General features: G+C 44.9%; 94 protein-coding genes (2 of these 94 running past the window's edge). 53 read left to right on the plus strand and 41 right to left on the minus strand.

The features are described 5' to 3' along the window. Window positions 1-179, plus strand: partial view of a peptidylprolyl isomerase PpiC gene (gene ppiC, locus ACYX4N_RS02530; RefSeq protein WP_476055513.1) — the 3' portion only. 103 nt of this gene lie to the left of the window's left edge; only the last 179 of its 282 coding nucleotides appear in the window; the start codon falls outside the window, past its left edge; it ends in the stop codon at window positions 177-179. 113 nt (window positions 180-292) lie between these two features. On the opposite strand, the gene ACYX4N_RS02535 is transcribed toward ppiC, so the two are convergent. From ACYX4N_RS02535 to ACYX4N_RS02545, 3 genes are all read right to left on the minus strand, one after another. Next, window positions 293-1,039: a hypothetical protein gene (locus tag ACYX4N_RS02535; RefSeq protein ID WP_476055514.1), complete on the minus strand. Its 747-nt coding sequence runs from the start codon at window positions 1,037-1,039 to the stop codon at window positions 293-295. 176 nt (window positions 1,040-1,215) lie between these two features. Then, on the minus strand, window positions 1,216-2,322 hold the full coding sequence (locus tag ACYX4N_RS02540) for a FecR family protein (RefSeq protein WP_476055515.1): 1,107 nt from the start codon (window positions 2,320-2,322) through the stop codon (window positions 1,216-1,218). Next, window positions 2,315-2,905 carry a sigma-70 family RNA polymerase sigma factor gene (locus ACYX4N_RS02545; RefSeq protein WP_474803769.1) on the minus strand — a complete coding sequence of 197 codons (591 nt, stop codon included), beginning with the start codon at window positions 2,903-2,905 and terminating at the stop codon, window positions 2,315-2,317. Before ACYX4N_RS02545 ends, ACYX4N_RS02540 begins: the two co-directional genes overlap by 8 nt. Before the next feature lie 209 nt (window positions 2,906-3,114). Between ACYX4N_RS02545 and ACYX4N_RS02550 the strand changes: the two genes are divergently transcribed. Beyond that, window positions 3,115-6,279: a TonB-dependent receptor gene (locus ACYX4N_RS02550; protein ID WP_476055516.1), complete on the plus strand. Its 3,165-nt coding sequence runs from the start codon at window positions 3,115-3,117 to the stop codon at window positions 6,277-6,279. 29 nt (window positions 6,280-6,308) lie between these two features. Here ACYX4N_RS02550 and ACYX4N_RS02555 read toward each other — a convergent pair whose 3' ends face one another. The 5 genes from ACYX4N_RS02555 to ACYX4N_RS02575 all read right to left on the minus strand — a co-directional run bounded on the left by ACYX4N_RS02555 (window position 6,309) and on the right by ACYX4N_RS02575 (window position 12,670). After that, window positions 6,309-6,491, minus strand: a complete 183-nt coding sequence (locus ACYX4N_RS02555; protein ID WP_474803775.1) for a DUF6435 family protein — start codon at window positions 6,489-6,491, stop codon at window positions 6,309-6,311. A gap of 157 nt (window positions 6,492-6,648) precedes the next feature. Beyond that, a complete protein-coding gene (locus ACYX4N_RS02560; protein ID WP_476055517.1) occupies window positions 6,649-7,362 on the minus strand; it encodes a DUF6445 family protein in 714 nt (237 codons plus the stop codon). Next, window positions 7,341-8,084, minus strand: a complete 744-nt coding sequence (locus tag ACYX4N_RS02565; RefSeq protein ID WP_476055518.1) for a SapC family protein — start codon at window positions 8,082-8,084, stop codon at window positions 7,341-7,343. The genes ACYX4N_RS02560 and ACYX4N_RS02565 overlap by 22 nt, the downstream gene beginning before the upstream one ends. 26 nt (window positions 8,085-8,110) lie before the next feature. Then, on the minus strand, window positions 8,111-9,679 hold the full coding sequence (locus ACYX4N_RS02570; protein WP_476055519.1) for a tryptophan halogenase family protein: 1,569 nt from the start codon (window positions 9,677-9,679) through the stop codon (window positions 8,111-8,113). A gap of 84 nt (window positions 9,680-9,763) precedes the next feature. Beyond that, window positions 9,764-12,670, minus strand: a complete 2,907-nt coding sequence (locus tag ACYX4N_RS02575) for a TonB-dependent receptor (RefSeq protein ID WP_476055520.1) — start codon at window positions 12,668-12,670, stop codon at window positions 9,764-9,766. A 541-nt stretch (window positions 12,671-13,211) separates the two neighbouring features. On the opposite strand from ACYX4N_RS02575, the gene ACYX4N_RS02580 reads away from it, so the two are divergent. The 5 genes from ACYX4N_RS02580 (at window position 13,212) to speA (ending at window position 18,733) form a co-directional block, all read left to right on the plus strand. Next, window positions 13,212-14,369 (plus strand): NAD(P) transhydrogenase subunit alpha, encoded by a 1,158-nt coding sequence (locus ACYX4N_RS02580; RefSeq protein WP_476055521.1) that lies wholly within the window; start codon window positions 13,212-13,214, stop codon window positions 14,367-14,369. A gap of 2 nt (window positions 14,370-14,371) precedes the next feature. Next, window positions 14,372-14,653 (plus strand): NAD(P) transhydrogenase subunit alpha part 2, encoded by a 282-nt coding sequence (locus ACYX4N_RS02585; RefSeq protein WP_014951245.1) that lies wholly within the window; start codon window positions 14,372-14,374, stop codon window positions 14,651-14,653. Window positions 14,654-14,664: 11 nt separating this feature from the next. Then, window positions 14,665-16,053 (plus strand): NAD(P)(+) transhydrogenase (Re/Si-specific) subunit beta, encoded by a 1,389-nt coding sequence (locus tag ACYX4N_RS02590; RefSeq protein ID WP_474829170.1) that lies wholly within the window; start codon window positions 14,665-14,667, stop codon window positions 16,051-16,053. A 187-nt stretch (window positions 16,054-16,240) separates the two neighbouring features. Then, window positions 16,241-16,666 carry an arginine decarboxylase gene (locus ACYX4N_RS02595; RefSeq protein ID WP_476055522.1) on the plus strand — a complete coding sequence of 142 codons (426 nt, stop codon included), beginning with the start codon at window positions 16,241-16,243 and terminating at the stop codon, window positions 16,664-16,666. A 156-nt stretch (window positions 16,667-16,822) separates the two neighbouring features. Beyond that, on the plus strand, window positions 16,823-18,733 hold the full coding sequence (gene speA / locus ACYX4N_RS02600; RefSeq protein ID WP_474856640.1) for a biosynthetic arginine decarboxylase: 1,911 nt from the start codon (window positions 16,823-16,825) through the stop codon (window positions 18,731-18,733). Window positions 18,734-18,807: 74 nt separating this feature from the next. On the opposite strand, the gene ACYX4N_RS02605 is transcribed toward speA, so the two are convergent. Beyond that, window positions 18,808-19,956, minus strand: coding sequence for a serine hydrolase domain-containing protein (locus ACYX4N_RS02605; protein ID WP_476055523.1), 1,149 nt, complete (start codon window positions 19,954-19,956; stop codon window positions 18,808-18,810). Between the two features lie 222 nt (window positions 19,957-20,178). Between ACYX4N_RS02605 and ACYX4N_RS02610 the strand changes: the two genes are divergently transcribed. From ACYX4N_RS02610 to ACYX4N_RS02620, 3 genes are read left to right on the plus strand one after another with little or no spacing between them, the layout of a single operon-like run. Further along, window positions 20,179-21,633, plus strand: a complete 1,455-nt coding sequence (locus tag ACYX4N_RS02610; RefSeq protein WP_476055524.1) for a DNA-3-methyladenine glycosylase 2 family protein — start codon at window positions 20,179-20,181, stop codon at window positions 21,631-21,633. A 2-nt stretch (window positions 21,634-21,635) separates the two neighbouring features. Then, window positions 21,636-22,148: a methylated-DNA--[protein]-cysteine S-methyltransferase gene (locus ACYX4N_RS02615; protein ID WP_476055525.1), complete on the plus strand. Its 513-nt coding sequence runs from the start codon at window positions 21,636-21,638 to the stop codon at window positions 22,146-22,148. Between the two features lie 32 nt (window positions 22,149-22,180). Next, the gene (locus ACYX4N_RS02620; protein ID WP_476055526.1) at window positions 22,181-23,065 is read left to right on the plus strand and encodes a DMT family transporter; all 885 of its coding nucleotides are present in this window, start codon (window positions 22,181-22,183) and stop codon (window positions 23,063-23,065) included. Between the two features lie 17 nt (window positions 23,066-23,082). Here the strand turns inward: ACYX4N_RS02620 and ACYX4N_RS02625 are convergent, their stop codons facing one another. Beyond that, a complete protein-coding gene (locus ACYX4N_RS02625) occupies window positions 23,083-24,504 on the minus strand; it encodes a sensor domain-containing diguanylate cyclase (protein ID WP_476055527.1) in 1,422 nt (473 codons plus the stop codon). 232 nt (window positions 24,505-24,736) lie between these two features. Here ACYX4N_RS02625 and glmU point away from each other — a divergent pair, with 232 nt between their 5' ends. The 8 genes from glmU to ACYX4N_RS02665 all read left to right on the plus strand — a co-directional run bounded on the left by glmU (window position 24,737) and on the right by ACYX4N_RS02665 (window position 35,793). Next, complete coding sequence (gene glmU, locus ACYX4N_RS02630) at window positions 24,737-26,095, plus strand: bifunctional UDP-N-acetylglucosamine diphosphorylase/glucosamine-1-phosphate N-acetyltransferase GlmU (protein ID WP_476055528.1); 1,359 nt, start codon at window positions 24,737-24,739, stop codon at window positions 26,093-26,095. Between the two features lie 307 nt (window positions 26,096-26,402). Beyond that, entirely contained in the window at window positions 26,403-27,443 is a 1,041-nt protein-coding gene (locus ACYX4N_RS02635; protein ID WP_476055529.1) for a Gfo/Idh/MocA family oxidoreductase, read from the plus strand. A gap of 202 nt (window positions 27,444-27,645) precedes the next feature. After that, the gene (locus ACYX4N_RS02640; protein ID WP_474856785.1) at window positions 27,646-28,455 is read left to right on the plus strand and encodes a DeoR/GlpR family DNA-binding transcription regulator; all 810 of its coding nucleotides are present in this window, start codon (window positions 27,646-27,648) and stop codon (window positions 28,453-28,455) included. Window positions 28,456-28,457: 2 nt separating this feature from the next. Continuing rightward, window positions 28,458-30,290 carry a glutamine--fructose-6-phosphate transaminase (isomerizing) gene (glmS, locus tag ACYX4N_RS02645; RefSeq protein WP_476055530.1) on the plus strand — a complete coding sequence of 611 codons (1,833 nt, stop codon included), beginning with the start codon at window positions 28,458-28,460 and terminating at the stop codon, window positions 30,288-30,290. 253 nt (window positions 30,291-30,543) lie between these two features. Continuing rightward, window positions 30,544-31,530, plus strand: coding sequence for an LLM class flavin-dependent oxidoreductase (locus ACYX4N_RS02650; protein WP_476055531.1), 987 nt, complete (start codon window positions 30,544-30,546; stop codon window positions 31,528-31,530). A 123-nt stretch (window positions 31,531-31,653) separates the two neighbouring features. Continuing rightward, a complete protein-coding gene (locus tag ACYX4N_RS02655; protein WP_476055532.1) occupies window positions 31,654-32,676 on the plus strand; it encodes an ABC transporter substrate-binding protein in 1,023 nt (340 codons plus the stop codon). Between the two features lie 19 nt (window positions 32,677-32,695). After that, window positions 32,696-34,621, plus strand: coding sequence for an ATP-binding protein (locus ACYX4N_RS02660; RefSeq protein WP_474856629.1), 1,926 nt, complete (start codon window positions 32,696-32,698; stop codon window positions 34,619-34,621). 101 nt (window positions 34,622-34,722) lie between these two features. Then, window positions 34,723-35,793 (plus strand): GGDEF domain-containing protein, encoded by a 1,071-nt coding sequence (locus ACYX4N_RS02665; protein ID WP_476055533.1) that lies wholly within the window; start codon window positions 34,723-34,725, stop codon window positions 35,791-35,793. A 47-nt stretch (window positions 35,794-35,840) separates the two neighbouring features. Here ACYX4N_RS02665 and ACYX4N_RS02670 read toward each other — a convergent pair whose 3' ends face one another. Then, window positions 35,841-36,839: an NADP-dependent oxidoreductase gene (locus tag ACYX4N_RS02670; protein WP_476055534.1), complete on the minus strand. Its 999-nt coding sequence runs from the start codon at window positions 36,837-36,839 to the stop codon at window positions 35,841-35,843. A 414-nt stretch (window positions 36,840-37,253) separates the two neighbouring features. Between ACYX4N_RS02670 and ACYX4N_RS02675 the strand changes: the two genes are divergently transcribed. Further along, window positions 37,254-38,609 carry an OmpP1/FadL family transporter gene (locus ACYX4N_RS02675; protein ID WP_474856626.1) on the plus strand — a complete coding sequence of 452 codons (1,356 nt, stop codon included), beginning with the start codon at window positions 37,254-37,256 and terminating at the stop codon, window positions 38,607-38,609. Between the two features lie 97 nt (window positions 38,610-38,706). Here the strand turns inward: ACYX4N_RS02675 and ACYX4N_RS02680 are convergent, their stop codons facing one another. Both ACYX4N_RS02680 and ACYX4N_RS02685 read right to left on the minus strand, forming a co-directional pair. Then, on the minus strand, window positions 38,707-39,591 hold the full coding sequence (locus ACYX4N_RS02680; protein ID WP_474856625.1) for a LysR family transcriptional regulator: 885 nt from the start codon (window positions 39,589-39,591) through the stop codon (window positions 38,707-38,709). Window positions 39,592-39,871: 280 nt separating this feature from the next. Then, entirely contained in the window at window positions 39,872-40,315 is a 444-nt protein-coding gene (locus tag ACYX4N_RS02685) for a DUF2721 domain-containing protein (protein WP_118491429.1), read from the minus strand. Between the two features lie 329 nt (window positions 40,316-40,644). Here ACYX4N_RS02685 and ACYX4N_RS02690 point away from each other — a divergent pair, with 329 nt between their 5' ends. Continuing rightward, entirely contained in the window at window positions 40,645-42,714 is a 2,070-nt protein-coding gene (locus ACYX4N_RS02690) for a TonB-dependent receptor (RefSeq protein WP_476055535.1), read from the plus strand. 185 nt (window positions 42,715-42,899) lie between these two features. After that, window positions 42,900-44,192 (plus strand): NAD(P)/FAD-dependent oxidoreductase, encoded by a 1,293-nt coding sequence (locus tag ACYX4N_RS02695; protein ID WP_476055536.1) that lies wholly within the window; start codon window positions 42,900-42,902, stop codon window positions 44,190-44,192. A gap of 79 nt (window positions 44,193-44,271) precedes the next feature. Here ACYX4N_RS02695 and ACYX4N_RS02700 read toward each other — a convergent pair whose 3' ends face one another. Then, window positions 44,272-44,838 carry a YceI family protein gene (locus ACYX4N_RS02700; RefSeq protein ID WP_014951192.1) on the minus strand — a complete coding sequence of 189 codons (567 nt, stop codon included), beginning with the start codon at window positions 44,836-44,838 and terminating at the stop codon, window positions 44,272-44,274. Window positions 44,839-44,860: 22 nt separating this feature from the next. Further along, window positions 44,861-45,388: a cytochrome b gene (locus ACYX4N_RS02705; RefSeq protein ID WP_476055537.1), complete on the minus strand. Its 528-nt coding sequence runs from the start codon at window positions 45,386-45,388 to the stop codon at window positions 44,861-44,863. A 460-nt stretch (window positions 45,389-45,848) separates the two neighbouring features. Here ACYX4N_RS02705 and ACYX4N_RS02710 point away from each other — a divergent pair, with 460 nt between their 5' ends. The 4 genes from ACYX4N_RS02710 to ACYX4N_RS02725 all read left to right on the plus strand — a co-directional run bounded on the left by ACYX4N_RS02710 (window position 45,849) and on the right by ACYX4N_RS02725 (window position 47,839). Then, complete coding sequence (locus ACYX4N_RS02710; RefSeq protein ID WP_039233726.1) at window positions 45,849-46,082, plus strand: hypothetical protein; 234 nt, start codon at window positions 45,849-45,851, stop codon at window positions 46,080-46,082. A 45-nt stretch (window positions 46,083-46,127) separates the two neighbouring features. Next, the gene (locus tag ACYX4N_RS02715; protein ID WP_476055538.1) at window positions 46,128-46,691 is read left to right on the plus strand and encodes a CBS domain-containing protein; all 564 of its coding nucleotides are present in this window, start codon (window positions 46,128-46,130) and stop codon (window positions 46,689-46,691) included. A 163-nt stretch (window positions 46,692-46,854) separates the two neighbouring features. Continuing rightward, window positions 46,855-47,298, plus strand: a complete 444-nt coding sequence (locus ACYX4N_RS02720; RefSeq protein WP_474803859.1) for a hypothetical protein — start codon at window positions 46,855-46,857, stop codon at window positions 47,296-47,298. Window positions 47,299-47,404: 106 nt separating this feature from the next. Further along, a complete protein-coding gene (locus ACYX4N_RS02725; protein ID WP_474803861.1) occupies window positions 47,405-47,839 on the plus strand; it encodes a hypothetical protein in 435 nt (144 codons plus the stop codon). Here ACYX4N_RS02725 and ACYX4N_RS02730 read toward each other — a convergent pair. Further along, complete coding sequence (locus ACYX4N_RS02730) at window positions 47,836-48,777, minus strand: alpha/beta fold hydrolase (protein ID WP_476055539.1); 942 nt, start codon at window positions 48,775-48,777, stop codon at window positions 47,836-47,838. The two genes, ACYX4N_RS02725 and ACYX4N_RS02730, sit on opposite strands and share 4 nt — an antisense overlap. A gap of 146 nt (window positions 48,778-48,923) precedes the next feature. On the opposite strand from ACYX4N_RS02730, the gene arfB reads away from it, so the two are divergent. From arfB to ACYX4N_RS02750, 4 genes are all read left to right on the plus strand, one after another. Next, window positions 48,924-49,340 carry an alternative ribosome rescue aminoacyl-tRNA hydrolase ArfB gene (arfB, locus tag ACYX4N_RS02735; RefSeq protein ID WP_476055540.1) on the plus strand — a complete coding sequence of 139 codons (417 nt, stop codon included), beginning with the start codon at window positions 48,924-48,926 and terminating at the stop codon, window positions 49,338-49,340. 126 nt (window positions 49,341-49,466) lie between these two features. Beyond that, window positions 49,467-50,144: a SurA N-terminal domain-containing protein gene (locus tag ACYX4N_RS02740; protein WP_476055541.1), complete on the plus strand. Its 678-nt coding sequence runs from the start codon at window positions 49,467-49,469 to the stop codon at window positions 50,142-50,144. 124 nt (window positions 50,145-50,268) lie between these two features. Beyond that, entirely contained in the window at window positions 50,269-51,180 is a 912-nt protein-coding gene (locus ACYX4N_RS02745) for a hypothetical protein (RefSeq protein ID WP_476055542.1), read from the plus strand. A 112-nt stretch (window positions 51,181-51,292) separates the two neighbouring features. Further along, window positions 51,293-52,312, plus strand: a complete 1,020-nt coding sequence (locus tag ACYX4N_RS02750; RefSeq protein ID WP_476055543.1) for an outer membrane beta-barrel protein — start codon at window positions 51,293-51,295, stop codon at window positions 52,310-52,312. 35 nt (window positions 52,313-52,347) lie between these two features. Here the strand turns inward: ACYX4N_RS02750 and ACYX4N_RS02755 are convergent, their stop codons facing one another. Continuing rightward, the gene (locus ACYX4N_RS02755) at window positions 52,348-53,781 is read right to left on the minus strand and encodes a S8 family serine peptidase (RefSeq protein WP_476055544.1); all 1,434 of its coding nucleotides are present in this window, start codon (window positions 53,779-53,781) and stop codon (window positions 52,348-52,350) included. A gap of 269 nt (window positions 53,782-54,050) precedes the next feature. Between ACYX4N_RS02755 and ACYX4N_RS02760 the strand changes: the two genes are divergently transcribed. Genes ACYX4N_RS02760 through ACYX4N_RS02770 form a run of 3 tightly spaced genes read left to right on the plus strand, consistent with a single transcriptional unit; the run spans window position 54,051 to window position 55,904 of the window. Further along, the gene (locus tag ACYX4N_RS02760; protein WP_474803878.1) at window positions 54,051-54,548 is read left to right on the plus strand and encodes an RNA polymerase sigma factor; all 498 of its coding nucleotides are present in this window, start codon (window positions 54,051-54,053) and stop codon (window positions 54,546-54,548) included. Then, window positions 54,545-55,393: an anti-sigma factor family protein gene (locus tag ACYX4N_RS02765; RefSeq protein ID WP_476055545.1), complete on the plus strand. Its 849-nt coding sequence runs from the start codon at window positions 54,545-54,547 to the stop codon at window positions 55,391-55,393. Before ACYX4N_RS02760 ends, ACYX4N_RS02765 begins: the two co-directional genes overlap by 4 nt. After that, complete coding sequence (locus ACYX4N_RS02770) at window positions 55,383-55,904, plus strand: CC0125/CC1285 family lipoprotein (protein WP_474856611.1); 522 nt, start codon at window positions 55,383-55,385, stop codon at window positions 55,902-55,904. Before ACYX4N_RS02765 ends, ACYX4N_RS02770 begins: the two co-directional genes overlap by 11 nt. Window positions 55,905-56,119: 215 nt before the next feature. Here the strand turns inward: ACYX4N_RS02770 and ACYX4N_RS02775 are convergent, their stop codons facing one another. The 5 genes from ACYX4N_RS02775 to ACYX4N_RS02795 form a co-directional block, all read right to left on the minus strand. Further along, a complete protein-coding gene (locus tag ACYX4N_RS02775) occupies window positions 56,120-56,311 on the minus strand; it encodes a CsbD family protein (RefSeq protein WP_012519989.1) in 192 nt (63 codons plus the stop codon). 200 nt (window positions 56,312-56,511) lie between these two features. Next, window positions 56,512-57,285 carry a siderophore-interacting protein gene (locus ACYX4N_RS02780; protein WP_476055546.1) on the minus strand — a complete coding sequence of 258 codons (774 nt, stop codon included), beginning with the start codon at window positions 57,283-57,285 and terminating at the stop codon, window positions 56,512-56,514. A gap of 419 nt (window positions 57,286-57,704) precedes the next feature. Then, complete coding sequence (locus ACYX4N_RS02785; RefSeq protein ID WP_476056410.1) at window positions 57,705-58,868, minus strand: MFS transporter; 1,164 nt, start codon at window positions 58,866-58,868, stop codon at window positions 57,705-57,707. A 778-nt stretch (window positions 58,869-59,646) separates the two neighbouring features. Further along, window positions 59,647-60,237 (minus strand): GGDEF domain-containing protein, encoded by a 591-nt coding sequence (locus ACYX4N_RS02790; protein WP_476056411.1) that lies wholly within the window; start codon window positions 60,235-60,237, stop codon window positions 59,647-59,649. Continuing rightward, on the minus strand, window positions 60,228-61,529 hold the full coding sequence (locus ACYX4N_RS02795; protein WP_476055547.1) for a tetratricopeptide repeat protein: 1,302 nt from the start codon (window positions 61,527-61,529) through the stop codon (window positions 60,228-60,230). Before ACYX4N_RS02795 ends, ACYX4N_RS02790 begins: the two co-directional genes overlap by 10 nt. A 191-nt stretch (window positions 61,530-61,720) precedes the next feature. On the opposite strand from ACYX4N_RS02795, the gene ACYX4N_RS02800 reads away from it, so the two are divergent. The 3 genes from ACYX4N_RS02800 to ACYX4N_RS02810 are packed head-to-tail and all read left to right on the plus strand — an operon-like array spanning window position 61,721 to window position 63,495. Further along, window positions 61,721-62,302: a DUF3299 domain-containing protein gene (locus ACYX4N_RS02800; protein WP_476055548.1), complete on the plus strand. Its 582-nt coding sequence runs from the start codon at window positions 61,721-61,723 to the stop codon at window positions 62,300-62,302. A gap of 5 nt (window positions 62,303-62,307) precedes the next feature. Then, a complete protein-coding gene (locus ACYX4N_RS02805) occupies window positions 62,308-62,754 on the plus strand; it encodes a hypothetical protein (protein WP_179984904.1) in 447 nt (148 codons plus the stop codon). A 15-nt stretch (window positions 62,755-62,769) separates the two neighbouring features. Further along, window positions 62,770-63,495, plus strand: coding sequence for a DUF3299 domain-containing protein (locus ACYX4N_RS02810; protein WP_476055549.1), 726 nt, complete (start codon window positions 62,770-62,772; stop codon window positions 63,493-63,495). A gap of 18 nt (window positions 63,496-63,513) precedes the next feature. Here the strand turns inward: ACYX4N_RS02810 and ACYX4N_RS02815 are convergent, their stop codons facing one another. From ACYX4N_RS02815 to ACYX4N_RS02830, 4 genes are all read right to left on the minus strand, one after another. After that, window positions 63,514-64,311: a 5'-nucleotidase, lipoprotein e(P4) family gene (locus ACYX4N_RS02815; RefSeq protein WP_476055550.1), complete on the minus strand. Its 798-nt coding sequence runs from the start codon at window positions 64,309-64,311 to the stop codon at window positions 63,514-63,516. Between the two features lie 63 nt (window positions 64,312-64,374). Next, a complete protein-coding gene (gene folE2 / locus ACYX4N_RS02820) occupies window positions 64,375-65,331 on the minus strand; it encodes a GTP cyclohydrolase FolE2 (RefSeq protein ID WP_476055551.1) in 957 nt (318 codons plus the stop codon). Window positions 65,332-65,423: 92 nt separating this feature from the next. Further along, window positions 65,424-65,900, minus strand: coding sequence for a MerC domain-containing protein (locus ACYX4N_RS02825; protein ID WP_476055552.1), 477 nt, complete (start codon window positions 65,898-65,900; stop codon window positions 65,424-65,426). 68 nt (window positions 65,901-65,968) lie between these two features. Further along, complete coding sequence (locus ACYX4N_RS02830) at window positions 65,969-66,667, minus strand: ZrgA family zinc uptake protein (protein ID WP_476055553.1); 699 nt, start codon at window positions 66,665-66,667, stop codon at window positions 65,969-65,971. 89 nt (window positions 66,668-66,756) lie between these two features. Between ACYX4N_RS02830 and ACYX4N_RS02835 the strand changes: the two genes are divergently transcribed. Together ACYX4N_RS02835 and ACYX4N_RS02840 are read left to right on the plus strand one after the other, a co-directional pair. Then, the gene (locus ACYX4N_RS02835; RefSeq protein ID WP_476055554.1) at window positions 66,757-69,165 is read left to right on the plus strand and encodes a TonB-dependent receptor; all 2,409 of its coding nucleotides are present in this window, start codon (window positions 66,757-66,759) and stop codon (window positions 69,163-69,165) included. Window positions 69,166-69,204: 39 nt separating this feature from the next. Then, entirely contained in the window at window positions 69,205-70,587 is a 1,383-nt protein-coding gene (locus ACYX4N_RS02840) for a 5-methyltetrahydrofolate--homocysteine methyltransferase (protein WP_476055555.1), read from the plus strand. A gap of 276 nt (window positions 70,588-70,863) precedes the next feature. Here ACYX4N_RS02840 and ACYX4N_RS02845 read toward each other — a convergent pair whose 3' ends face one another. Together ACYX4N_RS02845 and ACYX4N_RS02850 are read right to left on the minus strand one after the other, a co-directional pair. Then, entirely contained in the window at window positions 70,864-71,286 is a 423-nt protein-coding gene (locus ACYX4N_RS02845; RefSeq protein ID WP_014951158.1) for a YybH family protein, read from the minus strand. A gap of 335 nt (window positions 71,287-71,621) precedes the next feature. Beyond that, window positions 71,622-71,798 (minus strand): hypothetical protein, encoded by a 177-nt coding sequence (locus ACYX4N_RS02850; RefSeq protein WP_476055556.1) that lies wholly within the window; start codon window positions 71,796-71,798, stop codon window positions 71,622-71,624. A gap of 116 nt (window positions 71,799-71,914) precedes the next feature. On the opposite strand from ACYX4N_RS02850, the gene ACYX4N_RS02855 reads away from it, so the two are divergent. Next, window positions 71,915-72,685, plus strand: a complete 771-nt coding sequence (locus ACYX4N_RS02855) for a sulfite exporter TauE/SafE family protein (protein ID WP_476055557.1) — start codon at window positions 71,915-71,917, stop codon at window positions 72,683-72,685. A 71-nt stretch (window positions 72,686-72,756) separates the two neighbouring features. Here the strand turns inward: ACYX4N_RS02855 and ACYX4N_RS02860 are convergent, their stop codons facing one another. From ACYX4N_RS02860 to ACYX4N_RS02870, 3 genes are all read right to left on the minus strand, one after another. Continuing rightward, window positions 72,757-74,874 (minus strand): TonB-dependent receptor plug domain-containing protein, encoded by a 2,118-nt coding sequence (locus ACYX4N_RS02860; RefSeq protein WP_476055558.1) that lies wholly within the window; start codon window positions 74,872-74,874, stop codon window positions 72,757-72,759. Window positions 74,875-74,945: 71 nt separating this feature from the next. After that, window positions 74,946-75,356 carry a hypothetical protein gene (locus ACYX4N_RS02865; RefSeq protein WP_474856598.1) on the minus strand — a complete coding sequence of 137 codons (411 nt, stop codon included), beginning with the start codon at window positions 75,354-75,356 and terminating at the stop codon, window positions 74,946-74,948. 62 nt (window positions 75,357-75,418) lie between these two features. Continuing rightward, window positions 75,419-76,765: a sigma-54 interaction domain-containing protein gene (locus tag ACYX4N_RS02870; RefSeq protein WP_474856782.1), complete on the minus strand. Its 1,347-nt coding sequence runs from the start codon at window positions 76,763-76,765 to the stop codon at window positions 75,419-75,421. A gap of 151 nt (window positions 76,766-76,916) precedes the next feature. Here ACYX4N_RS02870 and ACYX4N_RS02875 point away from each other — a divergent pair, with 151 nt between their 5' ends. The 6 genes from ACYX4N_RS02875 to ACYX4N_RS02900 all read left to right on the plus strand — a co-directional run bounded on the left by ACYX4N_RS02875 (window position 76,917) and on the right by ACYX4N_RS02900 (window position 84,264). Continuing rightward, a complete protein-coding gene (locus ACYX4N_RS02875) occupies window positions 76,917-77,519 on the plus strand; it encodes a Tll0287-like domain-containing protein (RefSeq protein WP_474856597.1) in 603 nt (200 codons plus the stop codon). A 367-nt stretch (window positions 77,520-77,886) separates the two neighbouring features. Then, entirely contained in the window at window positions 77,887-79,467 is a 1,581-nt protein-coding gene (locus tag ACYX4N_RS02880) for a cytochrome ubiquinol oxidase subunit I (RefSeq protein WP_474856596.1), read from the plus strand. Further along, on the plus strand, window positions 79,464-80,600 hold the full coding sequence (cydB, locus tag ACYX4N_RS02885; RefSeq protein ID WP_474856595.1) for a cytochrome d ubiquinol oxidase subunit II: 1,137 nt from the start codon (window positions 79,464-79,466) through the stop codon (window positions 80,598-80,600). Before ACYX4N_RS02880 ends, cydB begins: the two co-directional genes overlap by 4 nt. A gap of 10 nt (window positions 80,601-80,610) precedes the next feature. After that, complete coding sequence (gene cydX / locus ACYX4N_RS02890; protein WP_012519975.1) at window positions 80,611-80,724, plus strand: cytochrome bd-I oxidase subunit CydX; 114 nt, start codon at window positions 80,611-80,613, stop codon at window positions 80,722-80,724. Window positions 80,725-80,903: 179 nt separating this feature from the next. Continuing rightward, a complete protein-coding gene (locus ACYX4N_RS02895; RefSeq protein ID WP_476055559.1) occupies window positions 80,904-82,685 on the plus strand; it encodes an ATP-binding cassette domain-containing protein in 1,782 nt (593 codons plus the stop codon). Next, window positions 82,678-84,264, plus strand: coding sequence for an ATP-binding cassette domain-containing protein (locus ACYX4N_RS02900; RefSeq protein WP_474856593.1), 1,587 nt, complete (start codon window positions 82,678-82,680; stop codon window positions 84,262-84,264). Before ACYX4N_RS02895 ends, ACYX4N_RS02900 begins: the two co-directional genes overlap by 8 nt. Here ACYX4N_RS02900 and ACYX4N_RS02905 read toward each other — a convergent pair. Genes ACYX4N_RS02905 through ACYX4N_RS02915 form a run of 3 tightly spaced genes read right to left on the minus strand, consistent with a single transcriptional unit; the run spans window position 84,254 to window position 88,210 of the window. Then, on the minus strand, window positions 84,254-85,828 hold the full coding sequence (locus tag ACYX4N_RS02905; protein ID WP_474856592.1) for a sugar porter family MFS transporter: 1,575 nt from the start codon (window positions 85,826-85,828) through the stop codon (window positions 84,254-84,256). The two genes, ACYX4N_RS02900 and ACYX4N_RS02905, sit on opposite strands and share 11 nt — an antisense overlap. Window position 85,829: 1 nt before the next feature. Beyond that, complete coding sequence (locus ACYX4N_RS02910) at window positions 85,830-86,831, minus strand: LacI family DNA-binding transcriptional regulator (protein ID WP_474856591.1); 1,002 nt, start codon at window positions 86,829-86,831, stop codon at window positions 85,830-85,832. 20 nt (window positions 86,832-86,851) lie between these two features. Further along, on the minus strand, window positions 86,852-88,210 hold the full coding sequence (locus ACYX4N_RS02915; RefSeq protein ID WP_476055560.1) for a GH1 family beta-glucosidase: 1,359 nt from the start codon (window positions 88,208-88,210) through the stop codon (window positions 86,852-86,854). Window positions 88,211-88,415: 205 nt separating this feature from the next. Between ACYX4N_RS02915 and ACYX4N_RS02920 the strand changes: the two genes are divergently transcribed. The 3 genes from ACYX4N_RS02920 (at window position 88,416) to nhaC (ending at window position 93,962) form a co-directional block, all read left to right on the plus strand. Beyond that, window positions 88,416-89,678 carry a sugar MFS transporter gene (locus ACYX4N_RS02920; RefSeq protein WP_476055561.1) on the plus strand — a complete coding sequence of 421 codons (1,263 nt, stop codon included), beginning with the start codon at window positions 88,416-88,418 and terminating at the stop codon, window positions 89,676-89,678. A 12-nt stretch (window positions 89,679-89,690) separates the two neighbouring features. Continuing rightward, on the plus strand, window positions 89,691-92,243 hold the full coding sequence (locus ACYX4N_RS02925) for a glycoside hydrolase family 3 protein (RefSeq protein WP_476055562.1): 2,553 nt from the start codon (window positions 89,691-89,693) through the stop codon (window positions 92,241-92,243). Between the two features lie 231 nt (window positions 92,244-92,474). Continuing rightward, entirely contained in the window at window positions 92,475-93,962 is a 1,488-nt protein-coding gene (gene nhaC, locus ACYX4N_RS02930; RefSeq protein WP_476055563.1) for a Na+/H+ antiporter NhaC, read from the plus strand. Between the two features lie 139 nt (window positions 93,963-94,101). On the opposite strand, the gene ACYX4N_RS02935 is transcribed toward nhaC, so the two are convergent. From ACYX4N_RS02935 to ACYX4N_RS02945, 3 genes are all read right to left on the minus strand, one after another. After that, complete coding sequence (locus ACYX4N_RS02935; RefSeq protein ID WP_476055564.1) at window positions 94,102-95,985, minus strand: GGDEF domain-containing protein; 1,884 nt, start codon at window positions 95,983-95,985, stop codon at window positions 94,102-94,104. A 137-nt stretch (window positions 95,986-96,122) separates the two neighbouring features. Continuing rightward, complete coding sequence (locus ACYX4N_RS02940; RefSeq protein ID WP_476055565.1) at window positions 96,123-99,074, minus strand: TonB-dependent receptor; 2,952 nt, start codon at window positions 99,072-99,074, stop codon at window positions 96,123-96,125. Between the two features lie 67 nt (window positions 99,075-99,141). Then, complete coding sequence (locus ACYX4N_RS02945) at window positions 99,142-101,826, minus strand: family 16 glycosylhydrolase (protein ID WP_476055566.1); 2,685 nt, start codon at window positions 101,824-101,826, stop codon at window positions 99,142-99,144. A gap of 394 nt (window positions 101,827-102,220) precedes the next feature. On the opposite strand from ACYX4N_RS02945, the gene ACYX4N_RS02950 reads away from it, so the two are divergent. Continuing rightward, window positions 102,221-103,162, plus strand: coding sequence for a cation diffusion facilitator family transporter (locus tag ACYX4N_RS02950; protein WP_476055567.1), 942 nt, complete (start codon window positions 102,221-102,223; stop codon window positions 103,160-103,162). Window positions 103,163-103,289: 127 nt separating this feature from the next. Here ACYX4N_RS02950 and ACYX4N_RS02955 read toward each other — a convergent pair whose 3' ends face one another. From ACYX4N_RS02955 to ACYX4N_RS02970, 4 genes are all read right to left on the minus strand, one after another. Further along, window positions 103,290-105,698: a TonB-dependent receptor gene (locus ACYX4N_RS02955; RefSeq protein WP_476055568.1), complete on the minus strand. Its 2,409-nt coding sequence runs from the start codon at window positions 105,696-105,698 to the stop codon at window positions 103,290-103,292. 291 nt (window positions 105,699-105,989) lie between these two features. After that, window positions 105,990-107,717 carry a solute:sodium symporter family transporter gene (locus tag ACYX4N_RS02960; RefSeq protein ID WP_474856581.1) on the minus strand — a complete coding sequence of 576 codons (1,728 nt, stop codon included), beginning with the start codon at window positions 107,715-107,717 and terminating at the stop codon, window positions 105,990-105,992. A 16-nt stretch (window positions 107,718-107,733) separates the two neighbouring features. Further along, entirely contained in the window at window positions 107,734-109,800 is a 2,067-nt protein-coding gene (locus ACYX4N_RS02965; RefSeq protein ID WP_474856580.1) for a glycoside hydrolase family 31 protein, read from the minus strand. Between the two features lie 172 nt (window positions 109,801-109,972). Beyond that, window positions 109,973-110,725: a TSUP family transporter gene (locus tag ACYX4N_RS02970; RefSeq protein WP_474856579.1), complete on the minus strand. Its 753-nt coding sequence runs from the start codon at window positions 110,723-110,725 to the stop codon at window positions 109,973-109,975. A gap of 98 nt (window positions 110,726-110,823) precedes the next feature. On the opposite strand from ACYX4N_RS02970, the gene ACYX4N_RS02975 reads away from it, so the two are divergent. The 5 genes from ACYX4N_RS02975 to ACYX4N_RS02995 all read left to right on the plus strand — a co-directional run. Further along, the gene (locus ACYX4N_RS02975) at window positions 110,824-111,573 is read left to right on the plus strand and encodes a GntR family transcriptional regulator (RefSeq protein WP_474856578.1); all 750 of its coding nucleotides are present in this window, start codon (window positions 110,824-110,826) and stop codon (window positions 111,571-111,573) included. Between the two features lie 318 nt (window positions 111,574-111,891). Next, on the plus strand, window positions 111,892-112,845 hold the full coding sequence (locus ACYX4N_RS02980) for an aldo/keto reductase (RefSeq protein ID WP_474856577.1): 954 nt from the start codon (window positions 111,892-111,894) through the stop codon (window positions 112,843-112,845). A gap of 9 nt (window positions 112,846-112,854) precedes the next feature. Further along, window positions 112,855-113,862, plus strand: a complete 1,008-nt coding sequence (locus ACYX4N_RS02985; protein WP_205676496.1) for a TauD/TfdA family dioxygenase — start codon at window positions 112,855-112,857, stop codon at window positions 113,860-113,862. Window positions 113,863-113,866: 4 nt separating this feature from the next. Further along, window positions 113,867-114,871, plus strand: a complete 1,005-nt coding sequence (locus ACYX4N_RS02990) for a YeiH family protein (RefSeq protein ID WP_474856576.1) — start codon at window positions 113,867-113,869, stop codon at window positions 114,869-114,871. A 58-nt stretch (window positions 114,872-114,929) separates the two neighbouring features. Then, window positions 114,930-115,343 carry the beginning of a sulfite oxidase gene (locus tag ACYX4N_RS02995; RefSeq protein ID WP_474856575.1) on the plus strand. It continues 894 nt past the right edge of the window, so only the first 414 of its 1,308 coding nucleotides appear in the window; its start codon is at window positions 114,930-114,932; its stop codon lies beyond the right edge, outside the window.

Raw genomic sequence — 115,343 nt, forward strand, 5'->3', positions numbered from 1 at the left:
AGCGTCATTCTAAATGTCCGTCGGGCAAGCGTGGCGGCGATCTTGGTGAATTCCGTAGAGGCCGAATGGTAAAAGCCTTCGACGATGTGGTATTTAAAAAAGACGTGCTAAAAGTACACGGGCCGGTGAAGACCCGTTTCGGCTACCACCTTATTAAAACGCTCTATCGTAGTAATTAAAGAGGCAATTAACCAAATCACGCATAGCATAGCCGAAGTGTGGGTAACACATCTTACCCACTACACGCTCTCCACTAATATAGAAAGATTGTGCAGCCGAGTATTTTGTTTGGCTAGTTACCCGGCTCCCACTTTTCACCGCATACTAAATTTTTGGTAAATATGGCGTACGGGCTGTTGGTGTTGTGCAGTGAACTGCGTAGCGCTGCGCCGTGATCTACCGTAATAAAAGGCGTGTCAGAGGCCTTGCCTTGTTCATCAAGCATAAAGTAGTCGCTGGAGTAGCTTGTTAGCATCATGCGATTGTCGTAACCCATATCGCTTAAGCGAACCCGGGTTATGGCTTTAAATTTAGCGTCGGGGTTAGAAAGGCCTACAATTTTCTTAAAAAAGTAGCCTTTATCAGACTGAAGCTGGGAAAAACCATTTAACGTGTTTATTAAGGTTTTTAAATCTATTGCTTCGCGCTGCAGCATGAAGTCGTGCTGGATGGCATTGCCATCTTTTCTAAGGCTGTCTTTCGACGGTGCTTTACCAGCAGTATAGGCCTGCTCTGCTTCCATTGAAGAAAGGTGCGCTTGCCCTTCCTCTGTATAGTGAATCAGTGCGCTCGTATTCATGTTTACGTAGTAGTCGCTGATCCCCGCAGGTACCACTTCAAATAGCATAACATCTGGGGTTACGGCGCCTCGCTCTTCGGGCGTTTGAGGGCCTTTAGCCACGCACTTGTCAGAGATGAAATAGTAATATTGGCCAGCTTCAATGGCGAAAGCTGTATTAGATAGCACCGCGCAGGTTGCCAGAAATAGTAGCCTGGAAGTGAGCTGCTTAATTGCCGTTAAAGTACTGCCTATTTGCATATCAAAGACGCCTTATTGTTTGATGCATTTATCTATCATACCAATGCATGCAGACAGATATAAGGCGTCATTGTAAGGGGGAGTGGGTAAAAGCGCGAGTTAAGCTTTAGAACGCGCTTTACGCTTAGTTTGTAGCTCAATAAAGCTAAGCAAGAACTGATGAGCCAAACCCACCGTTAACGGGGGCGAAGAACAATAGTTTCGCTAGAGTAGTCTGTAGATATCTGTAAATTGTCGGCAAGGGCGGCAATAAGCGCGTCTACATCATTGGTGTTGAATAGCCCTGCTACTTGCATGTTAGCAAGCGCAGCATCACCTAAAACGACCGTTTTATCCGTATATCGGCTTACTTCTTCAATCACGTCAATTAGTGGCTCGCCGCGAAATACAATCTTGCCTTCACGCCAGCTTAAATCATTCGCGATATCTTCATCTGACACCGTCTCAACGGTGCTGTTAGGCAAAGATAAAAGCGATTTTTCACCTTGAACTAACGTCAGTGGCTGAGCCTGCGGTTTAATAATTGGATCAATAATGCTTTCGCCATTCGCTTTGTTAAGTATATAGCTGGCGACTTCTACCACGCCTTCGGTAACTACCAGTTCAAGGTCGCCGCGGTGATATTGCACATTAAAAGCAGTACCAACAGCCTGTATGGCTTTACCTGCTGCAAGTACATTGAGCGGGCGGGATTTGTCTTTCGCCACTTCGATATGAAGCTCACCTTTGACAAGCTGAATAATCCGTGAGGTTTCAGTAAAAGCTATGTTCACTTGAGAGTTGGTATTAAGCCATAGTGTACTGCCGTCCTCTAAGCTAATGCTTTTGTGCTCGCCCGGTTTGGTCGAGGCTTGTAACGAGTAGCTTGCCATTTGTGCAACAGGTTCGGTTTGATTAGACGGCGAGAATAAATTTAGCCCCTGATAACTTAACAGCCCGACCATTAAAAACGAGGCAGCAATGGCCAGTGGGCGCTTCCAAGTCACGGTGCTGTTTGTTTTGTATTTGGCGTTAGGCTCAGGTGTATGAGGTACGATATCAGCCAGTTCTTTTAGCACCGACATCTTGTCCCATAAAACGACCATCTCAAGGAAAGTGTCTCGATGCAATGGCGTCTTAAGCCAGTTTTTTAGCGCTTGCGTTTCGTCGTCATCAAGCCCTTCGTCTAACTTAACAAGCCATTCGCTAGCGGCATCTAGTATACGTTCGTCACTGTTAAATTGAACGACGTTGCTTTGAGTGACTGGCTTGTCAATTTTTGTTTCGTCTGTTGAACTATTCATGGGCGTCTCTCTTTACATCCGCCGTACTGTGTTGCCCACCACTTTGATAAGCGTTCGGCCTTGTGTACGACGTCGTTTGTCGTCGCATAAACAAGGTGCATCTTTTTATTCCTTCAGCAATATGCTTTTCCACGGTTTTTTCGCTTATCTCTAATTCTTGGGCAATCTCTTTAAGAGAGTAGCCATACACTTTCTTCAATACAAATGCGCGCCTGCATTGCTTGGGAAGGGCGCGCACTGCGTCACAAAACAACTTAAACTCTTGCTGGGTGGCGTTGTTGTGAAACGTTTCATCTTCAACACCGCTAATTGCGCTTTCCAGTGCTGCCGCAACCTCTACGCTGTCGTCTACCATCCGCGTATCAGCACGCTTTAAATGATCGTAAGCCAAGTTTTTTGCGGTTTTAAACAAAAACGACTTGGGCTCTTTAATATGCTCGGTAGATTTAGCCTGACACAAGCGAACGTACGTATCTTGCAGTATGTCATCTACTTCTTTAGGCGGCACAAGGCGCGATAGCATTTTGGCCATCGAGCCGCGCGCCGACATATAGGCATTATGTATGGCTGTTTCTATGGGCATATTGTTATTTTTTATCGTTGTTACTTACTAAGACGACAGCCAGGCTATTTTCCCCCAGTATTTTCAACATTATCGCTCAAAAATTAAATTTGTTAATGGGTTGTATATAATGCGGCGCTAGTTTAAAACAACACCAACAATAAAGAGCAGGGTGACGCATATGCATTGCCCTCTCATAAATTAATAATAACAATAGCGTAAAAACAAATATGCTTGTGGCAAATAACCCTTTCGACACACTACCCACGCTGCCTTTTAAGCCTAAGGCTTTAACGGTTGCGCTGTGCATGATGTCGTTCGGCGCAAGCCACACTGTTATTGCACAGTCAGTGCTGCCTCACCAACAAAAAGAAGTGATTACACAGAATACATCGCCGCTCTCCTCAATAGATTTCACTATTCCTGCACAAAGTGCAGACGAGGCGATCATCGCGTTTGCCAATCAAGCCGAGCTGACCGTTGTCTTTCCCTTCAACAAAGTCAGACATATTTTTGCAAATGAAGTAAGTGGTAACTATACGCCGCAAGTAGCAATAGAAAAGCTTTTAGCTGGTACAGGCCTGAGTGCTGAAATTGTCGACAACACCCGAATAAAAATAGTGCCTGCTAGCAAAAGTGATGAAAACAATCACTTGCTTGGTCGTCTTTTTAACGCCATTACCGCACAAGACGATAGCTTGGTGACCGTACCTGACGAGCAGGGCAGTTACGACATTGAATACATTGAAGTAAGGGGCTTGCGAGCGCGTGTAGCTCAATCAGTGGGGATTAAACGCAACGCGAACATTATCATTGATACTATCCAGTCGGTGGATATGGGTAAGTTTCCCGACCAAAACCTTGCAGAAGCGCTACAGCGTGTGTCTGGCGTATCTATCGACCGCGCAGAAGGTGAAGGCCAACTTGTTACAGTAAGGGGCTTTGGGCCGGAATTTAATCGGGTGTTATTAAACGGCAGGCCTATGGCAACCGATAAGCTAGGGCGCGAATTCAGCTTTGATACTCTGGCTTCAGAGATTGTCAGCAGTGTAACCGTGCACAAACAAAGCCAGGCGACTATGCAGTCAGGTGGTATCGGCGCTACAATTGATGTTCACACCGCTAAACCTTTGTCCTTCAAAGGAATGAGGGCGGCTGGCAGCGTCAAAATGCAGTACGATACCAACTCGCAACAATACGCGCCTTCGACGTCTGCCATGTTCAGCAACACCTATTTAAATAATTCGTTTGGCATTCTAGCCTCTTTTACTCAACACAAGCGTCAAGCGCGGTTAGAAGAAGCGCAAATTGATGGCTGGTTAGTAAATACTAACGTACCTGCAAGTGAGCTTAATGAGGACGTTCCTACATTGTACGTTCCCAGAAATTACGATCAAAGAGTGCGGTTTGATGATAGAACCCGTACGGGATCTGCGCTCGTTTTACAGTATAGACCCAACAACAAGCTAGAGCTTATTGCCGACTATTTGGGGTCGACATTCGATGTTGAAACCTCGGCAACCTCAATGGGTCATTGGTTCACTTCAAGTAATCTTGAAGATGTTACGGTTGATAAAAATGGCACAGCGGTGTCTTTTTCACAAAACAGTGGGCACGCCACCGACTTTCACGCCCGCACTTTTAACCGTTCATCGACCTTAAAAAGCTTCGGTTTTGCAGCAAAATATATCGCAAGCGATAGTGTCATTGTAGATGCTGATCTGTCTTATTCAATGGCTAATGTCGATGACAATAACGGAGAGGGGAACTCTCTCTCGCTTATTGGTTATCTAAATCGCTCTTCATTCGATCATCGTCAGTCGAATATATTGCCCGCAATATCGGGCTTTGAACAAGCCAACTCTCGTCAAGTTAATGCTTTAGGTGAGCCGGTGGGTGTTTCCCATTACTTAGACCCCGCTAACGGCCGTTCCCACGTAATGCTGCGCAGAGGTTGGAGTGTTGACGACGATATAGGGCAAGCAAAAGTCAATGTTAGCGTACTTGGCGATGATAACTGGTTTAGCAAAATTGACGTTGGTGGAGCATTAACTCAGCGCGAAAAAGCTAATGAAAGAAGAGACAATGAAGCCGACGCAAGACACTGTAGTTTTTGTGGCTATTTTGATGTACCAGATATCCCCGATAGCTTCCAAACTGTATTTGACGCAGGCGACGATTTTCTTGGGTCAATTAGCGGGCACGAGAACATACCTCATCAGTGGCTACGTCACGACGGTGATACGTTATTCCGTTACTTGGAGAGCACCGGTGATGTCAGTCTAGCCGCTGAAACACGGGGAAGTTCTTTCGCGGTCAAAGAAACGGTGTATGCGGGGTATGCTCAGGCCGCTATCGAAAAGGATTTTGCGCCTTGGTTTATCGATGTGCATTTAGGACTACGCGCTGAGTATACTGACGTAAAAGTAAGTGGTGTCGACGAACAGTTATCTGCGTTAGTCATTTTAGACCAAACCGAATTGGGGCAAGAGTTTGGCGCCTCGGTAAGCATTGATGAATCGTCAAACTACACCAACGTTCTACCTAGCGTTAGTCTTAAAGCCAGCTGGTTAGATAGCTGGGTATTTCGGGCTGCTTACAATCACAGTATCACCCGTCCAACCTTAGAACAGATGGCGCCAGGTGTAACCTATACCACTACGCGACAAGGTGGGGATCTGAGAGCGCGTATCGGAAACGCACAGCTATTGCCCTTCGAGGCAAAAAACATTGATTTGGCCATTGAGCATTACTACCAAGAAAATAGCTACTTATCTGCAGGTTACTTTAGAAAAACGGTAGATAATTTCATTGTTAACGAAAGCAGTACACAAACCTTTAATAACGTGACTGACCCTAGCACCGGCACAGATCCAAATGCGGTTGATGATGCTGATACGTTAGCGCAGTTTTCCGTAATATCTCCTAGCAACGGTGAGTCTGCAACGGTTGAAGGGGTAGAGGTAGCAGTACAGCATTTGTTTGGCGAGTCAGGGTGGGGAATTCAGGCCAATGCGAGCTTTGTAGATAGCAACGCTGAATTAGACACCGCCAATATCCGTTCAACCTTTGCGCTTACGGGCTTGTCGGGTGCCAAAAACATGGTGCTGTTTTATGAAAAAAACGCGCTGCAATGGCGGGTGGCCTGGAACCAGCGAGAAGGCTTCTTGCAATCGCTGAACCAAACCCAAAGCACCGAGCCTACCTTTGTTAGCCCCTACAAGCAGTGGGATATGAGCCTTTCATACCAATTTAGCCCGAGGGTTTCTGTATTTTTTGAAGGTATCAATATTACTAACGAAACCGTGCACAAACGTGGTCGATTCAGTAATCATTTGTTGTTGGTGCAAGATGCAGGCGCTCGCTATGCAGTGGGCGTTAACATCACCTACTAAGCGCCTTATTTATCTTGGTTTATAGCGCTCTATGATTTTGGCGCACTTTGTTCTAATGCCTCTATTTCTTTCCATAGCTGTTCAGATTGCGCTGTAAGCAAGGAGTACGTTTTTATATCGCCGTTTCTTTGCGCATGCATGGCTTTCTCAAGGAGGGCATCATACTGCTTTCGCATCTTTTTGGTTGGGTTGCTTTTGAAAAGTCCAAACATAATAAATATCCTATACGGTGACTTAGCGAGGAAACGTCTGAAAATAAAGTTTCGATCACCTTTTTGTATGAATAAACCTTCATGAATATTTTGCACAAGGCACACAATTGTGATGCTGCACGCGCAGACTACTCTATAGAAGCTACGTCATGCTCTGTTAAAAAGGGGGGCGAAAAACGATACTGGCGTTTGCGGTTAGCCTGCCTTCTTTCACATTAACAGAATCCGAAATATTGTTAGGTAAACAGCCGCTGTGTAGCAAGTTGGCTGGATATAACACTGCGCGATTAAACATAGGCTCAATGCGGGCGATTTGGGTGAACATGGCGGTATCACCGTTTATGTACGCTTTAGGTGGTAACCCTACGCTGGTGGCTTGACGTTTTAAGGTTTTAAAATAGCCTTCGTATTGCGCTGCATTAACCCGCTCTAACCCAGTTTCAATATGTCGATAGAATGCAGTACCACCTAAAGGCGCGCTAAACAGATAGTGCACCAATGCCCATTCATTATCCTTTTGCGTATCAATGTGCGGAATACATTGAATGGGCGATAGAAATTTCGGCGCTTGATTGGCTATGGAAAGTTGCACTAGAGGTATTTGAAGCGGCTTTTCCACGCCAAAATCTTGTAGCCCATTATGCGAAGCAAGTTGGCTAAATAATTGTGGAAGCGAGGTATGTAGGTGTTCGACATACTCCTGGGGCGGGTGACTTCTCACCCCCGGATAAAAGTCGCCATCTTTTTTTGTAAATGGGTGGTGTTGCGCAATTGTTTCTACCAAACTTAACGGGTCTGGTATGAAATCATCAATAACAACAACCGGCGTGGCTTTTTCACCAACCGTAATCAATTCGTAGTTTGAAACCATGCGTCTGCGTTTTTATTCGCCTTGTTCTTTTTGTCGATAAGGGCATAGATTTGTGCGTTTGACGCTATGAGCGTGTAAATGCTTTGCAGCATGTGTTGTGCATGCAAATCAGCAAGCGCGTCAGCGCTAAGCGCCGCTAGCTTATCTTCATCAATGGTATATAACCCTGTTATAGACGTTTTGCTTTCGTTTTCAAAGGTAATATCTAGGGTGAACGGTGTGATAAGGTTATGCTGTTGCAGTGCGGCAATAAAACGTTGATTTTGCGTTTCACCGTCAAGAAGCTGAGCAAGGATCTGCTGCTTTTCTAACAGGTAGTTACTGGGCTCTCCCGTGTTATCAAAAAGCGGTGTGCCTTTTTCTTCGCTTACTGAAGCGTTATCCATATCAATGCACAGCACGCGGTTACTGCTGTCAGCGCTTTGCGCTTCCGTTCCTACATAAAAAGGCAGGCGTTCAAACTGTGCGGGAATATAAACCGCATCCCATTCACCTTGTTGCCAAAATAGGTTTTCTTTTTCTTCAAAACCTAGTAAGGCAGACAAGCCAAATTGTCCAGAATCGTCAAACTTGGTGATCACCACGGGGTAATGTACCACAAGCTTGTTGAGTTCAGAGAGCACCACAGGAACAAGGTGCTGATTGGCACTGAGTGACAATGCATCGTCGGTTACTTTCAAATCTGCATGTTGTTTATTATTAATGGCAACCATGTGAGTCATACGTAGGCCCTGCTTATTGATTTACGTTAAACGGCCTGCAGGCCGAATTGGTGAATTTTATTAATAAGTTCGCGATGTTTAGGCAGTTTCTCCACCGCCATGCCGCGAGCTTTTCTGTTCTGCATCAACTGTTGCTTAGCAAAGTCGGCGTTCACCCATTGCTGATGTGCGCCTAAATCTGAGGTAAACCCCATACCGTACAGCACATATTGATAGCTTGCCGCGGGGAATACTTCATTATTGCTGGTGAAGTCTTTGTCACTAGGTGGGTGGTATTGCCACAGTGCGAGTAATTCTTTTAATGAGTCTGGAATACTATGACTATCGCTATTGTCCCGCCAAAATGCGCTGTCTTTTCGCTTACTCAACATGTAATGCAGCTTTAAGAAGTCGATAATTCGCTGCCAACGGTAAGAAAAGGTGTCATTAAAGCGCTTCGCCACAATATCCATTACCGCTCTGTTTGCTGGCAACTGTTCAGCAATCATTGAGGCAGACAGCTCCACCAGTACAAGCGCTGAGGCTTCTAACGGCTCTAGAAAGCCTGCCGCTAGCCCAACAGCCACGCAGTTATTTTGCCAAAAGCGCTGCCTGTGTCCGCTTTGAATAGTAATGTCTTTTACGTTTATCCCATCTATGCCGTTTAACGTGCTGGTTTGGCGAACGTATGTGTCTAAGCGCGCATAGGCGTCATCTTTACTTTGATGCCTACTGGAATAGACGTGGCCTACACCTCTGCGTGACTGCAAACCGATATCCCAAATCCAACCGGCGTCTTGTGCGCTGGAGATAGTGTGGGATGCAATAGGACTTTGCGGGGTGTCATAAGGCACGTGTACTGCTAATGCTCGGTCGATAAAAAGTACATCGTCACAGCGAATAAACGGCACCTTGTAGTGTTCGCCGAGCAGCATAGATTTGAAGCCGGTACAGTCAACAAAGAGGTCCCCTTCTACTGTTACCCCTTGCTCGGTATGAAGAGCCTTAATATCGCCGTTATCGCTGCTTTCGACGCGGTTAACGTCGGCCAGCACATGGTGTACACCTAGTTTTTCTGTGCAGTGTTTGGTTAAAAAGGCGGTAAATTTTCCTGCATCTAGGTGATAAGCATAGTTTGCGGTGCCTGCAAACTCTGCGTGGCGTATGCTTTTAGGTGCACAACCTGCTTCGCATATAGCTTCCTGAACACATACTGCATGGGAAAAAGACTCGTTTAATTCTGGTGCTACAGTCTGCCAGTAAGGACCTAAATTTGTTTGCGAAAACCCTTGGGGCAGCATAAGAGGGTGGTAGTAAAAATCGTGCTCTTCACCAGTGGTCCACTTAGCAAACTTTGCTCCTTGCTTGAATGTGGCGTCGCATTCTTTGATGAAAGTGGTTTCACTAATACCCAATGCAATTAGTGTTGAGCGCATGGTTGGCCAGGTACCTTCGCCCACGCCAATAATAGGCACATTGGGGCTTTCTATTAAGGTTACTTTAATGTCTTTGCGGGTAGCGCATTGATGTTGCGCTGCAATACGACCAGCCGTTAGCCACCCTGCGCTACCGCCACCAACTACTACAATGTGCGTTATGGGAGTTGCTGTTGTCATACTGATTTCCTGAATAAAAACTGTGGCTACCAAATGGTAGCCACGAATGTGGGACCAACAAATGCCGGCCCCAATTACGCGAAACTAAAAGTTTCCGCGCACACCGAAGGCCCAACGTCTGCCGCTGTCTTCAACCAACAGCAAGTGATTAGAGAAGCGACCGCGTTTATGTACAAACTCTTCTGTAAGGTTAATACCTTCAAAGAAGATTTCTACATTGTCTGTCACGCTGTAGCTACCGCTAATGTCAAGCTGTTGATAAGACTCAACAATGGTTGGGCCGTCACCCTGCCCTTGTGTTAACGACTGAACAAACTCATCACGCCAGTTATAGGCAAGACGAATTTGATAGTCGTCAGTTTCATAAAATGCTACCAAGTTGTATGAATCACTTAACCCAGTTAGCGCAAATACCTGATTAATATCGAATGGATCGAGTTCGGCGTCACTGTCAACGATAGTTCCGTTGGCAAGCACCCCAAAGCCATTATCGAAAGTGTGCTGAAGCGCAAGCTCGAAACCGTCTACCGTTGCGTCTTCACCGTTATTTGGCAGAGTATTGGTAAACACAGCAACGTCGTCACCCGCATCTGGCTCGCTAGCGTTAGTGCCTGTAGAAGGGTCGGTTAGCAGGCTGCCGTCAGCAAGCTCGAAGGTTTTGTCTTCTTGGCTATTAACAATAAAGTTCGATACCAACTTTCTGAAGTAACCAATTGATGCATAACTTGCTTCGTCGTAGTAGTACTCAAGCGACAAGTCCAAGTTGTCCGATTTGAATGGCTCTAGTGCAGGGTTACCACTGGTAGACGTTAAATCACCACCTTGGCGGGTGGTTGTAATTACTGTCACCGGCGACATGCTGTTAAGCGTAGGGCGAGTAATAGTTGAACTCGCAGCAAAGCGCGCAATTAAATCGTCGGTAATTTCTAAACGTACGCTGAAGTTAGGTAATAGCACGTCGTAATCAGACTCAGTGGCAATACTTTGCGCATCGCCAAAACCAGCCAGCATTTCGGTTTGATCCAGAATCGTTAAGCCCGTTATTGGCGCTTGCGTTCCGTTAACCGTCACATCCGTCATTTCATAACGCACACCAGCGGTTGCGCTTAAGAACATGTCTGCAACTTCGCCTTCAAAGTCGAATTCCATATAGGTAGAGATAATATCTTCTTCAACTTCAAAGCTGTTGTTACGGCGCACCGCATCAAAACTAATCGAATCACCATTTACGCTTTGATAGTAAGATTCTAAAAATGCAAAGTTGGCTTCGCCATCATGGGCAAGCCAAGAGGTGGGCATGCGACCGCTACCACTTACGTCAGAAAGAAAATCGCTGCCTGCGTCAAAAACGTATTGGCTGCCTGCTGGGATCTCAGGCAAGTCTGGGTAACCACAGTAAGTACAGTGAATACCTACACCTTCATTGTCCCAACGGGTAAGTGATTTGGTTTCGGTGCTGTACTGTGCGCCAAAGCGAATTTCAGTTAAGCCGCTGCCATCTGTTACGTATTCGCCGTCAAAGCGCAGCTGGCTCACTTCATCTTCTACCGCCCAGCCTCGACGCAGCATTACGTGAGCTCGGCTGTTCGCTTCATCAAGATGATTGCTCACACCATCAGGTGTCAGTGCAGGGTTGTATATAGGGAATCCGTCAGGACCAGTAACAATCGCGCCATCTAGTTCTTGTTGTCCGCTATAAATATTGTCATTAGGCGAAGCGAACATGCTGGCAACTGGTAAAATGTTGTCATCTACTTGGAATCGTACGCGGTTGGCATAACCAATAAGTGAAAGCTGATCGCCACCACCATTATTGGCTTCGCGTTCGGCTTCTGAATGACTTAAATCAAACGATAAATTCAGATTATCAGAGTACTGGTAATCAAAGTTAAGGCCTATGGCATAGGTATCGGTTAAACGGTCGAACGTTTTGGCGTGCATATCTGTCGCCAAACCTACCTCTTGGTATAAATCGACAATAGTACCGTTTGCATCAACCGTTGGGCTGCGGCGATTGCCGTTTTCATCAAACAGGCTGCCGTCATCACCTACACCCTGAATGTTAGGTGCGGTAAACCAGTGGCCGTACGACGTTGCTTCAGACTCTACGTCAAAATCTGAATACAGTGCGTCAGCAGTTACAACCAGTTTGTCGTTAGGTGCATATTGGAATACAAGATTAGCGTTTGTACGGGTACGCTCTTCAAAGGTCACTTTGTGATCGTAGTTTCGCGGTGAAAATACATTGCCTGTCCAAGCGTCGCCTGATTGGGTAACAGGGTTTGGCACGCCAACGTTTTCTAGCCAACCGTCCATCTGAGCCTGGTTTAAGCGAGTCTCACGCTCTTGGTGTGAAACGGCAAGTAATACACCGAAGGTGTCGTCATTGAACGTGTTGCTAATCAGGCCAGAAAATTGTGGCGTAGTTTCTTCGCTATTTTCGTCGTACACGCCTTTTACCGAACCCGCCATTTTAAAACCGTTTAATGCGAACGGGCGCGCGGTATTAATATTAATGGTAGAGCCTACACCACCAGACTGCATTGTGGCCGTTGACGTTTTATGCACATCAAGGCTGCTTACTAACTCAGAAGCAATCGTGTCGAAACTGAACGCACGCGAATCGTTTTCAGACGCCATCTGACGGCCATTTACCAACACGGTGTTAAACTGTGGTCCAAAACCACGTACGGTAATTAGCTGGCCTTCACCGCCTGAACGGTCGATAGATACGCCGGTAATACGCTGTAGTGATTCAGCTAAGTTGGTATCGGGAAAATCACCGATGTCTTCTGCGCTAATGGCGTCGACTACGCCAGCAGAGCTGCGTTTAACATCCATCGATTTTGCAACCGATGAGCGGATACCACTTACCTCAATCACTTCTACGTCTTTATTGGGTTGCGCGTCTTGGGCAAATGCACTATTCGCAGAAATAGCCGACGCTAAAACTGCTGCCACTGAGCATGCAAGCTTGGTTTTCCTATACATGATGGTGTGTGTCCTAATCGTTAATTTTAATGCGCCTTATGGTGTGCACCCCACTTGGCTTTCTCTCACAGCATTTCGCTGTTAATTCATCAAGACGACACGGTTTGTAAAATCCCCCAAATTTATTTAACAATTTTTTAAATTAATTGAGTCACCTTATTTAAAAGGCGTGATTTCTTCGACATCGATTAGCGTAATCCACCTTTACGTGTGTTTAAAAAATGCACAATTATTAATGTATTCACAGAATAAATGCTTCTTTATCTACTTCATTTATCGCCTGTATGCCATTTCTATATAAATATTAGTTATGACTCGTAAGTAAATGATACTAGTGATGTATGCCCATATAGCGTAGCTTTGCCGCAGTTTCGCTTGAAAAATAAGCGGAATAAGGGGTGCTATTCGAAGCAAAATAAATACAGGAATTGCCTGTTCTGTTTTTGATTTCGCTAGAGAATGCTAGGCATAAGTGAATAAAATGGCTTAGTACTGTTTAAAGGGTGTCATTCTCGGATAGCCGGAATGTGAGGAGAAGCGTGTGAAAATCATAATATTAAATGAGTCAAAAGCGCCAGATCCGCTAAATAATGTGGAGAAGCGATGTGCGGCTACACCTAGTAGTGCACAGCGTCTGGTGAAAAAAGGGGCGACCTTACTGCTAGAAGCGGGGGCGGGCGTACACTCAGGGTATTCAGATAAAGAATACAAAGATGCAGGCGTAACTGTCATCGATGATGTGAATGATGCATTATCAACAGCAGATATGCTGGTGGCGGTGAACAAACCCACCGATGCACAGCTAGCGTTGATGAAAAAAGGGGCCATTGTGGTAGGCCATCTTGACCCTTTCTTTCAGCAACCGCTTATTGAATCTATTGCAGAAAAAGGGCTGACCGCCATTTCTGTAGAAATGATTCCACGCTCATCTCGCGCTCAGAAAATGGACGCATTGAGCTCGCAAGCCAGTCTTGCAGGTTATGTCATGGTAATGCAGGCAGCGAACCAGTTGCCATCAATACTCCCTATGATGATGACACCGTCAGGTACCATAAAGCCTGCGAAGGTGTTTATTATTGGTGCAGGCGTAGCGGGCCTTCAAGCAATAGCAACGGCGAAACGTTTAGGCGCAAACGTGCTAGCTTACGACACCCGTGCGGTAGTGGCAGAGCAAGTAGAGTCACTTGGTGGCAAATTCCTTAAAATCGACATTGGTGAAACAGGCCAAACGAAAGACGGTTATGCAAAAGAACTGACAGACGAACAAAAAGCAAAGCAGCAAGAAGCCCAGCGCGACGCCATTGCTGACTCTGACATCGTTATAACTACTGCTCAACTATTTGGACGCAAACCACCTGTACTAATTTCAAAAGATACCTTAGCACTAATGAAGCCTGGCAGTGTGGTTGTAGATATGGCGGCTACATCGGGTGGTAATGTTGAAGGTTCGGTTGCTGGCGAAACAGTTGAAATTAACGGTGTAAAGGTAATCGGTAACGGTAACTGGAGTCAGTTTGTGGCTAAAGCGGCCAGCGATATGTACGCCAATAACATCTATAACCTTGTGGATGAGTTCTTTGATGATGAAACCAAAACTTTTGGGCTGAATCTGGAAGACGACATTCTAGCCGGCTGTGTAATTACCCACGACGGCAAGATAACTAACGACATGCTTAACAACGCATACAAAGGAGCCTAATTATGGAAATCATCTATTTACTTTTCATTGTGCTACTGGCTGCTTTTTTGGGTTTTGAGTTAATTCGAAAAGTGCCTGCTACGTTACATACGCCTTTGATGTCAGGCTCTAACGCTATATCAGGTATTACGTTAGTAGGCGCATTAGTCGCATCGGGTAGCGACAATAACTTGCTAACCACCATTCTTGGTACGGCCGCGGTGGCGCTAGCCAGCATAAACGTAGTGGGCGGTTATCTTGTTACCGACCGCATGCTTGGCATGTTTAAGAAAAAAGATAAATAAGGAGTACGCAAGTGAGTGATATCGTAACTGTAATAAACCTTGCGTATGTAGTTGCTGCGGCGCTATTTATCTTGGGTCTTAAATTACTTAGCCATCCAGATACTGCTAAGAAAGGTAACTTCATCTCTGCCATAGGTATGCTGGTTGCTGTGGTTGTTACCCTGCTTGATCAGCAAATTATTAGCTACCACTATATTCTGTTAGGTTTTGTAATTGGCGGCGCTTTTGGTGCGTGGAAAGCTAAGACCGTTGAAATGACGGCAATGCCGGAAATGGTGTCGTTATTTAATGGCTTTGGTGGCGCAGCGTCATTGCTTCTGGGTTGGGCAACATTAGCCGGAATGAGCCTGATTACCCTTAAAACTGAAAGCGCGTTTACCTTTATTACCCTGTTTTTCACTATCTTAGTGGGGGGGATTACATTCTCAGGCTCGGTGGTAGCCTGGGGTAAATTGTCCGGGAAAATGAGTTCTAAAGCGGTTATTTTCACAGGGCTTCGCGAGCTAAGTATCTTGCACCTAATTGGCATGGTAGTGATTGGCTATTTCTTCACTACCGATCCAAGCAACCCACTTTGGATATACTGTGCAATCGCGTTGTCATTAAGCTTTGGCTTATGGGCTACCATTTCAATTGGTGGTGCAGATATGCCGGTGGTTATCGCACTTTTGAACAGCTACTCGGGCGTTGCCGCGTCGGCGGCAGGCTTGGCTACTGGTAACACAATATTGATTGTTACGGGCCTATTGGTTGGGGCTTCAGGCTTAATTCTTACCAATATTATGTGTAAGGCAATGAACCGCTCACTGATGAATGTGCTGTTGTCTGGCTTTGCGAAGCCAGTAGAAGCGGGTGAAAAAATAGAAGGCGAAATTAAAGTATTGGCCGCGCAAGATGCATTTTATGTATTAGAGGCCGCGCAAGCAGTACTGGTAGTGCCTGGCTACGGTATGGCGGTTGCGCAAGCGCAGCACGCGGTACGTGAGCTTCAGTCTCTATTAGAAGAAAACGGCTGTACGGTAGATTACGCCATTCACGCGGTGGCGGGGCGTATGCCGGGTCACATGAACGTGTTATTGGCAGAAGCTGACGTGCCTTATGACCAACTTTACGAGATGGATGACGTTAACCCGCGTATGGAAAACTATGATGTGGTTATCGTTATCGGCGCGAACGATGTGGTTAACCCTGCGGCCAAAGAAATGAAAGGCAGCCCTATTTACGGAATGCCAGTTATCGAAGCCCATCGTGCAAAAACCGTCTTTGTACTTAAGCGTTCTGCGAATGCCGGTTTTGCTGGTGTAGATAACCCGCTGTTTTTCAAAGATAACACGCGCATGGTGCTAGGTGACGCTAAAGACACCATCAACAGTATTATTCGTGAGTTCGGGGACGATTAATACGGCGTCTATCTTCTATTAACAACGTTTAAAGACCTGCGTAAATGCAGGTCTTTTTACTTTTTGAGTATGAAACGTAATCACAATGTATTCAACTTTAGTTGTAGTTTAAGCTTTTCAACTCTACTATGTAGGAGCTATAGCAGTTGAGTTTATTATTCATATAGTCATAGAGATGTACGAATAAATGTCTACGACCCCTTTTCATATTGAGCCATTCAGAAATTGTATTTTGGTCACACTTCGTGGCAAGTGGGATATGTCTACAAACATTCAGTACCTTGCTAAACTTTCCGAATGCTTGAAAACCCGCAAGGGCAGGCCCTTCCACCTATTTGTAGACATGCGCGGCTGGCAGACTCCCAATTCAGATTCTTTCAATCAAATAAAAGCGCCGATAAAGCTAGATAGGCGAAACCAGCTTAGCGAGACATGGTTAGAAGATGATGAGACTGATGCTGAACATATTGCGCAGAAGTTTTTTAAATCGCCGCAAATTAATCTGGGTTTTGAGCTTGAGCGTACTCAAAATATCTCAAAGTTTATAGCGTATTGTGAAGCAAAAGCAGACAAGATAGTTATAGACTATGTTCAAACATGGATAGACACTTAAAAGTTAGCGTTCGATAAACAAAATTAGTCGCGACAATAGATATTTTACATCGCAACAACTCTCGCGTTCAGCCTTGTGTTGTCTATAATACGCTGCTTATTTTCGCACTTACTTTGCTAGGTATAAACCTAGCCCACTTACACATAGGTGAATAAATTGTCAGATTGGAGCATCGAAGAAGCGGAGCGCGTCTATGGCGTGTCTCAATGGGGCGGTGGCTATTTTCAAATTGGCGAAAATGGCAATGTCCATATTACCCCTGTTCCTGAAGATCCTAGCATTCGAATCGACTTTAATTCGGTAATAGAAGATATCCGCAAAGAAGGCGTACAGTTTCCCGTTGTAGTGCGATTCCACGACATTTTACGCTCGCAAGTTGCCGGATTGAACAAAGCTTTCAGAAGCTCAATCGAAGAAGCCGAATACCAAGGCCAGTACCAAGGTGTGTATCCGGTAAAAGTTAACCAAATGCGTGAAGTGGTTGAAGAGATTGTTGATGCAGGCAAGCCTTATAATTACGGGTTGGAGGCCGGTTCTAAAGCCGAGCTTCTTACCGTACTTGCCATGAATACCAACGAAGAGTCGTTGACCATTCTAAACGGTTATAAAGACGACGAAGTAATGCGTCTTGCACTGTTAGGTAGAAAGCTTGGTCGTCGAGTGGTTGTGGTAGTGGAGAAGTACACCGAGCTGCTTTTACTCGTTAAAATTTCAAAAGAGCTTAACATCGACCCTATTATCGGTGTGCGCTCTAAAATGACCGTGAAAGGTCGTGGTAAGTGGGAAAGCTCTGGTGGAGAACGTGCGAAATTCGGTTTGACCATTACCGAGATCATTAACGCAGCTCGCTACCTTGAAGAACAGGGTATGGCCCATTGCTTGAAGCTGCTTCACTTCCATATTGGCAGTCAGCTAACCGATATACGTGCAGTAAAAGAAGCGGTTACCGAAGGCGCGCGTATTTATGCCGACCTTCATAAAATGGGCTTCGAGCTGGACTATGTTGATGTAGGCGGTGGTCTTGGTATCGACTACGACGGCAGTAACTCAACGAATGAGTCTTCGCGTAACTACAGCATGCAAGAATATGTCGCCGACGTTGTCTATGGCATGAAGGAAATGTGCGATCTTGAAGGTGTACCACATCCGCATTTGGTAAGTGAAAGCGGGCGTGCAATCACTGCGCATCACAGCTGCGTTATTACAGAAATTGTGGGCGAGATTAAATCTAATGCTTCGCAACTGGATACGTCTGCGAAAGAAGGCGAGCACTTCTTTTTGAAAAACATGCGTGAACTTGCCGATACGTTTGACGAACAAACGAACATGCATGAGATTTACAACGACGCGTCTCAATATAAAGAGCAAGCGCTCGATGCATTTAAGCTGCGTGTACTTACATTAGAAGAGCTAGGCAAAATAGAAACCCTTTACTGGGATATTATGGGACGCCTACAGAAGTGGTATCGAAACGAAGAATATGTGCCAGAAGAGCTACAAGAGCTAGATTACAGCTTGTCGTCTCAATATTTGTGTAATTTCTCTGTGTTTCAGTCGGCTGCTGATACCTGGGCTATTGACCAGCTTCTGCCAGTAGTACCGCTTATTCGCATGAATGAAGAGCCAACGGTTAATTGCTCGTTAGTGGATATAACCTGTGATAGCGACGGTAAAATTGATCAATTCACGATTGGCCGTGAAATTACTGACGTACTGCCTATGCATCCACTTAAGAAGGACGAACCTTATTACATTGGTTTGTTCTTAACGGGCGCATATCAAGACGTAATGGGCGACATGCACAACTTGTTTGGTCGCTTAAACGAAGTGCATATTTACAGCTACGACGACGACCCGGAAGACTTCTACATTGAAGAAGTAGTAAAAGGCTCGTCAGTAGAAGATGTGCTAAACGTTATGCAGTATAACCCGCGTGCAATGGCGTCAGATGTTAAACGAATGATAGATAAGCATGTATGGGACGGCAAATTGAATCCGCGCGAAGGGGTTCGCTGGACCGATTTCTACGAAAACTGCTTAGCGGGTTACACTTACCTTAAGCAATAAGAGGCAATAGTAAATAATCTAGAGCCTGCTACTCTTTAATAGTTTAGTTCCGCAGGTTTAAAGAGCCGATGCTACTACTTAGCTGCGTCGGCTTTTTTCAAATAGCGCTTCCAAAGTTCCGCTGTTGTAGAATTAATCATATTTGATTCTGCGTTCATCAGCATTACATAGCCTACTTTTCTTTCGGGCATAAAGGCTACATCGGCGCGATAGCCTTTTACCCAGCCGCCATGATAGTTAAGCTGCACGCCATTTAAGTCATAAATACGCCAACCCAAACCATAATGCGCATCGCTAATCATACCGCGCCAGCCCCTGCGATAGGTTTCACGCTTTGTTCTGACGCGTTTTGTTGTGACATAATCTACCATTTCATCAGAAATCACCGTTGGGAATTCGCCAAGCAGCGCCTGCAAATAAATGGTCATATCTGAAATACTGGCATTAACACCTGCAGCGGGAGAAAAGCGGTAGTAGTTGCTTTCAACTTTGCCTTCACGCCATTTATTTCTAGCAATAGCAATGTGAGGTTGTGCCCATGATTGTGAAGCAAGCAACCCGCCTTTACCGACGCTGGCGGTCTTCATGCCTAATGGCGAGAAAAGGTTTGCCTGAAGCTGGCGCGAGTACGAGGTATTATTGTTGCTAAAGTAGTACTCCAACGCCCCGAAAAGTGCATTTTGATAGGTGTAACATTCGCCAGGTGCACATAAAGGTTCAAGCTCACCAAGAGATTTCAACACGCGCTCTAACGAATAGTCGGCTTCAATCAGATTGTCGTAGGCATTAGGCATGAATCCACTGGATTGCCCTACAATGTGTTGTAGCTGAAGCGCGCCCATTCCCTTTCCTGTAAAAGGAATGTCGGGTAATAAAGTGGAGATGGGGGTCTCCCAGCTAAGCTGATTTTTCTCCACAAGTTTGGCAGATAGAAGGGCTGTGAAGGTTTTTGAAACAGAGGCTAGCCTGAATACTGTATTCTCGGTAACGCTCTTCCCACCTTTTTTACGGGTTTTTCCGTAAACGTAAACCCGCGGCGCTTTTCCCTGTTCGTAAAAGACAAATGCATAACCAGGAACATTGTATTTTAACGCTTCTTTTTTAACGTGATTTGCGTAGTCATCTAACCAATCAGCAGAAACACATTGCGTTATGACCATAAGTGTTGCAAATAGCCATAGTGGAGCCAGGCTCAGTAGTGAGAAGCGCGAAGAGTTCAGCATATAGTCAGCTCATTGTGCCTGTGACTTCAATGTTACTTCACAGGGCGTTCATTATTATTATCTCGTTATTATGCGTTTAGCCGCATCAATGATCAAATGTCGCTAATTATACTCACCCATACTAACCCTGATTTTATAGAGTGCTGATTTTGTCGCACTTACCAATTAAAGACACGATACACTATGCTCACGTAACGAGTTAAGGGCGGGCGCTGCATACTTATGTTAGATAACGATGTTGTGCAAAATGAAGAGGCTTCAGAAAGCGAAGGGTTAGCTGAGACTGTGTTCTCCAAGGCGAGGCTTAGCAGAGATCCGCGTTTTGACGGTCGCTTTTTCGTTGCAGTAAAAACGACGGGTATTTTTTGTAGACCCATTTGCCCAGCGCGCTTGCCTAAAGAAGAGAATGTGACTTATTTCGAACATGCGATTCAGGCTATGGCGCAAGGCTACCGACCTTGTTATCGATGTAGACCCGATAGCGCGCCTCGTTCTGCGGCTTGGAAAGGCGTGGGCGCAACAGTAAGTCGAGGGCTATCGCTATTATCTGCCATTCCTATAGAGAGTGTGGCAGATATTGCCTGCCGGTTAGGGATAAGTGAACGCTACCTAAATAAGCTGGTCGTTAATGCGGTAGGCATATCGCCTAAACAGTTTCAAAATATGCAGCGCGCTTTGTTTGCAAAACAGCTTATTCAACAAACTTCTTTGTCTATGACGGATGTATCTGTAACCGCAGGTTATCAGTCGCTTAGACAATTACAGCGAGCTGTAGAACAATATTGCGGAACCTCGCCGACACAGCTTAGGAAAAAGCAGAGCGCTGAACAAAAATCCATATCCCTGTTTCTTGCTTATCGTCCTCCGTATAACTGGCCCTATGTACGTGATTTTTTAGCAGCGCGCGCCATTGAAGGTATGGAGTTAGTTACAGAAAACAGTTACCAGCGCTATTTTTCAAGTCAGTCCAGTGTTGGTGTCTTCAAAGCAGAACATGATCAGGCGCGCAACGGCTTCAATGTTCACATTGATATGCCCGATTTACGCGCTCTTCATACCGTAATAGAAAACATAAAGCTGGTTCTCGACCTTCACGCCGACCCACTATTAATAGAGCAAAGCCTAATGCAGGCAGGGCTGTCACAAAAGCAGTTAACATCAGGCCTACGCCTCCCTAGCGCGTGGAGCGTATTTGAAAGCGGATGCAGGGCTATTGTCGGGCAGCAAGTCAGTGTAAAAGCGGCCATTGGACAGGTAACGCTACTTGTACATCAGCTAGGCGAAAGGGTATCAAGTACTGCTATACCTAACGACTTTGGTCTAGATACGGGGGAACACTACGGCTTTCCCACACCTGAAGCTGTAGTTGGCAATGATTTAGAGTTTTTGCGTATGCCACAGGCGCGAAAAAACGCGTTACGCAGCTTTGCACAATTGTTTGTTGGCGATAGCATGCCAGTCCATGAAGATATCCTTGCAATCAAGGGCGTGGGCCCTTGGACACTGGATTATTTAAAAATGCGTGGCGAGAGAAACCCAGATATTTATCTTGGGGGCGATTTAATTGTTCGTAAAGTGGCAGAGCAGTATCCGATTGAGCCAGATAAGGCCGCGCCATGGCGCAGCTATTTAACCCTTCAGCTTTGGCAGCTAAGCAACCAGCAAAAAGAGGCTTAACCATGATATACACCGGTTTCGTAAATAGTGTGCAAGGCCCGCTCAAAGTTGAAGCGACTGATGAAGGGGTAACGGCCATCGCGTTTTTAAGCGCAGATGAAGCTGCGCAACACAACTCTCTTGGTGATGAGGCTTACGCCCATACGCATTCACGCGTTAACGCAATTACCGATAAAGCGTGCCGTCAGCTTAAGGCGTACTTCGATGGGCAGCTTCAGGAATTCGATTTACCGCTTACTCCTAAAGGCACCGTATTTCAGAACCAAGTATGGCAGGTGTTACAGCAAGTAAAGTATGGTGAAACGGCCAGTTATTTAGACATTGCGAAGGCAATCGGCAACCCAAAAGCCGTTAGGGCCGTGGGTATGGCAAATGGTCGTAACCCTATTGCTATTGTAGTGCCTTGCCACCGTATAATTGGCAGTAATAAAACCTTAACGGGCTACGCAGGTGGTTTACCGCGAAAGCAGTATTTACTTAATTTAGAGGGAGCCCAAGGGGTGCTGTGGTCATAAAAGAATGGTTATAAGAAAATGGTGATAAAAAAATGGCAATAAGAGACATTATTTCACTGTTGGTGTTAGCAGGAATATGGGGCGGTTCATTTATTTTTATGCGCGTTGCGGCACCAGAGTTTGGAATTTATGTTCTGGTAGCAATTCGTACCATGCTAGCTACGGCAGTGCTGTTTCCTTTGCTGTTATTGCGCAGCTCGGTTAGAGATATCAAGCATCACTGGCTTGCCATAGCACTAGTCGGGTTGGCAAATACCGCCGTCCCTTTTGTACTGTTCAATTACAGCAGTCTGCACTTAGAGGCAGGCGTTAACGCTATTTTGAACGCTACCGCACCCATGTTTGGGGCTATTGTTGCTTGGCTGTGGTTGGGCGATAGACTAACAAAGTCAGCGGTTGTTGGTCTTTTTGTTGGCTTTGTCGGCGTTACCGTTATTAGTCAGCAAAAGCTTGGAGAGGGAGATATTAGCTTTCTTCCTATTTTAACTGCACTTTTAGCAACAACAGGCTATGGGATTGCAGCGTGTATGATGAAAAAATGGCTGCAAGGGGTAAAGCCTTTAGTTGTGGCCACAGGCAGCCAGGCTATGGCCAGCATTATGTTAGCACCTTTTGCACTTGCAACTCTGCCAGACACCATGCCAAGCGTGAATGCATGGGTAAACGCTGTGGCGCTAGCCGTCGGTGGTACCGGAATCGCGTATATATTGTATTTCAAACTTATCGCCGATATTGGCCCGGCAAAGGCAATAACCGTCGCCTACTTAGTGCCGCTATTTGGCATTATTTGGGGCGTACTTTTCTTGCACGAGCATTTGTCAGCTCAAACCATAGCGGGGGGCTTAATGATTTTGTTTGGTGTGGCGCTAACCACAGGCGTTCTCAAACGAAAACGCCTTAAAGTTAAACCTGCTTAAACTGAAGCCAGCTTTATTTAGTCTATCAGCTGCATTCTTACCAAATTGCTGCCGTCGCGTTTAGCTTGATAAAGCGCGTCTTCAGCATGTGCGGTTACCTCGTGCATAGCGCGAGGTGACGCAGTATATGAAATACCAACAGAAGCAGTAATTACTACTTCGGGTAAATCTTGCAGAGGGGGGAGTGTAGCGATGCCGTGTCGCAGGTTTTGCGCCATATCAAACGCTACGTGAGGGCCAGTATGAGGCAGTAGAATAATAAACTCAGCGCTACTCCATCTACCCACTACGTCTTGCTCGCGGATGTTCTCAGCTAGGTAAGACACCACTTTATCGAGAATATCGTCGCCTGCGTTTCCTCCATGGGCGTCAACTATTTCCGAAAGTTCATCAACGCTTACCAGCATAACGCTTAGTGACTTGTGCTCGGTCAATAAGGTTTTATAAATAAGCTGTAAATTGTCTTTCTCAGGGAGACGGTTGCTATGGCGTACCACTAAGTCTGGCTGCATATCTTTTCTGAAATAGTACAGCAGGTTGTATATAAGCAAGAACAGTGAGAATACAACAACAAGCAGTGTTACCACGCTAAAGATAAACGCCTGAGAAATTTCTGCCTGACGGTCTTCAAGCGGACTTAAAAGAAACACAGTCCAACCAAATTGATTCAGCTTAACTTCGGCAATAAGGAAGTCTTTTTGGTCAATTGTAACTAGCTTATTATTTAAGGCTTGCTCGCTTTGAATAGTCATGGGGAGACTGGCATACCAAGGGAGCTCAGATAAGTTAGTAAAATCAGAATAAGAGGCAATAAGGCTTGGGTCTGAAGACAGCATAATGTCACCCTCGCCATCTACAAATAGGAAGTCATAGCCGTATTCTTGTTTGTAGGTATCAAATACTTCAATAAAGCTGCGTAAGCTTTTTCCTACACCAAAAAAGCCTAAGAAGCGGCCATCTTCATCGTGAATTTTTATATCAATATAAAAGTGCGTGTCTTCCCATTTACCAATATCGGCAACGGCATCGGCGGGATAATCACGGTATTTGAAGTACCAGCTCACTTCACCTTCAATAAGGTTAATAATGCTGCCATCAGAATTGTATTGCTTTCTGTCTGCTTCACTGGCGATGAAAAAAGATAAACCGAATTCATTTTCAAGACGATCCAATGTTTTGAAAACGGCTTCTTGGTCTATGGTTTCACCATCCATTAAGTCTACCAGTTCGGTAGAGTGGCCGAGTGCTTCAGAAATATGTAGTGGCTTAAGAAGTTGCTCAACGATAAGCGAAATAGCAGGCGACAATGACTGTTGCTGCGCTCGACTTTGTTCGGCAACGATTTTTGAAATACTGAAATGAACCAGTGTCACAATGGCGATAACCACTACCGCAAATAACACTAGAATACTTCTATGTAGTGTACGAAATGTGTTCACAGACTGCGCATGCTCCCTTGCCTGGCTGAACCTTACCTAGATGGCGAGTATACCTGTTGCAATAATGAACTACTAGGCGATTTGTCTTAACTTAGACTAAATAACGAAGAACGAAAGCGCAACGCAAGGTTGTCCGGCCCGACCTCGAAATGAAGATATCGCTGACATATTATTGTCCCTTCGTTACACTATGCTCCGATTTTTCATTTTCTTTGCGAAATAAAGGAATTATATGGCTTTCTCAGTGGTTGTTTTAGCAGCGGGTAAAGGTACCCGTATGAAATCTTCATTGCCAAAGGTGTTACACAAAGTGGGTGGCGTGCCTATGGTGCAACGTATTATCAACACCGTTAAATCACTGGGTGCTGACAATATTCATTTGGTTTACGGTCATGGTGGTGATCAGCTAAAGGAAACAATTGTTGAAGATAACCTAAACTGGTGCTTACAGGCCGAACAATTAGGAACAGGTCACGCCGTTCAGCAAGCGGCACCTCATATTAAAGACAATGAAGATGTGCTTGTACTTGTTGGCGACGCACCACTTATTCGTGAAGAAACACTGAGCGCTTTAAAAGCAGCAAAGGAAGGCTGTGATTTAGCTTTGTTAACTGTGAATTTAGACGACCCTACAGGCATGGGCCGTATTATTCGTGAGAATGACAACATTACCGCGATAGTTGAGCACAAAGATGCTACAGAAGCTCAGCGTGAAATTAAAGAAATTAATACCGGCATGATGATGATGTCTGGTGCTGATCTTAAGCGCTGGTTAGGCGAGTTAAGCAACGACAATGCTCAGGGCGAATATTACCTTACTGATGTTATTGCAATGGCTGCGGCCGAAGGCAAGCGCATTCAGTCAGCTCAGCCGCAGTCTGCTGTAGAAGTAGAAGGCGTTAACAACCGTTTGCAGTTAGCTAACTTAGAACGCGCGCTTCAACACCGTCAAGCCGACGAGCTAATGACCAATGGTGTAACCTTGTTGGACCCTGCGCGTTTTGACTTACGCGGTCAGCTAGAAACCGGTAACGACGTCATTATAGACGTAAACGTCATTATTGAAGGCAAGGTTACGCTTGGCAGTAACGTTACTATTGGCGCTAACTGTATTCTGCGCAACTGCACTATTGCCGATAACGCGGTGATTGAAGCAAATTCTATTGTTGAAGAAGCCAGTGTTGGTGAAGCTTGTACAGTTGGGCCTTACGCAAGGTTGCGCCCTGGCGCAGTAATGCAGAAAAATGCCAAAGTGGGTAACTTCGTAGAAATGAAGAAGGCTATTTTAGGTGAAGGTGCCAAAGCGAATCACTTAACCTACCTAGGCGATGCAGAAGTTGGTGCTAAAGCGAACATTGGCGCAGGCACAATTACCTGTAACTACGACGGTGTAAACAAGTCCAAGACCGTCATCGGCGAAAATGCTTTCATCGGCTCAAACTCGTCGCTTGTCGCGCCAGTAAACATTGGCAAAGGCGCTACCGTAGGTGCTGGCTCAGTAATTACGTCAACCGTAGACGAAGACGCGCTAGCCGTTGCCCGTGGCAAACAGCGCAATATTCCAAATTGGCCGCGTCCGACTAAAAAGTAAAAGATGTTCCTTGCTACAGGCTGTGTGAGCAGCAATTAAATTATTAGGGCTGGCAACCATTAACCGTGAGTTGCTGGCCCAATTTATTCTTTAGCCCCATCACTCTATTTCTCAATCAGAAAGGTGATAAGAACCGATGGCTAATAAAAGCGCCTAAAACAACGCTTTCCTAGTTAGTGGAAACGTAAATAGTCCACCTATTTTAAACACTCTTTCAAATATTGAACTATCTATGGTTTTATCTCTCTATTATTACTGATAGTGTGTGTTTACTTACCTGTTGTTTACTATTGAAAAAGGATATTCGATGATATCTACTCTTATTGTTGGCTTTGGGTTTTCAGCCACAACCTTTCATTTACCCTTTCTAAATTACCTTCCGCAATTCTCGGTAGATGTGGTTATTTCTTCAAAACCTGATGCGGTTAAAGCGCTCTTACCTGAAGCTGAAGTGTACAGCTCGTTAGACGAAGCGTTAAAAATTCACGATGTAGACTTGGTGGTTATTACAACGCCTAATCATCTTCATGGTTCACAAGCTAAATTGGCACTAGAACACAGTTGCCATGTGTTGGTAGAAAAGCCATTCACATTAGATAGCGAAGAAGCAGAGGCGCTAGTAGCGCTTGCAGAGGCACAGAACAAACAGCTTTGTGTATACCAAAACAGGCGCTTTGATGGCGACTTCCTTACAATTAAAAAGCTTATCGACGACGGTGCGCTTGGTGAGATTAAACGCTTGGAAAGCCGTTTTGATCGTTTTCGCCCTGTACCACGAGACAGATGGCGTGAAAACGAAGGCCCAGGCAGCGGTATCTTCTGGGACTTAGGCCCTCATTTAATTGACCAAGCACTACAGCTTTTTGGCGAGCCGCAAGAAGTGTCGGCAAACATACAGGCCTTGCGTGAGAATGGGCAGTCGGATGACACCTTCGATGTAACCCTTCACTATAGTGATAGGGTAGTAAAGCTAGGTAGCTCAGCCTTTCAGGCGGGGGCAACCTTGCGCTACGATCTACAAGGCACAAAAGGTAGCTTTCGAAAGTTCTATCTGGACCCACAAGAAAACCAGTTACGAGCGGGCTTGTCTTTTGACGATGCAAGCTGGGCAACAACCAATGACAAAGAACATGGGGTGCTAGCGGTCGAAAGCGAGAGCGGCGAGCTGTTGGAGGAAACTATTGAAACACGCAAGGGTGAATACCTAACGTTTTTCAATCGTCTTGCTCACGCCATTGAAGACGGTAAGTTCTCGCCAGCTGATGCAAGCACAGTCGTACCTGTTATCAAGGTCATTGAATTAGCTATACAAGCAAGTGAGCAGAAGCAAACGCTGTCGTTTAATTAAACAAACTATCTTGATCAAAGTTTCAATTTAACTTACGATGCTTTCAATTTGTAATCCATAGCTTTCGTTTTGAAAGTTATGGGTTGTGAGAAGCGTATTATTTACGAAATACTTATGGAGCTAACGCGCTGGTATGTTTATACAGCGAACTCCCAACGCGTACTCAAACGCTAAAGTAATTCGTAAAGCCATCGAGGTTATATTGAAAAGTAGTCAATCAGTTGAGCTGCGCCGCCAGAAGATAGTGGCGTGGGTGAAAGAACACGGTCAGTCACAAGTTGAAGATTTGGCCGTGCGTTTTGCTACCTCTGAAGTCACGATAAGAAAAGATCTTGCTGCCCTTTCTCAGCAAGGTTTGCTTATTCGCCAGTTTGGTGGTGCAGTGCCCGTGCCATCAATTGCCTTAGATACTCATTCTTCTCAATCCATCACTAGTGAAGCTTGCTCAAGCCTGACGGCTAGCCCAATAATTAAAGCCATAGGTCAGTGTGCGGCAGGTCTAGTGAAACCGGGCAATAAAATAGTCATAGATTGCGGCTCAACTACGGCGTCAGTCTTGCCTTTCCTATCGGATATTGATGACTTAGTGGTAATGACCAATACGCTATCCACTGCCAATTACCTTACCCAAAGTGCAAAAGAGCCTACGGTGTTAATGGTGGGAGGGACATGGGATGCCCAGTCTCAGTCGTTCCAAGGTGCAATGGCTGAACAGTTAGTTAGCGCCTATAGTTTTGACATTGCACTTATCGGGGCAGCGGGCATTGATGTAAACAGAGGCACTACCACCTTTAACGAACTTATTGGTGTGACCCGTGCCATGGCCGAAGCTGCGACAAAGGTGGCGGTGTTAGCCAGCTCAAAAAAATTAACGCATAAAATGCCTAACCTAGAGCTGAGCTGGAAAAACATTTCTGTTCTGATCACTGATGAAGGCATTAGTGAACAAGACAAACTCAATATTGAAAATCAGGGCGTGACCGTGCTTATTGCAGCGCCGAGTGGAGAATAATTATGTGTGGAATTGTTGGCGCTGTTGCTGAACGTAACGTGGTAGAAATTCTTCTAGAAGGATTAAAAAGACTAGAATATCGCGGCTATGATTCAGCTGGTGTAGCGCTATTGCAAAACGACGGCACGCTCACCCGTATTCGTCGAACAGGTAAAGTACAAGAGCTGGCTGACGCGGTAGCAGCAGGCGAAGCGTTAGGTACTACCGGAATCGCACACACCCGATGGGCAACCCACGGTGGTGTAACAGAAGCGAATGCTCACCCTCACTTTTCAACCGAGCGCGTCGCTGTTGTTCACAACGGTATTATTGAAAACTACGTAAATCTAAAAGCTCAACTAAAAGAAAAAGGCTACACCTTCACCAGCGACACTGACACTGAAACTATTGCTCATACTGTGCACGAAGAACTAAAGTCGGGTAAAGCCCTGCTTCACGCAGTACAAAGTGCGGTTAAAACTTTTCACGGCGCTTATGGCACCGTCATCATGGATAAAGAGGACCCAAGCCGCGTAGTGGTTGCACGTTCGGGCAGCCCGTTAGTTATTGGGCTTGGGCTTGGTGAAAACTTTATTGCGTCAGACCAAATGGCGCTATTGCCAGTAACACGCCGCTTTATCTTTTTAGAAGAAGGCGATGTGGCAGAAATTACTCGTCGCGACGTTAAAATCTTTGATAAAGACGGTAACGTTGTCGAACGTGAAGTGATTGAGTCAAACGTAGAGCACGATGCGGGTGACAAAGCGGGTTACCGTCACTACATGCTTAAAGAAATTCACGAACAGCCAACGGTTGTGCGCAATGCGCTTAAAGATCGTATTGATGAAAACGGTCTTACCGCGGATGTATTCGGCCAAGGTGCTGATGAAATATTTAAAAAGGTTAAACACGTTCAAATCATTGCCTGTGGGACTAGTTACCACGCGGGAATGACGGCGCGCTACTGGCTAGAGCAGTACGCCAATGTCTCGTGTAACGTTGAAATAGCATCAGAGTTTCGTTACCGCAAATCGGTAGTGCACCCAAACAGCCTGCTTATTACGATTTCTCAATCAGGTGAGACAGCCGATACGCTAGCCGCACTTCGCTTAGCCAAAGAGCTGGGCTATATGTCTAGTTTGACCATTTGTAACGTTCAGGGCTCGTCGTTAGTACGCGAATCTGACTTAGCATTTATGACCCGTGCTGGCGCGGAAATTGGCGTAGCGTCTACCAAAGCCTTCACTACCCAGCTTGCAGCTTTCCTTATGCTAACCCTTGCATTAGGTAAAGAAAATGGTATGACCGAGGCCGACAGCAAGGCTATAGTGTCTGCGCTTCATAGCTTGCCTGCCAAGCTTGAAGAGACCTTAGCTATCACTGGCGGCATAGAAGATTTAGCTGAAGAGTTTGCAGATAAAAACCACAGTTTGTTCCTAGGTCGTGGCGATCAATATCCCATCGCTATGGAAGGCGCCCTAAAACTTAAAGAGATTTCTTACATTCACGCCGAAGCCTATGCGTCAGGTGAATTGAAACACGGCCCGCTTGCGCTAATTGATGATGAAATGCCGGTAATTGTGGTTGCACCAAACAACGAACTGCTTGAAAAACTGAAGTCGAACGTTGAAGAAGTGCGCGCACGTGGCGGTATCATGTACGTATTTGCTGATAAAGATGCCGCGTTTGCAGGGGATGAAACCATGCGCGTTATTGACGTGCCGCACTGCGACGAGCCAATCGCCCCTATCATCTACACCTTGCCGCTACAGCTACTGAGCTACTATGTAGCGTTAATTAAAGGTACGGACGTTGACCAGCCACGTAACTTGGCGAAGTCGGTGACTGTGGAGTAGGGAAGCGTTGTTAAAGCAACTTTAATGTGCTTAAAAACAAAGCCTGCGATCAACAAACTCGCAGGCTTTTTTATTTCTCAGAGGTTTTCGCTGAATGAAAGTAGCAACGCATTAAGCCTATTCACTTATTTACTGACACCACTTCATCGATAAACCCTCCCCAACCGTCTTAAACCATCAATACAACCGTTGTAAAACGGACGGCACGTTCATACTTATAAATCATTACCGAGTTTCAACAATGCGAGGCACCATGGCTATTCCTTATTCACTGCTCGATTTAGCGCCTATATCCGAAGGGTATAGCGTGAAAGACGCGCTAAACAACTCCAAGCTAATGGCTATGGAAGCCGAGCGCAGTGGCTATGAGCGTGTGTGGTTAGCGGAGCACCATGGCATGCATGGTGTAGCCAGCTCTGCCACCTCTGTAGTGTTAACGCACATTGCTAATGCTACCTCTACCATCAAAATTGGAGCTGGTGGCATTATGCTGCCTAATCATGCGCCTTTGGTTATTGCTGAGCAATTTGGCACGCTAGCTGAGTTATTTCCCAATCGTATAGAGCTTGGGCTGGGCAGAGCGCCAGGTACTGATATGGCAACGGCAAGAGCGCTTCGTCGTAATTTGCAAAGCGATGTAGATAGTTATCCAGAAGATATTCAGGAACTTCAGCATTACCTTGGTACCCCAAAAGAGGGGCAGCCAATTGTTGCAGTGCCTGGAGCGAATACACATGTGCCTTTGTGGTTACTTGGTTCTAGCTTGTACAGTGCCCAGGTGGCGGCAAAGATGGGGTTGCCATATTCATTTGCTTCCCACTTCGCACCCGATGCGCTATTTGATGCCCTCCATGTGTATCGCAACATGTTTAAACCTTCGCCCCAATTATCAGCACCAAAGGCCATGGCGGGAGTAATGGTGGTTATTGCAGAAACCGATGAAGAGGCAGAATTATTATTCACGTCGGTGAAGCAGCAGTTTATGAACATGAGACGTGGCCTTAACAAGCCATTTGCTAAACCTATGCACAACTTTGATGAATATTGCACGGCAACGGATGAGGCCATGCTATCAAGTGTGTTGAGATATGCCTTGGTTGGCTCGAAAGACACCGTGCGAAGCAAGCTGGCTGAATTTATAGAGGCAACGGATATTGACGAGATAATTGTGTCTATGCCCATTTACGATATAGAAGCGCGTTTATTTAGCGTTAAAGCGTTCGCAGACATCGCATCCTAGCACTTAAAAAGTTATGACCAGTTTTATAAATCTGGTCATAACTTCTTCTATGCAGTGCGCAAGAATAACTTTATGATATACAATGATATGTGTATTTTCATTTAGTGTTGCAGGTTTACAGTCATGCCAAAGGTCTGGTTTTCCTTTTTCTTTGCTTTTGCGTCTCTCGCAGCGGGCCTAAGTTCTGCACATGCGAAAGAAGCGCTGGACCTTGTCATTATTGAAACGCTCCCAGTTCCTATCGTTGCTGAATCGCGAGACGAATTTGAAAAAGAGCTTATTCGAATTATGCCCGAGCACGATATCAACGTAACCACATACAACGCTGAAGGATCTGAGACTCGCGCTAAAGAAATACTGAGCGAACTGGCGCGAGAGCCAGAGCCTGATCTCATTGTGTCCATAGCGACGTTGGCCACTCGCGCGCTGAATGCTGCTGAAGAATTTATTGAAACGCCAAAACTTTTTATGGCGGTCTCAGCACCGGTTGAGGAAGGCATTGTTCCTGCCATCGGCGCTGTGAGTAAACGCAATATGACGGGCGAGTCACACGTACTCGATGCAAAGGTAAAGCTTGATATGTTGGATGGCGTGCTTAGAGCATCAAATCCCGAGACGCCATTTACTATAGGTTTAGTGCATTCTACCTATCCCTCATCGAGCAACCTGGTAAACCAATTGCTAGCGTTAGACAGTGAGTATGAAAATATAAACTTAGTCGCTATCAGTACGCCTTATCTAGAAGGTGATGAAGGACGCGTTGAAATGACGGATAGTATGGTTGATAGATTAGACCAAAAGAGTGCAGAACTGGACGGCTATTGGTTGTCATCAGGCCCCTTAGCAGAAGCCGAAGGGTTAGTGGATAAAGTTAAAGAGAAGACGGGATTACTCCCCTTATTTGCTGAAAGTATTTCATCAGTTAAAAAAGGCGCGCTTATTGGTGTGGTATCTGAACCGGCTAGTATTGGAAAATCAGCAGCAAGAAAAGCAAAGCTGATACTTCAGAGTAAATCGGCGAGAGACATTCCCGTTGGCAAAATGGACACGTACACTGTAGCAGTAAACGTAACCACGGCAATTAAATTGCAATTGCCCATTCCATCAAGTTACTTAAAACTCTCGAAAGAGCATGTGTATCAATAAGGCCTAATTAGAAGTTAGTATGCGGATCAAATCAAAACTGCTAGTTATCTACATTCCAATTTTGTTAATTGGCATGGCACTTACCGGGTATTGGGCTTATTTAACCGCGTACGACTCGGTTCGCGAAAGGGAATATCAGCTTCTTACTCAAACCCTTACATTAAACGTGTTAGAGATCATTGATGAGAGACGAGAACTGCTCATTGAATCAGGCCTAGAAAATGTTCCCGTTTTTCGCGAAGCTTATCAAAAAGAAGTGTTTGAAGAGCTAAAGTCGCTACAGCAAACAACAGATCGGCATTTTGCCATTAGCGATAAAAGTACAGGTACCGTTATATTTAGTACTACTAAAAGTGAGGTTGTACTGAATGCAGAAAACGCTAGTAGAGCGACAATAGCTGACCGGCGCGTGGCTTATGGTGAGTCGAGTGTAAACGACATAGATGTGTTGTTTGCTTGTTCTGAATTCACACCTTGGAATTGGAAAGTTACGGTTCTACAACCCGCAGAACCCTTGCAATCCTCGCTATTCACGATAGCGTGGCTAACCTTTTTAGTAACGCTGTTTGCTGTAGTTATCGTTAGCCTACTTATGGGTAAGGTAACCCAGGTGTTCGTAGTCTCTCCCATTGAGAAAATCAAATCAGCGGCAAGTCGCATCGCTGTTGACCATAAGAGGGTCAACATAGACTTAGAGCAAAATGATGAATTAGGAAGTTTGGCGCGCGATGTTGAAGCCATGTCTGGTGAAATCGAGCAATACGTAGCGCAAGCCCAGCAGGCAAATCGCGCTAAAACAGATTTTCTTGCAGTAATGAGTCATGAAATTCGTACGCCGCTAAACGGGATTCAAGGCTTAGCCACACTGCTTTTAGATACTCAACTTTCAGACAAACAGCATCAGTATGCCAGCGATTTGAAGTCCTCAGCATCTATTCTTGCTACCGTTATAAATGACGTATTAGATCTCTCTAAAATTGAGTCAGGTATGTCAGAAATTGACGTGACAGAGTTTGATCTCGATTCAATGCTGAACGACCTTATTACGCTATTAGGCACAAACGCTAGTGCTAACAGTACCCGGTTGGTTTATAAGAGCAAGAACTTAGAGTCTGTGGCGGTAACTAGCGATATTACCAAACTTCGCCAAATTATTATTAATTTGGTAAGCAACGCCATTAAGTTTACCCACAAAGGCACGGTGAGTATTTCGGCTAAACTTAAACAGCCTTCAACAGCAACCATGGGTGACAACCGTTTAGTTATAGCGGTTAAAGATACTGGCATTGGGATTGAGCCAGACAGGCTAGAGCATATATTTGATAAGTTTACGCAGTCCGATTCTTCTATAACGCGGAAATATGGTGGTACTGGGCTTGGCCTTGCTATTGCTAAACAACTTGCTCAGATACTTGGCGGCGATATAAAAGTTGTCAGTAAAGTCGGCGAAGGCTCATGCTTTACCGTTACTGCGAATGTTCAATCTCGACTTGTGTCGGATTCATCCATTGAATCTTCTTCTGCACATCAAGCGCATGGCGCAAGCCTACCATCTGGGCTAAAGGTGCTACTGGCTGAAGATAATGCAATTAATGCTGTGGTTGCACAGGCACTATTAGAACAGCTGAAATGTGATGTTGAACACGTTGATAACGGATTAAAAGCCGCTGCGCGTGTTGAAGAGGGTGGTATTGATGTGGTCTTCATGGATGTTCACATGCCTGTTATGGATGGCATTGAAGCGACGAAACGCATCAGAAAACTGAACGGTGAGCTCAGCAAAACCCCTGTTATTGGCCTTACAGCAGAAGCATTTAAAGAGCGCCATATCTCATTTAAGCAGGCGGGAATGGACGACATAGTCACAAAGCCTGTCACCGTTGAAGCCTTGCAAGAAAGTTTGTTAAAACTGGCGCTTAGCCAAGAAGTCACTGATAATAGTTAAAGCAATTCTGCGTCAATGAGTTGCATCTGTATAGCCAGCGGCGGCTGCCACCTTTGGCTGTATTGAAATAGTTTTACGGACTTTATTTATCAAGGTGATGCGTGCAAATCAACAGACCCAGTGAACAACGCAGGCTAAGAATAGCGCTGATTATCGGCGCTGTTCTGGTACTTGTGTTTATGGCTGCTGATTTAGTGCTATTGCCTAGCAGTATGTACGAACTGTACACCTTCGACCGTCTACTTCTTCAATTCCCTATTATACTTATCGTTGTTGTACTGTCTTTTTGGCGCGAATTCATGCGGTACCGAGCGTACATATTTGCTGGCCTGCTTATAGCGCTTTCCTACAGCAACTATTGGTTAATATGGGTTTGCTGGGAAGAGCACAATTTTATTTTTCCTTACGAAGGCACCATCCTCTATGCATTCTTTTGTGTATTTGCGTTGGGTATTCCATTTAAGCTAGCAACCGCAGCCAATGTTATAAACATTTTGGGGTTTTTAGGGTTGATGTGGTTAGCGCCGGTTTATGGAGACAGGGTTCCTATTTCAGCAGCTTTTGTATCAGGGTCATTATTTATATGCGTGTACGCTCGTTATCGGCTCGATCGCAGTGTACGTATGCTCAAAGAAACTAACGACCGCTTATTGAAGCTTAGCAAGTTCGACCCGCTATCTGACTTACTTAATCGACGCGCTCTGCGAGATCAAAGTGAAAAGTTGTTGGCCTTAAGTAAACGCCATGACGTGTCGATGGCTGTATTAATGCTCGATTTAGATGACTTCAAAAAATACAACGACAGTTTTGGCCATCAGCAGGGTGATGAAGCAATAAAAGAACAAGCGCGTATTATGAAGCAAGTTTTTAAACGGGAAACTGATATTTTGGGCCGCTACGGTGGCGAAGAATTCATTGTTGTTTTAAGCGATATCAGTAAACAGCAGGTTGAAAAGCACGCACAAGCACTATTGGATAAATGGAAGCAGGCTGAATTAAAACATGCCGAGGGAGCAAAGCACCCGTTTATGAGTTGTTCAATTGGTGTTGCTTACGCCAGTTCAGTTGGCGACACTTCCATTGATTGGCTTATCGATGAAGCCGACAAAGTACTTTATGAAGCTAAAGAAAAAGGTAAAGCACAGTATGTAATGACAGAAGCACAGTGCTAGCGTTAACACTGTGCTCTTAATTTAAACTGTACGCTTCGTTTAAAAAATTACAGCTTAAGTATCATTTTTCCGGTGTTTTTACCTTCAAACAGCATATTTAAGCCTTTTTCGGCGTTATTTAAACCTTCAATGGTATGCGCACGGTGCTTTATCTTTCCTTGCTGCACATAAGGTGTGAGTTTTTCTAAAAGCTTTGGAATTTCATCCCAATGGTCTGGCATCGCAAACCCACGAATATTAATGCGCTTCTTAATTAACGGGATCCAATTAGGGCCTGGTGACGGCTCTTCTGATTGATAATCGGCAATCATTCCACACACAACAATACGACCATGGGCATTCATTCTGTTGAATATATGGTGCTGGATAGGACCGCCCGTGTTTTCATAAAATACATCAATTTTATCTGGCGTAAGCTCTACCAGTTTTTCTTCTAAGTCGTCAGTTTTATAATTAATTGCGCCGTCAAAACCTAGCTCGTTGACAATCCAGTCGGCCTTATCGTCACTACCCACTACGCCAATTACGCGAAGTCCGTCTGCTTTTGCTAACTGACCCACAATAGAACCTACAGAGCCTGCTGCACCTGTGACAATAAGTGTCTCGCCTTCCTTAGGTTCGCCAAAGTTATAAAGGCCTGTGGTGGCGGTTAAACCTGGCAGCGCAAATACACATAGTGCCATTTCTTCAGTAACACCTTGCTGAAGCTTGTTAAAGCCTGAGCCATCGCTTAGCACATATTCACTCCAGCCAGTCATACCCATAACCTTGTCGCCAACTGAAAAATCTGGGTTATTAGACTCAACAACTTCGCCCACACCGCTAGAGCGCATAACATCGCCAAGCTCTACAGGAGGAATATAGCTTTCTCTGTCTTCACTCATCCAACCTAACATGGCAGGGTCTAAAGACATGTGGGTTTGCTTTATTAGAATTTGACCGTCTTTTGGCGTTGGTATTTCAAGCTCTTTTGTTTCAAATAGATGAGGGCCAATTTTTCCATCTTCGGGACGCTTGACCAGCGTGATAGCTTTATATGTTGACATTGTATCCTCCTGTAACATGTGAAAGGTTTCTGGTGGTGTGCCTAATGATTTACCTGCTGATTTACCTAATATAGAAACGCAATATGCATAGCTGAGATCACCCACCGACTGTAAAGATAGGGTGGGGCTGATTGTTATAAACACAACCAGTACGGGGTGAAGGCTATAAAATTGAGCGAAAAATGAAGTCAGTAACAATAGTCGCTGGTGAAAGCGGTAGACAACCTTGTTAACAATATCGTGATCTTTAGTTAACTTAACTTTATCAATGTTGCTTATAAATGCGTCGAAGTTGTAGCTAAAATTGTAAATAATGCGATAAAAGTGCGTAAATAACGTTTACTTGCATTGAACAAAACTACTCATATCCGTAGAATGCCTGCTGCAATTTTCCCCTATTACAATGAGTATCTTATGAAGCAACAGTTTTCTTTACGTGCCTCAGTTTGCTTAGCGCTTGCTACCTTAGCCTCTTCTTCTGCGCTAGCAGCTGGTTTCCAAGTTAATGAACACAGTGCAAACGGCCTAGGCCGTGCTATGGCAGGCCAAGCAGCCAAGCCAGAAAATGCCTCTATTTTAGCAACTAACCCTGCAGCAATTGGTGTATTTAAAGAAGCTGAATTTAGTGCATCAGTAAGCTTTATCGACCCAAATGTAGATATTAATGGCGCGGTTACTTATGACCTTGGCGATAATACTGTTGGTGGTGGAGCTGCTCAAGAAGACAACATCGCTGATACTGCTATCGTACCTGGTTTCTTCTATGTTTCGCCTATTAACGATGAACTGTCTGCCGGTGTTGGCGTTTTCACTACTTACGGTCTTCGCTCAGATTACTCAGACGATTTTGGTGCGCTTCACTTCGCTGACACTGCAGAAGTGAAAACTGTAACGGTTAACCCTGCTGTTTCCTATAAAGTGAACAAGCAACTTATGGTTGGCTTTGGTTTGAACATTACATATGCAGAAGCTGAAATCGGCTCTGGCGTCTCAAACACACTTGTAGACACTCTAGTTACTCTAGCGCCAAGAGCTGAAGCACTAGGCGTGACATTGCCAGAGCTGACCGCTGGTAATTCACTATTTAGTATGGAAGGTGATGACATAGGCTTCGGTTGGAACGCTGGCGTTTTCTGGCAGCCGAATGATATGACAAATATCGCGCTTTCATACCGGGCGGAAACAAAATTAGAGCTTGAAGGAAATGTTTCTTCAGAAACGCCTATTTTCCCTATTAACCTGAATCAGCCTGGTAGCTTGGACTTGAACCTTGCAGCTATTACTGAGTTAGCGGTTGATCAAAAAATCGATAACCAATGGTCTGTACAAGCAAGCTTGACGTTTACCGACTGGAGCACGTTTGAGAAGCTTGAAGCTAATCTAGAAGACGGTGTTGATTTCTTGATTAAAGAAGAAAACTTCGATGACTCATGGCGTGCGTCTCTTGGTGTAACTTACATCTTAAATGACGAAATTACCCTTCGTGCTGGCTATGCTTATGACGACGGTGTGGTATCGGTAGAAAACCGCTCACTAAGTATCCCAGACACTGACCGTCACTGGTTCTCTGGTGGTATGACTTACACTATGAGCGAAGATACATCGATTGATCTCGCCTATGTATTCATCGATGGCCGTGAAGCAGACATTAATAAAGACAGAACTATTTTAAGTGATGTTCTTCCTGGTACTAACTTCACTACGAACTTCACTGGTACTCAGTCAGCTACAGCGCACATTCTAAGTGTTCAAATGAACACTCGCTTCTAAAAAAGAAGTTAAGTGCAATAAGAAGGCAGCGTTTTTACGCTGCCTTTTTCGTCTTACGCCAAATTACTTTTTAAGCAAATTTGCCACTAGTCAGTAACTAGATCTGCGCAAATAAATCTTGTAAGCAAGTAATCGCGGCGCTAATTTTGGCGGGCATAAGATCCCGTTTCGGCGTAACCGCATAAACGGTATAGTCAGGCAATTCCCATTCTGTGAAAAGTTGCTTCATCTCACCTGATTTGAGTAAGTGTCTTACCTCTGGTTCAGGCAATACGGCGTAGCCCAGGTTATCTTGGGTAAGCTTAATCAATGTCTGCATTGAATTTACATCAATGCGCTGAGAATCTAATTCAAACTCACCCTTGCTTTCATGTTTCATCACATAGTCTTCAATGTGCCTGTGCACAATGTAGGCATGATCACTTAACTCTTCAGGTGAAGACAAGTTTTCGCTAGCTAGCGGGTGCCCAGTAGAAACACATAGAATTCGCTCCCAGGTAGCAAGCTTCAAACTACTAAAATTCGTGTCAGAAACGGGAGCGAAGCAAAGTACAAGGTCTGCGCTTGATGCAATAATATCTTTAGGTTCGTCGGTAACGGTTAATGATATTGTAATTTTTGGAAATTCTTCACACAGCTTCTTTAATGGTTCACTTAGTAAGCCACCGCCAAAACCTTCAGGTGCGATAATGTTGATTTTACCGGTAGGGTCGTCTTGAAGGCTTTCAATTTTCTGTTGCGCTAGTTCTGCGGTTTGCAGCATTTGTTTACTGGTGTCGTAGTATATGCGTCCGGCTTCAGTGAGACTTAAGCTTCGGGTATTTCGGTTAAAAAGGCTAAGCCCAATATCATGTTCAAGTTTTCGTAACTGTTGGCTAATTGCAGAAACAGTCATGTGTAGCTCGCGGGCTGCAACACTCATGCTACCGCTATCTGACACCGCAATAAAAACCTGTAGAGAGCGAAGTAATTTGGTATTCATGGCGCAGTTAAATCCTTTCTATTGGCCGAAATCTTGTAGGCCTATATTTGTAGCAAATTAAAGACGTTAGCGGACGAATTTTACCTCAGTTAGACGTTAGTGAGCGTTTTTAACTGTGCTCTTTACTCAATACTTACATTAAACAGTGCTTTTAAAATAAATTAAAGCTTTGCGTTAGAATGAAACAAAGCGACTAAAGAGGTTAAAAACTCTATAGTCGCCTTTTTTGGGGGGGGACTAGTTTATGTCAATAAAGCGCTAGCTGGTTGAGGTAATGAGGCTACCGGATAGTTCTGACTAAGTTTATAGTGTTAGTTGCAAGTTTGACTTCAACCAGAAACACAATAAGCGCACTGATTAGAAACATCATTGCCAATATGAATAGCACTATAATCGGCGTTTTCAAATCGACCACCCAGAGTGACCCGGAAAACAGCGCCATAATTACCGTACAAACCATTAGCCCCGAAGCGACACAAAGTCCAATCGCCCAGTTAATGACTTTCACCCTGCGCCACAGTACTTTTATTTCTTTTTTAGAGCGGTCGACAATATGTGGGTCTGACAAGGTATGAATTTGTCTTTCTGCAACTCTAACCCTATCTGATATTCGCCCCAACCGAGACGACATAACGTTTAGGAACCCCGCAATACCGGTAAGTAAAAATACAGGGGCTACAGCGAATTCAATAAGCTGTGAAAGACTCGGAATAAGTGTGTCCAATGATTCCTCCAGCGAACATGGTTTTGTTTTAGTGCAACGGTGTTTAACTAATTGCTTAACTTTTTTGACAACGCACTGCCTACTTAACGTGCAGTATTTATGGCCGTGTGTAGCCAGTGAGTAAGGTAACTACTCATGGCTTTTACAAGGCTTTTAGCCAAGCTCACAGCAAAAATTACAGCAAAGATTGCGCCAAGGGTTTAATCACATAATTGGCTTAGTTATCTGAACATTGCAATAGTTTATCGGTTTTTAACCCATTCATTCACTAATTAACGATACACTAGCGCTAATTGCTAAAAAAACATTTGTCATCATAAGGATAGATAATGCGCTTTGCCCCAAGCTTTCCACTTTCATTGCTAACTACGGCACTGTTATCGTCTGCCGCGCTTGCCCAAGAAACCAATGAGATAGAAAGAATAGAAACTACGTCTTCTCGTATACAAGGTAGTATGAATGCTTCTGGCTACGCGGTATCGTCTATCTCAGAAGAAACGCTTTCACTGCTTTCATTTCAGCATATTCAAGAGTCGCTTAACTATATAGCGGGGGCAGGCGTGCAGCGTGGTAACGGGCAAGAATATCTACCAGCCCTTCGTTCACCCGTGTTAACCGGTGCAGGAGCATGCGGAGGCATTTTAGCCGCAGAAGACGGTATTCCGCTTCGAGCAGCAGGCTTTTGCAATATTAATGAATTGTTTGAGGCCCATGGCGAGCTTGCTGAGCGTATTGACGTAATAAAAGGCCCTGCATCAGTGCTTTACGGGTCTAATGCCATTCACGGTGTTATTAACGTAATCACGCCAGATACCACGCAAGGCGATGGTTTATTAAGTGCTGATTATGGCTCGTATGGCTTTCATCGCATTAAGTTTAAAGAAGGGAAAGACTTCGGTAGTAGCGGTGTAGGTATTGCAGCTAGCGTAACTCGTGACACCGGGTACAGAGATGAAGAAGGCGTGGACCAAGAGAAAGTCTCGCTTCGCCACCGGATTGAGTGGGATAACACGGTTATCACAAGTGGACTTACCTATACCCATTTAGATCAGGAAACGGCTGGATACATAGTAGGGTTTGAAAGTTACAAAGACACGCAAATAGCCAAAAGCAATCCTAATCCCGAGGCGTTTCGAAAGGCAGAAAGTTTCAGGTTGTGGAGTAAACTAGACACCACTTTTAATGGCGGTCACGCCCTTTCAATTACACCTTATGTACGTAACCAAGATATGCGTTTTCGCATGCACTTTCTGCCTGGAAAGCCTCTTGAAACGAATGCACAACAAGGGTTTGGTGTACTGTCCCAATTCAACTACGTTATCAATGACAGCCTAAGTGCAGATATGGGGTTAGACCTTGAGTATACAGAAGGTGAGCTTACCCAATCTCAAGACAGCATTACCGAAGGCTCTGCGTTCTTGGTGGAAACCATACCCGTAGGTAAGCATTACGATTATGATGTAGACGCTACCTTGCTCGCACCGTTCTTTACTTTTAACTGGGAAACTGAGCGTTGGGCTATTTCTGCTGGCGGGCGTTTTGAGTCCATGAAATACGACTACGCCAACAATATGAACGTAGGTCGTGTACGTGAAGATGGCACAGCGTGTGGGTTTGGCGGCTGTAGATATTCCAGGCCTGAAGACAGTGAAAATAATTTTGATAACTTCAGCCCCAAACTCTCAATTCGCTATCAACTAAATGAGCAAACTCAGTTGTTTGGAGGTGTTGCAAGAGGGTATCGCGCCCCTCAGGCTACCGAGCTGTATCGTTTACAGCGTGCGCAGACTGTTACTGATCTTGACTCGGTAACGGCTGATAATATCGAAGTGGGCGTTACAGGTACGCTATTTGACGGCAGCTATACGCTTAGCCTTTATAGCCTGCAAAAAGACAATGTTATCTACCGCGACAGCGACTTTTTCAATGTGAGTAACGGCGAAACTTGGCATAGAGGCGTAGAGCTGGCTTTTGAACAGAAACTTAGCGAGGCGCTGCGCTTAGACTTTGCTGGTACGTATGCCAAGCACACTTATGAACACAGTCAACTTTCAGGTGAACAAGATATCAAAGGTAATGATATCGACACTGCGCCCAAGCTTCAGTTTAATGCTCGCTTAAGCTTTGATGTGTCGAAATCGCTACAAACCCAATTAGAGTGGCAGCATGTTGGACGCTATTTTACCGACGCTGAAAACCTAAACGAGTACGAAGGTCATGATTTAGTGCATGCTCGCGTTCGTTACAGTGTGAGTGACGATATTACGCTGTATGCGCGGGTGAATAACCTATTTGATACGGACTACGCTGATCGCGCTGACTTTACCAGTTTCACTGGGCCGCGTTATTTTCCTGGGCGCCCTAGGAACTACATGATAACGGCGTCGTTTTCTCTATAAGTTTAAATAGATATATGTAATAGATAACTATTAGCCCCAAAAATACAGACTATTGCCGTGTTCCGCTTGTACCCCACAAGCTTCAGGCGTAGTCTGTAGCCATCAGCATGGGTCTCAGTCATGCCATGTATAGCGCTTTTAACGGTAAGGCGGTATAGGTGGAATGATTGTTAATAGGTATACCCATGCAAAAAATAGTAATTGTTGGTGGCGGTGCTGGTGGTCTTGAATTAGCCAGTCGCTTAAGCCGCACCCTCGGGAGAAAGAAACAAGCCGAAATTACCCTTGTCGACCGCAGTCGAACCCATATCTGGAAGCCGCTCTTACATGAAGTGGCAGCTGGTGTAATTGATAAACATTCAGACGGTGTGGACTACGCAATTCACGCTGCGGCTCATCACTATCGTTTCCAATTAGGTGAAATGTGCTCGCTTAACGCGCAAGCGCAAACCATAACCTTGTCCCCTTTAATTGACGAAGAAGGAACACAGGTTTTACCTGAGCGGGAAATTCAATACGACCAACTCGTATTAGCCATAGGCAGTGTGAGTAACGACTTTGGTACTCCAGGGGTTGCAGAGCATTGCTACTTCTTAGATTCACTTAGGCAGGCTGAACGCTTTCACAGAGCGCTACTTAATCAGCTAATCCGCATCAATCAGCAAGAAGATAAAGACGCCAAAATTGATGTCGCCATAGTAGGGGCGGGGGCAACGGGCACTGAGCTAGCCGCGCAACTTCACCATGTGGCGAATTTGTCCAAGGCGTACGGTATGCCAGACATGTCAGCTTCTCGTCTTAAGATTACTATTGTGGAAGCGGGAGAGCGTATATTGCCTGCGCTACCTGAGCGTATAGCAAACTCTGCAAGAAAAGCGCTGCATAAGTTGGGCGTAGACATTAAAGAGCAAACCATGGTGGCAGAAGCCGACGCGAAAGGGCTGATCACAAAAGACGGTGGGCGCATTGACGCTGATTTAATGGTGTGGGCTGCGGGGGTGAAAGCACCGGACTTCATAACAAAGCTTGCGCTTTTTGAAACGAACAGAGCTAATCAAATTCTTGTTGATAAGCAGCTTCGCAGTTCATCTCATAAGAATATTTGGGTGTTAGGCGATTGCTGTGGCTTTCAACAAGAAAATGGCAAGTGGGTGCCACCTCGAGCGCAGTCTGCCCACCAAATGGCGGATATTGTTGCGCATAATATAACGTCGTTATTTACTCAAAAAGACACGAAAGATTTTACTTACAAGGACTATGGATCCTTGGTTCACTTAAGTAAATACAGCACGGTGGGAAGCTTAATGGGCTCGTTATCTAACAGCAGTATGTTTATCGAAGGGCGCTTAGCTAAGCTGGTGTACGTTTCTTTGTATAATATGCACCAATTTGCGGTACACGGGAAAATTAAAGGTGCATTAAAGCTCCTTGTGAAGAAGTTAAGTCAGGCTATTAGCCCTAAGCTGAAACTTCACTAACCACTTTCAGATAATAAAGCCCCTTGTTTGGGGCTTTCTTAAGTCATAAGTTTAGCTCGCTAGAACAAAAGCTAGTTAACTATTGTTTTACGCCTTCAACGTGAAGCTCTAATTCTACCGTTTGTGACGCTGGACCTAAATCATAGTCGATGCCATAATCTTTAAGTGCAATCGTCGTTGTGCCCATAAAGCCTGCACGATAGCCGCCCCATGGGTCTTTGCCTTCGCCAATCTTTTTGGCTTCAATTGTAATAGGCTTTGTCACACCATGAAGCGTGAAGTCACCCATTACATCCATCATGCCGTTGCCTTTATCGACAATTTTTGTACTGACAAACTTCGCCTCTGGAAAGTCGTCAACGTTTAAGAAATCGTCGCTCTTAAGGTGCTTGTCACGCTCTGCGTGGTTTGAGTCGATACTGTCGGTATCGATAGTCACCATAATTTTTGCTGCACTAGGTGCTGCGTCGTCGTAACTAAAAGTACCTTTAAAATCGTTGAAGCGACCAGTAAGCCACGAGTAGCCCAAGTGTTGAATTTTAAAGTTGATAGACGCGTGGGCGCCTTTGCTATCAATCACATAATCTGCGGCGTTAGCGGTGCTTAAAGACAGCGCAGCGGCCAAGGCAAGTGTTAACTTCTTCATCATTTCTCCTTTTTCCTCAATATCATCGAAGCCGTAACATCTGCTTCAGTGTGTCATCGTTACTAACAAAGTGGTGTTTCAGCGCAGCCAGCGCGTGAATGATCGCCAATACAATCACTGACCACGCAATATAAAAATGGGCCTCTCCTGCAATGTCTTCTTGATTTTCAAAGAATTCGCCCATTGCAGGTACAGAAAACCAATTAAATACGTCGATGCTTCTTCCATCGGCCGTTGAAATTAAATAGCCGCTCGCGAATAGCATGATAATCAAGGTGTACAAAAGCCTATGACCTATGCGACTTAACCTTTTTTCTAACGGGGTGCCATGTGACGGCGGCCGTGAAGTAACAACGCGCGTGACTAAGCGAATAACAGTGATGGCAAGCAAGATTAATCCAACACTCTTGTGCCAATGCGGTGCCGTCTTATACCAGTCGCTGTAATATGTGAGGTCGACCATCCACAGCCCTGAAGCAAACATGCCGACAATGGCAATGGCAGATATCCAATGCAAAATAACTATAGGTCTGGACCATCTTGGTTTCATATCACTTCCGTTATTACTTACTTGCAATCAGGTTGTTTAGACCTTCAGTTAATGCGGTATCTCAACCGCTAAATGACCGCTGAAAAAACACCTTATGGATCAGTTGAATGTAGTGTATTTCTAAGTACGTTGGCTAAACATCACATTTAATGGGAGTGTTCGTTCTTGTTTTTAGAACGAATGTACAGCAAACAACCCACCAAACCTGAGTCGCGACACGGTTAGTTTTCGAAGACGCGTCGTTTAATGGTCTATAAAATGCGCTAAACACCTCTATTAAACGCGCTAAATACTCTTATAGTTTAAATAGGCAGTAACAAAAGTGGCTGCTTTGCTTCAATGTTGTTTAGTTCAGTAGAGGTTGTACGCTTTGCGCGTTTCGTACGTTTTGTTGGCCGTTATTCTGCCAGCGTTATTTTCATCACTAGTATCCGTCTCCGTATTGGGAGAGGGAAGAAGTGTGCAAAATATTGCGGGGCAGTCTAACAGTGCAAATACGCTCTCAACTCTCATTAGCGAATGGGAAAGCTCCGCTTTTGAAGTATCTGACGACGACATTGATGATGGCATTTCGTTTGTCGACATCACCAGCGGCTTGGAAAAATACCAGTTTTCGGCTGGTAAAACGATTGATGCAAAAGCCTTTACTAGGCAGCGCGATAACATCATTCGAGGACCGCCTTCTTTCACTTAATCACTTTAAAAAACTTATTTTTTTACTTTTGATTAGGAGAAAGGTATGCACGCCTTAAATCTATATAAAACCGAAGCTATCGATACATTGGCATGGCCGGTTGTTGAAAACACTATTACCGTTAATTCATCTGCCATGGCTGTTTTCACAGACTTTAAGCAGCACCTACCACATGTTCTAGATGCCCGAACACCCGCGACAAAAGTAGAGTCGATTATGCGTCAATCTCATGTTCGTATGATGCTGGTGGTGAACAGTGAAAATCGTTTCATTGGGATTATTACCAGTCATGATGTAGGTGAACAGCAAATCATACAACGTTTAAGCGAGCTTAAAGTCAAACGCGAAGAATTAACGGTTCACGATTTTATGCGCCCTAAAACGTCGCTCATGTCTTTTGACTATACTGAGTTAACGCATTCATCGGTGGGTGATGTGATAGAAACGCTTAAAGATTATGGGCAACATCACTGTCTTGTGATGGACAGAGACAGTCACGAAGTTCGGGGTGTTATCAGCGTGAGCGATATTGCTAGAGAGCTGCGGTTGCCGCTGGATATTCAAGGTCGCCCTACATTTGCGGAGTTGATCACAATTCTTGCGGCATAAACTTCACATTTATAGCATCTATAATATTTTTCGCATTCAATAAATTTTGGACCATACTTTTACTACGCGTTGTACATAACACCGCGTAGTAAAAGGTACTCATCTCATACAGTATCTGAATATGTGCTATTCAATAATTTGCTGGAATAATTAGGTGGTTTAAATGCGGTACGCTCATGGTGAATTTATTGTAACTCGGTGTGGTGACGCCGTCGTAACACAAGCCTACGGACCTTGGAATCAGGAGTGTGTAAAAAGCTTTGGTAAGGAATATCGCACCAGCGCGGAAGGGTTATTTGGAAAGGTGTGGTGTAACATCGTTTGCGTTACTGGAGAGTCACTATTAATACCGGATGCAGAAGCGCTGCTGCGCGAGCGTACGGCGGCAATGCAACCTTTGGGGTTGACCCACATAGCGGTTGTATTAGGTGACTCGACGGCAAAGGCAACGACCAAAGGTCAACTCAAACGTGTGTACAACGGGCTCAATGTTGAATTTACGTTTGTTGAATTTATTGAAAATGCAGTTGAGTGGATGCAGGACAACGGATTTAACATAGATTCAGAAGGCATTTCATCGCATCTAGCAAAAGTAGCATCGAAGTAACTCTCTCAATTTCATAAGCACTACTAACTTGGTATGTATTTCGCACAGTAGCTTGCAAAGAGTTAAAAATATCTCATCAAAATTGTTCGATGAAAGAGGCGAAATTATGAATAGATCACCGTTTCCTACCAGTGTTGTTACAAAAGCATTTACTTGGGCTTATCAAGAACTTGGGTTAAATGTAAAGCAAGCTTCTGAAATATTAGGTATTTCTCCTTCATCTCTTGCGCAAACTACCTTGCTTGGTTTTGAAAGCGGCACAGCGGAGTACCGAAAGCAGCTTGCATTTATTCGTATGTATCATTTACTCATTTCATTGTCAGAAGGGGACAGTGAACAAATGAAAACTTGGTTTAGTAGCTACAATATTACGCTTGAATCGACCCCTTTTGAGATGTGTAAGGAATACGATGGTATTGAGCGTGTGGCTGACCAGCTGCGTAAATTAAAACAGACTGAATCTGGCAGACAAAACGCGCTGGCTATTGTTGAGTTCTCTCACAATGCTCACACTTCAAAAATGGGCGCTGTGTTTCATTAGTCGGCTTGTCGCGCTTTACTGTCAATCTCGACAATAAAGTCTGCACAGATTTGCGCCTGAGTAATGGGTATCATGTGACCAGCGTCAGGAATTACTTTATGTTCAGCCGAGTCTATTGCCGAAGTGACAGCTTCGATATGCTCACTTGGCTTTAAAATAGTGTCCTTTTCACCATATAAGACGCCTACAGGACATTGGATTTCGCCATAAGATGACTGTTGTCTATGCAAACTGCCTTGTGCAGAGACAGTGTCTCGGCTTCCTTCATAAAAACTGCGAGAGTGAAGCGCAAGCAAACCACCTCCTTCAACAGAGAATGAAGCAGGCACAGGTTCTGGGTGAAAAATTTGCGCTACTTGCTTTCTACCCAACTTTGCTCTTAACGGGCTGGCGATGGTTTTCGCTACACTATTGCGCACGAATTCATTAGGTATATACAGTACGGAAAGTGGGCCTGCACCACCTTTAAGTGGCGTAGTTAACGGGCATAGCAATGACACAGAAGTGATTTTTTCAGGCGCGTCTATAGCCATTCTTAATGCAATACCCCCGCCCATCGAGTGACCCGCAATACTCGCTTTTTCAATGCCTTCTTTTTCCATCCATTCTAATAACATTTTGCTTTGCTGCTCAAAGCTGGCTGATGTGGTTTTGTATCGACTAGAAAAGCCGCTTCCAGGGCGGTCTACGGAATAAACCGTGTACTGCTGCGCGAGGGTTTTGGCTAATTCATTAAAGTTGTTACTATTGCCCAGTAAGCCGTGGATTAGTAAGAGTGATGGCCCATTTCCTTGTTTTTGCCAGTGAATAATTCCTCCCTCGACAGGAGTAAGCTTTCCCGAAGGCCTAAACGATGACTCTATGCTGCTATCCATTTTTGCAGTAAACCAAATAAGACCTACAAAGATACAAATAACGATAAGTAAAATAGTCAGCATGCTGTGTTTCCAAGATAGGGGATAAATTAACCTATCGGGTTACCTTTTAACGGTCAAGTAAGCGATGAGTTATAGTCGCAAGTCATTAGCGTGATAAAGACGCAGTAAAAATAATACGCCATGCCACTAAGAGTATAGGAACTGATATGGAATTAACGATAACTAGCTCTATCTCGATAGATGAGGACGAAGCCGAACTTCAGGCTATTCGCGCTCAAGGTAGCGGGGGGCAAAACGTCAATAAGGTAAGTAGCGCAATACATCTGCGATTTGATATCAATAAGTCGACGTTACCCGATAAGCTTAAAGCCAAATTACTGAATGCAAAAGATAGTCGCGTTACTAACGACGGTGTTTTTGTACTTAAAGCACAAAATTTTCGCACTCAAGAACAAAATAGAGAAGATGCATTAGCGCGCCTTGTCGCGTGGATAAAGGCGGCAACCGTAGAACAAAAGCCGCGTATAAAAACTAAGGTAAGCCGAGCAGCTAAAGCCCGTCGTTTAGATGTAAAAAAACAACAGGGCGCGAAAAAATCTATGCGTAAGAAAGTGGAATTTTAAACAAAACTATTCTAAAGTATTAAGCCTGTTAGATGTCATTTCGCAAGACAACGGAAAATTCTTACAATAACAAATGAATGTGTCTTGTGCTTGTGCTAATTATTGGAACTTAGGGAAGCATACAAAGTGACGCGTTCGAACGTAATTCCTATGGTGCTATTTGCAGCCATAGTAGTTTCGCTTGGGATTAATACACCGCAAGCCGCAAACGAGATTATTGCTCGTTTGTTCAACAAATCTATATCTAATACCGAGCTTCAGCCTTCTCAGGAGGATGTTGATCGTTTTCAGTCAATTCTCACTGACAAATCAGAAAAAGAAGTTCGCGATATTTTAGTCCAACGTGCGCTTGGTAATAAAATTACTGAATCTGTACTTTCGGATTTCGCAGATAAAAACGCTATAGAGCCCAACGACAGCGAAATTCAGTCTGCTTATTCCGTTATTAAGTTATGGACCGTTGACTTAGATAGTGATGGCACTTATCAAGATGAAGAACTAGAGCGTTACCGTCTTGCAATGGCTGAAGGTATGGCAAAAAGCTGGAAAGTATCTAAAGCGCTGTATGAAGCCTATGGCGGTGATGTGGTTTTTCAACAAGACAACCCTTTAACACCTGTAGGTGCTTACCAAAAACTGTTTGAGCAGTATCGAGAACAAGGTGAGTTTGTCATTTACGACCCTGTCTTCAAAGCCGCGTTTTGGAGTTCGGTAAAAATGAAATATGCTAAAACCTACGACCCGGAAAATATAGATTACTCTCTTCCCTGGTGGGAAAAGAGCATGACTGCTTCAGAAAAATAGTTTAAAGAAAGCCCTGTTTTTACAGGGCTTTTTTATTCTTTGCGAAAAAATAACTCCTCAGCGGAATAAAACCTTTCATCTAATCGTTATCTCAGTGTCCTTTATGAATAACGGAGATAATCGGATGAAAAAGTTAAATACTGCAATTGCATTGGCTTTAGGTATGGCGTCAACGTCAGTGTTGGCTCAAGAAGCAACCTTTTCGGCAAACACTTCAGCTAATGCTTCAACGTCTACATCAGTTTCTCTAACAAATGGTGCAAACGCCCAAGCTGCAGCTCAATCAAGTATGCAGACATCGGCACAAGGCGACACAGTTACTCCAAGCCAAATGTCTACCGAAAGTTCTGCTAATGCTAGTGGACAGCTATTGGCAAGCCACACAGGCAGTGACTTATCAAGCGGGCAAGAATTGAATCAAGCTCCTGAAGTCAATACCGAAGAAAGCACTGAAGGCAGCTCAGATCAAGCAGCGGCAAATGAAGTAGCACAAACGACTACTTCAAACACTAACCTCTTGGCAAATAGCGCTCAACAGCTGTCTACAAACGCAACATCTTCACTGCTTTCTAACTCGCAGGCTTCTCTTGAAGGCGTTGTTTCAGCGACATCAGACACGGCGAATTTAATGACAGCATCGGTGACAGGAACGCTTACGGGTAACGTGTCTGGTTCGACTTCAGCTTTGTCGTCAGCATTAGGATCTGTTGAACCGAATACCCAGCCAGAAGGTGAAGTGGAAAATGCTGCAGCAAGCACGGCTTCGGGAGCCGCTCAAAGTGCAGTAGAGGGAACCGTGACCAACACAGTAACGGGTACGGTGACCAATACTGTAACTGGCACTGTCGCTACCGCCGTCGAAGGGGCGATTGCTGCAACGGTAGCAAGCAATGTAGGAAATACGGTAGAGAGTACAGTCCAAAGCACTGTAGCGAACACTGTAGAAAGCACGGTAGAGGCATCGGTTGCAAACACTGTGGAAAGCACAGTAAACGATAACGTTGCTTCAAATATCTCGGGTGCATTAGGTCTTTAACGTATGGGCCTCAACGGTTAGGAGGAGGGAGAGCTCCCCTCCTAACTTCCTCGCACAACCCATTCATAGTTGAAAACACCGAGTTTCACTTTCTCTGTAGTAGGTAGTAATAATGAAAACCCCACCACTTCAACGTTCACTCAAGAAAATTTTATTTACCCTGGATAGTCGCAAATGCATCGGTCTTGCTACGGTTACCGCATTAATAGCCAGCAGTGTAGCCTATGCAAGCAACGACAGTCAGTCAAAAGTAACTAATGATGCAAGAAGTACGGATGAAGAGAAGCAAGCGATCGCGTTTTCAGGCTCTGGTTATGTAGGCTATCGCCACGATAGTAACGTAAGTGTCAGTGAGCTGGACACAAATTCTAATGTGGACGACAGCGCTGTACAGTCAAAAGCACTGTTAAAAGTTTCAGTGAAGCCCTCTAACAAGTGGGAAAATGAGCTCTCGATAAGTCAGGCAAATACCAAATACCAAACCCTCAGCGAATTTGATCTCGGGCTTACCACTTTATCTGCAAGCACTATGTATACGTTAGACTTTGCAAAACTAGGCGCACATTACTATCACGCCAGCGCTAAGCTTGATGGGCACGATTTTCTTACCTATCAACAATATGGTTTATCTGCGGGAAAACTGGTAGGACAGCGAGCTTATTTGCGTATTAGTAGCGACCTTATCGACAAGAAGTTTGAGAACACGCCAGAGGACACACCAATTCGTGATAGTGAAGCTGTTGCCGTACGCAGTGACCTGTTTTACTTTTTTGAAGGGGAAGATTTTTTTCAAATTGCCCTTAAATACCAAAATGAAGATGCGCAGGACAATGCGTTTGATTATACAGGGAAGGGAATTGACCTTGCCTATACTTATCCATTTACGGTGTTTAGTAAGCCGCTTGAGCTCAAGGTTGCTTATCAGCTAGACGTGCGCGATTACGCTTCAGAACAAGATGGAGGTATAGGCAGGGAAGACGACAGGCACCTTGTTGAAATGAGTGCAGACTACGCCGTTTATGATCATGTGGATATCAAATTGTCTACCCAATACGGAGACTTTGCTTCTACAGTCGATGGAGCGAACTATCAAGAAACCACTGCTGAATTAGGCATTAACGTTCATTTCTAGTGAGCGTTAATGCGAATATGAATACGGCTATATTTTTAAGGCAGTACGCCAAAGCCAAATACCTTGTCCCGTCCTGGGTTGCCAGCATCTAAAGCTATTTTCTGCATTTTTAACAAGGCGTCGTGTCTTTGTTGCTCTGTGCGGAAAAAACAGGCGTACAGCGCAGTGGCACGAGGGGAAGCCATTGAGGTTCCTGTTTGCCTAACCGTTTTTCCATTAGGGTGTGCGGCATCAACCGATACGCCAAATGCAGCGAAATCTACATAGTCACCTTGGTTGGCCCATCTGTATATTGCATGTGATTTATCCACTGCGGTTATGCCAAGTGTCTCTGGGTAGGCTGCAGGATATAAGGGTAAAGAGGCTGGCCCTTCGTTACCTACAGCTGCAATAACTTGTATGCCGTTTGTATCTAACTGTTGTATAACACGCGCTAAAATAGGATTGTCGGGCCCTGCAAGGCTCATGTTTATGGCATCAACCTGCTGTGATGCTAAATAGTTAAGGCCTTCAATTAACGACATAAGCGTTGCACCTTGGCTAACACTATTGCGCGAGTAAAATACACTAGCGTTAAATACTTGGCTTGACTCAGGTAGCGACGCCGCTATTAAGCTTGCTACTGCTGTACCGTGATCTGAGGAAAAGGCTACGGTATTTTCTTGGGAAGATGGCTGCCCTATACCTTTTTCATCACCTTCACTGCTCATATTGCTATCTTGATCATGCTCATTCTTCTGGCTTTGACCAACAATAAAAGAGGCTTGTTTTAGGCTGATGTGCGACAGCATTGGGTGGGTAGACACAACATGGGTATCAACCATCCCGATGCGCAAGGGTGTCGAACAAGATTCAAATTTTTGCGGTGATGCTTTTGACTCATGTTTAAGCTCTGGTTCGCTTTTGTTCGTAGCCACTTCGTTTTGGGATAAGTAAATATGATTACGTCCTATTTGAGACTGCAGGTTTTTAGGTAAGCTGTTGCGAATATACGACACTTCATCTTCATCCCCTGTTACCTTTACTTTATAAAGCCACTGAGAGAGTGCAGGTAAAAACTGTGCCTCTAGTATTTCTATATTCGTGCCATTGAAATATGCTTTATCGGCTTCCTCACCTATAAAAAGCCACTCCTTTTCAACGGCAAGAAAACCATTTTCTAACCTAACTTCTTTGATAATTTTCTGACCCGACGCAGATAATATAGTCGTGGCCGTAGGAGCAACAAATTGGGGAGCGGGGACCTTGCCAACAACGCCTGAAGCCAATGAAGATAGGCCTCTGGCGCCATCGATAGACGTTTGCACCTTTCGTCTTGCTTCCTCTCGAATGCTCTTCAATTCCGAGGGCGCTCTATCAATTATTGGGCGCACCGGTGGAACCACTTGATTCAATGTTCCTGTAAGTTGCGCTTGGGAGATAGATGCTGCCAACAAGCCTACTATCCCGACAAAGAGTGTGTACTTCATTTTGCTACCTTACTGAATACATGGGAGCAGTTCAGTGCCTTGAGAAGGAATGGCATAAATTGTGCCATGGTCATAAATAGAGTCTAAGTCACTGCTGCCATTTTATGTAGTGACGAATAGAAAGAAGAAAAATTCCGCTGAGTGTCGAAGAAGGGCTGATAACCTAAATTCACAAAAGCTTGAAATAAATTGTTATTCAACGGAATAAAAATACTCGTGGCTCGTTAATAGAGTATTGATAACGGAAATCTTCACGAAGGTACATGAAAATGAAAGATGAGTTGACCGAACTCGTCCCGTCATTACGAAAGTTTGCATACTCATTGACGGGTAACATACATGATGCTGATGATTTGCTTCAGAACACGCTAGAACGATTATTGAGTAAACCCATCCCTGAGCAAGTTACACTAATGGCATGGGCATTTAGAGTGTGCCGAAATTGCTGGATAGACGAATACAGGGCGAAGAAAGTGAGAACTAACGCTAGCGATACCCTTTCATATGAAGCGCAATCAGCAAATGATCATGTAGATATGGATGAAACGGTAACCCACTCTATGACATTGAAGCAGGTTTCAAGCGCCATGGATGAACTGCCTTGTGAGCAAAGAGAAACCCTCTCTTTGGTGGCAGTACAGGGAATGAGTTATGCCGACGCATCTGAAGTTTTACAGGTGCCAGCAGGGACTATAATGAGCCGTCTTGCCAGAGCCAGAACAAAAATATCAAAATTACTAAACGGGCAAAATGAGGTGCTATCGTGATCTTATCTGACGAAAAACTCTCTGCTTTCTTAGATGGAGAGCTTGATGCTGGAGAAATGGATACGGTTCGCGAGGCGATAGCACATGACGTAACGGTTTCTGACCGTCTTGCCGCACTTGCAGAAGTAGACAGAGTAGTAAAAGTGGCTGCAGAAAAGGCGACTGCAGTTGCGCTCCCTAAAGAAATCGTCGCGCTTTTGAGTGATGAAAGTCGCTTAAGTGAGAAAAGCGCAATACAGGGGCGTAGTGAACGTTTAAATGGAGAGGACTCAGCAAACCAAAGCACAGCGGAAAATGTGAGGCCGTTTCCTCAAAAAATGAATACAGCTGATGGCGCAAGCGGTGGACAAGCAAAGTGGAAAGGAGTTTCTTCAATTGCTGCCATAGCTGCAAGCGTGGCGGTTTTAGCTGGTTTGGTATTCTTTAATCAACGAGGTGCTGATACTTCACAACCTTCACACTGGGCTAATGTGTCGTCTGTGCTCGACAGTAATTTGAGTGGAGAGACTACCTCGTTTGAATCTGGCATAACCGTAACGCCTAAACTGTCTTTTTTAAACACTGACTTCAACTTTTGCCGACAGGCTGAAGTGACGTCTCAAGATGAACTAAATGTAATGATAGTTTGTAAAGACAAGCAAGGCGGCTGGCAACTTGCGGCCAGTAAGTTGGATGAGTTAGGCGCAAATACGGGGCAATATCAGACGGCTACTAGCGCCAAACTGTTAGAAGATAAGTTAGATATGATGATGGCGTCCGCGCCATTAAACCGAGAGCAAGAAAAAAACGCAATTGAAGCAACTTGGCTAGCTGAGAAAGCCGAAGGAGTAGATGATGAAAACTAAAATTATGTTAGTACTTGCGGTATTGATTATGGCGGGCTGTGCAAGTCAACCTGATTATAGACAAGCAGATAAAGGCGGTTTTGGTTACAACGAAAGTAAGTTAAGTGATACCCAATACCGCGTACATTTTAAGGCAAAAGGAACAGATAAAGGGAAAGCCATGGACTATGCGATGTTGCGCGCTGCTGAGCTAACCCTACTGGAAGGCTATGACTGGTTTGTCGTTACCGACCGCGAAACCTTAGTAGACAAAGAAACGGTGCAGACCACGCCAACTACCGGCTTTAGCCAACGTTACGCACGCGTCACTGACTGTGGTGTACTAACTTGCCGTACGTCTTATCACCCCACTAGCCAATTTGAAACCGGAGTGTTTGTCGGGGGCTCTCAAAAAAGTGAAATCGAGAGTATTCTAAGCATAGAGCTGGGTAGAGGCACTCGGCCTACTTCGGCAACCAGTTTTGATGCTAGAGAAGTACGTGAAAATCTACAGCCGAAGGTAGATGAGTAAGTTATTTTTATCACTTGGAGCCGATAAGAAACGGCTAATAGATGGGCAAGCTTATCTTATTAGCCCGCCACAGCATTAGTCTTTAATACTGCATTAAAAACAAACAAAAAAGGCCACAACATTATGTTGTGGCCCTTTAGAATTTGCGATAACAAAAGCTAATATCTGTTAAAAACATTGCCTTTGTTTAATTACCTTGGGGTAAATATAAATTATTAATTGAAGTAAGCGTCTACTTCTTTTTCAGCCTCGTCGCGGCTTTTGCCGTATTCCTGCTGAATCTTACCTACTAATTCTTCACGGCGACCGTCAATTACGTCTAGGTCATCATCAGTAAGCTTACCCCATTTCTGTTGTACCTTACCCTTCATTTCTTTCCAATTACCTTCAATACGATCATTGTTCATAACGTGCTCTCCTTATCCAAACAATTGGTTGAGAAAACTGACGAAAAAACTTGCCAGTTATACAAATAGCAGCAAATGGCATTCCATGTCATAGATCTTTGATTATCATAGATATTATCTGGGTGTGTAATCAATGAAACGGAATTTTTAATGCAGAATTTACAAACAGTTGCAAACACTACAGAACAATGAGTAGGGCATTAAGCCATGGTCTTGGCAAAGGCTTCACTATCCTGTCTCTTTTCTATTTTATGCTGGTCTTCACTTCGACCTTTTTTCCAATAGCTACTGATATACAAACTATCGTGAGCCAACGCTTTTTCATCCTTAAGCCATGCTCGTATTGCTCGCATATCTGAGAATTCGCACGCAACCCAAACTGAAGGATTGCCTTCCAGCCAATCTAGCTGTGTAAGACTATGGGGCAGAGACTGTTCATAAACCCATTCCACCTTAACCCCGTCGGGTTTTTCGAGCGCAACTGCGTCTTGTTCATCTTGTATTTTAATTACAGCATAGCCTTTGGCATGAGAGGGTAAAGCCGCAAGATGATTTCTTATGCTGGGAAGAGCGGTCATATCGCCTGCTAGCAATACCCAGTCATAATCTTCGTTTAAGCCTTTGCTTGAGCCTGGACCTGCTATTGTAATTACGTCACCAGGTTTAGTACTTGTAGCCCACGCTGAAGCAGGCCCTGTTTTTCCGTTATCTGCGTGAATAACCATATCCAAAATCATTTCAGGCTTATCCGCATCAAAGTGAGCAACCGTATAAGTGCGCATTGCTACTTGGTCCATATCTGTAGGTTTGTTGAGCGGATTTCCGTTTTTATCGAACATAAGCTTTACATAAGCACCCGCCCCTACGGCAGGGAAAGTGCGGAGATCTTCACCACCTAAAAAGACGCGCTGCATAGTAGGGGTTATACGAACAGATTGTGTCACGACAGCTTGGCGGGGTTGGGGTTTAGGCATTAGCTTCTCCTTAAAAATCTAAGGGGATTTTATTTGATAATAGTTCTCATTACCATTTCTTTAGGTGGAACGATAACGTTTGTTAAATTCTATTTTTTAGATTAAAGGGAAGATATTTAAAATACTGGCTTCAATTGATAGATAAGCACAGCGAAGTGGGGGTTATTTGAAAGTACTTATGTGAAAAATAGCAGGCAAAAGAAAAGGGGCTAAGAAGCCCCTTAAAAAACCACAACATAACTTGGAAAACACATTTACACACCACAAAGACGCACACTCAACGACTTCATGTATTAAGTAAGATAGCCCAATCCCGAAAAGGTTCCGCATTTTTTAAAAATAATTGGTAAAAAAATAAATACCTTTGAAAAACAATTATGAAACTACAGGTGCGCGCCTGTGATGCTAGTCTTTAAATCTTATCTGTGGCGGCTAGTTCTTTGCAGCGCTACATAGACTACACAAGAGGTAACGGTAATTAGCACTGACGCTACAGCGAAAGGTAAGGCAATATTAACTTGATATACAACTGCTGCGAGTGGTGGCCCTATAACATAGCCCATGGCGGTAGTGGCTGTAATTAACCCGGTAATGGTCGCTTGTTGAGAAGGCGCGCAATAGGTTGTTGCCGCTGCTGCTAATGATGGGTAGGCCATACCCATACCTAGCCCCATCAAAGCCATGGCAATATAAAGCACAAACAATGAATGTTGAAGGAACAGTAACAAGTACGCCAACCCCAATAGAGGAAGTGCGAGAGTGATCATTGTTTCTTTACTTAAACGCCCTTTTTGTACCCAACCAAATTGTGCGGTGAGAGAGGCTGCGGCGCTGACCATCATTGCAAAACCCACCTGTCGAGCAGCTTCAACGGGCGTGTAATGATAAAAATCGATAAAAAAGAAGCCTAGCGACTGCTGCATCATTGCCATAACGCAAAACACGCAAATACATGCAGCAACAAACACATACGGCACTTTGGTGGGTGCTTGATTGTCTTTGCTAGCATGCACAGCTGCCTGTTGCTTAGATAAAGGGGGTAAAACTGGCAGCTTAAAATACACCAGTGCCAGTGCTAACAAGGTTAATAGAACAATACTGTACAGCGGAGCTAATAAGCCGAAACCCACCAATAACCCAGCGTAAGCTGGACCGACAATTTGCCCGACATTGCTTGCAGAGGTCACTTTACTAATAGCACTTACCCGAGCCTTCGGCGAACTTATAGCGACAGCGTAACCTACAGCAGAGGGGGGCGTTGCCGACATAATGGTAGATTGCAAACTGCGACTTATCAGTAGCGCTAGGAATAAGTTTGTACCACTGATAATGCCAGAAAACCCTGCCATCCACGCGCTAGCAAAGGCAAAGGTACCTAAGCTATAGCCAGTAAGGCCCACCATTAGTATTCGTTTGAACCCTGCACGCTTTGCTACTTTGCTCCATACATTAGTGCCAAAGGCGAAAATAAGGGCGGAGCTCGACATGATTGTTGCTATATGAAACTCTGAAAGGTTGGCTTGTCGCCCCATCGAGGGAAGCGTGGTTAGCATGACGCTTTGACCGACAGATGTAGCTAGCAATGCACAGAAGAGAACTTTAAAAACAACAGTAGATGCGGATGGCGATAACACGCAGGTAGCTCTTTATCTATGCGAACTGGTATTGTTTATATTATCACAGTTGAGGATAAAAAAATGCCCGCCAAAGGCGGGCCAAAATCAGAGGTATGTAAAGGCCGGGATGGGCCTTTGAGGGGAGAGGAATGTCGTCGGGTGACAACTCACTAATAATATCGACGACATTACCAGTGTCCTCACTATGGTTTCGCTGAAGCAACACACACGTACTTCAACGAATCCAAATAGGGTCAACAATCCCTTGCTGCACGAGACATCACTGTCAGTGCTTGCGATGTAGGCACTCAGAGCTTGTTTACAATCCTTATGAAACAAGAGCCATGCGTCCTGCGAGTTTATCTAGGTTATCTTTTACCTAACCTCATCATCGACCAGCAATTTAACGAATGCTCTACAGGTATCCTTCAATTTCAAACACTGACTCATCCATTCATCCTTGGTAACCATTCCATATGCTTCCTATGTCGTCACCTTCAGTCTTTGATATTTACGTAATCTGGCCTCTCCGTCGCTAAAGCCGTCCTGGCTACAAATTACGTTCTGCGTTTATCCGTTAGTCTAATGTATGCGTGATCTGTGCCAATCTTTTTTTATGGAGTTGGGGGTCTTTTAAATTGTTGATATTGAAAGGTTATTGTCGTTATCTTTGACGCTTTTATAAAAAACGTATTTTGCATGTGAGATACGGCTATGTAGTTTTTTCCCATTAATGTGTATCAAATTACAAACATTTAATTACAGCGGTTTTATCTCTGCCAGTTTCTTTGGCTTCATAAAGGGCTCTGTCTGTATCTTCTAAAATGGCAGTAGCGCTTTGCGCGGACTCAATTACTTTTAATCCTGCTGAGAATGTTAATTTAATGTCTGCACAGAGTTGACTTGCAGAGGCTATTTTTAGCGTCTGACGGAAGCTATCAAGCTGTTTGTAAATTTGGTCTTCTTTAGCGCAATGGAATATAAACAGAAACTCTTCACCTCCTAACCTGCCCATATCGACGTGTTTAGTAAAAAGCTGTCGCGCAGTGCGAGCGAATAGGCGCAATGCATCATCGCCCATTTTGTGACCATAGTTATCATTGATAGATTTGAAGAAATCGATGTCTAACATTGCTACGTAAAATTTTTCGTTAGCCGCTTCAAAGGTGGCGAGAGATCCTTCCAGTAACTCTAGAATTTTGACCCGGTTATAAAAGCGGGTTAATGCATCGGTAGTAGCAAGCCGCTCTAACCTTTTTTGGTAACGCGCACGCTTAATGTAGAGTAAAAACAGTAGTAAGCTAAGTATTAGACATAACCCAGTGATTACAGCCAGTAAAAAGTTCGTTGCTGGTTAAGCGCAAGCTTTTCTTCTTGTAATTGAGTGATAGCTTTTAAGTCGCTATTTTCTGCCTGAATTTCGTCTAGTTCGTAAAGCGTTCGTATTATTTGCTCACGCGACTTATCTAGTGATTCGGTTATTTTCTTATTTAATTCAATGTAGTGCTTGAGTGCGTCTATCGTATCTTGCTCGTTGCCAAACCTCTCAAGAATAGACAGTTTAAGATAAGCGGCTTCCAAATGGGCAACGCCTGCTTCTGCGCTCGCTATTACCTCTTCTGCAAGCCTAACCATCTCTAATGCCTCTGTTTTGTCTCCGCTGGACAGCGCCAGACGAGAAAGCGCTATAAGCGAGTTAAAGTAAATAGTAGTAGAGTCTAAATCACGGGCTAGGTCGCTTGCTTCTTCAAATAAAAGGCGAGCGGCGCTGGCTACCTCAGAGGTATTCCCTTGCACTAACAACATTTCCCCTTTGCCGAGTAGGGCTTTGGCTAGTAGGAGGGAGTTATTGTTTCTTCTTGCAATCTCTATGGCTAATTCAAAAAAGCGCGCGGAGTCTTTAAAGTTTGAAAGCCCTAGCTCTGTTCGAGCAAGCTTTTCTGCTACCCGACTTTGATTAACAGTGTTTTTCTTTTTAACCGCAAATTCATAAGCTTCGTTTAAATATGCTTTTGCTTCTTCGAATTTAGACTGCTGCAAATAAATAGTGCCTATCAGACCAGCAATATGAGAGGGGGGGACTTGTGTCTTGAACTGTGTAGCTAATTCATAAGCGGAGAGATAGTTATCAAGAGCAAGCTTAGGTTCTTCAATATTTTCAAAAGTAGTACCTAGTGTCATTAATACGCCAATATTCAATTGTATTACGCCGTGGTTCATAGACCACTGCTTAACGGCGTTGAGCAAGCTAATCGATTCTTGAATTTCGCCTTTGCGTGAAAGTATTTTGGCTTTGAGCAATTTTGCGCGTTGCTGCATTAGCCTACTAGCGTAAACATCGCTTATGCATTTCTCTGCGAGTGCTAAAGCTTCATCATATTCGCCCTGTTTTTCTTTACCTAAGGCATAAAGGTATACCCATTCATGACGTTTTGGAGAGAACTGATTTGAATCGAGCAGCGACTTTAATCTAGCCATTTCTTTTTCGGGTGCTCGATGTAGCGCTTTGATACTGGCTATAACTTCATCGTTTGGTGCAGGGTTGATTTGGTTTGTAGCAGCGTAGGCGGGCTTTAACGCGAGAAGGGTGAGCAATACACTTGTGACAAAAAGTCCAGTTCTAGTCATTCAACTATGCGCCTATTTATAAAAACTCCATTCACTAAAATATAGTCTTTCGTTTCGAGCTTCGACAATATTGAGCTAAGTTTCTTGTTATGAAGGTCTCAATCAACAATGTGGGTAGATAAACGTAAAACTTACTTTATTGAAATATATTATGTTATAACGTATTTTTGTTTCTTTGATGGGGCATCTTTGTGAAATTTTTTGTCACGCTTCCTAGCGTTAAACTTGGTTTAATTGCGACACTACTAATGTTAGTTAGCGCGTTAAACTTAACCCGAGCCGCCGGTTACGAAGAAATTGACTGGGTAGCCCTTATGCCCGAGGACGACCTAAGTGCGCTTTTAAACAGACCAGAAATTTTAAATGATATTGCTGATGGGTCTGCTGCTGACTCTATCGATGACTTTGCCTCTAAGCAGTTTGAAGATGAACAAGCCCAGCGATATCAGCAAGCTTTAGTGTCAACCCGGGTAATAGATGAATTTGATGGTAAAGCCATTCGCATCCCCGGATTTATTGTACCTTTAGAGCAAAATGAAGAACAAAAGGCCACTGCCTTTTTCGTCGTACCGTATTTTGGTGCTTGCTTACATATGCCGCCACCACCGCCTAATCAAATTTTGTACGTTGAATACAAAGAAGGTGTCGCAGTAGAAAACTTGTACGATCCTTATTGGTTCGAAGGTACGGTAAAAATCGACAACCACGAAAGTGCACTGGGTACATCAGCCTATTCATTAGTGTTAGACAGCTTTACGCTGTACGAGGAGTAACTAACATGAAAAAGACGGTCGTTGCAGCCACTCTTTTATCAAGCTCAATAGTATTTCATAGCAGTGCATGCGAACTGCACGCTGGAATGGGTAATATGCAGTTTGGTTTTCAGCATCCTATGATGCAGCAGCACCTAGCGGCAGCGAAAGAGCCACTTATCTCCCTTAATATCGATAGGAAGCATGAAGTGGCAAAGCTCGAAGCGTCTGCTGTACCTCTGCGATTTACCATTCCTTCGAACTATAAAGAAGTGAGTGTAGATGTAATGGCAAGCGACGGCGTAACACTACTTTCGCCGCAGCGGTTCGCCCTGGTCTCGGCTAAAGGCGAACAAGCTATTAGCTTTCAGGCAAAAGAAGAAGGTACCCACGAACTTGTGCTAAAAGTGTATGCGCTTAAAAAGAATGTGCCAGTCACTTATACGCGCAAAGTAAAAATTTTAGCGAGTTAGGCGCTGAATGCACAAATGAAGCGCCCCTCTTTTGCTTTACTGGCTTTCTTTATTGCATTCGCCGCATTAGGTGTGTTCGTCGGTTTAGGGCTTAATGGCAAACTTAATGGCCTTATCGGATTTTTCAGCAGTGACGTTGTTATTTATCAAGACGGCACGCGGCTGCAAGAAACTCAACTGTATCAAGTTTTAACTTGGGATGCCTTGTTACCTGAAGCTGAAAAAGCGTTACTGGGTAAAGCCCAGTCTAATCAGAATTCTCAACAAAATTTACCCCTTCATGAACAAGTATTTCAGTCTATTCAGCGTACGTTCGACGATGAGTATCAACAAGCGCTGATTTCAGTGAATACGGTTGATACATTTAACGGAGAGTATGTTGAGCTTAGCGGGTTCATTGTACCTGTTGAAGCAAATGCAGAGCGTGAAATAACGGCATTTTTCATTGTTCCATATTTTGGCGCATGTATTCACTTTCCGCCGCCTCCGCCGAATCAAATTGTGTTTGTTTCGCTGAATAATACCCAAGAACAAGGCGGTATTAGGGGGATAAACATTCAGCAGGCTTACACCTTCTCGGGTAAGTTTTCTACAGGGCTCTATGAAGACCCTCAAGGAACATCGGCTTACCTACTAGACGTAATAGAAATAAAGCCCTATTCAGGATTGGGAAATGGTATTAATGATGGAAAAGCGGAATCTAAGAATGGCGCTTTCCACATAGAAAGCGACATTCGTTAATTTTATTTTTTCAATGTATTACCAAGAACCGTACATTGGGTTTGGCAGAATGAAAATCTCTGTACCAACTCGAGGCATTAGCGCCTCAACATTGGCAGATTCTTGGGTTACGCCGCCCACATCTTCAATATTGTCGCCAATTTGCATGATAATAGTGTGAGGCGCCGCCCACGTAGATGTGGCGTCTTTAGACGCATTTGAACATGCGATTTTACCTTGGGTAAGCTGCATTCTTCGCAAGTCTTTGTCATTAACCATACCTTCTAGTGCGACTGCTTCTTTATCTTCAGCAGTGCGGCCAACTACGCAGGTATTGCTGGTGGTCAGCGGTAACCCTTGTGCCAAAAGATTATTCCACGTGTGCTTATCAAGCGTTTTATCGCGATTCGTAATAAGCGCCACTTTTCCATTTCGCTTAATAACCTCGTCGATAAAATCAGCGACGCCGGGAACCAGTGTGGCTTCTTCACGCTTTACCCAGTCAGCCCAGCTTTTTGATGAATAACCTAAGCCGACACTCTCGCGCTCTTTTTGGTAGGTACTATTATCTAGCACGGTTTCATCAACATCCATGACTACAACGTCGCCTTCAGCAAAGCGCGTTGGCAGTGCGGCAATAGCCTGGTTGTAAACAAAGTTTGAGAGGACAGGGTACTCTTTGCTACTGGTTTGATATATCACGGCGTTAGACAGCGTATGCGCTTTTTCACCGGCCAGCGTGGTAGATGGTGTTGACGAGCATGCCGCGATAACTGATACCGCAGCGCTAATACACGCTAGTTTGCTGATATCAGCGAATTTGTTTACAGATAACAATGTTATTTTCCTTTTATCGTTTTTTCTGCTTGCGAATTTCAACGTACACAACCATGTATGATTTTATCGGTGAACCGGGCCTGATATTTCAGCGATAGCGTCGTGTGCATGCAGACTTTCTTGATGTTCTACTTTTACACGAAAATAGGTTGCTTGATAATACGTACTGAACGCGGCATGTAGACGTCTTACCGAATCTTCAACGAACATTAGGTTTTCGGCATTGCGTTTCGCAAACGCTTGCTCGTCTTCTCGCTTAACCGCGGTCTGAAGCGGCGTGCCCAGCGCGTTCTCTACTAAATCAATAATACCAATAAAATCAGGAATATCTTTGTTAGCTAAGTCCAAAGTTATGTCGGCAAACGAGCGCTGAGCATGAGCCGTGGCGATGCTGGCTTCTTTAGAAGCAAGCCAAGCGCCCATTTCTTCTACAGTTAGCTGCTGCCCTTCAAACAGCTTGCTCTCAAACTGTTTGCTCTCAAATTGTTTCACAAAGGCTTCTGCCAGTGCCTTGCGTGAAAGTGATGCAGAGCACGGGCACGTACTGGAATAAGGCACTCTTAGCTTGAGCTGCGCTTTGTAATGCTCTGATGTACGCATTACACACAGTGAAGCAGGGTAGGATTGATACCCTGACGTTTTACTAATAAGCGCTGGACGCGACACGGCTAGATCAAAATGTAAATTTAATTGTGCGCTTTTACTTAGCCCATCTTGCGAATCGACAAGCGCGTTCATTAAGCTTGTTAGTGCCGACTTGTGAAGATCCTTATTGCTCAAGTACTGCTGTAGCAGGTTGTACAAACGCGACATGTGAATGCCTTTGGCGCTGGGATGATCTAAACTTACTGTTACGTCTACCTTTGCTTGACTACTTAAGCGTTCACCGCGCTTACCTAATACATGCAGGGGTATTGCAATACCCTGCATACCAACACTATCAATAGCAGGAACTTGAGCAGTAGATTGCTCAGTAGTGACATCGGGTAGTACCGTGTCGCGATGATCGAAACTAGACAAAATGACCTCTGACTAAAACCTTGAAGACCCTTACATCGCTATATTTTTAAGCGTCGCTCAATAGAACAAACGTTTTTGAGGAAGTGATGAAACTAATAGGTGTGTGATTGTGCTCTCTCGCGCTCTTCGCAGGTCGAGCCCTGAGTAGTTTCTCTGAGTCGGTAATTTGCAATATGAGCACTGACAATAATAAATGAAGCGATTACAGTAATAATAACTTCACCATATTCGCCAAGCACTTCGTGCCCTAAACCTACCCATTCGACCAGCAGTGGGCTGCTTAGCAATGTAAGACCAGTAGCGCCAGCTAATACCACCCATTTATTTTTGTGATGTAAATAGCCTACGGAAAGCGCAAAGGCGCCAATAGGCAGTACAAAAAACAGTAGTATTTGATGGAAGGTTTCATCATTGAGAATAGACACGCTTGCCAATGCCGGTATGGAAATCAATAAAATAGGCGTTAATAAACAATGGATGACGCAAAGCGATGAAAGGGTCATAGCGATTTTGTCTGAAATGAGCTGCACTTTTGGCATTGCGCTGCTTCCTTGAGTTATTGAATTCATAGTATTTCCGAATATTGCTATGGCGCATGCTTCATTAATGAAACTAGCGCCTTAGAGTATAAAAATAATTAGTTGTTAATGGATAACATTGGCCGATTTGGGGTTATTTCCATCGCACCTTGTCCTTTGTTTGTTACCCAAATAGTGTTGACATGCTGCAAGCTTGGCCAATGGGAAAACCCTGTCATTTCAATACGCTTTAAAGGTTTTTGGCAGCTAAGCAGGTACGCTACGCGAAAATCAGAATGGGTGTTGTGATGGGCGTCGCTTTCGTGTTCACTGTCATGCTCATCATGCTCATCATGCTCATCATGCTCATCATGCTCATCATGCTCATCATGCTCATCATGCTCATCATGCTCATCATGCTCATCATGCTCATCATGCTCATCATGTACCTCGGCTATTTCCCAAGGGCTCTCAAGGGTGGTATCGAGCAATTCACACGTATTGCTAAGGGAAAAAATGTCGTCGAAGCGCAGAAACAATTCCTGCATGTTCTGATAGCGTTTCTTTTCGTCAGCTGTGGTCGGTGTGTACTCAAACCCCAATACATCGGCAACAGGTAACTGAAGTACAAACTGCCATTCACTTCCCGCTTGTAGGATTTGTAACTTTCCTTCGCCGTGAGTATGCGGCGCGGCATGAACAGCGCTGATAACCATTCCAGCCAAGTTCAATCCGGCAAAAGCACCCACTTTAAGAAAAGCTGAAGAGGCGCGTAGCGCTTTTTTTGATTTTTTCCACGTAATAGAAATGGTTTTCATTTTTACCTCTTGCGTAAATGTTACAATATAACATACCATAAAAATAAAGTTGATACATTATCACATTACACAAATCAGAGGTTAGAATAATGAAACTGTCTCGATTGGCGTTAGGCTTATCGCTTTTAGCGCCTGCGTCACTTTTTGCGTCTCCGTTAGTGCTGGCACAAACGCTTTCTGGCACGGTAACCAATGTAGCAGGAAAGCCTCTCGCCAATGCCACTGTTGAAATTGAGGCGCTAAAGCGGGTTACCAGCACCAACGAGCAGGGTGAGTTCATTTTCTCTGACGTAAAGGACGGAGAGTATACACTGCATATTTTTGCATCTGGCTTTGCTCATTTACATAAAGAGGCAACAGTGCAATCGAACTCTACAGGTGGCACTAACTTTGTCCTAGCGCGAAGTGCTATTGAAGTGATTGATGTGCATGCCACCCCTATGCACTTATCTGTCATGGAATCGGCTACGCCAGTAAGCGTGTTATCAGGTGAAACCTTACGATGTCAACAGGCGGCAACACTTGGCGATACGCTAGAGAAACTGCCTGGCGTACAATCTAATTTTCATGGCAACGTTGCAAGCACGCCGATAATTCGAGGCCTCAGCGGTCCAAGGGTACTGATCACGCAAAACGGTTTGGATGTGAGTGACGTTTCTCGCGTTGGTCCAGACCATGCAGTAGCAAGTGAAGCCTCAACCGCTAACCAAATTGAAGTACTACGAGGGCCTGCGACCCTTTTCTTTGGTAGCGGTGCAATAGGCGGTGTGGTTAACGTAGTTGACCAACGCGTGCCGACCTCCACTGAAACACGTGGGGAATTTTTACTAGAAACCCAAAGCGTTAACGACCAGAAGCTAGGAACGTTTAACGTGACCACTGGCGTTGACAACATAGCCTTCTATGCTGACGGTTTTTATCGCGACTCAAATGACTATGAAACCCCAATGGCGCCTGATATTGACGATCCGGATGGCGCGCATGTAGTTGAGAATAGTAATGAAGAATCCCACGGGGTTACGTTAGGTACCAGTTACTTATTTGACCAAGGTTATGTTGGTGTAGCGGTAGAAAGGTTCGAGCGAGAGTACGGCGTGCCTGGTCATAGCCATGGTGATGACTCATCAGTATTTGCTGATCTCGAGCAGACTAAGTACCAACTTCTCGGCGAATACAATTTTACTAATGACTTTTTGCAAAGTGTTCACTTTAGAACGGGCTATACCGATTACGAACACGCTGAAGTAGAAAGTGGTTTAGTCGGTACTACGTTCAGCAATGAAACCGAAGAACTTCGCGTAGAGTTATTGCATAAACCCATGGCCGGCTGGCGTGGCGGTGTAAGTCTTCACTACAAAGGCGCGGACGTTTCGGCGCAAGGTGAAGAAGCCTTCACACCTCCTTCGGAAATGGAGATGTTCGCTATAGCTTTGATGGAAGAGCGCCATTTTGGTGACTTCTTAGTTCAGTTAGGGGCCCGTGCAGAAAGAGTAACACTGGACGCTTCGAGTGTGCTGCTACCAGAGCTAGATGCTCACGACCATGATGAAGAGCACGAAGAAGACGAGCATGATCACGATCATGACGAACACGAAGGCAGTGAGTTTGTTCGCCAGTTCGAGGTAGACCAAGAGTTTACGCCTATTTCACTGTCGGCAGGTGTGGTTTACACCATCAATGATAGCTATAACGTAGGCGTTTCACTTTCCCGTTCAGAGCGGGCGCCTTCAGCCTCTGAGCTCCTTTCTTTTGGCCCGCATATTGGCACCCGTACCTATGAAATAGGCGCCTTGTTTGATTTGTCAGAGGAAGGGGAGTTTGTGCTTTCTCAAACGCCTATCGATCTTGAAACAGCCAACAATATCGACCTAACGTTCAGAAAAACACAGGGCGATGTTGGCTTTGTATTTAATGCTTTTTATAACCAAGTAGATAACTATTATTTCCAAGAAGAAACTGGCTTATTCGCTGAAAGTGGTCATGACCACGATCATGGTGAAGAAGAGCACAGTGATGAAGAGCACAGCGAAGACGAACACAGCGATGAATTACCTGTCTACCTTTTTGGTTCAGCTGATGCCATTCTTCATGGTTTTGAGCTACAAGTTGCGTGGCAAACCACTGATAACCTAAAGCTTGATTTCTTCGCCGATTACGTTAAAGCCCGACTTAAAGATGGTGGCGCACTGCCGCGTACGTCGCCTATGCGCGTGGGGACACATGTTGCTTACACACTTGATAACATCCGCACCGACTTAGACATTACCCATTTTGCAAAACAAGACGACATCTCAACCTTCGAGACTGAAACTGACGATTACACCCTTGTTGATGCATCAATCACCTATGACATTCCAATGGGTGACGTCGACTTATCTGTTTACCTGAGCGGTGAAAACCTCACAGACGAAGAAGCGCGTGTTCACACTTCATTTTTGAAAGATATTGCACCGCGTCCAGGCAGAAACTTTGCCTTCGGCGTACGTGGTTATTTTTAAAATCAGCTTAAAAAAAGAATTATTGATAGGGATACACACATGAAAACTAAACTTACGCTAAGCGCTTTAGCCAGTGCGCTTTTGATTGCAGGCTGTGGTGATGCAGAAACCAATATTGTAGAGCTGGACCCTATTGAGGTACCAGAAGACGATCACGACCACGACGACCATGATCACGATGACGACCACGACTCAGACTATGAAATAGAAAGTGAAGGCAGATTAGTAGTTGCCGATGCTGCTTCAAATACGCTCACTGTGTTTGATTTAGATGATGATTCAGTACTTGATACCTTCTCTACCACCCATGATGGTAGTAGTGTAAGCGCCTCAGCAGACTACCGCTTTGCCGTAATTAACAGCCGAGCAAACGGGTTAACTGAGTTTCTTGATGGTGGATTATGGCGTGAAGACCACGTAGAACACCTTCATGACTATGAAGCAGCCCCAAGCTTGTCTGATTTTACACTAGAAGGCAGCCAGCCGACTCACGTAGTCACACATGACGGTCAGCTTGCAGTGTTTTACGATGGTGACGCCGATACCAGTATGCCTGCAGCGGTAAAGGTGATAACTGACACGCAAATTGCCAGTGAAATTACAGACGTTCCTACTTTGGAATTTACCGTAAACATGCACGGTGTCGCAGAACCTCGTGGTGACATGCTGATTAGTACCGTACGTCGTGACGATGCAGAGTCTCGTTCTGCTAACCCAATCTTGCCAGACAGTGTTGCGGTATATCATTGGCATGATGGCGAGTACGAAGAAGAGCAACGCTTTGATGGCGAGTGTGCTGATTTACATGGCGCAGCTCAAAACGAAATCGCTGTGGCATTTGGCTGTAGCGACGGTGTATTAATACTAAACGAAGCTGATGAAGTATTTACCAGCACGTTTATTGACAATATTGGTGGTCTTGGCGACCTGCGCATTGGCACAATGTATGGACACGAACACGCAGAAGCCTTTATCGGTATTGCTTCACAGCACGGCGGTGGTAGTGCTGTTTTAGCTAACGTGTCGCCCGTAACCAGTACAATGAGCGTAATTGATTGGCAGCCAGAGACTGATGCTCATGCTGTGTCATACGGTTTCTCAATGGGCGGCGAATTCTTTGCTATTTTAGATGACAAAGGTTTTGTAACACTGCTAGAAGCGCATGAAGAAGATGGTGACACTCACTGGGAATTCGCGCACAAAATTGATGTGGCCAGTGCCAGCGCGGCAAACCTAACGGATGACCAGTCATTTCGCATGGCAGCATCACAACATGAAGAAGCCTTGTTTGTTGTTGACCCTGTTGCGCAAGCTATCCTTGCTGTTGATTTGGAAAGCGAGACCACGGAAACCTTGCTTGAACTAGACTTTGAGCCTTCAGGTGCGGTTTGGTTAGGTATTGCTGAAGAACACGACCACTAATCAGGCGTAGTGTTTTGTAAAAGGCTAACAAGCACCCAAACCTTGTTAGATGAAGATAGGGGCATAGCCTTATGCCCCTAATAAAATGATGCCTCTACTTAGCTCACGCCCTTAATTTTACTCATACTCGCTTTACCTTTACTGGCTCAGCCTACTACAGCCCTTACGGCATTCTTCACCTTATCTCGCTGAGTACGCCACCTTACATAGCTGAGCGACTATTCAAAACTTCCTTCTATGGCATCTCTGATATTTGAATATGTGGTTCGGTACAAATTACGCAAAATCTAACAAATCAGTACCGAAGAAGTTATCGATGACACAGCGCCATTCACCACTCGCATCCCTTTGTAAAACGTAGACGGCGCGCTTGCCCTCGCAGGGTAGGGCGTTGGGTGTGGCTTTGGGAACAAGATAAAGCTTAGCCACGACTAGCGCTACGTCACCGGCTTGTATAACCCGTTCGTCTCCGGTGGTAACAAAATGATCGGGCATGAATTTCTTTTGAAATTTAAGCAGGGCATCAACGCAATCGCGCTGTGTGGCATGTTCTTCAGCGGCTTGGTTTTGCGTTGAGCTGGACATAGGGGTCGCGACCACTGTTGCATCGCTAGCATAACATTGGGATAAGGCGTCTTGATCGCCGCGGTTTACTGCGTCATGCAACTGTTGTAACACGTGAGATATTGGATTGTTCATGGCTGTCGTTCCGTTCTTTTTACCGCAAGACGAGCCAATAAAAAACCCGCCTTTGCGGCGGGTTTAGTGAATTCTATTTACGCACTAGCTAACCCGCCCATTCCTTAGAATAGCGAGAATAATAATCAGCGCAGATGCTGAGTAAGCAGTATGTGTATTCGTGTTTTTAGGCATAGTGTTTAAAAACAGTGTGCTGCTAGTGAGTATTTAATGACCTGAGTATCCTGTGCACCAAAGAGAAAGTCAACGTGTTTTTTATGTGAACAAAGTAGACTCATGCCAGCGGGTGGGCAAGCGGTAAGTGTAAAGTATAAGATGAAAGGTGTAATGCTGCTCTAGGCTTCAAATATAGTAATGCGAATAATCGAGCCCAGCTTTAAACAGTTATAGATATCTTCATCAGTAAAGCCACTGTTATGGAGAATTTGCCTGGCAACAAGCTTGGCGCCTTTTGTGCTGTGCTTGTCGCATATTATTTGAAGTGCTTTGTTTAAATAACTAATAGAAGGCATGCTAAATAACCTAACGCGACACGAGTAACTTTGTATGATATTTAAACGGTGTTGTATGGTGTTGTGATCACTAACGCCACGCAAACAGTGTCATAAATTAAGGTGGAGTTTGACTCTTGGAGTTAATTTTTAGCTGGTTAACGGCCAACGATACATTGTCGATGTCAACGTCAGTAGTGCTTGTTGTCACATCATTCTTTACGTCTATGATGACTGCAACATTAGGTATTGGTGGCGGGGTGTTATTGCTTGCTGTAATGGCAGGTACTATGCCGGTTAGTGCGCTGATCCCCGTTCACGGGTTAGTGCAGCTTGGTTCCAACGGAAATCGTGCACTGATGACGGCAAAGCATATCGACTGGAATATGCTGAAATATTTTTCTTTAGGTGCAGTTGTTGGCGCTTTCTTAGCGTCGTTTATTGTGGTTCAGCTGCCGCTCGTTATCATTCAGTTTGCAGTTGCCGCATTCATTTTATTTTTAGTGTGGGGGAGTAAACCCAAAGCACAAGAAATGAGGCCCGCGGGTAGAACGTTGGCGGGGTTGGTGACCACCTTGGTTTCGATGTTTGTAGGTGCCACAGGGCCCTTGGTGGCTGCATTTGTACACCGAAATAAATATAGCAAAATGCAGATAACCGGCACATTTGCCAGCTGCATGACACTCCAGCACGGCCTTAAAGCCTTCGTGTTTACCTTTGTAGGGTTTTCTTTTGCGCAGTGGGCAGGGCTTATCATCATTATGATTGCCAGTGGTGCGCTCGGCACGTTTTTCGGCTTGAAGGTATTAAAGCGTGTGCCGGCGGAGAAGTTTATGCTGGCGTTTAAGATTGTAGTGACGCTTTTGGCCCTTCGCCTGCTATGGCAGGCTATAGCTAGCTTGTTATAGAAAAAAGAGCTTAAGAAGTTAGCTACTTAAGCTCAGCATGTTTTTTGCCTTTTCCGTTATTTTTTGGCTGCTTAAAAGCGATAGTTCAACGACAGATGCCACTCCCTTCCAGTACCAGGCACGCGCTCTCCTACTTCAACATCGGTATTCATTACTCGATTGATGCCGGCTGTATGTGGAGCATATTGTTTGTCGAACAGGTTATGAATAGTTGCCGTAACCTGAAGATTCGACTGCGCATTATCAAAAAGCGTTAAAAGCCCTGAGATATGAAACAAACCATAGCCTGCTGTGGGTGCTTCACTTTGCAGTGCCGAGATATGGTTTTGTGCACCTGCTAATTCAGATGTAAGCTGCATCTGAAGCGGCGCGTCAAATACCTGAGTATTCCATTGAACTGTTGTTGTTAACTGCTCTGGCGCAATGCGGAACAAAGCGTCATCAATGTCATCACGGTTACCATGCTGAATGGTTGCTACTGCTCGCAAGCTTAGGTTTTCACTAAGCTCGCCTTGCACCGTCATATCCACACCTTTGATAACAGCGTCGGTATTCGTCCACTGAAATGGCGCTGTACCAGCCATCATGGTAGATACCATGTTCGCCGCCATATTCGTACTAGGTGAGCCGGTAATGTAGTCTTCTATGTCTTGATAGAAAAGGCGTGGAGAGATAGTCCAATTTTTATAGGTGTAATCAACACCCACATCTAATTTACGCGCAGTTTCATTGTCTAACTCGAGGTTGCCTATGTAGTTAAAGCCGTCAGCCATGCCGCCTGAGATGCCAAGTGGCAGCCAGGTATAACGTTCGAAATAGGTAGGAGCGCGATTTTTCTGAGATATACCGAGCACGATATCAAGCGAGTCGCTTGCATGGTATCGGGTGGTAGCGGCTATGTCTAACATGTTGTAGTTTTCGTCACGCTCCGCGGCGTTAAAATTACTGACTAACGTAGCAACTGCTGGGTTCATCATCACCATGTTAGAACCCGCTTCTCCGGCTTCCATATTAACGCGGGTGTATCGCGCACCAAGCGTAGACGAATAATCTTCTTTGTTTATTGTCCATTGGGCATAAATACTCGCGGTATCTCTTTGTACATTAGTAAAGTTATCTACAAAGAACATACCGTTATTAGGGTTAGTAATAACAGAGTTATTGCGGCTGTGGTGTAGATAAGCGCCCAATTCAAGCTCGCCGTTATCCAACGGCATAACATACTTGGCATCCAAACCCTGAGCGATAGCGTCTGCATTATTCTCTCTAGCCATATCAGCTGACATTACCATGCGCTGGGAAAAGTTATCCATGGCATGTTGGTTACTGTTGCCAAACCAATTTATAGCAAAGTACTCTGCTTCGCCGGCGTTGTAGCGATAACCTAGTCGGTACCATGCTGCATCAATAAAACCTATATCCATGGCGAGCGCTGGTGTGCCGCTCTCATTCGTATTTAGCTGTTGATAGCTAGCATCGAATTGGTGCTTTCCCCATTCATAGCCAAGCCTAAATTTGCCGCCATTTCTTTGGTAGTAGCTATTAGGTATAACGGCGTTATCGCCCGATTCTCGCTCGTCACGCTGCTGATGCATGAAGGCGCCGCTAATGAAAGCTTGGTCCGTTTTGTAAAGCACATTGCCTTGGTATTGTTGTCCGCTACCCGGGCCAATTAAACTTGCATTTACACTGCCAGTAATACCGCTACCTAAAGCAAAAAGAGATGCCGCATCGGCGTTAATTCGCAGCTTTCCACCTAGCGTTTGCACCCCAGCACTCACAGGTACAATACCGCGATACAAAGTAGCAGTAAGACCTGGCTCTGGCAGTACGTGGGATAATGGCGAGTCCATGGAGTTAGGCCCCGCACCCGCTATATCGACACCGTCAATGGATACGCCAACCCTATCGCCAAACAAACCTCGATATTGAATAAGACCTGTTACCGGGCCGTTTCGGGAAACGGATACGCCAGGCAGTTGCGCTAACTGATCGCCAAAATCAGCGTCTATATTAGTTGCGGCGGTCACCGTTTCTCGCTCAATTTCTACTGTATTACCCTTAAGCGAAGAGCCAATAACTGTAATCACTTCTGTTGAAGCGCTGTCAACGAACGCCGATGTGTTTGCATAAACGTGTGCAGATGTGCAGGCAGCTGAAATAGCGAATGCCAGTAAAGAATACTTCATAACAATTCCATTAAATAAACGAACTATATGCACGGTTAAACCATGCGCGTTAAGTGTGTTTTAAGGTTTTGTTATGCAATTGGTGGAGCGCGGCCAAGCGGGGCGGCAAACGCAAATGATGTGTAGGGCGCTGCTGCAAGGCGAGACGCCAAGGCGCGATAGCGCACAAGGGATATCACTACTAATGCATCTACAGGTACGTTGTCCATTTGAGGAAGGTCGGCCAACGTGCCGTTGGTACAATCTACGTGCTCAACAGGTGCTTTTAGTAGTTCTGGGCTTATGAATACAAACTCACCTTCAAGCTCTGTTGCGCTTACCGATATATAGCGCATGGTTTTGCCAGTACAGATAAGTTCAATATCGTCGCCCACCAATCCACGGGCATGCTGCATAGTATGCGAAGCAAGGCCGAGTGCTAATGCATTTTGCAAAAGCATACAAAGGCAAAGTGTTAAGGCTATCAGGCGTTTAATCGACATTTTTTATCTTTTTAAATTGCGCACTTTTATCATAGCCTGTGACGACAGTTTATTTCTACTGATTAATTGTGTTCGTTAATACCAGCTTTGATACCGGCTTTATTTAATTTTCGATAAAGGGTACGTGTGCTCACGCCCAACTGGTCCGCAAGCTGGTTTATATCGCCTTTGAAAGAATCATAAACCTCAGCAAGATAAGCGTGCTCGGCTTCTTCTAGGGTCATAATTTCATTCGCAGGCTTTGCCAGCCCCTTAACATCCACTTTTCGAACGTATCTAACATTACTATTTGCCACTGGGCTTAGGTCTTCGCCTGTAAAGTCATCGTCAAGGTCAGGTAAGTCTGACTCGTATATTACGGTCTCATCGGCAAGTAATATGGCTTGCTCCACGATGTTACGTAACTCGCGAATATTGCCCGGAAAGGCGTAGCTGCTTAATTTTTCGAGGGCTTTTTTATGGAAACGCTTTTTTTCGTGGGACTGGGCCAAAAAGTGCGTTGCAATTAGCGCAATATCTGACTTTCTTTCTCGTAAGGACGGAAGATTGATAGGAAAGCCAGCAATTCGATAGTAAAGGTCACGCCTGAATTCCCCCTTTTCTACCATTTGCTTTAAATTTTTATGTGATGCACACACCAAACGGAAGTTGGCCTTCTTCGAAACTACGCTTCCCACAGGGCGATAGGTCTGGGTTTCAAAAAGCCGGAGTAGTTTAACCTGCATGGCGAGGGGAATATCGCCTACTTCGTCGAAAAATAGAGTGCCACCCTCTGCAGCCTCTACCAGTCCTTTTTTATTGGTGGTCGCGCCGGTGAACGCACCTTTTTCATAGCCGAATAACTCGCTTTCAAGCAACGCATCAGACAACCCAGTGCATTCAATTACAACAAAAGGTTTTTCAGCCCGATGGCTACTTGAGTGTAGAGCCTGAGACACCAGTTCTTTCCCGGTTCCGGTTTCACCAAACAGTAAAACAGATATATCTGAGTTTGCAGCGCGGTTAATTTTATTCAGCATCGTTTTGAATGCTTCTGACTCGCCAATCATTTTTCCAGCAGAGGGGCGGTTAGACGCAAAGGCAAGCTTATCTAGAATTTCCAGATAACCTATTAAATCCCCGTGACCGTCGAAGATAGGTCGCATCAGAATGTCACAGTAGCGTTGGCCCTCGCTGGTGGTATGGATATGCACCACACTAGCTGCTCGGCCCGACTTTTTACTTTCTTGCATAGGGCACTGCTCGCCGCATTGGTCACAGGGTTTGTTGTTGCGATGAGATACTTGATAGCAGGTGCTATAGCCTAACTTAATATTAACGGGGTACGTGTCTCTGTAAGGCGCATTGACCGCCTCAATAATATAGTTTTGATTGATGAAAATAGCGGGTTTGTCTATTGCATCTATCATTGCTTGTACAATTGATATGTTCATTGTCAGCGTATTAGTTAATGCTACTTTTATCTTGCCAACTTAACATATTGGCATAGAGCTTGTTGATTGTTTTAGTTGAATCACAATGCCTGAGTGCAAATACGTCCGTCAATAGGAGAGTTACACAATGAAAAAACGCACCTTTTTAATTGCGTTGGGGGTAGCCGTAAGCGCCGGTTGCCCTTTCGCTAATGCACAAACCAACGAGCTAGCTGACAGCGAAGTACAAACAAAAGTGAAGCAGGCAAGAGTTCACGCTAAAGCACTTGGTGGAGCGCTTAAATCTAGGCTAAAACAGGCAATTCAGTCTGGTGGTTTAGAAGCGGGTGTAGAAGAGTGTCAGTTGGCCGCCGAGCCTATCGCCGAGGGGCTTAGCCAAAATGGGTGGGAAGTAGGGCGTACTGCGCTAAAAGTGAGAAACCCGAATAACGCGCCAGACGAGTGGGAGCGCGAGCAGCTAGCCCTTTTCACCTCTCTATTGGAAAAGGCTAAGCTAGAGGGTAAACAGCCGTCTATGCCTATGGATACCTACAAGTATGACAGCGATAGTGGCGAGTTCCGGTACATGATGGCTATTCAACAAGGTCAAGTTTGCATGGCGTGCCACGGCGCCCAAGTTGCACCTTCAGTAAAGGACACCATTTTAAAACATTACCCTAACGATGAGGCCACTGGGTTTGAGCTTGGTGAATTGCGCGGCGCGTTCACGCTGACCTATTTGCCGCAGTAATTTAAGTTAATTTTGTATTAGCTGAAGCAAAAGCTCTCTTCTCAACCTATTAAACAAGGCTACGACGCCCCTCTCCTCTTTTTACGTGTGCCAATTTTGTCATTAAAAGTGACAAAATTGGCTCGGTGATCGTATTGAATCCTTGCGATGGATCAAAGTGCGCAACTTTTCGCCATGGAATAATTGTCCTGCACAGTACGAATAGACTGTCATTTATCAGTTGTTAGTACAGATTAACGAGAAAAGTGATGTATGGCACAAACCATGCTCTAGCTGTGATGAATGTTCACGTGATAACCACTGAATAACCAATAAATTTATTTAAGGTCAAGCGCTTATCGCGCAAAAGAGACAAGGGAGATAACCCATGAGCGATACGTTAATAGAACTATCGCGGTGGCAATTTGCATTAACTGCGATGTTCCACTTTATTTTTGTACCCTTAACGTTAGGGCTTAGCTTTTTACTTGCCATTATGGAATCCGTTTACGTAATGACAGGTAAAGAGATATACAAGCAAATGACCCAGTTTTGGGGAAAGCTGTTTGGAATTAACTTTGCCATTGGGGTAGCCACAGGCTTAACCATGGAGTTCCAGTTCGGCATGAACTGGTCATACTATTCTCACTATGTGGGCGATATTTTTGGAGCACCACTGGCTATTGAAGGACTGATGGCGTTCTTCTTAGAATCTACATTCGTAGGTTTGTTCTTCTTTGGCTGGGACAAAATGTCTAAGGTTAAACACCTTATGGCAACCTGGCTGGTCGCCATTGGCTCAAACTTCTCAGCATTATGGATCTTAATCGCTAATGGTTGGATGCAGTATCCAGTAGGCGCTGAATTTAACTTTGAAGCCATGCGTATGGAAATGACCAGCTTCGCTGAGGTTGTTTTCAACCCGGTTGCACAAGTTAAGTTCGTTCACACGGTATCTGCAGGTTACGTGACTGGCGCTATGTTCGTATTAGCCATTTCAAGCTATTACCTGCTTAATCATAAACACATCGCTTTTGCGCGTCGTTCATTCGCTATAGCTGCAAGCTTTGGTTTAGCGGCCACATTATCAGTTATTGTGCTGGGTGATGAAAGTGGCTACGAGCTTGGTGACGTACAAAAAGTGAAGTTGGCTGCCGTAGAAGCTGAGTACGAAACCCACCCAGCACCTGCACCATTCACCGTTTTCGGTATACCGAACGATGAAAAAGAAGAAACCGAGTACGCACTTCAGATTCCATGGGCAATGGGCATTATTGCTACACGTTCATTAACTGAAGAAGTAAAAGGTATAAAAGATTTAAAAGAAGAAAACCGAGAGCGTATCTTAAACGGCATCAAAGCATACGAAGTGCTTGATGAAGTAAGAAACGGCACCGCTACAGCAGAGCAGCGCGCTGCTTTTGAAGCGAACAAAGACAGTCTTGGGTACGCCATGTTGTTAGAACCTTATACCGATAATGTTTCTAACCCTTCAGAAACTGCCATTCAGCAAGCCGTTGACTACAGTATTCCTCCGGTAGCGCCGCTATTTTGGAGCTTCCGTATCATGGTTGCTGCAGGCTTTATTATGCTTGCCCTGTTCTTATGCGCATTTTATTACAGCACAAAACATAAAATCACCAAGCCTCGCTGGCTACTAAGAGGCGCTCTTTATGGTTTACCACTTCCTTGGGTGGCGTGTGAAGCAGGCTGGTTCGTTGCGGAATATGGTCGTCAGCCTTGGTCTATCGCAGAAGTGCTGCCAGTGCATACTTCTGTGTCTAACTTGGCGATTAGCGACGTGGTAACCACTATTGTTGCCTATACCGTCTTCTACACAGCAATGTTCATCATTGGCTTTTACCTAATGAAGAAATTCGCGAGAAAAGGTCCAGTCCCACCTGAGGATAAGCAGCATGAAAGTGAGCTTGATTTAATCGACCTTGACGACCAAGGAGCAAAAGCATGATTGATTACGAACTATTAAGAGTTATCTGGTGGGGCCTAGTTGGCGTGCTGCTCATTGGTTTCGCCGTAACTGACGGCTTTGACTTAGGGGTGGGCGCTTTGCTTACCCTTATCGGGAAAAATGACAAAGAACGTCGTGTAATGATAAACACTATTGGACCACATTGGGACGGTAATCAGGTGTGGTTCATTACCGCTGGTGGTGCAATCTTTGCGGCGTGGCCAATGATTTATGCTACGGCATTTTCCGGCTTTTACCTTGCTTTAGCGTTAACGCTAATTGCTCTATGGATGCGTCCAATTGGGTTTGATTATCGCAGTAAATTGCCTAACCCACAGTGGCGCAAAGCTTGGGACTGGGCCTTGTTCGCGGGCGGTATTATTCCAGCGCTTATCTTTGGTGTAGCGTTCGGTAATTTATTATTAGGCGTACCTTTCGAGCTAGATAGTACCCTTAAATCAACCTATACAGGTTCGTTCTTTGGTCTGCTAACGCCTTTTGCCTTAGTAAGTGGCTTATTGTCAGTAGCGATTTTACTTAACCACGGTGCAACCTGGTTACAAATGAAAACCGATGGTTTTATTGAAGTTAGAGCTCGCGCCGTGTCAGTGGTATTGAGCCTGGTAGGCGTAGCCTTGTTTGTTATTGCAGGTGTTTGGGTGGCCTTTGGTTTAGATGGCTTTGTGATTACCTCTGCGGTAGACACTATCGCTACATCGAACCCGCTTAAGAAAGAGGTAGCTATTGAAGCGGGCGGCTGGATGAGCAATTACAGCAAATATCCTTTCATGGTGGTAGCCCCTGTATTAGGTGTAGTAGCTGGTCTTGCCTGCGCGTTCTTCTCTAAGAAAGGCAACCCGGGTATGGCGTTTGTATCAAGTGCACTGTTTATTACTGGCGTAATTCTCACTGCTGGCTTTTCAATGTTCCCGTTCCTAATGCCGAGCATCACCATGCCAGAAGCGAGCCTGACTGTATGGGACGCAACGTCTAGTCACCTAACGCTCAACGTTATGTTTATTGTGGCCTGTATCTTTGTTCCTATTATCTTAAGTTACACAGCCTACAGTTTTTACGTGATGCGTGGTCGCATCAAAAATGATGACCTCGACCAACCTCACACTATCTATTAAGGAGATATTTATGTGGTATTTCGCTTGGATATTAGGTGTTTTACTGGCGTGCTCTTTCGGCATTATCAACGCCATGTGGTTAGAAGCTACAGAAAATATGGATAGACCGGAAGATCAAGAGTAGAAATGGAAGTAGGCTGGCCGCAAGAACACGCCGTGAACCCGTCAAAGGGGGCTTTGCGGCCAGCCCACCACCCCTTCGAAGAGGGTGAAAAAGAAATCAAATAACGAGAAAGATAGATACGAACAGTGATTAAAGAAAAGGTTCCCAACAGGCAAACACTTACTCAGTGGTGTAAGGAAATGGATAGCGCGCACTCGCTTGGCTTGCGTCGTTCTCTTATGTCACAGGTAGCGGTTAAGTGTTTGTCGCTTTTTTCTTTAATTATTGGTTTTTATTACTTTTCTAATATTGCCCAAGACTGGGTGGTGAATAAAACACCCGCCTTACAAAGTGATCTAGCGGGCTTATCTATTTGCTTGGGAATAACCTGGGTGCTTCAAGGCGTAGCGAATCGCTTGTCGTGCCAAGCGAAAGACTCGGTGCTACACAAGCTGGAGCAGAAGTTAAGTAAGGTGTTTGTTTCTCGCCAACATGCCTTAGTTCGACAGCACTCAGTTTATTACTGGCAAACGCTATGGTTACAGAATCTACAAGCTTTTACAGATTGGGCATTGGAATATCGTGTTCAGCAAACAATAGCCGTTGTAGTGCCTTTATTAGCATTAACAGTAATTTTTTATGTCAATCCGGTTATTGGTCTTGGTTTACTAATCACACTTCCTGTTGTGCCGCTTTTCATGATTATTGTTGGTAAGGGCGCAGCTGCACTGCATCGTAAACACTTTGTCGCTCTTGAAAGGTTGGGAAGCTTATTTACAGACCGTTTAGCGGCATTGCCGATGCTAGCAAATTTTCAAGCGCATCAAAGACAAACCGGCCTGCTAAAAGAAGCAAGCGAACAGTTAAATACACGCACAATGAAAGTCGTCAGTGTCGCATTTTTATCTAATAGTGTGCTCGATTTTTTTGCCACGCTTGCTGTGGCGGTAGTGGCGGTGTTTATTGGGTTTTCGCTATTAGGTGAGCTTGAAATTGGCCCGGCTATAACCTTGCAGCAAGGCTTATGGATTTTACTTACCGTACCCTTGTTACTGAGTGAAATGAAAAAACTGGGGCAGGTGTATCATCAAAAAGCTCAGGCTGAAGCAGCGCAAGAAGAACTGGCTCCATTGTACTCACACGTGCCTGATACGATTTCACTACAATCTTATGCTCAATGCGCTGATAATCCTGAGGAAATGTCACGGTTACTAGATGCTTCTAACTTCAACGTGTTCGACTTGCGCGAGCCTGCTTCACTTAAAGAAGGGCACGTACAACCTGCCTTACTAAAAGCTAACTCCTTGATAATCTCACAAGGCGATAAGGTGCTCCTTAGTGGGAAATCTGGAGCGGGGAAAACCTTATTGTTAGAAGCGCTTAGCGGCCAAAGGCCAGCGACCCACAAATTCGAACAGCCAGTAGTGTGGATCACTCAGCACCCCGTCATCACGCCAGGTTCAGTGCGGGAGAACCTATGTCTTAACGATACTTACTCCGATGACATCTTAATGACCGCATTGCAAGACGTTGAACTTGAAGCTTGGCTAACACTGTTGCCCTATGGGCTTGATACTGTGATGACAGACTACCCTCAACTTTCAGGCGGTGAAGCACAGCGTTTGTCACTGGCAAGAGCGTTATTACGTGATGAAAGTATCTGGCTTCTCGATGAACCAACCGCACATTTACCCGATGAGCAACACCATAGGCTAGCTCAGTTGATTAAGCGTTTGGGCGAGAGCAAAACCTTGATATGGGCCTCTCACAAAGCATTGCCAAGTAATTGGTTTAATCAGTTTTGGTCGGTTGAGAAAAAAACGTCACTCAACCAAGCAAATACTGAAGCGAATAATGATCACAGCGACACTGGTATAGAACACGGCAACCACGATTGTGATGTAACAAGTGTAGTGAAAGTAGTAACCAGTGCTGTGAATAAAAATTCAAATGATCAGAAAAGGAGTTTTGGTTTTGAATAATGGAAAACCCGCTTATCTGACGTTACTACTGGCTCTTTTGCACGGCATAGCGGGGATTAGTATTCTTGTTATTTCTGCTTGGTTTATTGCGATTAGTGCAATAGCGCCAGTGGGGTTTAACTATGTAATACCTGCTGTGGTCATTCGCGCTTTGGCGCTTCTTCGTATTGCGTCAGGTTATGCCAGTATGTGGTTTGGACACAATGACCTCCTAGCTCGCATTGCAAAAGCACGGCTGCGCGTTTTTTGTCAGCTAGAAAACAGTCAGATTACTGATAAGGCCTATACCACAGAAGCACTAGCACAACATACTGAAGAGCTTGCGAGCAAATGGATTGCATGGGTTGCCCCTCTATCAAGCGTTGTATTCATCTTCTCAGGTTTGTGCGTTGCTGCGGTGTACCTCGACCTCCCCGGCGCTTTTTATATTCTGTCGCTATTTGTTGCTTGGCTAGCTTTTGTGGCCGTGCAAGGCGTAACCGCACTAACGCTTGCGAAAGAGGCCAATAAAGCAAACAAACTATTTCGTCAGCAATCTTCAGATTTTTTCAACTGCAGTGCCATTTGGCATCTGGACAAATCGATGATTGAAAATGACCTTGCCTTACCTAACCCTGACAACACTAAAATACCGAGTGCTAGTCAGGTATGGCGCTATCAGCTGGCGCAAAAAGCTAAGGCACAACGAACAGCATGGTGGTTTCAGGGATTAGCGTTTTTATTTGTTGTTTTAGTCATGTCGGGTGTTTCACCCGTGGCGTCGGCCCTTGTATTCGCGCCTATCGCTATAGTCATACCTATGGTTCTATTGGCAGCGCCTGACTGGGCAAGTACAGGCTTTTTAAGTGTAAGTAAATTTGCGCAGTACAAACAAAGCGTCAATGCTCTTAAGCAACTTAAAGCCACGCCAATTAGGCAGTATCGTGATAGAGAAATAAAACACTCACTTAATTTAATTCAGTTTTCTGCTAAAGGTCGACATGCAAGTTTGGTTAATATTTCACTACCTGCGAATGGTGTTGTTTGTATTTCTGGGCCGTCGGGATGCGGTAAGTCTTCATTGTTGCAGTCAATTATTGGTTTGCTGCCAGCTACGGGGCTGCGCGAAATTGACGGCATAGGCATGCCTGAGGGCATGGTAACAAACTGGCGTTATGTAGAGCAGGAACCTATTGTGTTATCAGGCAGTATATCCTTAAACCTAGACCCAGCGGGCAACGATATTTCTCAAAATGAAATGAGTGAATTGTTGTCTGCACTTGGCCTGGAAGAGATTCTGCCCTTGACGAATTGGGTAGGAAAAGCTGGAAGGTCTTTATCTGGTGGTGAGCGAAAGCGTTTGGCATTAGCTCGCGCAATACTAGCAAAGCCACCTGTTCTTGCTGTAGATGAGCCTTTTGAGGGGTTAGATTCTTACACACAACAAAAGGTGAGTGAGGTACTAAATAGTCTTTCTGCTACCACATTGATTTTAGTTGCATCCCACACAACACCCGACGCGCTAAACGTAAAAACGCACCTTCAACTAGGCGAAGCCGACATTAAAACTTCACTGCAAACACAGTGCGCTATTTCATAGCCTTATGTTCAAAGTTTCTTGTAATGTCTTCTAAGCTTCTACCCTTAGTTTCCGGAAAGAGCTTAGCAACTAAAATGAGGCTGATTAATGCAAAACAGCCATAAATAGCAAATGTGGTGGCCGCGCCTAGGTTAGCTAGCTCCCATGGAAAGATAATTTGAACTAGAAAGCTGGTTAAGGAGTTAATCACGCCCACCAAAGAGATAGCCAAACCACGAGTTTGATTAGGAAAAATTTCGGCTAACATCGCCCACATTACAGGGCCCAAAGACATAGCGAAAGAGGCTACAAACGCGATAATGCCAAATAGCACTAAGGGCGCGTTCATTGTGATACTGCTGGTAAGCAATGGCTGTTGGTAAGTATCAAACTCTTCACTTGATAAAACAGTTTTAAGCGCCCGTTTAAACTCCACGTCCGAATAATAGACTTGGTTGGTTAGAGGTTCTAATTTGCTTGCTGCGATGGGGGCGTCTTGTTGAATAGTGCTAACGGCAGTTTGTTGAACTTGGTAAGTGGCTTGTTTGAAACCATAGGTACAGATAGCCATGCTGATTACAACACCGGTCAAACCCACAATGAGTAGTGGCTTTCTACCCCACTTATCAATAGTCATCATTGCCACAACAGTAAAGGCGACATTCACTACACCAATCCATACTGCCTGCATAAAGGCGGCGTTGGTACCCACACCACTTTGTTCAAAAATAGTGGGGGCGTAGAAAAAGATAACGTTGATGCCGGTAATTTGCTGCGCAATGGCAATAATGATTCCTACCATTAAAGGAAAACGCATGGCTTTTGTTTTTAGAAAGCCTAGGCGCTCACCTAGTGACCAAGATTTTTCTTTCAACGATGACGAAATGTCTTCAACCAACGCTTTTGCTTGTGCGTGGTCGAATAAGCGGTTTATTACCTGCTCTGCCTCTTGCTGACGACCCTTTAATACGAGCCAACGGGGGCTGCGAGGAATGGTAAAGAGTAAGCCGAACCACAGCGCCGCTGGAATGATTTCAAGACCAAGCATGTAGCGCCATAAATGCGTATCTAAACCCCAATGGGCAACCCAAACTGCTCCACTGCCGCTAAGTTGTAGCAAGTAGTAGTTAGTGAAATAGGACAGAGCGAAACCAAACACAATATTGAGTTGATTCACCGATACCATTTTTCCACGGTTTTCTGGTGAGCTAATCTCTGAAATATACAGTGGGGCAATGATGAGTGAGCAAAATGCTATGCCGCCAATAAACCGAGCAAGTACTAGCAGTTCGAAACTAGGGGCGAGGGCAGAGCCTATGGATGAAAGCAAATACAAGAAAGCCACAAGGATCAGGGCTTTTCGTCTTCCGATAGCATCGCTTATGCCGCCTGCAAAGAGCATGGCAATAAGTGCGCCCAACGTGGGTGAGCTAACTACAAAACCTTGCTGCCAATCACTTAGGTTGAACTCGGCGTCAATAAAGCCATTGGCTCCGGCTATCACGCTGGCATCAAAACCAAATATGAATCCACCAAGGGAAACAATGAGCGTGTAGTATAGCGAGGGAGTCAGGGCTTTATGCATTTTATAATTTGCCTAGTGTGTCCCTATCGACGACTTCAGGAACAAATAAGTGCTCAATTGGGATAGGACTTTTAATGTCATAAACATGTTCAAGTACCCAATAAGCGGCCATTTCTCCCATAGCGTGAATAGGGTTATTAATAGTTGTTAGCTTTGGATAGAGATAGCGCGAAAATAGCACGTTATCGAAACCAACAATGGAAAGCTGAGTTGGAATATCAAATCCAGCTTCTCGTGCCGCCGTCATTGCGCCAGAGGCCATTTCATCGTTTGCGCACACAAGGGCGGTGAAGTCTGGAAAGGTCGTTTGAAGATGCTGCATCCCTTCCTGGCCTGTTGACTCATGGAAGTCGCCTTCGAACAAACTGTTGCTGTCAAATGTAAGTCCTGCTTCTTCAAGAGCTTTTTTGTGACCAGTAAGACGATCGCTCGCATCTTTTTTAAATAGCGGTCCGCTAATGTAAGCTATCTTCGTATGACCCGCGTCAATGGCCGCTTTCGTAGCCAAGTAGCCACCTTTTACGTTGTCTACAACAAAGCAGTTTTGCTCAAGTTCGTCTACTTTTCGGTTAATCACTACCACCGGGACTTTACTGTCGACCAGCTTTTTCAAGTAGTCGTCAGAAACTGCTTCGGCGTGCAAGATAAGCGCGTCACAACGGCGGCTTTTCAAAAACTCTATAGCTTCGTGTTCACGCTCTTCATCGACGTGTCCCGCGGTTATGATTACATGCTTACCACTTTTCTTTAGCACGTGTTCAACCGTGCTCATCAAGTCACCAAAGTATGAGCCATGCAGTTCGGAAACAAGTAAACCTACACTATTGGTACGGTTTGATGCCAGAGATTGCGCAATAGCGTTGGGCTGATAGCCCAGCGATGCCATAGCGTCTTCCACTTTTTTACGCGTGCGTTCGCTTACTTTCGCGTTTCCATTCATAACGCGAGAGACGGTCGCCAGCGATACCCCAGCTGCTTCTGATACTTGGTAAATTGTTGCCATACGGTTTCTAGTAATTGTCCTTATTTAATACCGCTAATGTACCCATTTATGCGACTCTTCACCAGTTTTGAATAGGCTAAAGCACTTTGTTTTAAGGTGCGTTTTTGGGTTTCGTAGTCAACATATACAATGCCAAAACGCTTGGAATAACCCAGCGCCCACTCAAAGTTGTCCATCAGGCTCCATGCAAAATACCCTCGAATGTCCACACCCTTTACCATCGCTTGATTTACGGCGTTTAAGTGAGTGTGAAAATAAGCGGTACGCGTATCATCTATAACTTCACCGTCATTAAGGACATCATCCATTGCCGCACCGTTTTCTGTAATATAAATGGGCGGTAAGTCGTAGCGCTCATTGAGATCAACGAGCAATTCGGTGAATGCGTCAGGGGTAATTTCCCAGCCCATTGCGGTTAGCTCGTTTGTTGCTGGTGGAACAATTTCAAACCAACCATTTCCATCACTTTGATACAGGGTGCGGGTGTAGAAATTGATACCCAAATAGTCGATAGGTTGAGAAATGATATCCATATCACCTTCAAGTATTTCTGGTTTGCTATCAGTATCGAGCATGTCGATAATATCGGGGTATCTACCTTCTATTATCGGCTTTAAATACCACTGGTTATGGTAGTCGTCGGCCAGTTTAGCTGCGTGCTTATCTTCGTTAGAATTCGTCGTGGTATGGCAGTTACTAAAGTTAAGCACAATACCGTTTTGACTGTTCGGGCAATGGCTATTAAGTACTTTCAAAGCTAACCCATGTGCAAGCAACAGGTGGTGCGCTGCTTTACGCCCGTTGCCCATCCCTGTTTTACCAGGAGCATGAATACCGGCTTCATAGCCTAAATAAGCAGAGCAAAATGGCTCGTTTAAGGTGGCGTAAGAATAGACTTTCTCGCCCAATGTCTTTGCAACGGCCTCTGCGTATTTTTCAAATGCGTAGGCGGTGTCGCGGTTTAGCCAGCCGCCATTGTCTTCAAGGTGCTGCGGTAAATCCCAGTGATAAAGCGTAACGAACACTTTCATACCGCGTTTTACGACTTCGTTAACTAGGTTGACGTAAAATTGCATACCTACTTCATTAACGGTGCCGTCTTGTTTCATAACGCGGGGCCAAGAAATAGATAGTCGATAGGCATCGACACCCAAGGCATCGATAAGCGCTACATCTTCCTTCCAAAGCGCTACGTGATCGCAAGCTACATCACCGTTAGTTGCATCTGAAATTGTCCCGCTCTTTTTACAGAAGGTGTCCCAAATGCAGTCCAACCTTCCTTTTCTGTCGCCTTCTATTTGAAAGCTTGATGTAGCTACACCAAACAGAAAGTCTTTAGAAAGCATCATAGAATTGGATGGAAGGTTAATGTCTTTCATCGTAGAAATGTCCTAGCAATAACAATTTCGTCATATTTGCTTTGCTAATCGCTAAGCAAATAACATCATATTTACATTGAATTCGATAACGCTTCATGTAATTATCTACTCAATGTAAGCGCTTACAAAATAGTTTGGATAAGTATGTAAGCGCTTTCAAATGTAAATTTATCATTAATCAGAAAAATAGCAACAGAGGTTACTTGTGGACACACCAGTTCAGCCGAATATTTCATCCGCCCAAGAGCAAGGGGCAAACGGTGGCTACCGTTTTGCGCTAATCTCACTTACCACGTTGTTTTTCATGTGGGGATTTATTACATGTTTGAACGACATTCTTATTCCCTATCTAAAAGGAGCTTTTAACCTTAGCTTTACGCAAGCAATGTTAATTCAATTTTGTTTCTTTAGCGCTTATTTCATCGTATCGCTCCCCGCGGGAATGGTTGTGTCGCGCATTGGTTACCAAAAAGGCATAGTGCTTGGTTTAGCTATAGCCTGTGTAGGGTGCTTGCTATTTTTCCCTGCTGCGTCTAGTCAAATTTATGGTGTTTTCTTGTTGGCGCTCTTTGTGTTGGCGTCAGGTATAACCATACTTCAAGTGTCTGCTAACCCCTTTGTTACAGCACTTGGTGACCCTAAAACGGCATCGTCACGACTTACCATGACCCAGGCATTCAACGCGTTTGGTACCACAGTGGCGCCATTCTTCGGCTCTTATCTTATCTACGGTGCCACAGGCGAGCACGGTGGGGGCACGCCAAGCCCGTCAGATGTACAGGTTCCTTATTTAATTCTAGCGGCATCGCTACTGCTCCTAGCTCTTGTATTCATGTACTTGAAGTTACCTAAGCTTAACCACACAGGCGCAAATGCAGGTGTATTTAAAGGCGGCGCATGGCATCACAAACACCTTGTATTAGGTGCGGTGGGTATCTTTATGTATGTTGGTGCAGAAGTGGCTATTGGCAGTATGTTGGTTAATTACTTAGCCAGTCCCGCGGTTGGCGGACTAACTGAAGCTGGCGCGGCAAAATTGCTGGCATATTACTGGGGTGGAGCCATGGTAGGGCGTTTCATCGGCGCTGTAGTCATGCAAAAAATCTCTGGCGGCTATGTACTTGCCTTTAATGCCTGTATGGCAATTGGTCTTATTTTGCTATCGCTTTCAAGTACGGGTGACCTTGCGCTGTGGAGTATATTAGGCGTAGGTTTATTTAATTCAATTATGTTCCCTACCATTTTCAGCCTTGCACTACAGCAATTAGGTAAGGACACACCGCAAGGTTCAGGTATTTTATGCCTAGCTATTGTGGGCGGAGCTATCGTTCCACTTTTTCAAGGTATGCTGGCCGACTCGATTGGGGTCACGCTTTCATTCCTATTACCCGCTTCGTGCTATCTCTACATTGCTTATTATGGCCTTGTAGGAAGTCGCGTATCTAAATTTCAAACCACTGAAAAGTAACGAGGATTAATAATGCGAAAAAGTCTAATCGCGAAGGTTGTTGCAGGTGCATTGGTCAGTGTCTTAGTTAGCGCTTGTGCATCCGATGAAGACGCTTCTTCAGTTAACAGTGCCGTAGAAAAAACGAATAAAGCCAGTGAGATATGGCCTAAGCTAGATATCGAAGTAAAGTCAGACCCTGCGGTAGAGAAAAAGGTAGATGATATTTTATCTACCATGACGCTTGAACAGAAAATTGCGCAGATGATACAGCCAGAAATTCGCAATATCACTGTTGAAGACATGCGTAAGTATGGGTTTGGCTCTTACCTCAATGGTGGTGGCGCGTTTCCGAATAACGACAAGCATGCAACACCTGAAGATTGGGTGGAACTTGCCGAAAAGCTATATCAAGCTTCCATTGACGACAGCCTAGATGGTTCGACAATCCCAACGATGTGGGGTACCGATGCTGTTCACGGTCATAACAATGTTATTGGCGCCACCTTATTTCCTCATAACATAGGTTTAGGTGCGGCAAATAACCCTGAGCTAGTAGAGAAAATTGCTCATATCACAGCGAAAGAAGTGATGGCGACGGGCATTGATTGGGTATTTGCGCCAACGGTTGCTGTTGTACGTGACGACCGTTGGGGTAGAACCTATGAAAGCTACTCTGAAGATCCGGCGATTGTAAGAGAATATGCCGCATCTGTGGTTAAAGGTCTACAAGGTGCTGCTGACAAAGACTTTTTAAGCGATCAGCGTGTAATCAGCACGGTAAAACACTTTGTCGGTGATGGCGGTACCGTAGGCGGAGACGACCAAGGTGATAACGTAGCTAGCGAGCAAGAGCTATTCGATATTCATGCCCAAGGTTATGTTGGCGGATTAACCGCTGGTGCGCAGTCTGTTATGGCATCGTTCAACAGCTGGAACGGCGACAAACTTCACGGTCATAAGTACCTATTAAATGATGTACTTAAAGACCAAATGGGTTTTGACGGCTTCGTAGTAGGCGATTGGAACGGCCATGGCCAGGTAAAAGGTTGTAATAACGAAGACTGCGCGCAAGCTATCAACGCGGGTCTGGATATTTTCATGGTACCTAACGATTGGAAGGTACTGTACGACAACACCCTCGCTCAAGTGAAAGATGGCACTATCGCGATGACGCGTATCGATGATGCTGTGCGCCGTATTCTTCGTGTGAAAGTACGAGCGGGTCTTTTCGATAAGCCTAGCCCAGCAAATCGACCACTTTCAGGTAACCGTTCATTAATTGGCAAAGCTGAGCATCGTGAAGTAGCTGCGCAAGCGGTACGTGAGTCACTTGTGCTTTTGAAAAACAAAGATAAAACACTGCCTCTTTCTGCAAATAAAAACATATTAGTGGCCGGTGATGGAGCCGACAATATTGGTAAGCAGTCAGGTGGCTGGAGCATTACGTGGCAAGGTACCAACAATACCAATGACGACTTCCCTGGCGGTAGCTCTATTTACGACGGCATCAAAGAGCATGTCGAAAGTGCAGGTGGCAACGTTCAGCTTTCTGTTGAGGGCGATTTTGAAACTAAGCCAGATGTCGCCATAGTGGTATTCGGGGAAGAGCCTTACGCAGAAGGCCACGGCGATAGAGAAACGCTTATCTACCAATACGGCAGTAAGAAAGACTTAGCGCTACTTGAAAAGCTGAAGTCTCAAGGTATTCCTGTGGTATCTGTGTTTATCAGCGGCCGCCCAATGTGGGTAAATGCCGAGCTTAATGCATCTGACGCTTTTGTCGCCGCTTGGTTACCTGGCTCTGAAGGTGCTGCGGTAGCTGATGTGCTGTTTGGCGAACAAGACTTCAAAGGAAAACTATCTTTCTCTTGGCCATCAGAGCCTCAGCAGATAGTGAATAAAGGCGATGAGGCTTACGAGCCGCTATTACCTTATGGTTTTGGTCTTACTTTCAGCGATGACAATGTATTAAGCGATACGTTGAATACTGAAATAAAAGTTAGCACTGACAGCAACAAGCCGATGGAAATCCTTAATGGTGCCGTGCAGTCACCATGGGTACTATGGCTGTATTCAGGTGATGAAACGCTACCTGTGAACGCAAGCACTCACACCCTTGGTGCGCTGACCTACCGCACTGTGGACAAGGTAGTGCAAGAAGATGCACGAAAAGTTACCTTTGATGGCTCTGAATTTGCGGCTATGCGTTTTGCTAGCAAGAGCTTCTTCCGTGAAGACTTAAGCGCACAGTTACTCACACAGGGGGCGTTAAGCTTTAACGTTAGCCGTCACTCAGACATTAAAGGGCCTGTTACCGTAGGTATGAACTGTGAGGGCGAGGGGGATGCTGCGGGCAGCTGTTCAACGCAGATTGACATTAGCGAGCAACTTAAAGCAATGCCTGCTGATACATGGACAAACGTGAGCATTGACCTGCAGTGCTTTGTTGACGAAGGCATAGACTTCACCGGTCTTGTCGTACCGTTTGAGCTAGGCAGTTCAGGTAAGGCAAGTTTGAGTGTGGCAGATATTCAATTCACACCAAGTGCAGCAGAATCAGCGAGTATAAGCTGCCAAGAGTAAGTTAAAGCTCTATCACTAGACCTTAAGCAACGTCGCCGGGCAAAGCCTTGGCGACGTTTTTGTTTGTAAACAGCTCAACCCCCACTCATTTGCGTCACCGATCTTTTCCCCACGTTACCCCGTAGCTATGTTTATTAAATCTGCAAATCAGTGGCTGGATGATAACTGATTCAAGCAGGGTATTTTGCTAAGTCCTCGTTCACTTCACATGTTTATTTACAGGGTAGTAATATGACAAACGATAAAACGCCTACACCCCATCTTTATCTTGCTTTGACGCCAGTTATTTTAACCCTTTTGATATTGGGTATGCAGATCTTCTACTTCGGCGTGTTCGAGCCTCATATCCCACTTGCCATCGGCATAGCATTGACCAGTTTTGTGGGGACTTATCTTGGTCTTACATGGGAAGATGTACGGGCAGGTATTTTTAAAGTTATCCACGTGGCCTTACCTTCGGTGAGTGTTCTTATTGTTGTTGGAATGATCATAGGTATTTGGATAGCTAGTGGTACCGTACCTACCATTATTTACTATGGGTTAAAGACCCTTTCTCCCCAAATCTTTCTGGCTGCCGGTATGGTTATCTGCGCAGTCGTTTCCGTTTCTCTAGGTACAAGTTGGGGGAGCGTAGGCACTGTTGGTTTAGCGTTAATGGGTATTGGCGAGGGCTTCGATATACCCATGTACTGGACCGCGGGGGCAGTGGTTTCTGGGGCCTTCTTTGGTGACAAAGTATCGCCGCTGTCAGACACCACAAACCTTGCTCCGGCAGTAACCGGTACAGATGTGTTTTCACATATAAAAAATATGATGGCAACAACCATTCCTGCCATGCTAATCGCGTTTTTAATTTACCTTGGCGTCGGCTTCTTCGTCATAGATGCCCAAAGCGTTTCGTTTGCTAAAATTGCGGGTATTACCACGGCACTAGAAGATAATTTCACCATTTCTGGCTGGGCACTTTTACCAGCACTGATTGTTATGGGGTTAGCACTTAAGAAGATTCCGCCACTTCCTGCATTATTTGCTGGTGCCGTGGTGGGAGGTGTATTTGCCATGTTCATGCAGGGGCAAAGCCTGCAGGCCGTATTCGATTATGCAAATAACGGCTACTCCATTAATACCAATATCGTTGAAATAGATAGCTTGCTTAATCGCGGTGGTGTTCAGTCTATGATGTGGACCATCTCCTTGGTGCTCATTGCCCTTGGTTTCGGCGGAGCGTTAGAAACAACGGGCTGCTTACGAAGCATCATTAACGCAATCAAAAGCAAAGCAAAAACCTTTGCCGGTACACAAGTTGCGGCAGTTGGCACCGCCTTTTCTACTAACTTAGTGGCAGGTGACCCATATCTATCGGTGGCTTTACCTGGAAGGATGTATTCTCCTGTTTATCGGGGCATGGGCTACTCCACCCTTAATCTGTCACGTGGTATCGAAGAGGGAGGAACGCTAATGTCTCCGCTTATTCCTTGGAATGCCGGAGGCGCGTTTGTGATATCGGCGCTTGGCCTTGGTATTTCAGGCGCTAGCTTAGAAAATTTGCTCTATATCCCTCTTGCTTTTGCCTGTTGGACGGCACCTCTGATAGGAATATTCTACGCCTATGTTGGCTGGTTCTCGCCAAAAGCCACAGACGCCGAACGTGAACAATGGAAGGCGTCCGGCGCTGCAATTGCGAAGTTTAACAAAGACGGCACACCCGTTACCGAGTAACGTTGGCCTAGAGAAAACAGTAGCGTGGAAAGCACCAGTAGTCATAGTTAAAGCGAGACGCTTACGAAAGTGTTAGGGTTAATTAACCCTGGCACTGAGGTTTGTTCGTCTTGTTTAGCTTTCAATTCTTAGGCTTTTGTCAGTCATCATGACTAAAAATACAAACTCTATTTCTACCGAATCTTTTAGCTACGTATAGTGCATCGTCACATTGATTTATTAGTGTCGACGTTTCAATACCTTTTTGATATTCAGCGATGCCAGCGGAAAAGGTTTGTTCACTGATCTCGCTAGAAATACGCAATTGTCGATAGCTATCAAGGATTGAATCTACAACTTTTTTAGCTTCGGAAGCGGAGGTTTTTGGAAGGCATAAAATGAATTCTTCTCCGCCATAGCGTCCAAAAGTATCTGTTTTTCTAATGGAGTTAGATACATGCTCGCAAAACGCTTTAAGTAAATCGTCTCCGCATTCATGGCCGTAGTTGTCGTTGATGGCTTTAAAGTTATCTAAATCGATTAACACCAATGACAAGTCATTTTGATACCCTTTTGCCTCGTTGAGCTCTAACTGTATAACACCGAGTAAACTTCTTCTATTACGAACCCCTGTGAGGGTATCTACAGTCGCTAATGTTTCTTGTTCTCTTTTTAATCTTCGCTGGACAGCATATAGATAGCTAATGAGGACTAGAAGTCCTAATAAAGTCAGCGCACCAGCAGTGAGAATTAAATTCACTCTGTTGCTGTTTGCAAGTTCCAATTGAGATAATTCGTGCTGTTGTTCTAAAAGCTGTAATTTTCGCTCAGCTAACGCACTTTCATAATAGTCGCTAAACAGCTCTTTTCTGTCGTCCGTCTGATAGTAAAGGGTTTGATAAAAGTTCTTACTGTCTCGCAATGCTGATATGGCAGCATCTTTGTTTCCCAACTGCTCGAAAAGAGAAGACTGAATAGATTTGAATTGCGCCCAATGTAAATCAGGTGAGCTGTAATCGTCACTTAAGTTATCAGCAATTATGGCAGACAAAGCGTTAGCTCTTTCAACATCTCCTTGTTCTACTAGCGCTTTAAATCGAGAAATTTGATAGGTGTTAGTATCGTAAGAGGTCGGTAGTGAGGATATAAAACTCTCAGTTTTTTCAATTAATTTATGCGCTTCTTTTACTTTGTCCAGAGCATACAAATACTCAACTTTCAAAACTAGCCCATAGGTGTAGGTATCCCAGTCTTCAATGGATGTAGCGTATTCAATGTACCTTTCAAGCGTATCGAAAGCCTTATCGGATTGATTTAAGTTCTCAAGGCTTCTTCGTTGGCAATCGAGGGCAATTTGGTAATATCTGTGTGGGCTAGCCAACGGCCTAGTAATAAAGAAAGCCTCTGCGCGAGAACACAACTCCAAAGCCCGTTTGCTCTCCCCTAGGTAAGACATATTGAGTCCTATATCAAGCTCCATGTTTTCTATTGCACCGTCTCCAAAGAAACGTTTTTCGGTTAATGAGGGCAATTCGCCCAAGATTTTTGCGCTGGAGTTCAAAGATGCTCTTATTAGTCCCATTCTCGCCAAGAAAATGGATTTAGTCGCAATGGCGTCAAAGTAAAGCTCAGTATCATTACCATTGGCAAACGCGATTATTTCGTCAATTTTGCTATGGGCCAAACGCCACTTTTCTTGAATGGCAAAGTTATAAGCTAACAGAATGTTGTGTCTAAAATATAAAGACGGATGTGAACGCTTTACATCTTGTACGTGGTCTTTCGGCGCAAGTTTGTATTCTTCGAATCCCGTAGGATGATTAACCGTAGATTGCAGCAAAGCAATGTAAACAGATGCAAGGGATGACGATTCAGATAGGGCGTCAGAGTCAGAGACTAATGCCATTAACTCTTTTTCACCGTCGGGTTTGCTGCTTATAATTTGGGAATATGCTTGGAAATATTTATCACCGCTAATCGCAAAAGTAGAACTAATTCCCATCAAAAATAGCACTAGCGCGCTAATACACTTCTTATACTTCACTTGCTTTCTTCTTCTACTACTCATCCTGAGCTTATGAAGTGAGGTTACCAAAAAATGGCAGAAATGTTTGATGATTTTAGCGGGTTGGAATTAAAAAAGGGCCTTGAAAAGGCCCTTATCGTAAGTGCTTACTAGACTTAGAAGCTGTATCTAGCACCTAGCGTGTAGCGAGGGCCATACTGACGGGCAAATAAGAATTGCTCTTCAAAGCGGCCATAACCTCGCTCGGTTTCGTCGTTGATGTTCACACCTTCTAGGAACACTGTTAAGTGCTCATTCACATCGTAGTTGATGCTGGCATCAACCTGACCAAAGGTGTCGAACTGGGTGGCTGGGTTATCAGATGAACCTTGCGCTTGACCAATACCAACAACATAGTCTGAACGCCATGCATAAGTGACTTTTACAGACAGACCTTCCTTCTCGTAAAACACTTGGAAGTTAGCTGAATCACTGATACCTACTAGCGGGTTTTGCTGTTCTAGATTGTACGGGTCGTACTCTACGTCACCGTCAACCAGCGTTGCGTTAGCGCCAAAACCAAAGCCCGTTTCACCAAATGTGTGTTGAACAGCAAGCTCGATACCTTCAACAGTTTTTGATTCATTAAGGTTACGAGGCTTCACCACGTTCCACTCAATAAGTGGGTCATCTGAATTAGGCTCTACTACGCCTTCAGCGTTGGCGTAACCCGCCGACAAGAAGTAATCGTAAATATTGCTGTCAGTAGCTTGGATTCCGTCTGCTTCAAGTGCTGATACCGCTTCTTGCCATCTTGGTCCTTGATAGATGTCATTCAGTCCATCAAAAGTTTCAAGTGCACCTTGCGTATCGATGTAGTTTTTAACCGACTTTCTGAATAGGCCGACTGACGCATAGCTCGCTTCGTCGTAGTACCATTCGAAAGATAAGTCTAAGTTGGTCGACTCGTAAGGCTTAAGATCGGTACTGCCTTCAGACACTGTTCTTGAACCGATTTTAGGGCTTCCGCTAAATGAACGTCCGCCTTGTAAAAAGCCGATAGGTGCGCGAGTAATTGATTTACCCCAAGAGAAGCGGGCAACAATGTCGTCAGTAACATCAACTTTCACGTCGAACATAGGAAGCAGTACATCGTACTTACCTGTGAAGTCTTGCTCTTCAACACCGTCTTGGAAAACAGTGATCCACTCACCAGCTGCAACCCAGTTTACTTGAATAGGTACGCGAACTTCAGCAGTGCTAGGTACTTCCGTTTCTTCGTAGCGAAGACCAGCGTTAATTTGAACGTAGTAATCGCTAACGTCAAAGTCCCACTCGGTCTGTACGTAAATTGAGTCGGTTGTCTCTTCTACGTTGCTTACTGAAGGTGCGCCGCTGAAGTACGGGTCGATAGAGTACGCGTTGCTTTCGCCCACAACGTCGGCAGTGATGAATTGAAGCTGACGCGCAATGGCTTCATCAAAGTCAAAGGTGTAATAATAGCCTGGGTTCATGCTCGCACCACCACCATCAAAAGCGTCTAGGAAGCCTGAGGTGTCGTTGCGAACGAACATGCTGTCTGGGAAAATTTCAGTGAACGATGGGCTAAAGCCAGGTCCGCCGCGTAGTCCGCTCCATGCGGTGAAGCCAGTCAAAGACTGTTCTGTGCGAGCTACACCGAAATCGATTTTGACAAGCGGGATATCCCACGCTGAGTTATACCAAGTACCGTCTAACTGCAGCTGTTCAATGTCAGAGCGTCCTGGTGAATAGATGAACTGACTGAAGTTAGAGTCAATTTCACCCGGCAAAATTTCATTAGTGCCGTTATTCCAGTTAACGAAGACCTGAGGGATTTCACCTTCACGGTAGTCATAAATTTTAGATTCTAACTGGTTTGAACCAAGAATGATTTGCCCAGCGCTACCCAATCCTTCGTCATAACCATTGTCGGTTTTGTTGTAAGAGTCATGGTAATCCAAACGGAAATGCCAATCGTCATTCACCATCCAGTCTAAGTTTACACCCAGTGAGCGAGCATCGACGCGGGTAGTGTTGCGGCTTGCGGTAAACGAGCCGTCATCGCCACTGATGTCTGCATAAACAGCCGTACCATTTTCATCAAGCTCGTAAGCATTGATGTTAGCACCAAAATTGTTCCAAATACCCCAACCTACACTGTTAGTGCCGGTGGTTGCGCGAGACGCTGTGTAGTCTATGGTCGCGGTAAACTCGTCAACAGGACGAAACTGGAAAGTAACCTGCCCATTTGAGCGTTCGCGCTGTACGTCATTAATGCTGTAGTTCATGTCTTTCGGGAAGAAAGCCGCATTTGTAATATTAGTACGGTTATCAACAACGTCGCTTGGATCTAGCTCAGGCAGTGCATCATTCTCTTGAAGTACCCAACCTTGAATATTTGCCGACTGCTGCTGGAAATCACGCTCTTGGTGCGAAAAAGATACTCCGAAGCCGAACATGTCATCGGCGAAAGTATTTGTGTAAACACCCGCAATTTCTGGCGTTACATCGTCACCAGCTTCGTTAGACGTATCGTAAATACCTTTTACCGAAATAGTCGCGTTTTGCCCTGATTGGGCAAGTGGCTTCATAGTAATGATATTTACCGTAGCACCTAAGCCGCCGCTCGGGTTTTCTGCACGAGCCGTTTTTTGAAGCTCTAGCGTGCTTACGCCTTCAGATGAAAGGTTGGCAAGGTCGAAAGAACGGGTAAAACCGGTACCCGGCATTTGGCGGCCATTTAGGGTTACCAGATTGAATTCTGGGCCGAAACCACGAACAGTAATTTGGCTACCTTCACCGTTATTTCGGCTGATGGTGACACCGGTAATGCGTTGCAGTGCTTCCGCTAGGTTTGTATCAGGAAATTTACCTAGCTCTTCAGCTGATATGGCGTCTACTACACCACTTGAGCTGCGCTTTAAATCCATTGAACGGATCATGCTGCCGCGAATACCACTAACTTGAATAACTTCTACTTCACCTTCTGCAGGTGTTGCAGCTTCTGCTTCCGCTTCTTGAGCATATGCGGGTAGTACAAGAGAAGAGCCCATCAACAAAGCCATTGATGTGGCAAGTTGGGTCTTTTTAAAAGATGTGTTTTTCATAATTGCCCTACTAATTCTTATCAATTTCGTATGTTGCCCAAGCTCCGCTTAGGCAACACATGCTTTGCTATTGCGCTGCAATTTCAACATTATCGACGCGGTATACTGCGCCTTCACCAGAGCCCCATGCAGGGAACATCATGATGACGTTGATTGCACTGATATCCAGACCTAAGTCGTACAGCGTTTGAAGAGGGAAGGTATAGGTTTGCCATTCGCCTTCAACAGGGTCTACACCCTCAAGGCTAGCCGAAATAGGGAGCTCTACTGCTGATGACACGTCGATAGATTCAATTTTGAATAACCAAGGCGCAGAAGCATTGTTAGGCATAGAGCTTACTTTCATTTCAAATCGCACAGCGCCATTGGCTAGTAGTGCTGACGCATCGTAAGAGTGACCGTCATCGGCAATAATGCCCATTACCGTTGGCGTTGCGCCAATTCGAAACTCAGCTACTGTTCCGTGGTCTGCATCATCAACTTCCTCGGTAGGCGTTGAGCCACCGCAGCAATCCCAAATACGCCATTGGTCTGCCGCAGTGTCTGCAAACAAGGTAATGCCAGACGCTGAAGGCGCTTCTTGACCACTGTCAGGGTGGTATATTTTTACGTTGTCTAGGCGATACACGGCGCCTTCACCAGTACTCCAAGCAGGGAACACCATGATGACGTCTATCGCGCTAACGTCTAAGCCGCGTGCTTGTAGGTCAGAAATAGGGAACGTATATGTCTGCCACTCACCTTCAACAGGAGCTTGACCTTCAACGCTATCCGCCAATGGTAGTTCTACCGCAGTTGATGCATCGTTAGACTCAACTTTAAATAGCCATGTAGAGTCTGGATTGTTAGGAGCGCTCACTACTCTCATGTCGAATTGTAGAAGACCACCATCTGTAAGTGCAGTTGCATCAAATGGAGTATCACCACCACCAGCGGCAGAACGAGTAATAAAGCCCATTACTGTAGGTTCTGCGCCGATGCGGAATTCCGCAGTTAAGCCGTGCTCTTCGTCATCCATTTCTTCAGTTGGGGTAGAGCCACCACAGCAGTCCCACATAGGCCAATCAGGGTTTTGGCCATCTTCGAAGATAGTGAGTTCAGGGTATGCAACCGCACCGTCTTGCGAAATTTCTACATTAGTAATTTGATAAACGGCACCTTCACCTGCGCCCCAGTCAGGGAAAATCATAATGGTATCAATGGCGCTGGTATCTAGTTCTGCTTCAGCAAACATACTGATAGGAAATTGATAGCTTTCCCATACGCCCACTTGCGGTGTAGCAGGTGCAGTATCTGAAGGTCCAACGTAGCCGCTCATCAGTGAAAATGAGGCGTCTGTCGTTGCTTCAGTACTTTCAACTTTCAGGTTCCAGTTTGCTTCAGCGTTATTAGGTGCAGAAACAAGTTTTAAATCAAATTTTAAGCTACCAATGCCTTCAAGGGGAGAGGCATCAAATGGAGAGGCTTCACCTTCTGGGTCAGTAAGAAACGCATCGCGACTGATAAAGCCGACTACCGTAGGTTCTGCGCCAAAGGTAAATTCATAAACTTGACCTAGCTCAGTATCTTCAACAAGTTGAGGTGTAGAGCCACCACAGCAATCCCACGCTGCCCAGTTAGGGTTAGGTGTACCACCAAAAATAGTTAAGTCTTGTGGAATGCCGGTAGAAGGTGGAGAAGGGATGGGGGCAGCGCCCTCAACCAAAGCATCATCTACACTGTCGTAACCAGGGCGCACAGTCTCACAACCTTTACCAGTGTCAGGATTTGAAGCGCACTCATAAACGCGCACGTAGTCAATTTCAAACGTTTGGCCGTCTACGAATGCATCTGCATCTATGCCCGTTTCGTTAACTGCTTCAGGCCAGCTTCCGCCCACAGCGAAGTTAAGGATCATGAAAAACTCTTGATCGTAAGGGGCGTTATTCCATTGGGTTTCAAGTTCACCGGTAATTTGGTCAAAGTACTCAGTGTACCAACCGCGGTGGGAAAGACCTGTTGCATCACCATTTGCGTTATAGCGCACCTCAGAGCGACGCTGGGTGGCATACAAATAGCCGTCCATGTACCAGCGAATTTCACCTTCCTGCCACTCTATAGCGTAGGTATGGAAGTCATCAGCTGGGTTCGTGCCATCAGGAAGAGAATACGCTTGACCAGAGCTATCATTGTTCGGCCATTCTTGACCATAGTGAAGGGTACCGTAAATATGGTTTTCAGGGTTACCGTCTGCGTCTGCTGCTTTCAGGTTTACCGCTTCCATAATGTCGATTTCACCAGAGCGCGGCCAGCCGCCATATACTGAATCAGTAGGCATCATCCAGAATGCAGGCCAGCTACCTTGACCTTCTGGTAGCTTAGCGCGCAATTCAAAACGGCCGTATTTGAAATCGGCTTTGTATTGAGTAATTAATCGGGCTGACGTATACGGTTTTGGGGCACCTTCTTCGGCAGGAAGCGCGACAATTTTCAGGCTACCATCAGACACAAATGAATTGTCTTCGCTGTCTGTGTAACACTGGGCTTCATTGTTACCGCCACCGTCACAGTTTACTTCATGGGTCCAGTTATCATCGTTAATACTGGTTCCATCGAACTCGTCGCTCCAAACAAGCTCCCAGTCGGTAACGGGAACCGTTGCGTCAACAACGTCGATATCTGTAGAGGTTGTTGCTCCACCTCCACAGCCAAATAGGGTTGTGACTGAGATCGCGGCAGCTATCCGCGAGAGTTGAGATGCTTTTTTCGTCATTGTTTTCAGCCCTGATCAAAAGAAATTGGGTTTTTATGTTGTGGCAAATGCCACGTAAAAAGCTTGTGTAAGCGCTTACAAAATGGGTCAAATAAAAATGGCTGTTTGAAAGCGCTTACATTACATTAAGCCACTGACACGTAAAGATCAATACTGTTCTCAAAAAATTAACATTTAGTAGAATAGGCATATATCGTCAATAAACATAAAAATAATATTTATATCAGTGACTTATATTATTTTTTGTATTTCTTTGAAAAAGTTTAATTTGGCGTTTCACTCGTCATTTACAAATAAAGAGGCGCTGTTGTTAATAAGGTGTTTTGAGCATTTCGCTCGCAACAAATAGTGCTTCACGATAAGCTTTCTCTATAGCTCAAAAAGAGTATAGCCCATGCATAATCATCATCATGTCGACACTACTTCTTCTAAGGAAGACTCCACTCGTATCGGATGGGCATTTTGGCTGAACTTTACCTTTACCATTATTGAGTTTATCGGCGGTTGGCTCACTAACAGTGTGGCTATAATGGCAGACGCTGTTCATGACCTAGGCGATTCCCTCTCAATTGGATTAGCCTGGTACTTGAGTAAACTAGGTCACAAAGCCTCCACCGAAAAGTATACCTATGGCTTTAAAAGGCTAAGTTTAATGGGAGCCATGATTAACGGTCTCATTTTAATACTTGGTTCAATTTGGGTAATGTCCGAGGCAATTCCTCGTCTATACAGCCCAGAGATGCCTGTAACGGAAGGCATGATAGGGCTCGCGATACTGGGTATTCTGGTAAATGGTTTCGCGGCCTATAAGCTTCATGGTGGCCATTCAATGAATGAGAAAGTGCTTAACTGGCATTTAATTGAAGATGCGCTGGGTTGGGTGGCAGTGTTAGTTGTTGCCATTGTTCTTCATTTTGTAGATTGGCCAATTCTCGACCCAATACTATCGATTGGTTTTACCCTCTTTATTTTAATAAACGTAGTGAGATACCTTGTGCAGACTATGTCTTTATTCTTACAAGGTGTGCCTGATGAATCTACGCGAAAGGCTATTAGCCAAGCCTTGCTGTCTATGGAGCATGTTGAAGAAGTTCACCATTTGCACTTTTGGTCTTTAGATGGTGAACAACATGTACTCACCGCTCATGTCGTCATTAATTGTGCTATCGACAATGATAAATTACGCCAATTAAAAACACTGGTGCATGAACGTCTTGCGCCATTTGCACTTGCACATACAACCGTAGAGTTTGAATTACCAGGGGAGCCATGCCGCGATGAGAATGATCATTTGCATGCCCATTCTCATCAGCATGAACACGACGAGATAAATTAGTACACAATAAATGCAGGTATAGGGAGCCGTTAGTTAATTATGTTCTTTACTGGCTAAGTGTTTAAGTTATCGCAACCAAAAAAGAGGGGCGTATATACGCCCCTTTAAACACACACGCTTTGAAGGTTTAGAATTGTGCTTTGAAGGCTACGCCGTAATAACGGTCAGCGTCGCGAGGGATTTGATAACGGAAGTTATCGCCGCTATACGTCGTTGCATAGCTTTCATCAAGTAAGTTTTTAGCAATCAAAGATACGCGGAATGCATCGTCTTTGAATGAGAAACTCACGCTTGCGTTAAGCATGCTGTAGTCAGGTAACAATGAGTGTGGATTAAATTCACCTGTGTTGCCCGGTAAGTCAGAGTACTGTTCGTCGGTGTAAATATACGACGCGTTGTAGTAAACATCGAAGCCGTGCTCGGTTTCCATGAAGTATTCAGCGGTTAGCGAGTATTTCATGTCTGGTGAAAAAGGAACATCAAGGCCTGAACGGTCAGTACATGTCGCTTCTTCAGGACAGTTAAACTCGTCGATTTCTGCCTTCGTGTATGCAGCGCCACCTATAAGAGTTAGGTTGTCGGTTGCATTCCACATCATATCAAGCTCGATACCTTGCGTGGTAACATCCCCGGCATTAGTAAGACGGGTAATACATGCACCGTCTGAACAGTCGAAGTTATTCGCTTGAAAGCCTTCAATGTCGGTGCTAAACAAGGCAACGTTTAACAATAGGTCGCGACTTGCGTACTTGTAGCCTATCTCGAAAGCGTCAGATTCTTCAGCGCCGATAGGTCGACCATCGTTGACTGGATTAAAGTTATAGTAAACGTTGAAACCAGGGCCTTTGTAGCCTTGTGAGTAAGTTGCATAAACCATCTGATTTTGGTCAAGATCGTATTGAAGACCTACACGACCAGACAGATTGGTTTCATCTACCACACCTTCGGCATCCGTATTTTCGGTAGCTGGGCGTACACCAACACCACGACGACCATATTCATCGTTGCTAATACGGCGATGCTTGTACGACACTTCATCATCGGTATAGCGAAGGCCGAAGATAAGGCGCATATCATCGCTTAAGTCGTAAGTACCATCGCCATAGACCGCCCAGTTATTAAATTCGGTGCTCATAAATGCAGTGGCAGAGACGATATCGTTTGCATTACATGATACGCCAAGCGAATCAGCATAAGCGTCTAGGTCTGATAGCGCGTTGGTTAGGTCGTCCCCTGATAAATTGTTTTCTGCATAAAAAGAGAGTGCCTGATCAAGCTGACCATTATTGTTTTGGCAGCTTGCATCACGTGTAAAGTTACGCTCAGAATCCATGTTCCAATAGAACATACCCGCTAGGAAGTTAAATGGGCCTGCTAGGTTTGAAGCAACACGGAATTCTTGAGAAAATTGACTCCATTCCTGCTCACCCACATCGTGCAGTTGGAAAGGTACGCCGAAAACTGGCTGGTCGCTGTCGCCAGCAATTGAGGTAAAGTCACCTTCGCGGAATTCAGTGTTTTCCCACGAACGCTGCGCAGTAATTGAGGTGAAAGTATAATCACCAACAGTTTTATCAACTTGCACAGAGAAAGCTGAGTGGTCGTCGATGGTGCGAGACTCAAAATCGTGGTCGATTTGACGCTGTTCTAAATCAATGCCGTCAGCAATAGTTGCACTGCTAGGTGCTGCTTCTGAGTCTGGATTACGACCGCTTGATACGCCTTCTAAATCGGCACAACAGTCGTCATCAGCACTGTAAAACTCGCTAATAAATTTAACTTTTAAATCGTTAGTTGGCTCGTAAAGCACTACGGCGCGCGCACCTTCACGGTCATAGCCATTTACCGTTTCGTTGTTGTAAACGTTGTCTATATAACCGTCGAATTTACCTTGAAACACGGTCAAGCTAGCTGAAAGGTCGTCTGTTATACCACCGCTCACCGTGCCTTTTAAACGATATTCGTTGTCTTGATAAAATTCAGTAGAAAGGCTCCCGGTTAAGTCCTGTGACGGATCTTTTGTTGTGATGTTTACCACGCCGGCTGACGCGTTTTTACCAAAAAGTGTACCTTGTGGGCCGCGCAGAACTTCTATACGGTCAACGTCATATAGATCGGCAAAAGCCTGTCCGGAGCGGCCTAGTACCACACCATCTACCACAGTCGCCACACTTGGCTCTGCTGCGATACTAAATGAAATTGTGCCAATACCCCGAACCGTTAATGCAGAGTTACGGGTTGTGGTACCTTTGCGAAAACTTACCGATGGGACGAGAGCCTGAAGATTCTCAACATTATTTGCGAAAGCCGACTCTATCTGGTCACCGCGTAATACTGATACTGCTACAGGAACATCGCTAATACTTTGTACACGTTTCTGTGAGGTTACGACAATCTGCTCGAATGACTTATCGTCTTTTGCAGCTTCGGTTTGTTCAGTCTCTGCATCTTGCGCGTAGGCATTTGCGTTAAGCAGCAATCCAGATGTCATAGCAAGGGTTACCGCCTTACTAATGATCGATCTTTTTGTATTCATGTTGTTCTCCAGGGTATTTCGCTTATCTCGCTCTAACTAACAATGGCCAACATTTTTCGGATATATCAACCGTTGTACGTAGACGGTGTTTGGTTTTTTATTTTTTTTAGCTACACAAGGGGCATCATTTAAAACGCCGCACTATGTGATTTGTCATTACCAGTCTTTATAAAAGATATCTTTCATCTGATGTCTTATATAAGAGTAATTAAGTTAAACAATTGTTAAGTTCTTTGCAAATGTTATGTTAATTTTTTTGTGTTTTTTCTATACAGGAGCGAAGCGTTCGTTTTAAGCCGGCTGAGAAGCAAGGCGCTTTAGGCCTTGCTCGTATTTTACTCGCCACCATTTAAGGCTTATGCCAATGGCAGCGAAACAACTTGCCCACAAGCCAACTAAAGCCGGTATAAAGATGTTACTGATTCCGCCTACAAAGCCCACTGGGGAGAACATCAAATACAAGGTAGCAATAAGACCAACCAGCACAATGGCGCAGGGGATAGCGTAGCGCCATGGGGTCATATTAACTTCGGCCTTCGGCGTAAAGTGCCATGGTGTAGCCATTGGATAGAGCTTACCTATGGTTAACATAATGGTCAGTTCTATAGCGAATAGAATGGCATAAATATGAATGAAATTGATATCCACTTCCCAAACGAACTTTAGCAGCCCGTAAGCGATCACGTGGAAAATAATAGCTACTTTAGCGGCTAAGGCTGGCACTCTCTTAGTAAACAAGCCCACAAGCACAATGGTGATGACAGGGATGTTGTAGAACCCAGTGAATATGCGAATAATTTGCCATAAGCCTTCTGGTGCAAACATAAGCAGTGGCGCAGTGATAAAAGACAAAACAGCGATAACAATACTGGTGATCTTTGCAACGCGGATTAGCTTTTCGTCACTCACTTTATCTTTTTTGAAGGGCTTATAAACGTCTAAGCAAAATAGTGTGGCAGCACTGTTAAGCAGTGAATTGAAAGAGCTAAACACCGCACCAAGTAATACAGCTAAGAAAAAACCTGACAAATACTGTGGCAGTACGTCTTTAACCAAATGAGGGTAGGCGAGGTCGATAGTTTGAAGGTTTTCATCTTGGTATAAATGATAAGCAATAACGCCAGGTAGCATCATCATAAAGGGCACAAGCACTTTAAAGTAGCCTGAGAACAGCACGCCTTTTTGACCTTCAACCAAGTTTTTGGCCCCAAGGGTTCTTTGAATAACGTATTGGTTTGTACCCCAATAGAACAGGTTAGCTAATATCATACCAGTAAAAATTGTACCGAAGGGGACAGGATCGTCAGCGCCGCCGATGGCATTGAGCTTTTCTGTTTCCGTTGTCGCAATAGTCGAAAGGCCGTCACTAAAGCTTCCGTCGCCTAAAGCAATTAAACCAAGTATAGGGACTAACAACCCAACAATTAAAAGGCCTACGCCGTTAATGGTATCTGATACGGCTACTGCCTTTAAGCCACCAAAAATGGCATAGAGAGCGCCAATCGTACCGACTATGACGATGGTAAGTACCAGACCCACCTCATAGCTTACGTTAAAAAGACCCGGTACATCGAACAGTCGCAAAACTGCAATGGAGCCTGAATAAAGTACCGATGGAATAGTTACTAACGAGTAACCCACCATAAATAGTACTACCGTCATTCTACGCACGCTGTCGTCGAAGCGGTCTCGCAAAAACTCAGGTAGGGTTGAGAACGCACCCGCTAAATAACGTGGCAAGAAAATAAGCGCCATAATTATGGTAGAGATACCTGCGGTTACTTCCCACGCCATCGCGCTAAGGTTATAGCCGAAGGCAGAGCCGTTTAAGCCAATAAGCTGCTCAGCGGAGAGGTTGGTAAGGATCATGGACCCGGCTATAAAGGTGCCGGTCAGCCCTCTTCCTGCGAGGAAGTAACCATCTTGTGTGTTAACTTCCCCTTTGGTTTTCATGTAAGAGATAGCGGCAACGATCGCCATAAATGCCATACATGACAATAGGGTAAGGGTAATATCCATGAACAACTCCTAAGCGCTATGCTGGCCAGTGCGAGATATTCGACATATCCATATCGGTATGCTGAACGTCTGGTCCCATTACTATGCGACTGCCTTTTTGGATGAACACCGCCACTTCATTTAGCGCAAGTATTTCTTCCCTGTATTGCTCACCCTGCACGACTTCATCGGTACCAAAGCGCACCCACTCACCCTTAGGTAAATAGTATTTAATTTTGCCGCCAGGCACGACACAAGGCACAACCAGCAATTCATCACCACACATAAACTGTTGTTCAAAAGCGTGAGAAAGCGGCTGGTCAGGAAAGGCTAACGCCATAGCTCGCTGAACCGGCAGGCCTGTAAGAGATGCTTTTTCTGCGGTTTCTTTTAGATAAGGTATAAGCTTGTAGCGCAGCTTTAATGCGTCAAACACGGCATCTGATGCTTCATCACCATATGACCAGGGTTCACGAGGGCCAATACCATGCAATCGCATGTGGGCGCTAAATACTGATGCTTGCGCCCATCGTACATAGAGCTCTGCATCTCGGGTATCTTTGTAGAAACCACCGATATCTGTGGCGAAAAAAGGTCCGCCTGACATACCCCAAGACAAACTGCCACGAATACTTGCCGCGAGGCCGTGCCAATCGGCTTGCGGGTCGCCGCCCCACTGTGATGGATAGCGCTGGCTTCCCGTCCAAGCAGAACGGCTAAATAAGAATGGGCCAGTTTTGCAGTAAGCCGCAGCTGCCTCATAAACGCAGCGGTTATAAAGCATACTGTAAACATTGTGCAGGCGATTGCCGGAATCACCACTGTAAGACAGCATATTATCGTCTTCTAGCTGCTCACCAAAGTCGGCCTTGATCATGTCTACACCAAGGTCAAATAAAGGTTTGTGCGAGGTTTTCCAAAACTCATAAGCTTCTGGATTGGTAAAGTCTAAGATACCTGAGTCTGGCAGTGGCGTAAGCACTTCCCCAAATGGGCTCAAATCCCATTCATAGCGGTACGCTTCGCCAGTGCGCTTATCCTTTATCAGCCAACCTTTTTCTGCAGCTTTTTTATAAAGAGGGTTTTTCACTGAGATCATGGGGTATTCCCATACACAGATCTTAAAACCTAACGCTTTGAGCTCATCAATAACCGGCTGTGGATCTTCGTAGCGCTTCGGGTCCCACTCAAAAGCAAAGCGAGTATCCGTGTCTTGCCATGCACGACCGTCAAGAGTAATTACATCACAGGGCATATTCTTTTCGCGTACTTCACGGGCAACCGCGAGCAGCTCATCCGCATCTTTGTAATACGCTTTAGAAAGAATCACGCCTAAACTCCACGTAGGTGGCGTAGGGGCAAAACCGGTTAATTCACTGTAGGTTTTAATGCTTTGGGCCGGTGAGTCTTGGTGGAACAAAAATACGTCGAGTAGACTATCTTCTACTAAACATACATACGCTCGCTGTGACCAAAGTGCATATCCTACGCCATGGGTGACAGGTGCAGGTGTATGTACAAAAAGGTTCCAGCCTTCAGGGCTCCACGCATACGGGGTATTTTTGTACGACTTCTCCGCGTTTACGCCGAGGGCGTCGTGATTGTATGAACGAATTAGTTGACCGCGTTTATCAAGCTTGCCCCATTTCTCGCCAAGACCGTAAACCGCCTCATCATAACCAAGCTCTAGGCTCACTAACCATCCGCTGTCTGTTTTAGCAAAGGGCGGTAAACGATGCTGGCGCACGAAGTGGCCGTCGGTAGCGCTTTGTTGAACCAGCACATCATCTTTATACAGCTTAAAATGTAGAGGAGAAGCAAAAATTTCTAAACGATAATTGCCAGCGACAAGTGTGCTGTGCGACTTGTCACCTGAATACACTAACGTTTGCTTATCGGGCGACTGTGTAAGCATAGCAAAGTCGTCAGTGGCGTTAACGTCACTTTGAATGCGTAAGCCAAACTGGCTGATACTTAAGCTCAACTCACCGTATTGCGTAGGGACGATAAGTGTTTTATCGTCAGACAAAAAGGGCTGCTCAGTGATGTCGGCAGCTTCAATATCGTTCCAATCTGGTTCAGTTACACAAAAAGCGTTACTCATTTCTACATTACCCTTGATGTCTTATATAAGACATAAGTTAATGAAATGTAACTTGGGTGTCAATCTGCAATTAGCAAATTATAAAGATTTAGATCGGGATGTGGTCATCTCTGATTTGCTATTGTAGTGATATAAGCTTTTTCTCCGTTATCGAAATACGAGCGAAGAAGGCTTAAAAGCTTATGCTTTTCACAATTAGCGTAACGCCACTTAACGCAAGCATGGTTAACGCTAATAACCTCACTGAAGATGCTGAAACTCGTGCTGCCATTACGCGGCCGATTTTTGTAAATATAATAATTACTGGTACTGCGAGTAGTGCAGAAATCATAACGTCTATTGAAGGGAGTGTACCAAAAGGTACTATAGCAAGACGTATTAATGCGGTTACGCTAAATACGGCCAATAAAGTAAAGCGTATTTCATTGATTGGCCAAGCTTGTCTGTAACACTGAAATACCACAGGCGGACCGAACGTAGAGAAAAGCCCGCCTAACATTCCGCCAAGACCGCCCGCAACAGTAAATCCAAAGGCACTACCAGACGGCTGCCCACGTTTTCTTTTAACCAGTAAAAGCCCGCAGCAGCTTAAAATAGCGAAGCCCAGCAATAGGTTTAACCATGTTGCCATGCCTATTGATAAGTATTCTAGCAGCGCGTAGCCAACTGCCATAAAAGGGATTCCGCTAATAAGTAAGATTTTAAATGCACGCGTGTTAATCTGGTCACGGTTTCTGGCAACCAGGCTTACCGAGTTAAAAAGGCTTAAAAAGCTTACCATGAATGTAGTTGCGGTAAGCGGCATAATACCAAACAAGGTGAAGCTAGACACCACCATTAACCCAAAGCCAAACCCGCTTAATGTTTGCAAGAGCGTCGCAAGACCTAAAAGGGCGAACATGGGGAGCAGTGTTTCCAAGAGCATGTATGTTATTCCTACGATGTATGTGATTTAAGTCAAAAATGCGCTATAACTCTTGTGTATGATATAAAAACAATAATTAAGCGTTTAGGTTAGGGTTCATGTCTTCATCTCAATTCGATCACAAACTCAGCGGTCCAAGTCTCGCTTTTCAGCCTCTGTATCAACAGGTAGCTGAATACATTAAGCAACTTATTGTGGAGCGTCGATGGCAACCCGGTGAGATGCTGCCTAGTGAGTTTAAACTTGCAGACGAGTTCAAAGTGAGTCAGGGAACCGTTCGCAAAGCGTTAACACTGCTTACCGACACTAAAATAGTAACCCGTAGGCAAGGGGTGGGCACATTCGTTTCTGAACATACCGCTCAAGATGCATTATTTCGCTTTTTCCCGTTACAAGCTGACGGAAAAGGCGCCGATTTACCTAAAGCAGAACTCATCAGTAAAGAACTGGTTGAGCCGAATGAAACGGTCCAAGCAGCCCTTGCTTTAACGGCAAAAGACAAAACGATAAAGCTTAAACGCAGACGCATACTCGAAAACGAATTTTGTATGCTAGAAACGATATTTTTGCCCTTCAAAATGTTTCCCGACATTCACCAACGCGAAGATATTCCACATACTTTGTATCACTTTTATCAAACGGATTATAACCAAACCGTGTTTAAAACCCGTGACAGCATTAAAGCCGTTCTAGCGTCAAAAAGTGATGCGAAAAGCTTAGGTATTGAAAAGGGAGCGCCCTTACTTTTGGTCACTCGTGTCACAGAATCTATTGATGGCAAATTAATAGAGTATCGCGAGAGTAAATGCAGAACCGACCACTATCATTATCAAGTTGAACTTGACTAACTTGCTTCATTTCTAGTCGGCTCTAGGCCATTTCTATCGTCCACACTGCTGACCGCTTCCTAAAAAGCGGACGTAAATAAACGTCCGCTCAACATACCCGCCCCCCGAAACCGGGGTACAAGCGTTATCCAATCCCAACATTAAAAGCAAAACTCGATCTTTTAATTTAGTTTGTTAACACTTTGTTGACATAAGAGTGCCTGTGTAATAACTTATGTCTTATACAAGACTAAAGTTTGAAGCTGAAGTCATACAAGAGCATACTGTTAAAGTAAAACTAATTAGCTTAATGCAACAAATTCTAAGGTGAATGAAGCAATGAATAAGATACCTGAGGTAGGTTTTGGCTTTTGGAAAGTAGATACTGCCATTTGTGCTGAAACAACATACCAAGCAATCAAAGCTGGCTATCGCCATTTAGACTGCGCAGCTGACTATGGCAACGAGAAAGAAGTGGGCGAAGGCATAAAGCGTGCTATTGATGAAGGTCTGTGTACCAGAGAAGAGTTGTGGGTAACCTCGAAACTTTGGAATACGTTTCACGCCCCAGAACACGTAGAGCTAGCGCTTGAAAAAACGCTATCTGATTTACAGCTAGACTACCTAGACTTGTATCTTATCCACTTCCCTATCGCGCAAAAGTTCGTGCCAATCGAAACACGGTATCCGCCAGAGTGGTTTTACGATCCTGATGCAGCTGAACCAAAGATGGAGCTTGCTCCTGTGCCGCTTTACAAAACATGGGAAGCCATGGAAGCGCTAGCAGATAGTGGTAGAGCAAAACAAATTGGTGTGTGTAACTACAACACGGGCCTGCTTAACGACCTAATGAGCTATGCGCGCATTAAGCCAGCTATGCTACAGATTGAATCTCATCCGTACCTTACCCAAGAACGTTTAATTCGTTTAGCAAAAGACTATGGCTTATATGTTACCGCGTTCTCCCCTTTAGGTGCGCTTTCTTACCTAGAGCTTGAAATGGCTGACCAGACTGAATCAGTACTTCAGCAGGACGTAGTGAAAGCTGCTGCAAAAGCCCACGGTAAAACGCCAGCGCAAATTGTATTGCGTTGGGGCATTCAGCGCGGCAACGCGATTATTCCGAAAACGTCAAAAGTAGAACGCATGAAAGAGAACTTGGCGCTTTTCGATTTCTCATTAAGTGAAAGTGAAATGCAGGCTATTTCTGCATTAAACATGAATCGTCGATTTAACGATCCGGGTCACTTCTGCGAAGCAGCCTTTAATCGTTTCCACCCCATTTACGACTAGGAGTAAACTATGAAAAACGTCAATGACAGCTCTGCGGTAGCGTATGCAAGCGTACCTACTCAGCACAACTACAACGGCGGCGTGTTCCCTGAAATAGTCGTGAACAATGAAAGCTGTTCCACTGTAGAGGAAACGGTTGCTTTTGTTAAAGCGAATCAGGCAGAACTTGAAGCAAAACTTGCTAAATCTGGTGCGCTGCTGTTTAGAGGGTTTCCTCTAGATTCAGCAGAGACCTTTGACGTTTTTTCAGCAGGCTTCGGCTATCCTAACTTTACTTATCAAGAGTCGCTGTCCAACGCGGTGCGTATTAACTACACCGAACGAGTATTTACCGCTAACGAAGCACCTAAAGATGTAGAGATTTTTCTTCATCACGAAATGGCTCAAACACCTATTTCTCCAAGTAAGCTTTTCTTCTTTTGTAAAACTGCAGCAGATGAGGGCGGTGCTACGCCGTTGTGTCGTTCAGACAAACTGTTTGAAGCATTGAAAGCGGAAAGCCCCGAACTGGCAAGGGACTTTAAAGAAAAAGGTCTGAAGTACACCACTACCATGCCTGCAGCAAATGACATCAATTCAGGTCAAGGGCGTAGCTGGAAAAGTACATTGAGTGTTGAAACCGTAGAAGAGGGTGAAGCTAAGCTTAAAGAACTAGGTTACAGCTGGGAGTGGATGGAAGACGGTAGCTTAAAAGCTATTACGCCTGTACTTCCAGCAGTCATTGAGTTAGCTGACGGTTCTGAAGTGTTCTACAACCAGCTTATTGCAGCTTACATGGGCTGGAAAGGCGTTCGCGAGAACCCATCTTCAGCCATTACGTTTGGTGACGGCAGCGCTATCCCGAAAGAAGGGCTAGAGCGTATTGCTGAGCTTTCTGAAGACTTCACGTTTGATTTGGAGTGGCAAGACGGGGACGTGGCAATTGTCGATAACTATCGTGCGATGCACGGCCGTCGTCCCTACTCTGGCGATCGCAAGCGTGTAGTGCTTGTGGCATTGGTTGCTTCAGAGCGTTAATACCATGAATGACATAGCAGTAAAATGTAAAAACATTTGGCCTGGGCTGGGTATTGCCACCATCACGGGCATGGCGGCCTTGTTTTTAAGTGAGCACTACAATGCCCCTGCTATGTTATTCGCATTATTGTTAGGCATGGCGGTTTCGTTTTTATACCAAAACGATACGCCATGCGCTTGCGGTATCGATTTTACCGCAAGTACCTTGCTTCGCGCGGGTGTGGTTTTACTGGGCTTAAGAATAGCCCTAGGTGACCTGGCAGTGCTAGGTTGGCAAACAGCGCTCATGCTCGCTGGCGCCATTTTTACTACCATTGTTTTGGGCGTAGGCTTGGCAAAAGCGCTAGGACTTCAAAAACGCTTTGGTGCACTAACCGGCGGCTCCGTCGCTATTTGCGGTGCGTCTGCTGCGCTAGCCATCTCTACAATACTGCCAAAGGGCGAAAACCACGAGCGAGATACATTACTTACCGTTATTGGTGTAACGGCTATGTCTACTATCGCCATGGTGCTTTATCCCATAATCGCGGGGCAGTTAGGTATGACAGATACCGAAGCTGGAATCTTTCTAGGCGGTACAATTCACGATGTAGCGCAGGTAGTAGGGGCTGGTTACTCAGTGTCAGAAAGTGCGGGTGATATGGCGACCCTTACCAAGTTGGTTCGCGTTGCCATGCTCATGCCTGTGGTACTGATTATGATGCTTGTGATAAAAAGATTCTATAAAGCCAGTACTCAAGCAGAGGGCGGTGAAGTACCTAAAATGCCGCTTTTCCTCATCGGTTTTATTGCACTAATGCTGCTCAATAGTTTTGTAACGTTACCTGAATTTTTGATTGAAGCAGGTACGCAGGTTTCTCGTTTCTTTTTAGTTGTTTCCATTACGGCAATCGGTATGAAATCAAACTTAGGCAAGCTTGCCGAAGTCGGCATGCTTCCAATAGTCATGATAGTGGTTGAAACCCTTTGGATTGCACTGCTCATTCTTGGTTTTCTATACACCATGTAAAGGCATTTCATCATTTTACGGCAGCACATTTTAAACATAAGTCGATTGTACTAATAAGGTGGTCTCAGTGAAAAAACACGGTCTTCACGAACTTTATGCCAAAGACCCTGTAAAAGCCGATGAGCAGGTCTTTCAAAGAACCAGTGATAAGCTAACCCGACGAGGCTTTATCAAAGGTTTGAAATCACTGTCTTTGCTACTCGGTGCCGAAGTGGTGTACGGACAATTTATGCCAGCGGGTCTTATTCCCGCTGCATTTGCCCAAGCTGACACACCTTTTTCAATAAAAGGTAAAGATGGGTTAACCATACTCAATGACAGACCATTAAACGCAGAAACACCAGCACACCTACTGGATGATGCAGTTACTCCCGCTTCGCGCTTTTTTGTAAGAAATAACGGTATTCCCCCGCAAGCGCCAGATGCAAGCAGCTGGACGCTTACTATTGAAGGGGAGTCTGCAGCACAGTCA

It is taken from the genome of Alteromonas sp. ABH4_452 (assembly GCF_056311825.1).

What these genes read in the sequence shown, in the direction of transcription:
- ACYX4N_RS02535 (WP_476055514.1), bottom strand. Translation starts at nt 1,039, where the DNA reads ATGCAAATAGGCAGTACTTTAACGGCAATTAAGCAGCTCACTTCCAGG.
- ACYX4N_RS02540 (WP_476055515.1), bottom strand. Translation starts at nt 2,322, where the DNA reads ATGAATAGTTCAACAGACGAAACAAAAATTGACAAGCCAGTCACTCAA.
- ACYX4N_RS02545 (WP_474803769.1), bottom strand. Translation starts at nt 2,905, where the DNA reads ATGCCCATAGAAACAGCCATACATAATGCCTATATGTCGGCGCGCGGC.
- ACYX4N_RS02550 (WP_476055516.1), top strand. Translation starts at nt 3,115, where the DNA reads ATGCTTGTGGCAAATAACCCTTTCGACACACTACCCACGCTGCCTTTT.
- ACYX4N_RS02555 (WP_474803775.1), bottom strand. Translation starts at nt 6,491, where the DNA reads ATGTTTGGACTTTTCAAAAGCAACCCAACCAAAAAGATGCGAAAGCAG.
- ACYX4N_RS02560 (WP_476055517.1), bottom strand. Translation starts at nt 7,362, where the DNA reads ATGGTTTCAAACTACGAATTGATTACGGTTGGTGAAAAAGCCACGCCG.
- ACYX4N_RS02565 (WP_476055518.1), bottom strand. Translation starts at nt 8,084, where the DNA reads ATGACTCACATGGTTGCCATTAATAATAAACAACATGCAGATTTGAAA.
- ACYX4N_RS02570 (WP_476055519.1), bottom strand. Translation starts at nt 9,679, where the DNA reads ATGACAACAGCAACTCCCATAACGCACATTGTAGTAGTTGGTGGCGGT.
- ACYX4N_RS02575 (WP_476055520.1), bottom strand. Translation starts at nt 12,670, where the DNA reads ATGTATAGGAAAACCAAGCTTGCATGCTCAGTGGCAGCAGTTTTAGCG.
- ACYX4N_RS02585 (WP_014951245.1), top strand. Translation starts at nt 14,372, where the DNA reads ATGGAAATCATCTATTTACTTTTCATTGTGCTACTGGCTGCTTTTTTG.
- ACYX4N_RS02595 (WP_476055522.1), top strand. Translation starts at nt 16,241, where the DNA reads ATGTCTACGACCCCTTTTCATATTGAGCCATTCAGAAATTGTATTTTG.
- ACYX4N_RS02605 (WP_476055523.1), bottom strand. Translation starts at nt 19,956, where the DNA reads ATGCTGAACTCTTCGCGCTTCTCACTACTGAGCCTGGCTCCACTATGG.
- ACYX4N_RS02610 (WP_476055524.1), top strand. Translation starts at nt 20,179, where the DNA reads ATGTTAGATAACGATGTTGTGCAAAATGAAGAGGCTTCAGAAAGCGAA.
- ACYX4N_RS02615 (WP_476055525.1), top strand. Translation starts at nt 21,636, where the DNA reads ATGATATACACCGGTTTCGTAAATAGTGTGCAAGGCCCGCTCAAAGTT.
- ACYX4N_RS02620 (WP_476055526.1), top strand. Translation starts at nt 22,181, where the DNA reads ATGGCAATAAGAGACATTATTTCACTGTTGGTGTTAGCAGGAATATGG.
- glmU (WP_476055528.1), top strand. Translation starts at nt 24,737, where the DNA reads ATGGCTTTCTCAGTGGTTGTTTTAGCAGCGGGTAAAGGTACCCGTATG.
- ACYX4N_RS02635 (WP_476055529.1), top strand. Translation starts at nt 26,403, where the DNA reads ATGATATCTACTCTTATTGTTGGCTTTGGGTTTTCAGCCACAACCTTT.
- glmS (WP_476055530.1), top strand. Translation starts at nt 28,458, where the DNA reads ATGTGTGGAATTGTTGGCGCTGTTGCTGAACGTAACGTGGTAGAAATT.
- ACYX4N_RS02650 (WP_476055531.1), top strand. Translation starts at nt 30,544, where the DNA reads ATGGCTATTCCTTATTCACTGCTCGATTTAGCGCCTATATCCGAAGGG.
- ACYX4N_RS02655 (WP_476055532.1), top strand. Translation starts at nt 31,654, where the DNA reads ATGCCAAAGGTCTGGTTTTCCTTTTTCTTTGCTTTTGCGTCTCTCGCA.
- ACYX4N_RS02660 (WP_474856629.1), top strand. Translation starts at nt 32,696, where the DNA reads ATGCGGATCAAATCAAAACTGCTAGTTATCTACATTCCAATTTTGTTA.
- ACYX4N_RS02670 (WP_476055534.1), bottom strand. Translation starts at nt 36,839, where the DNA reads ATGTCAACATATAAAGCTATCACGCTGGTCAAGCGTCCCGAAGATGGA.
- ACYX4N_RS02675 (WP_474856626.1), top strand. Translation starts at nt 37,254, where the DNA reads ATGAAGCAACAGTTTTCTTTACGTGCCTCAGTTTGCTTAGCGCTTGCT.
- ACYX4N_RS02680 (WP_474856625.1), bottom strand. Translation starts at nt 39,591, where the DNA reads ATGAATACCAAATTACTTCGCTCTCTACAGGTTTTTATTGCGGTGTCA.
- ACYX4N_RS02690 (WP_476055535.1), top strand. Translation starts at nt 40,645, where the DNA reads ATGCGCTTTGCCCCAAGCTTTCCACTTTCATTGCTAACTACGGCACTG.
- ACYX4N_RS02695 (WP_476055536.1), top strand. Translation starts at nt 42,900, where the DNA reads ATGCAAAAAATAGTAATTGTTGGTGGCGGTGCTGGTGGTCTTGAATTA.
- ACYX4N_RS02700 (WP_014951192.1), bottom strand. Translation starts at nt 44,838, where the DNA reads ATGAAGAAGTTAACACTTGCCTTGGCCGCTGCGCTGTCTTTAAGCACC.
- ACYX4N_RS02705 (WP_476055537.1), bottom strand. Translation starts at nt 45,388, where the DNA reads ATGAAACCAAGATGGTCCAGACCTATAGTTATTTTGCATTGGATATCT.
- ACYX4N_RS02715 (WP_476055538.1), top strand. Translation starts at nt 46,128, where the DNA reads ATGCACGCCTTAAATCTATATAAAACCGAAGCTATCGATACATTGGCA.
- ACYX4N_RS02720 (WP_474803859.1), top strand. Translation starts at nt 46,855, where the DNA reads ATGCGGTACGCTCATGGTGAATTTATTGTAACTCGGTGTGGTGACGCC.
- ACYX4N_RS02725 (WP_474803861.1), top strand. Translation starts at nt 47,405, where the DNA reads ATGAATAGATCACCGTTTCCTACCAGTGTTGTTACAAAAGCATTTACT.
- ACYX4N_RS02730 (WP_476055539.1), bottom strand. Translation starts at nt 48,777, where the DNA reads ATGCTGACTATTTTACTTATCGTTATTTGTATCTTTGTAGGTCTTATT.
- arfB (WP_476055540.1), top strand. Translation starts at nt 48,924, where the DNA reads ATGGAATTAACGATAACTAGCTCTATCTCGATAGATGAGGACGAAGCC.
- ACYX4N_RS02745 (WP_476055542.1), top strand. Translation starts at nt 50,269, where the DNA reads ATGAAAAAGTTAAATACTGCAATTGCATTGGCTTTAGGTATGGCGTCA.
- ACYX4N_RS02750 (WP_476055543.1), top strand. Translation starts at nt 51,293, where the DNA reads ATGAAAACCCCACCACTTCAACGTTCACTCAAGAAAATTTTATTTACC.
- ACYX4N_RS02755 (WP_476055544.1), bottom strand. Translation starts at nt 53,781, where the DNA reads ATGAAGTACACACTCTTTGTCGGGATAGTAGGCTTGTTGGCAGCATCT.
- ACYX4N_RS02760 (WP_474803878.1), top strand. Translation starts at nt 54,051, where the DNA reads ATGAAAGATGAGTTGACCGAACTCGTCCCGTCATTACGAAAGTTTGCA.
- ACYX4N_RS02770 (WP_474856611.1), top strand. Translation starts at nt 55,383, where the DNA reads ATGAAAACTAAAATTATGTTAGTACTTGCGGTATTGATTATGGCGGGC.
- ACYX4N_RS02775 (WP_012519989.1), bottom strand. Translation starts at nt 56,311, where the DNA reads ATGAACAATGATCGTATTGAAGGTAATTGGAAAGAAATGAAGGGTAAG.
- ACYX4N_RS02780 (WP_476055546.1), bottom strand. Translation starts at nt 57,285, where the DNA reads ATGCCTAAACCCCAACCCCGCCAAGCTGTCGTGACACAATCTGTTCGT.
- ACYX4N_RS02795 (WP_476055547.1), bottom strand. Translation starts at nt 61,529, where the DNA reads ATGACTAGAACTGGACTTTTTGTCACAAGTGTATTGCTCACCCTTCTC.
- ACYX4N_RS02805 (WP_179984904.1), top strand. Translation starts at nt 62,308, where the DNA reads ATGAAAAAGACGGTCGTTGCAGCCACTCTTTTATCAAGCTCAATAGTA.
- ACYX4N_RS02810 (WP_476055549.1), top strand. Translation starts at nt 62,770, where the DNA reads ATGAAGCGCCCCTCTTTTGCTTTACTGGCTTTCTTTATTGCATTCGCC.
- ACYX4N_RS02825 (WP_476055552.1), bottom strand. Translation starts at nt 65,900, where the DNA reads ATGAATTCAATAACTCAAGGAAGCAGCGCAATGCCAAAAGTGCAGCTC.
- ACYX4N_RS02830 (WP_476055553.1), bottom strand. Translation starts at nt 66,667, where the DNA reads ATGAAAACCATTTCTATTACGTGGAAAAAATCAAAAAAAGCGCTACGC.
- ACYX4N_RS02835 (WP_476055554.1), top strand. Translation starts at nt 66,757, where the DNA reads ATGAAACTGTCTCGATTGGCGTTAGGCTTATCGCTTTTAGCGCCTGCG.
- ACYX4N_RS02840 (WP_476055555.1), top strand. Translation starts at nt 69,205, where the DNA reads ATGAAAACTAAACTTACGCTAAGCGCTTTAGCCAGTGCGCTTTTGATT.
- ACYX4N_RS02845 (WP_014951158.1), bottom strand. Translation starts at nt 71,286, where the DNA reads ATGAACAATCCAATATCTCACGTGTTACAACAGTTGCATGACGCAGTA.
- ACYX4N_RS02850 (WP_476055556.1), bottom strand. Translation starts at nt 71,798, where the DNA reads ATGCCTTCTATTAGTTATTTAAACAAAGCACTTCAAATAATATGCGAC.
- ACYX4N_RS02860 (WP_476055558.1), bottom strand. Translation starts at nt 74,874, where the DNA reads ATGAAGTATTCTTTACTGGCATTCGCTATTTCAGCTGCCTGCACATCT.
- ACYX4N_RS02865 (WP_474856598.1), bottom strand. Translation starts at nt 75,356, where the DNA reads ATGTCGATTAAACGCCTGATAGCCTTAACACTTTGCCTTTGTATGCTT.
- ACYX4N_RS02870 (WP_474856782.1), bottom strand. Translation starts at nt 76,765, where the DNA reads ATGATAGATGCAATAGACAAACCCGCTATTTTCATCAATCAAAACTAT.
- ACYX4N_RS02875 (WP_474856597.1), top strand. Translation starts at nt 76,917, where the DNA reads ATGAAAAAACGCACCTTTTTAATTGCGTTGGGGGTAGCCGTAAGCGCC.
- ACYX4N_RS02880 (WP_474856596.1), top strand. Translation starts at nt 77,887, where the DNA reads ATGAGCGATACGTTAATAGAACTATCGCGGTGGCAATTTGCATTAACT.
- cydB (WP_474856595.1), top strand. Translation starts at nt 79,464, where the DNA reads ATGATTGATTACGAACTATTAAGAGTTATCTGGTGGGGCCTAGTTGGC.
- cydX (WP_012519975.1), top strand. Translation starts at nt 80,611, where the DNA reads ATGTGGTATTTCGCTTGGATATTAGGTGTTTTACTGGCGTGCTCTTTC.
- ACYX4N_RS02895 (WP_476055559.1), top strand. Translation starts at nt 80,904, where the DNA reads ATGGATAGCGCGCACTCGCTTGGCTTGCGTCGTTCTCTTATGTCACAG.
- ACYX4N_RS02905 (WP_474856592.1), bottom strand. Translation starts at nt 85,828, where the DNA reads ATGCATAAAGCCCTGACTCCCTCGCTATACTACACGCTCATTGTTTCC.
- ACYX4N_RS02910 (WP_474856591.1), bottom strand. Translation starts at nt 86,831, where the DNA reads ATGGCAACAATTTACCAAGTATCAGAAGCAGCTGGGGTATCGCTGGCG.
- ACYX4N_RS02915 (WP_476055560.1), bottom strand. Translation starts at nt 88,210, where the DNA reads ATGAAAGACATTAACCTTCCATCCAATTCTATGATGCTTTCTAAAGAC.
- ACYX4N_RS02925 (WP_476055562.1), top strand. Translation starts at nt 89,691, where the DNA reads ATGCGAAAAAGTCTAATCGCGAAGGTTGTTGCAGGTGCATTGGTCAGT.
- nhaC (WP_476055563.1), top strand. Translation starts at nt 92,475, where the DNA reads ATGACAAACGATAAAACGCCTACACCCCATCTTTATCTTGCTTTGACG.
- ACYX4N_RS02940 (WP_476055565.1), bottom strand. Translation starts at nt 99,074, where the DNA reads ATGAAAAACACATCTTTTAAAAAGACCCAACTTGCCACATCAATGGCT.
- ACYX4N_RS02945 (WP_476055566.1), bottom strand. Translation starts at nt 101,826, where the DNA reads ATGACGAAAAAAGCATCTCAACTCTCGCGGATAGCTGCCGCGATCTCA.
- ACYX4N_RS02950 (WP_476055567.1), top strand. Translation starts at nt 102,221, where the DNA reads ATGCATAATCATCATCATGTCGACACTACTTCTTCTAAGGAAGACTCC.
- ACYX4N_RS02955 (WP_476055568.1), bottom strand. Translation starts at nt 105,698, where the DNA reads ATGAATACAAAAAGATCGATCATTAGTAAGGCGGTAACCCTTGCTATG.
- ACYX4N_RS02960 (WP_474856581.1), bottom strand. Translation starts at nt 107,717, where the DNA reads ATGGATATTACCCTTACCCTATTGTCATGTATGGCATTTATGGCGATC.
- ACYX4N_RS02965 (WP_474856580.1), bottom strand. Translation starts at nt 109,800, where the DNA reads ATGAGTAACGCTTTTTGTGTAACTGAACCAGATTGGAACGATATTGAA.
- ACYX4N_RS02970 (WP_474856579.1), bottom strand. Translation starts at nt 110,725, where the DNA reads ATGCTCTTGGAAACACTGCTCCCCATGTTCGCCCTTTTAGGTCTTGCG.
- ACYX4N_RS02975 (WP_474856578.1), top strand. Translation starts at nt 110,824, where the DNA reads ATGTCTTCATCTCAATTCGATCACAAACTCAGCGGTCCAAGTCTCGCT.
- ACYX4N_RS02980 (WP_474856577.1), top strand. Translation starts at nt 111,892, where the DNA reads ATGAATAAGATACCTGAGGTAGGTTTTGGCTTTTGGAAAGTAGATACT.
- ACYX4N_RS02985 (WP_205676496.1), top strand. Translation starts at nt 112,855, where the DNA reads ATGAAAAACGTCAATGACAGCTCTGCGGTAGCGTATGCAAGCGTACCT.
- ACYX4N_RS02990 (WP_474856576.1), top strand. Translation starts at nt 113,867, where the DNA reads ATGAATGACATAGCAGTAAAATGTAAAAACATTTGGCCTGGGCTGGGT.